This is a genomic window from Variovorax sp. 01N425, from assembly GCF_056399465.1.
In genome coordinates this window covers 1-112,278 of record NZ_JBFTRJ010000006.1, presented here as the reverse complement: position 1 = coordinate 112,278, position 112,278 = coordinate 1, and the positions used below count along the sequence as shown (strand labels likewise).

The 112,278-nt window shown below is 66.9% G+C and carries 106 protein-coding genes and 1 tRNA gene (1 of these 107 only partly in view); 85 read left to right on the top strand and 22 right to left on the bottom strand.

The window, feature by feature from the left end:
• Together AC1DSC_RS12415 and xylB are read left to right on the top strand one after the other, a co-directional pair.
• A protein-coding gene (locus AC1DSC_RS12415; RefSeq protein ID WP_026284346.1) for an AraC family transcriptional regulator crosses the window boundary here: on the top strand, positions 1–671 show its 3' portion. 268 nt of this gene lie to the left of the window's left edge; 671 of the gene's 939 nt are visible here — the last part of the coding sequence; the start codon falls outside the window, past its left edge; the stop codon is at positions 669–671.
• A gap of 45 nt (positions 672–716) precedes the next feature.
• Complete coding sequence (xylB, locus tag AC1DSC_RS12410; RefSeq protein WP_012746266.1) at positions 717–2,192, top strand: xylulokinase; 1,476 nt, start codon at positions 717–719, stop codon at positions 2,190–2,192.
• 74 nt (positions 2,193–2,266) lie between these two features.
• Here xylB and groL read toward each other — a convergent pair whose 3' ends face one another.
• The 4 genes from groL to AC1DSC_RS12390 form a co-directional block, all read right to left on the bottom strand.
• Positions 2,267–3,919 (bottom strand): chaperonin GroEL, encoded by a 1,653-nt coding sequence (gene groL, locus AC1DSC_RS12405; RefSeq protein ID WP_012746267.1) that lies wholly within the window; start codon positions 3,917–3,919, stop codon positions 2,267–2,269.
• 30 nt (positions 3,920–3,949) lie between these two features.
• Positions 3,950–4,240 carry a co-chaperone GroES gene (locus AC1DSC_RS12400; protein WP_012746268.1) on the bottom strand — a complete coding sequence of 97 codons (291 nt, stop codon included), beginning with the start codon at positions 4,238–4,240 and terminating at the stop codon, positions 3,950–3,952.
• 191 nt (positions 4,241–4,431) lie between these two features.
• On the bottom strand, positions 4,432–6,537 hold the full coding sequence (locus tag AC1DSC_RS12395) for a TonB-dependent siderophore receptor (protein WP_012746269.1): 2,106 nt from the start codon (positions 6,535–6,537) through the stop codon (positions 4,432–4,434).
• 66 nt (positions 6,538–6,603) lie between these two features.
• Positions 6,604–8,211: a phospholipase D family protein gene (locus AC1DSC_RS12390; protein ID WP_012746270.1), complete on the bottom strand. Its 1,608-nt coding sequence runs from the start codon at positions 8,209–8,211 to the stop codon at positions 6,604–6,606.
• Between the two features lie 181 nt (positions 8,212–8,392).
• Between AC1DSC_RS12390 and AC1DSC_RS12385 the strand changes: the two genes are divergently transcribed.
• The 4 genes from AC1DSC_RS12385 (at position 8,393) to AC1DSC_RS12370 (ending at position 14,091) form a co-directional block, all read left to right on the top strand.
• Positions 8,393–10,498: a TonB-dependent siderophore receptor gene (locus AC1DSC_RS12385; protein WP_012746271.1), complete on the top strand. Its 2,106-nt coding sequence runs from the start codon at positions 8,393–8,395 to the stop codon at positions 10,496–10,498.
• Between the two features lie 30 nt (positions 10,499–10,528).
• Complete coding sequence (locus tag AC1DSC_RS12380) at positions 10,529–11,719, top strand: PepSY-associated TM helix domain-containing protein (RefSeq protein ID WP_062363070.1); 1,191 nt, start codon at positions 10,529–10,531, stop codon at positions 11,717–11,719.
• The gene (locus tag AC1DSC_RS12375; protein WP_028254298.1) at positions 11,716–11,898 is read left to right on the top strand and encodes a hypothetical protein; all 183 of its coding nucleotides are present in this window, start codon (positions 11,716–11,718) and stop codon (positions 11,896–11,898) included. The genes AC1DSC_RS12380 and AC1DSC_RS12375 overlap by 4 nt, the downstream gene beginning before the upstream one ends.
• A gap of 63 nt (positions 11,899–11,961) precedes the next feature.
• Positions 11,962–14,091, top strand: a complete 2,130-nt coding sequence (locus AC1DSC_RS12370; RefSeq protein WP_028254299.1) for a TonB-dependent receptor — start codon at positions 11,962–11,964, stop codon at positions 14,089–14,091.
• A 29-nt stretch (positions 14,092–14,120) separates the two neighbouring features.
• Here AC1DSC_RS12370 and metK read toward each other — a convergent pair whose 3' ends face one another.
• The gene (gene metK, locus AC1DSC_RS12365; protein ID WP_012746275.1) at positions 14,121–15,302 is read right to left on the bottom strand and encodes a methionine adenosyltransferase; all 1,182 of its coding nucleotides are present in this window, start codon (positions 15,300–15,302) and stop codon (positions 14,121–14,123) included.
• A gap of 216 nt (positions 15,303–15,518) precedes the next feature.
• Here metK and AC1DSC_RS12360 point away from each other — a divergent pair, with 216 nt between their 5' ends.
• Together AC1DSC_RS12360 and AC1DSC_RS12355 are read left to right on the top strand one after the other, a co-directional pair.
• Positions 15,519–16,415, top strand: coding sequence for a lysophospholipid acyltransferase family protein (locus tag AC1DSC_RS12360; RefSeq protein ID WP_012746276.1), 897 nt, complete (start codon positions 15,519–15,521; stop codon positions 16,413–16,415).
• Positions 16,412–17,296: an LpxL/LpxP family acyltransferase gene (locus AC1DSC_RS12355; RefSeq protein WP_028254300.1), complete on the top strand. Its 885-nt coding sequence runs from the start codon at positions 16,412–16,414 to the stop codon at positions 17,294–17,296. The genes AC1DSC_RS12360 and AC1DSC_RS12355 overlap by 4 nt, the downstream gene beginning before the upstream one ends.
• Before the next feature lie 21 nt (positions 17,297–17,317).
• Here the strand turns inward: AC1DSC_RS12355 and AC1DSC_RS12350 are convergent, their stop codons facing one another.
• Together AC1DSC_RS12350 and yihA are read right to left on the bottom strand one after the other, a co-directional pair.
• Complete coding sequence (locus AC1DSC_RS12350; protein ID WP_027730057.1) at positions 17,318–18,229, bottom strand: alpha/beta fold hydrolase; 912 nt, start codon at positions 18,227–18,229, stop codon at positions 17,318–17,320.
• A gap of 78 nt (positions 18,230–18,307) precedes the next feature.
• Positions 18,308–19,042 (bottom strand): ribosome biogenesis GTP-binding protein YihA/YsxC, encoded by a 735-nt coding sequence (yihA, locus tag AC1DSC_RS12345; RefSeq protein WP_027730058.1) that lies wholly within the window; start codon positions 19,040–19,042, stop codon positions 18,308–18,310.
• Positions 19,043–19,112: 70 nt separating this feature from the next.
• On the opposite strand from yihA, the gene AC1DSC_RS12340 reads away from it, so the two are divergent.
• From AC1DSC_RS12340 to AC1DSC_RS12320, 5 genes are all read left to right on the top strand, one after another.
• Complete coding sequence (locus tag AC1DSC_RS12340; RefSeq protein ID WP_012746280.1) at positions 19,113–19,781, top strand: c-type cytochrome; 669 nt, start codon at positions 19,113–19,115, stop codon at positions 19,779–19,781.
• A 116-nt stretch (positions 19,782–19,897) separates the two neighbouring features.
• Positions 19,898–22,066, top strand: a complete 2,169-nt coding sequence (locus AC1DSC_RS12335) for a cytochrome c biogenesis protein ResB (protein ID WP_027730059.1) — start codon at positions 19,898–19,900, stop codon at positions 22,064–22,066.
• Positions 22,063–23,379, top strand: coding sequence for a c-type cytochrome biogenesis protein CcsB (gene ccsB / locus AC1DSC_RS12330; protein ID WP_018907492.1), 1,317 nt, complete (start codon positions 22,063–22,065; stop codon positions 23,377–23,379). The genes AC1DSC_RS12335 and ccsB overlap by 4 nt, the downstream gene beginning before the upstream one ends.
• Before the next feature lie 115 nt (positions 23,380–23,494).
• A complete protein-coding gene (gene msrP / locus AC1DSC_RS12325; protein ID WP_018907493.1) occupies positions 23,495–24,505 on the top strand; it encodes a protein-methionine-sulfoxide reductase catalytic subunit MsrP in 1,011 nt (336 codons plus the stop codon).
• Between the two features lie 28 nt (positions 24,506–24,533).
• A complete protein-coding gene (locus AC1DSC_RS12320; RefSeq protein WP_018907494.1) occupies positions 24,534–25,202 on the top strand; it encodes a protein-methionine-sulfoxide reductase heme-binding subunit MsrQ in 669 nt (222 codons plus the stop codon).
• Between the two features lie 30 nt (positions 25,203–25,232).
• Here AC1DSC_RS12320 and lysA read toward each other — a convergent pair whose 3' ends face one another.
• Both lysA and lptM read right to left on the bottom strand, forming a co-directional pair.
• The gene (gene lysA / locus AC1DSC_RS12315) at positions 25,233–26,516 is read right to left on the bottom strand and encodes a diaminopimelate decarboxylase (RefSeq protein ID WP_062363065.1); all 1,284 of its coding nucleotides are present in this window, start codon (positions 26,514–26,516) and stop codon (positions 25,233–25,235) included.
• Entirely contained in the window at positions 26,513–26,734 is a 222-nt protein-coding gene (lptM, locus tag AC1DSC_RS12310) for an LPS translocon maturation chaperone LptM (RefSeq protein ID WP_155736560.1), read from the bottom strand. Before lptM ends, lysA begins: the two co-directional genes overlap by 4 nt.
• 63 nt (positions 26,735–26,797) lie before the next feature.
• On the opposite strand from lptM, the gene cyaY reads away from it, so the two are divergent.
• On the top strand, positions 26,798–27,130 hold the full coding sequence (gene cyaY, locus AC1DSC_RS12305; RefSeq protein ID WP_012746287.1) for an iron donor protein CyaY: 333 nt from the start codon (positions 26,798–26,800) through the stop codon (positions 27,128–27,130).
• Between the two features lie 19 nt (positions 27,131–27,149).
• Here cyaY and AC1DSC_RS12300 read toward each other — a convergent pair whose 3' ends face one another.
• Positions 27,150–29,558, bottom strand: a complete 2,409-nt coding sequence (locus AC1DSC_RS12300; protein ID WP_026284348.1) for a penicillin-binding protein 1A — start codon at positions 29,556–29,558, stop codon at positions 27,150–27,152.
• Between the two features lie 238 nt (positions 29,559–29,796).
• Here AC1DSC_RS12300 and AC1DSC_RS12295 point away from each other — a divergent pair, with 238 nt between their 5' ends.
• From AC1DSC_RS12295 to AC1DSC_RS12140, 32 genes are all read left to right on the top strand, one after another.
• Positions 29,797–30,876 carry a pilus assembly protein PilM gene (locus tag AC1DSC_RS12295; protein ID WP_012746289.1) on the top strand — a complete coding sequence of 360 codons (1,080 nt, stop codon included), beginning with the start codon at positions 29,797–29,799 and terminating at the stop codon, positions 30,874–30,876.
• A complete protein-coding gene (locus AC1DSC_RS12290; protein ID WP_012746290.1) occupies positions 30,873–31,493 on the top strand; it encodes a PilN domain-containing protein in 621 nt (206 codons plus the stop codon). Before AC1DSC_RS12295 ends, AC1DSC_RS12290 begins: the two co-directional genes overlap by 4 nt.
• 7 nt (positions 31,494–31,500) lie before the next feature.
• Positions 31,501–32,184, top strand: a complete 684-nt coding sequence (locus tag AC1DSC_RS12285) for a type IV pilus inner membrane component PilO (protein ID WP_012746291.1) — start codon at positions 31,501–31,503, stop codon at positions 32,182–32,184.
• A complete protein-coding gene (locus AC1DSC_RS12280) occupies positions 32,181–32,723 on the top strand; it encodes a pilus assembly protein PilP (RefSeq protein WP_012746292.1) in 543 nt (180 codons plus the stop codon). Before AC1DSC_RS12285 ends, AC1DSC_RS12280 begins: the two co-directional genes overlap by 4 nt.
• Positions 32,720–34,864 carry a type IV pilus secretin PilQ gene (locus AC1DSC_RS12275; protein WP_012746293.1) on the top strand — a complete coding sequence of 715 codons (2,145 nt, stop codon included), beginning with the start codon at positions 32,720–32,722 and terminating at the stop codon, positions 34,862–34,864. The genes AC1DSC_RS12280 and AC1DSC_RS12275 overlap by 4 nt, the downstream gene beginning before the upstream one ends.
• Positions 34,865–34,887: 23 nt before the next feature.
• Positions 34,888–35,436 (top strand): shikimate kinase, encoded by a 549-nt coding sequence (locus tag AC1DSC_RS12270; RefSeq protein WP_012746294.1) that lies wholly within the window; start codon positions 34,888–34,890, stop codon positions 35,434–35,436.
• A 32-nt stretch (positions 35,437–35,468) separates the two neighbouring features.
• Positions 35,469–36,581, top strand: a complete 1,113-nt coding sequence (gene aroB, locus AC1DSC_RS12265) for a 3-dehydroquinate synthase (RefSeq protein ID WP_062363060.1) — start codon at positions 35,469–35,471, stop codon at positions 36,579–36,581.
• Between the two features lie 22 nt (positions 36,582–36,603).
• Positions 36,604–37,734 carry a deoxyguanosinetriphosphate triphosphohydrolase gene (locus AC1DSC_RS12260; RefSeq protein ID WP_062363058.1) on the top strand — a complete coding sequence of 377 codons (1,131 nt, stop codon included), beginning with the start codon at positions 36,604–36,606 and terminating at the stop codon, positions 37,732–37,734.
• Positions 37,735–37,796: 62 nt separating this feature from the next.
• Complete coding sequence (locus AC1DSC_RS12255) at positions 37,797–39,059, top strand: MFS transporter (protein WP_062363055.1); 1,263 nt, start codon at positions 37,797–37,799, stop codon at positions 39,057–39,059.
• A complete protein-coding gene (locus AC1DSC_RS12250) occupies positions 39,056–39,631 on the top strand; it encodes a DUF1415 domain-containing protein (RefSeq protein ID WP_062363052.1) in 576 nt (191 codons plus the stop codon). The genes AC1DSC_RS12255 and AC1DSC_RS12250 overlap by 4 nt, the downstream gene beginning before the upstream one ends.
• Positions 39,628–40,512, top strand: coding sequence for a class I SAM-dependent methyltransferase (locus AC1DSC_RS12245; RefSeq protein ID WP_018906528.1), 885 nt, complete (start codon positions 39,628–39,630; stop codon positions 40,510–40,512). The genes AC1DSC_RS12250 and AC1DSC_RS12245 overlap by 4 nt, the downstream gene beginning before the upstream one ends.
• A 38-nt stretch (positions 40,513–40,550) precedes the next feature.
• Complete coding sequence (locus tag AC1DSC_RS12240; RefSeq protein WP_062363049.1) at positions 40,551–41,246, top strand: transposase; 696 nt, start codon at positions 40,551–40,553, stop codon at positions 41,244–41,246.
• A 183-nt stretch (positions 41,247–41,429) separates the two neighbouring features.
• Complete coding sequence (locus AC1DSC_RS12235; RefSeq protein WP_062363047.1) at positions 41,430–46,184, top strand: glutamate synthase-related protein; 4,755 nt, start codon at positions 41,430–41,432, stop codon at positions 46,182–46,184.
• A 34-nt stretch (positions 46,185–46,218) separates the two neighbouring features.
• Complete coding sequence (locus AC1DSC_RS12230; RefSeq protein ID WP_062363044.1) at positions 46,219–47,697, top strand: glutamate synthase subunit beta; 1,479 nt, start codon at positions 46,219–46,221, stop codon at positions 47,695–47,697.
• A gap of 65 nt (positions 47,698–47,762) precedes the next feature.
• The gene (locus AC1DSC_RS12225; RefSeq protein WP_012746303.1) at positions 47,763–48,623 is read left to right on the top strand and encodes an ABC transporter ATP-binding protein; all 861 of its coding nucleotides are present in this window, start codon (positions 47,763–47,765) and stop codon (positions 48,621–48,623) included.
• Positions 48,624–48,705: 82 nt separating this feature from the next.
• On the top strand, positions 48,706–49,488 hold the full coding sequence (mlaE, locus tag AC1DSC_RS12220; RefSeq protein ID WP_018906525.1) for a lipid asymmetry maintenance ABC transporter permease subunit MlaE: 783 nt from the start codon (positions 48,706–48,708) through the stop codon (positions 49,486–49,488).
• Positions 49,489–49,526: 38 nt separating this feature from the next.
• Complete coding sequence (mlaD, locus tag AC1DSC_RS12215) at positions 49,527–50,018, top strand: outer membrane lipid asymmetry maintenance protein MlaD (protein ID WP_012746305.1); 492 nt, start codon at positions 49,527–49,529, stop codon at positions 50,016–50,018.
• Positions 50,015–50,761, top strand: a complete 747-nt coding sequence (locus AC1DSC_RS12210) for an MlaA family lipoprotein (RefSeq protein WP_062363040.1) — start codon at positions 50,015–50,017, stop codon at positions 50,759–50,761. The genes mlaD and AC1DSC_RS12210 overlap by 4 nt, the downstream gene beginning before the upstream one ends.
• A 183-nt stretch (positions 50,762–50,944) precedes the next feature.
• The gene (locus tag AC1DSC_RS12205; RefSeq protein WP_012746307.1) at positions 50,945–51,604 is read left to right on the top strand and encodes an MlaC/ttg2D family ABC transporter substrate-binding protein; all 660 of its coding nucleotides are present in this window, start codon (positions 50,945–50,947) and stop codon (positions 51,602–51,604) included.
• A 4-nt stretch (positions 51,605–51,608) separates the two neighbouring features.
• Complete coding sequence (locus AC1DSC_RS12200; protein WP_012746308.1) at positions 51,609–51,881, top strand: STAS domain-containing protein; 273 nt, start codon at positions 51,609–51,611, stop codon at positions 51,879–51,881.
• A gap of 87 nt (positions 51,882–51,968) precedes the next feature.
• Entirely contained in the window at positions 51,969–52,916 is a 948-nt protein-coding gene (locus tag AC1DSC_RS12195) for an ABC transporter ATP-binding protein (RefSeq protein ID WP_012746309.1), read from the top strand.
• 82 nt (positions 52,917–52,998) lie between these two features.
• Positions 52,999–53,763 (top strand): ABC transporter permease, encoded by a 765-nt coding sequence (locus AC1DSC_RS12190; protein ID WP_012746310.1) that lies wholly within the window; start codon positions 52,999–53,001, stop codon positions 53,761–53,763.
• A gap of 19 nt (positions 53,764–53,782) precedes the next feature.
• Positions 53,783–54,025, top strand: a complete 243-nt coding sequence (locus tag AC1DSC_RS12185; protein ID WP_012746311.1) for a BolA family protein — start codon at positions 53,783–53,785, stop codon at positions 54,023–54,025.
• A 37-nt stretch (positions 54,026–54,062) separates the two neighbouring features.
• A complete protein-coding gene (gene murA, locus AC1DSC_RS12180) occupies positions 54,063–55,352 on the top strand; it encodes a UDP-N-acetylglucosamine 1-carboxyvinyltransferase (protein WP_062363038.1) in 1,290 nt (429 codons plus the stop codon).
• Entirely contained in the window at positions 55,349–55,990 is a 642-nt protein-coding gene (gene hisG, locus AC1DSC_RS12175; RefSeq protein WP_012746313.1) for an ATP phosphoribosyltransferase, read from the top strand. The genes murA and hisG overlap by 4 nt, the downstream gene beginning before the upstream one ends.
• Before the next feature lie 11 nt (positions 55,991–56,001).
• The gene (hisD, locus tag AC1DSC_RS12170; RefSeq protein WP_012746314.1) at positions 56,002–57,324 is read left to right on the top strand and encodes a histidinol dehydrogenase; all 1,323 of its coding nucleotides are present in this window, start codon (positions 56,002–56,004) and stop codon (positions 57,322–57,324) included.
• A 32-nt stretch (positions 57,325–57,356) separates the two neighbouring features.
• Positions 57,357–57,728 (top strand): hypothetical protein, encoded by a 372-nt coding sequence (locus AC1DSC_RS12165; protein ID WP_062363035.1) that lies wholly within the window; start codon positions 57,357–57,359, stop codon positions 57,726–57,728.
• Positions 57,725–58,816, top strand: a complete 1,092-nt coding sequence (gene hisC / locus AC1DSC_RS12160) for a histidinol-phosphate transaminase (RefSeq protein ID WP_018906518.1) — start codon at positions 57,725–57,727, stop codon at positions 58,814–58,816. The genes AC1DSC_RS12165 and hisC overlap by 4 nt, the downstream gene beginning before the upstream one ends.
• The gene (gene hisB / locus AC1DSC_RS12155) at positions 58,813–59,421 is read left to right on the top strand and encodes an imidazoleglycerol-phosphate dehydratase HisB (protein ID WP_018906517.1); all 609 of its coding nucleotides are present in this window, start codon (positions 58,813–58,815) and stop codon (positions 59,419–59,421) included. Before hisC ends, hisB begins: the two co-directional genes overlap by 4 nt.
• Positions 59,422–59,440: 19 nt before the next feature.
• Positions 59,441–60,097 (top strand): imidazole glycerol phosphate synthase subunit HisH, encoded by a 657-nt coding sequence (gene hisH / locus AC1DSC_RS12150; RefSeq protein ID WP_018906516.1) that lies wholly within the window; start codon positions 59,441–59,443, stop codon positions 60,095–60,097.
• Positions 60,098–60,160: 63 nt separating this feature from the next.
• Entirely contained in the window at positions 60,161–60,904 is a 744-nt protein-coding gene (gene hisA / locus AC1DSC_RS12145) for a 1-(5-phosphoribosyl)-5-[(5-phosphoribosylamino)methylideneamino]imidazole-4-carboxamide isomerase (RefSeq protein ID WP_012746319.1), read from the top strand.
• Between the two features lie 30 nt (positions 60,905–60,934).
• Positions 60,935–62,107: an AAA family ATPase gene (locus tag AC1DSC_RS12140; protein ID WP_018906515.1), complete on the top strand. Its 1,173-nt coding sequence runs from the start codon at positions 60,935–60,937 to the stop codon at positions 62,105–62,107.
• 9 nt (positions 62,108–62,116) lie between these two features.
• On the opposite strand, the gene AC1DSC_RS12135 is transcribed toward AC1DSC_RS12140, so the two are convergent.
• Positions 62,117–63,037: an amino acid ABC transporter substrate-binding protein gene (locus AC1DSC_RS12135; protein ID WP_436035236.1), complete on the bottom strand. Its 921-nt coding sequence runs from the start codon at positions 63,035–63,037 to the stop codon at positions 62,117–62,119.
• Between the two features lie 8 nt (positions 63,038–63,045).
• Positions 63,046–64,353, bottom strand: coding sequence for a dicarboxylate/amino acid:cation symporter (locus tag AC1DSC_RS12130; protein ID WP_012746322.1), 1,308 nt, complete (start codon positions 64,351–64,353; stop codon positions 63,046–63,048).
• A gap of 187 nt (positions 64,354–64,540) precedes the next feature.
• Between AC1DSC_RS12130 and AC1DSC_RS12125 the strand changes: the two genes are divergently transcribed.
• From AC1DSC_RS12125 to tatC, 9 genes are all read left to right on the top strand, one after another.
• Positions 64,541–65,377 (top strand): D-hexose-6-phosphate mutarotase, encoded by an 837-nt coding sequence (locus tag AC1DSC_RS12125; RefSeq protein WP_369664273.1) that lies wholly within the window; start codon positions 64,541–64,543, stop codon positions 65,375–65,377.
• 22 nt (positions 65,378–65,399) lie between these two features.
• Positions 65,400–66,179: an imidazole glycerol phosphate synthase subunit HisF gene (gene hisF, locus AC1DSC_RS12120; RefSeq protein WP_012746324.1), complete on the top strand. Its 780-nt coding sequence runs from the start codon at positions 65,400–65,402 to the stop codon at positions 66,177–66,179.
• A 30-nt stretch (positions 66,180–66,209) separates the two neighbouring features.
• A complete protein-coding gene (hisI, locus tag AC1DSC_RS12115) occupies positions 66,210–66,608 on the top strand; it encodes a phosphoribosyl-AMP cyclohydrolase (protein WP_174545073.1) in 399 nt (132 codons plus the stop codon).
• Entirely contained in the window at positions 66,605–66,985 is a 381-nt protein-coding gene (locus AC1DSC_RS12110; protein ID WP_012746326.1) for a phosphoribosyl-ATP diphosphatase, read from the top strand. The genes hisI and AC1DSC_RS12110 overlap by 4 nt, the downstream gene beginning before the upstream one ends.
• An 11-nt stretch (positions 66,986–66,996) precedes the next feature.
• On the top strand, positions 66,997–67,386 hold the full coding sequence (locus tag AC1DSC_RS12105) for a DUF4870 family protein (RefSeq protein ID WP_012746327.1): 390 nt from the start codon (positions 66,997–66,999) through the stop codon (positions 67,384–67,386).
• Positions 67,376–67,735 carry a histidine triad nucleotide-binding protein gene (locus AC1DSC_RS12100; protein WP_012746328.1) on the top strand — a complete coding sequence of 120 codons (360 nt, stop codon included), beginning with the start codon at positions 67,376–67,378 and terminating at the stop codon, positions 67,733–67,735. Before AC1DSC_RS12105 ends, AC1DSC_RS12100 begins: the two co-directional genes overlap by 11 nt.
• Positions 67,736–67,800: 65 nt before the next feature.
• Entirely contained in the window at positions 67,801–68,049 is a 249-nt protein-coding gene (gene tatA, locus AC1DSC_RS12095) for a Sec-independent protein translocase subunit TatA (RefSeq protein ID WP_018906514.1), read from the top strand.
• A 13-nt stretch (positions 68,050–68,062) separates the two neighbouring features.
• Complete coding sequence (tatB, locus tag AC1DSC_RS12090; RefSeq protein ID WP_012746330.1) at positions 68,063–68,521, top strand: Sec-independent protein translocase protein TatB; 459 nt, start codon at positions 68,063–68,065, stop codon at positions 68,519–68,521.
• Between the two features lie 78 nt (positions 68,522–68,599).
• On the top strand, positions 68,600–69,418 hold the full coding sequence (gene tatC / locus AC1DSC_RS12085; RefSeq protein ID WP_012746331.1) for a twin-arginine translocase subunit TatC: 819 nt from the start codon (positions 68,600–68,602) through the stop codon (positions 69,416–69,418).
• 4 nt (positions 69,419–69,422) lie between these two features.
• Here tatC and AC1DSC_RS12080 read toward each other — a convergent pair whose 3' ends face one another.
• Positions 69,423–70,583, bottom strand: coding sequence for a S1C family serine protease (locus tag AC1DSC_RS12080; RefSeq protein WP_012746332.1), 1,161 nt, complete (start codon positions 70,581–70,583; stop codon positions 69,423–69,425).
• 289 nt (positions 70,584–70,872) lie between these two features.
• Between AC1DSC_RS12080 and AC1DSC_RS12075 the strand changes: the two genes are divergently transcribed.
• From AC1DSC_RS12075 to pdxA, 3 genes are all read left to right on the top strand, one after another.
• Positions 70,873–72,216, top strand: a complete 1,344-nt coding sequence (locus AC1DSC_RS12075) for an MFS transporter (RefSeq protein WP_018906513.1) — start codon at positions 70,873–70,875, stop codon at positions 72,214–72,216.
• Entirely contained in the window at positions 72,213–72,986 is a 774-nt protein-coding gene (locus tag AC1DSC_RS12070; protein WP_018906512.1) for a Nif3-like dinuclear metal center hexameric protein, read from the top strand. The genes AC1DSC_RS12075 and AC1DSC_RS12070 overlap by 4 nt, the downstream gene beginning before the upstream one ends.
• Before the next feature lie 62 nt (positions 72,987–73,048).
• Positions 73,049–74,098, top strand: coding sequence for a 4-hydroxythreonine-4-phosphate dehydrogenase PdxA (gene pdxA, locus AC1DSC_RS12065; RefSeq protein WP_062363032.1), 1,050 nt, complete (start codon positions 73,049–73,051; stop codon positions 74,096–74,098).
• Between the two features lie 23 nt (positions 74,099–74,121).
• Here pdxA and mscL read toward each other — a convergent pair whose 3' ends face one another.
• Positions 74,122–74,553, bottom strand: a complete 432-nt coding sequence (gene mscL, locus AC1DSC_RS12060) for a large conductance mechanosensitive channel protein MscL (protein ID WP_012746336.1) — start codon at positions 74,551–74,553, stop codon at positions 74,122–74,124.
• A 111-nt stretch (positions 74,554–74,664) separates the two neighbouring features.
• On the opposite strand from mscL, the gene AC1DSC_RS12055 reads away from it, so the two are divergent.
• The 9 genes from AC1DSC_RS12055 (at position 74,665) to AC1DSC_RS12015 (ending at position 85,437) form a co-directional block, all read left to right on the top strand.
• Positions 74,665–75,357, top strand: coding sequence for a phosphatase PAP2 family protein (locus AC1DSC_RS12055; RefSeq protein ID WP_012746337.1), 693 nt, complete (start codon positions 74,665–74,667; stop codon positions 75,355–75,357).
• Between the two features lie 371 nt (positions 75,358–75,728).
• A complete protein-coding gene (locus AC1DSC_RS12050) occupies positions 75,729–76,892 on the top strand; it encodes a polysaccharide biosynthesis/export family protein (protein WP_012746338.1) in 1,164 nt (387 codons plus the stop codon).
• Positions 76,889–77,344, top strand: coding sequence for a low molecular weight protein-tyrosine-phosphatase (locus AC1DSC_RS12045; protein ID WP_012746339.1), 456 nt, complete (start codon positions 76,889–76,891; stop codon positions 77,342–77,344). The genes AC1DSC_RS12050 and AC1DSC_RS12045 overlap by 4 nt, the downstream gene beginning before the upstream one ends.
• Entirely contained in the window at positions 77,341–79,593 is a 2,253-nt protein-coding gene (locus AC1DSC_RS12040) for a polysaccharide biosynthesis tyrosine autokinase (protein WP_062363029.1), read from the top strand. Before AC1DSC_RS12045 ends, AC1DSC_RS12040 begins: the two co-directional genes overlap by 4 nt.
• A gap of 342 nt (positions 79,594–79,935) precedes the next feature.
• Positions 79,936–80,649: a sugar transferase gene (locus tag AC1DSC_RS12035; protein ID WP_062363026.1), complete on the top strand. Its 714-nt coding sequence runs from the start codon at positions 79,936–79,938 to the stop codon at positions 80,647–80,649.
• Positions 80,650–80,673: 24 nt separating this feature from the next.
• A complete protein-coding gene (locus AC1DSC_RS12030) occupies positions 80,674–81,837 on the top strand; it encodes a polysaccharide pyruvyl transferase family protein (RefSeq protein WP_062363023.1) in 1,164 nt (387 codons plus the stop codon).
• Positions 81,838–81,846: 9 nt separating this feature from the next.
• A complete protein-coding gene (locus AC1DSC_RS12025; protein ID WP_012746343.1) occupies positions 81,847–82,914 on the top strand; it encodes a glycosyltransferase family 4 protein in 1,068 nt (355 codons plus the stop codon).
• A complete protein-coding gene (locus tag AC1DSC_RS12020) occupies positions 82,911–84,191 on the top strand; it encodes a glycoside hydrolase 5 family protein (protein WP_062363020.1) in 1,281 nt (426 codons plus the stop codon). Before AC1DSC_RS12025 ends, AC1DSC_RS12020 begins: the two co-directional genes overlap by 4 nt.
• Positions 84,192–84,207: 16 nt before the next feature.
• Positions 84,208–85,437 carry a lipopolysaccharide biosynthesis protein gene (locus tag AC1DSC_RS12015; protein WP_062363018.1) on the top strand — a complete coding sequence of 410 codons (1,230 nt, stop codon included), beginning with the start codon at positions 84,208–84,210 and terminating at the stop codon, positions 85,435–85,437.
• Between the two features lie 64 nt (positions 85,438–85,501).
• Here AC1DSC_RS12015 and AC1DSC_RS12010 read toward each other — a convergent pair whose 3' ends face one another.
• The 3 genes from AC1DSC_RS12010 to AC1DSC_RS12000 all read right to left on the bottom strand — a co-directional run bounded on the left by AC1DSC_RS12010 (position 85,502) and on the right by AC1DSC_RS12000 (position 89,648).
• Positions 85,502–88,597, bottom strand: a complete 3,096-nt coding sequence (locus AC1DSC_RS12010) for a YjbH domain-containing protein (protein ID WP_062363015.1) — start codon at positions 88,595–88,597, stop codon at positions 85,502–85,504.
• Positions 88,594–89,214, bottom strand: a complete 621-nt coding sequence (locus AC1DSC_RS12005; RefSeq protein ID WP_062363012.1) for a YjbF family lipoprotein — start codon at positions 89,212–89,214, stop codon at positions 88,594–88,596. The genes AC1DSC_RS12010 and AC1DSC_RS12005 overlap by 4 nt, the downstream gene beginning before the upstream one ends.
• A gap of 134 nt (positions 89,215–89,348) precedes the next feature.
• The gene (locus AC1DSC_RS12000; RefSeq protein ID WP_018906501.1) at positions 89,349–89,648 is read right to left on the bottom strand and encodes a hypothetical protein; all 300 of its coding nucleotides are present in this window, start codon (positions 89,646–89,648) and stop codon (positions 89,349–89,351) included.
• A gap of 283 nt (positions 89,649–89,931) precedes the next feature.
• On the opposite strand from AC1DSC_RS12000, the gene petA reads away from it, so the two are divergent.
• From petA to AC1DSC_RS11970, 6 genes are all read left to right on the top strand, one after another.
• Positions 89,932–90,549 (top strand): ubiquinol-cytochrome c reductase iron-sulfur subunit, encoded by a 618-nt coding sequence (gene petA / locus AC1DSC_RS11995; protein WP_012746349.1) that lies wholly within the window; start codon positions 89,932–89,934, stop codon positions 90,547–90,549.
• A gap of 14 nt (positions 90,550–90,563) precedes the next feature.
• Positions 90,564–92,000 (top strand): cytochrome b, encoded by a 1,437-nt coding sequence (locus tag AC1DSC_RS11990; protein WP_012746350.1) that lies wholly within the window; start codon positions 90,564–90,566, stop codon positions 91,998–92,000.
• A 29-nt stretch (positions 92,001–92,029) separates the two neighbouring features.
• Positions 92,030–92,803: a cytochrome c1 gene (locus AC1DSC_RS11985; protein ID WP_012746351.1), complete on the top strand. Its 774-nt coding sequence runs from the start codon at positions 92,030–92,032 to the stop codon at positions 92,801–92,803.
• Positions 92,804–92,898: 95 nt separating this feature from the next.
• Entirely contained in the window at positions 92,899–93,510 is a 612-nt protein-coding gene (locus AC1DSC_RS11980; RefSeq protein ID WP_012746352.1) for a glutathione S-transferase N-terminal domain-containing protein, read from the top strand.
• Positions 93,511–93,551: 41 nt separating this feature from the next.
• Positions 93,552–94,145 carry a ClpXP protease specificity-enhancing factor gene (locus AC1DSC_RS11975; RefSeq protein ID WP_012746353.1) on the top strand — a complete coding sequence of 198 codons (594 nt, stop codon included), beginning with the start codon at positions 93,552–93,554 and terminating at the stop codon, positions 94,143–94,145.
• 55 nt (positions 94,146–94,200) lie between these two features.
• Positions 94,201–94,276 (top strand) — tRNA-Thr (locus AC1DSC_RS11970).
• Positions 94,277–94,361: 85 nt separating this feature from the next.
• Here AC1DSC_RS11970 and AC1DSC_RS11965 read toward each other — a convergent pair.
• Complete coding sequence (locus AC1DSC_RS11965) at positions 94,362–94,760, bottom strand: YXWGXW repeat-containing protein (RefSeq protein ID WP_012746354.1); 399 nt, start codon at positions 94,758–94,760, stop codon at positions 94,362–94,364.
• 152 nt (positions 94,761–94,912) lie between these two features.
• On the opposite strand from AC1DSC_RS11965, the gene AC1DSC_RS11960 reads away from it, so the two are divergent.
• On the top strand, positions 94,913–95,701 hold the full coding sequence (locus AC1DSC_RS11960; RefSeq protein ID WP_012746355.1) for a YoaK family protein: 789 nt from the start codon (positions 94,913–94,915) through the stop codon (positions 95,699–95,701).
• On the opposite strand, the gene AC1DSC_RS11955 is transcribed toward AC1DSC_RS11960, so the two are convergent.
• From AC1DSC_RS11955 to AC1DSC_RS11945, 3 genes are all read right to left on the bottom strand, one after another.
• Positions 95,676–96,689, bottom strand: a complete 1,014-nt coding sequence (locus tag AC1DSC_RS11955) for an SDR family oxidoreductase (RefSeq protein ID WP_062363007.1) — start codon at positions 96,687–96,689, stop codon at positions 95,676–95,678. The two genes, AC1DSC_RS11960 and AC1DSC_RS11955, sit on opposite strands and share 26 nt — an antisense overlap.
• A gap of 124 nt (positions 96,690–96,813) precedes the next feature.
• Positions 96,814–98,535, bottom strand: coding sequence for a single-stranded-DNA-specific exonuclease RecJ (gene recJ, locus AC1DSC_RS11950; RefSeq protein ID WP_012746357.1), 1,722 nt, complete (start codon positions 98,533–98,535; stop codon positions 96,814–96,816).
• On the bottom strand, positions 98,532–99,500 hold the full coding sequence (locus tag AC1DSC_RS11945; protein ID WP_012746358.1) for a hypothetical protein: 969 nt from the start codon (positions 99,498–99,500) through the stop codon (positions 98,532–98,534). Before AC1DSC_RS11945 ends, recJ begins: the two co-directional genes overlap by 4 nt.
• A 135-nt stretch (positions 99,501–99,635) precedes the next feature.
• Between AC1DSC_RS11945 and AC1DSC_RS11940 the strand changes: the two genes are divergently transcribed.
• The 3 genes from AC1DSC_RS11940 to AC1DSC_RS11930 all read left to right on the top strand — a co-directional run bounded on the left by AC1DSC_RS11940 (position 99,636) and on the right by AC1DSC_RS11930 (position 102,252).
• On the top strand, positions 99,636–100,892 hold the full coding sequence (locus tag AC1DSC_RS11940) for a lipoprotein-releasing ABC transporter permease subunit (RefSeq protein ID WP_012746359.1): 1,257 nt from the start codon (positions 99,636–99,638) through the stop codon (positions 100,890–100,892).
• Positions 100,885–101,562 carry a lipoprotein-releasing ABC transporter ATP-binding protein LolD gene (lolD, locus tag AC1DSC_RS11935; RefSeq protein ID WP_012746360.1) on the top strand — a complete coding sequence of 226 codons (678 nt, stop codon included), beginning with the start codon at positions 100,885–100,887 and terminating at the stop codon, positions 101,560–101,562. The genes AC1DSC_RS11940 and lolD overlap by 8 nt, the downstream gene beginning before the upstream one ends.
• 93 nt (positions 101,563–101,655) lie before the next feature.
• Complete coding sequence (locus AC1DSC_RS11930) at positions 101,656–102,252, top strand: ATP-dependent Clp protease proteolytic subunit (RefSeq protein WP_012746361.1); 597 nt, start codon at positions 101,656–101,658, stop codon at positions 102,250–102,252.
• Here AC1DSC_RS11930 and AC1DSC_RS11925 read toward each other — a convergent pair whose 3' ends face one another.
• A complete protein-coding gene (locus tag AC1DSC_RS11925; protein ID WP_012746362.1) occupies positions 102,253–102,642 on the bottom strand; it encodes a RidA family protein in 390 nt (129 codons plus the stop codon).
• A gap of 184 nt (positions 102,643–102,826) precedes the next feature.
• Between AC1DSC_RS11925 and AC1DSC_RS11920 the strand changes: the two genes are divergently transcribed.
• The 8 genes from AC1DSC_RS11920 (at position 102,827) to AC1DSC_RS11885 (ending at position 112,083) form a co-directional block, all read left to right on the top strand.
• Positions 102,827–104,401 (top strand): ABC transporter substrate-binding protein, encoded by a 1,575-nt coding sequence (locus tag AC1DSC_RS11920; RefSeq protein ID WP_012746363.1) that lies wholly within the window; start codon positions 102,827–102,829, stop codon positions 104,399–104,401.
• Between the two features lie 29 nt (positions 104,402–104,430).
• Positions 104,431–105,372 (top strand): ABC transporter permease, encoded by a 942-nt coding sequence (locus tag AC1DSC_RS11915; RefSeq protein ID WP_012746364.1) that lies wholly within the window; start codon positions 104,431–104,433, stop codon positions 105,370–105,372.
• 10 nt (positions 105,373–105,382) lie between these two features.
• A complete protein-coding gene (locus AC1DSC_RS11910) occupies positions 105,383–106,222 on the top strand; it encodes an ABC transporter permease (protein WP_012746365.1) in 840 nt (279 codons plus the stop codon).
• On the top strand, positions 106,222–107,259 hold the full coding sequence (locus AC1DSC_RS11905) for an ABC transporter ATP-binding protein (RefSeq protein WP_012746366.1): 1,038 nt from the start codon (positions 106,222–106,224) through the stop codon (positions 107,257–107,259). The genes AC1DSC_RS11910 and AC1DSC_RS11905 overlap by 1 nt, the downstream gene beginning before the upstream one ends.
• A gap of 145 nt (positions 107,260–107,404) precedes the next feature.
• Entirely contained in the window at positions 107,405–108,382 is a 978-nt protein-coding gene (locus tag AC1DSC_RS11900; RefSeq protein ID WP_012746367.1) for an ABC transporter ATP-binding protein, read from the top strand.
• Positions 108,379–109,692: an amino acid deaminase gene (locus AC1DSC_RS11895; protein WP_012746368.1), complete on the top strand. Its 1,314-nt coding sequence runs from the start codon at positions 108,379–108,381 to the stop codon at positions 109,690–109,692. The genes AC1DSC_RS11900 and AC1DSC_RS11895 overlap by 4 nt, the downstream gene beginning before the upstream one ends.
• Before the next feature lie 10 nt (positions 109,693–109,702).
• Positions 109,703–110,614 carry a MurR/RpiR family transcriptional regulator gene (locus AC1DSC_RS11890; RefSeq protein WP_012746369.1) on the top strand — a complete coding sequence of 304 codons (912 nt, stop codon included), beginning with the start codon at positions 109,703–109,705 and terminating at the stop codon, positions 110,612–110,614.
• Entirely contained in the window at positions 110,611–112,083 is a 1,473-nt protein-coding gene (locus AC1DSC_RS11885; RefSeq protein ID WP_012746370.1) for an N-acyl-D-amino-acid deacylase family protein, read from the top strand. Before AC1DSC_RS11890 ends, AC1DSC_RS11885 begins: the two co-directional genes overlap by 4 nt.
• Positions 112,084–112,278 lie beyond the last annotated feature (195 nt).

Genomic DNA, 112,278 nt, shown 5'->3' with positions numbered 1-112,278 from the left:
GGCTGCCGCACAACTGGATCTCGCTGGACGTGCCCGAAGGCGGCGCCGCGGGCCGCGACCGGGTGATCCAGTTCCGCCACGAGCCCATCGAGCGCGCCGCGGCCGAGATTCCGGAGCTGCGCGATGTGATGCAGCTGTTCGAGCGCGCGCGGCACGGCATCGAGTTCTTCGGCATGTCGCAGCAGGCGCAGGCGCACTGGGACAACATCAAGGCCGCGCGCGGCGTGCGCCGGCTCGGGCTGTTCCTCGAGTTCATGGCCGACCTCGCGCAATGCACCGACTACCGGCTGCTCTCCAGCGTGCAGATGCAGGGCGCGCACGGCGTCGAAGGCGATGCGCAGGTCGACCAGATCAACGACATCGTCAACCGCATCACCAGCAACATGGCGGAGCCGATCTCCATGTCGGACGTGGCGGCCGAACTCGGCATGAGCGAAAGCCGCTTCAGCCGCTTCTTCCGGCGCTCCACCGGCAACAGCTTCACCGACTTCGTCAACCGCGTGCGCATCAACAGTGCCTGCCACCTGCTGATGCAGACCGACCACTACGTGACCGACATCTGCTACCAGGTCGGCTTCAACAACGTGGCCAACTTCAACCGGCGCTTCCTCGAGATCAAGGGCATGACCCCGAGCGAGTTCAGGCGCCAGGCCGACACGCGGTTCGGCTGATGCCCACACCAAGCGCTTTCAAGGCACCAATCAGGGAGCACCATCTTGTATCTGGGACTCGATCTCGGCACGTCCGAGCTCAAGGCGCTGCTGCTCGCCGGCGACCACCGCATCGTCGGCGTGGCGCGTGCGCCGCTCACGGTCGAGAGGCCAGAGCCGCTCTGGTCGGAGCAGGCGCCTAGCCAATGGTGGCAGGCGCTGGAGCAGGTGATGGCGGAGCTTCGCGGCGCGCATGCTGAAGCGCTCTCGGCCGTGCGCGCCATCGGCCTGTCGGGCCAGATGCACGGCGCCACGCTGCTCGATGCGGCGGGCGAGGTGCTGCGCCCCGCCATCCTCTGGAACGATGGGCGCAGCGGCCCGCAGTGCGAGGCGCTTGCGCGTGCCGTGCCGCGGCTGGGCGAGATCGCGGGCAACCTCGCGATGCCAGGCTTCACCGCACCCAAGCTGCTGTGGGTGCGCGAGCACGAGCCCGAAATCTTCAACCGCACGGCGCGCGTGCTGCTGCCCAAGGACTGGCTGCGCTTCATGCTCAGCGGCGAGGCCGTCAGCGAGATGTCCGATGCGGCCGGCACGCTGTGGCTCGACGTCGGCGCGCGCGACTGGTCCGACGAACTGCTCGCGGCCGCCGGGCTCACGCGCGGGCACATGCCGCGGCTGGTGGAGGGCAGTGAAGTGTCGGCGCAGCTCAAGCCCGAGCTGGCCGCGCGCTGGGGCGTGGGGAACGGCGCCGCTGCCGTGCTCATTGCCGGTGGCGCGGGCGACAACGCCGCCAGCGCCGTCGGCATGGGGCTGGTGGAACCGGGGCAGGGCTTCGTGTCGCTCGGCACCTCGGGCGTGGTGTTCGTCTCGACCGACCGCTTTTTGCCCAACCCCGCGCAGGCGATGCATGCCTTCTGCCATGCGCTGCCCGGCCGCTGGCACCAGATGTCGGTGATGCTCTCGGCCGCGAGCGCCGTGAGCTGGGCCGCCAAGGCCTTCCGGTTCGCCGACGAGGCCGCGCTGCTCGAAGCGGCAGCGTCGGTCGCGCCCGCGCAGCGCGCGCGCTGCCCGCTGTTCCTGCCATACCTTTCGGGCGAGCGTTCCCCGCACAACAATCCCAACGCGCAGGGCGTGCTGTTCGGGCTCACGCATGCGCACGGCCCGGCGGAGATCGCCTATGCCGTGGTCGAGGGCGTGAGCTTCGGCCTGCGCGACGGCTTCGACACCCTGCGCCTGCCGGCCGGCATGCCGCTGCGCGAAGTGGCGCTGGTGGGCGGTGGCGCGCGCAGTGTCTGGTGGGGCCAGCTGCTGGCCGATATCTTCGAGCTGCCGCTCACGCTGTACGCGGGCAGCGAGACGGGTGGGGCGCTGGGCGCGGCCCGCCTTGCCTGGCTGGCTGACGGCGGCACCGTGGCCGAGGTGTGCACGCTGCCGCCGGTGAAGCAACAGCTGGTGCCTTCGCTTGAAGGTGCCGATGGGCACAAGGCGCGTCATGCGCGCTTCCGGGCGCTCTATACGGCGCTGCGCGACCAGTTCCGTTAATTCGTACGCGCAATGAAAAAGGGCCGCTTTCGCGGCCCTTTCGTTTTGGTGAGCAATAGAGCTCAGCCGGGAAATTACATTCCCATGCCGCCCATACCACCCATGCCGCCCATGTCGGGCATGCCGCCGCCGGCACCGGCTTCTTCCTTCGGTGCGTCGGCGACCATGGCTTCGGTCGTCAGCAGCAGCGAAGCCACCGATGCTGCGTTCTGCAGCGCGGTGCGGGTCACCTTGGTCGGATCCAGGATGCCCAGCTCGAGCATGTCGCCGTACGTGTCGTTGGCGGCATTGAAGCCGTAGTTGCCCTTGCCGGCCAACACGGCGTTCACCACCACCGAGGCTTCGCCGCCGGCGTTGTTCACGATTTCGCGCAGGGGCGCTTCGATGGCCTTGAGCACCAGCTTGATGCCGGCGTCCTGGTCGGCGTTGTCGCCCTTGACCTTGTCGCCCACGGCTTGCTTGGCACGCAGCAGAGCCACGCCGCCGCCGGCCACAACGCCTTCTTCCACTGCAGCGCGGGTGGCGTGCAGGGCGTCTTCGACGCGTGCCTTCTTTTCCTTCATCTCGACTTCGGTGGCAGCGCCGACCTTGATCACTGCAACGCCGCCGGCCAGCTTGGCCACGCGCTCTTGCAGCTTTTCACGGTCGTAGTCGCTCGTGGCTTCCTCGATCTGCACGCGCACTTGCTTCACGCGGGCTTCGATGTCGGCCGCAGCGCCCGAACCGTCGATGATGATGGTGTTTTCCTTGCCCACTTCGATGCGCTTGGCTTGGCCCAGGTCGGCCAGCGTCACCTTTTCGAGCGTCAGGCCCACTTCTTCAGCGATGACCTTGCCGCCCGTCAGGATGGCGATGTCTTCCAGCATGGCCTTGCGGCGGTCGCCGAAGCCAGGTGCCTTCACGGCCACGACCTTCAGGATGCCGCGGATCGTGTTCACCACCAGCGTAGCCAGGGCTTCGCCTTCGACTTCTTCGGCAATGATCAGGAGCGGACGGCCAGCCTTGGCGACTTGTTCCAGCGTGGGGAGCAGGTCGCGGATGTTGCTGATCTTCTTGTCGAACAGCAGCACGAAGGGGTTGTCGAGCAGCGCCGATTGCTTCTCGGGGTTGTTGATGAAGTAGGGCGACAGGTAGCCGCGGTCGAACTGCATGCCTTCGACGACGTCGAGTTCGCTGTCCAGCGACTTGCCGTCTTCCACGGTGATCACGCCTTCCTTGCCGACCTTGTCCATCGCGTCAGCGATGAGCTTGCCGATGGTTTCGTCGCTGTTGGCCGAGATCGAGCCGACTTGAGCGATTTCCTTCGACGTGGTGGTGGGCTTGGAAGCCTTCTTCAGCTCTTCGACCAGGGCCGTCACGGCCTTGTCGATGCCGCGCTTCAGGTCCATCGGGTTGATGCCGGCGGCCACGTACTTGAAGCCTTCGCGAACGATGGCCTGGGCCAGCACCGTGGCGGTGGTGGTGCCGTCACCGGCGTTGTCGCTGGTCTTGGAGGCCACTTCCTTCACGAGCTGGGCGCCCATGTTCTGGAGCTTGTCCTTGAGTTCGATTTCCTTGGCGACCGACACACCGTCCTTGGTGACGGTGGGGGCGCCGAACGAGCGCTCGAGCACCACGTTGCGGCCCTTGGGGCCCAGGGTCACCTTGACGGCGTTGGCGAGGATGTTGACACCCTCGACCATGCGTGCGCGGGCTTCACCGCCGAAGACTACGTCTTTTGCTGCCATGTTTTATTACTCCGAATAGGGATGAATTGATTACTTCTCGACCACGGCAAAGAGGTCGTCTTCCTTCATGACCAGCAGTTCGTCGCCATCGACCTTGACGGTCTGGCCGCTGTACTTGCCGAACAGGACGCGGTCGCCGACCTTGACGGTCAGTGCGGTCAGGTCGCCCTTTTCGGTGCGCTTGCCGGGGCCGACGGCCAGGACTTCACCCTGATCGGGCTTTTCGGCGGCTGCGTCGGGGATGACGATGCCAGAGGCGGTCTTGGTTTCGCTGTCAACACGCTTGACGATCACGCGATCGGCCAAAGGACGAAGTTTCATTGCATCTCCTGGATAAGAAACGGGGTTGTGGTCGGGCGCCGGCGGAAAAGGCCGGCGGCCCATCGACTGGAAGCGAGGCCTTGTTAGCACTCGTCAGCAGCGAGTGCTAATCATAAGGGCAATCGGCGGACTTTCAAGGCCGGGGCGGCCCGCCGGGCTGTAACTGCGCTCGGTTTTTGGTCGCGAGGGCTTCAGAGGTCCAGCTTCAGGCTGGCCACGACGCTGCGCCTGGCGCCCGGAATCACGTACAGGTTGCCCCACGAGGCGGTGTAGAAGTTCCGGTTGAAGAGGTTGTGCACGTCGATCGACACGCGGGCGGTCTTGTTGATCTGCCAGAAGCTCACCAGCTTGACGGTGGTGTAGGCCGGCAGCGAGTAGGTGTCGGCGCTGTTGCCCGAACGGTTGCCCACGTAGTTGATGCCGGCACCCACGCCATAGCGGCTGCCGTCGGCCAGCGCATCCTCGCGGATGGCGAACAGGCCGGCGCTCGTCCTCGGGATGTTCACGATGCGCGTGCCGGGCGCCAGCGTTGCGTCCTTCGAGATGCGGGCGTCGACATAGGCGAAATTTCCGCTCACCCGCCAGTTCCTGTCGATCTGGCCGTAGACGTCTGCCTCGAAGCCGCTGCTCTTGACCTCGCCGGCCGCCACGGAGAAGCCGGGCGTGTCGCTGGCCGTCAGCACGTTGGTCTTCTTGATGTCGAACACGGCCAGGTTGGCGCCCAGGCGCTGGTCCGGCGTCTGCAGCTTCAGGCCGGCCTCCAGCGCGGTGGAACGCTGCGGATCGAAGGCCTGGCCGTTCTTGTCGGTGCCGCTGTTGCCGCGAAACGACTTGCCGGCCGAGACGTACCAGGAGCTCCAGTCGTTCGGCAGGTAGGTGAGGCCGGCGCGCGGCGAAACAGCATCATGCTTCTGGGCGCTGTTGCGGTTCACGCGGTCCTCGATGCGCTGCCTGAAATGGTCGTAGCGGGCGCCCACCAGCAGCTTCCACTGCGGCGAAAGGCTGATCTGGTCCTGCAGGAAAACCGCGCTCGCGCGCTGGTGCTCGTCCGAGCTGGAGGTGAGCGAGGTGAGCGGCGGCCGGGGCTTGCCATAGACAGGCTGGTAGATGTCGATCGGGTAGTTGCCCGAGCGGAGGATTTCGGTGTTCATCCACAGCCTGGACGCTTCCACGCCGACCAGCAGCGTGTGGGCCAGGGCGCCGGTCGCGAACTTGCCTTCCAGCTCCGCCTGGAAGGACGTGTCGCGCGACGGCAGCTGGCGCCAGGTGGCGCGGCGGTTGAGCGTCCGGTTGTCGCTGGCGAGCGAAGTCGCTTCGGTGTAGTTGCCGGAGAAGGTGCTTTCCTTGTAGCTCGCACCGATGCGCGCGCGCCAGTTTTCCGACAGCTGGCGGTCCAGCGTGAGCTGGTGCGTATTGCTGGTGAGCGTCATGTTGCCGTCGTCGGGCTCATTGAGCACACGGTCGCGCGGCAAGGTTCCGAGCAGGCCGCGAACATTGATCAGCCCGCGGTCCAGCGGCGTTTTCGAACGCAGGAATTCGGACTCGTAGTTGAGCACTGTCTTGTCGTCGATGACCCAGGTCAGCGCGGGTGCCACCAGGGTGCGCCTGTTGCTCAGCAGGTCGCTTCGGCTGTCGCCTTCCTCCACCGCCAGGTTCAGCCGGTAGGCCACGTTCCGGCTCAGCGCGCCGGTGCTGTCCAGCGTGCTGCGGCGCAGGCCCTGGCTGCCGATGCTGAAGTCGGCCGTGTTGCGGCGCGTGAACTCCGGCTTCTTCGTGACGATGTTGATGGTGCCGCCCGGCTCGCTGCTGCCGTAGATGGCCGACGCCGGCCCCTTGAGGAATTCGAAGCGCTCGACCGTGGCGGTGTCGCGCGGCGGGTTGTAGCCGCGCGATCCGGGGAAACCGTTGACCAGGAATCCCATGTCGGTACTGCTGAACCCGCGGATGCCGAAGTTGTCCCAGGTGCCGCCGAAGTCGTTGAGGCGCGTGATCCCGCTCACAAGATCCACCGTGTCGGCCAGTCGCGTTGCACCCATGTCCTCGATCAGCTGGCTGGAGACGATGCGCACCGACTGCGGCACCTCTCGCAGCAGCGTGCTGGTGCGCGTGGCACCGCTGCTGGTCGTGGGGTTGTAGCCGCCGGATTCGGGCTCGGCGACCACATGCACTTCGGGCAGCGATGTGCTCGCCGGGTCCGGCTGTCCGTTGCCGGTGCCTTGTGCCATGGAGAGCGGGGAAATGGAAGCGAGGGGGAGCAAGGCAAAGGCGATGCGTGACGACCGGATGCGGAATCTCATTGCAATTTGTTGACGTTTTATTTACAGTTAATGAGAATAACTCTCATTACCTATTGTAGACGTCCGCTACAACTGGTCGGTCGGCACGAACCAGGAGAACAGCAGCAGCTGCAGCCGCGTGAGCAGGCTCGAATCGGGCTCGCTGTCCAGCACCTCGTTGTCCACGTCGCCGGTGCCTATCCATTGCACGTTCTCGCCGTCGGGCATCAGCACGACGCGGTAGACGCCCTCGATGTCGTCCAGCTGGTAGGCATACAGAAGTGCCTGGGTCAGCTCGAAACTCCGCACGCGAACGCCGAATTCGGTGTTCAGCCGCGCCGAGCGCGGGTCGAGGTTCATCGAGCCGAGCAGCACCCACTCGCGGTCGACCAGCGCGAGCTTGGCATGCAGGCGGCCGCGCGCCTTCTTGAGCAGGCTGCGCAGCTGGCGGTTGCGCTTGAGCTGCTGGGTGCTGACCTCGTACAGGTTCACGCCCAGCTTCAGCATGTCGACGCGGTAGCGGTTGTAGTTGATGTTGACCAGCGGCTCGTCGCTGTCGGCCAGCGAATTGGTGATGACGCTGATGCGCACGCCGCGCGCCCGGCCCTCGCGGATGCGGGCCATGCCTTCGTCGCCGGGAATGAAGTAGGGCGAGATCACCACCACGTCCGAGCGCGCCGTGGCGGTCATCTCATGGAAGCGCGCAGCGAGCGATTCGGCGGGCGATGCGAGGATGCCCAGCGCCTTGTTGGGGCTGTCGGCCGCGGCATGGGCGTCGGCGCGCATCCACTTCATGCGGCCGATGTCGGCCAGCTGGACGCCGAGCGGCGGGTCGCCCATCACGTCGGTGCCCTGAAGCGCGGCCGGCGCAGGGGCGTGGACCGCCGAGGTGGCGGCTTCGAATTCCGACTTCAGGGCCTCCGGCGTGCCGCTGGCGCCGGCAACCCGCTGGAGCGGGTAGACCACCTCGCTGTTCCAGTAGGTGTCGAAGATGCGGGCGGCTTCCGGAACCACGGGGCCCGCCATGAGGAGCTCGAAGTCGATGAAGTTGGCATCCTCGCTGCGCAGGAAGTATTCGTCGGCCAGGTTGCGCCCGCCCGCGATGGCCATGGCGCCATCGGCCACGAAGAGCTTGTTGTGCATGCGGTGGTTGAGCCGGCGGAAATCGCCGAAGAACTCGAGCCAGCGCGTGGCCGAGTGGTCGCGGGCGTTGACGAAGGGGTTGAACAGCCGGACCTCGGCATTGGGCTCCGCGGCCAGGCCGAGCAGCAGGCGGTCCATGCCGGTCGTGTAGAAGTCGTCGAGCAGCAGGCGCACCCGCACGCCGCGGCGCGCAGCATTTCGCAGTTCGCGCAGCAGCAGGCGGCCGGTCTTGTCGTTGCCGAGCTGGTAGGTCTGCACGTCCAGCGAGGCCTGCGCGCGCCGCATCAGCTCGAAGCGTGCATCGAGCGCAAAGGAAGCCTCCACCAGCGGCCGGATGCTCGACAGCCCATCGTGCGCGGCGGTGTCCAGGCTGGCCGCGGCGCGGCCGAGCGCGGTGGAGGGCGAGGCGGCGATCGAGAGCGTTGGCGGCTCGGGCGTGCGCGGAGGCAGGCCGGCGCAGCCTGCGAGCACCCCGGCGATGCCAGCGGCCACCAGCCAAAGCGCCAGGCCGCGCAGCGCGGGGAACAAAGAGGCGAGGAACTTGTGGAGCATGGGGCCCGCGAACGCACACGACGTGCGGCCGGATCGTAGCCGCTTTGCCTTGCGCCGCGCCTGCGCCGCGGATGCATGCGGTGGCCGAACGTCCCCTTGCCGAGGCGGGGAAATCGGAACAAATGGGGCTTTATAAATAGAATGCGAATCGTTCTTAATAATGTTTCGGAGTGGAGCGGGAATGGCAAGGTTATTGGCGGGGCGCAGGGTCGCATCGGTTCTGGCAGGCTGCATGGCGGTCTACGTGCATCACCAGGTCCTGGCCCAGACCGCGACGGCGCCCGGCGCCTTGCCGGAGGTGAAGGTCGATGCGAGCGCCGAGGCCGAAACCGCAACCTCGCCGGTGATCGGCTACCGCGCCCGGAACGCCGCCACCGCCACCAAGACCGACACGCCGCTGGCCGAAACGCCCCAATCGATCACCGTGGTCACGCGCGACCAGATGGTGGACCAGGGCGCGGGCAATGTTCAGGACGCGCTCAACTATGCGGCCGGTGTGCGCTCCGATGCCTATGGCCAGGATTCGCGGACCGACTCGGTGCGCATCCGCGGCGCCACGCCCGACGTCTACCTGGACGGCCTGCGCCAGTCCTATGGCTACTACACCAGCACCACGCGCACCGAGCCCTACACGCTGGAGCGGCTCGAAGTGCTGCGCGGCCCGGCGGGCATGCTGTTCGGCGCGGGCACCGCGGCGGGCGTGGTCAACATGGTCAGCAAGCGTCCGCTGCAGGAAACCCAGCGCGAAGTGGGCGTGCAGTTCGGCAGCTTCGGCCGCAAGCAGGTCCAGGCCGACCTCACGGGGCCGCTGAATGCCGACGGCAGCCTGTCGTACCGGCTGATCGCGTTGCAGCGCAAGTCGGACTCGCAGGTCGACCATGTGCCCGACGACCGCAGCGTCATTGCGCCTTCGCTGACCTGGCGGCCCAGCGCGGCGACCTCGCTCACCTTGCAGGGGCTGTGGCAAAAGGACAAGAGCGGCAGCAGCTCGCAGTTCCTTCCGTGGGAGGGCACCTTGCTGCCGAACCCGAACGGACGCATTCCCGCCAGCCGCTTCATCGGCGAGCCGGGCTTCGACTACTACGACAGCGAACGCAAGACCTTCGGCTGGCAGTTCGAGCACAAGTTCAACGAGAACTGGCGCGTGCGGCAGAACTTCCGCTACGCGAAAAACGAGAACGACAACCGCTACCACTACGGCGCTGCCTTCAGCGGGGCCGAAAGCTGGGACGCCACCGATCCGATCTTCAAGCGCGTGCTCGGCCGCTACTACGACAGCTATCTCACGCGCAACCGCACGCAGACGCTCGACAACCATGTCGAGGGCCATTTCGAGACCGGCGCCGTGAAGCACACGCTGCTGGTCGGCGCGGATTTCTCCAGGCAGCGCGAGAACGTCTGGGGCGCGACGACCTTCGACACCATCGACGTCTACGCGCCGGTGTACGGCCACGTCGACCTGCCCGAGCGCGTGGCGCTGCCGCGCACCCGCCAGCGCCAGACCGGCGTCTACCTGCAGGACCAGGTCAAGCTCGACAACTGGATCTTCGTGGCGGGCCTGCGGCACGACAGGGCGGTGTCCAGCGCGGCAGGCAGCGACGAGCAGAAGAGCAGCGCAACCACCAAGCGCTTCGGCCTGATGTACGCCATGCCCTCGGGCTGGTCGCCGTATCTGAGCTACACCGAATCGTTCACGCCGCAGTCGCCGCGCAACGGACAGATCTTCACGCCCTTGCGCGGTGAGCAATGGGAAGCCGGTGTGAAGTACGAGCCGAAGGACCGCGCGCTGGCGTTCAGCGCGGCGGTCTACGATCTGCGGGAGAAGAACCAGATCACCTCGCCGTCGCCGAATGTGTACACGCAAGCCGGCAAGACCAAGACCCGGGGCGTCGAGCTCGAGGCCAAGGGCTCCATCGGCCCCGACCTCGACCTCGTCGCGCACTACAACTACACCGATGCCGACGAGCAGATCGAGGGCCTGCCCAAGCACCAGGCGAGCGTCTGGGCCAAGTACCGCTTCTCGATCGGCGGCGTCAGCGGCTTCTCGGCCGGCGCCGGCGTGCGCGTGATGAGCTCGTTCCGCGACCTGCAATTCGGCGTGGGACCGCGCGTGCCGGGCGTTGCGCTGGCCGACCTCGTGTTTGCCTACGACACGGCGCAGTGGCGCTATGCGCTCAACATCAACAACGTGACGGACAAGGCGTACTTCAGCACCTGCCTGTCGCGCGGCGACTGCTGGTACGGCTCGCGCCGCAACGTCGTGGCCAGCGCGACCTACCGCTTCTAACCGCTCACTTTCGACGAGGGCAGCAACGACATGAACAGCCGAAAGATCAAGACCTGGGCCTGGGTGCACAAGTGGAGCAGCCTCGTATGCACCGTGTTCATGCTGCTCCTGTGCATCACGGGCTTGCCGCTGATCTTCCATCACGAGATCGGCCACCTGCTGGGCACCGAGGTCGAGTCGCCCAGGATGCCCGCGAACACGCCGCGCGTGAGCCTGGACCGCGTGCTCGAAACCGCGCGTGCGAAGCACCCCGACCGCGTGGTGCAGTTCGTTTCGCAGCCCGAGGACGACGATGGCCTCTGGTTCGTCACGCTCACGCCAACGCCCGCACCCACGGACGACTTCAAGTCGGTGGCGGTGGACGCGCGCACCGGCGCCGTGCTTGCGCAGCCCAAGCTCGACGAGGGCTTCATGTACGTGATGTTCAAGCTGCACGTCGACCTGTTCGCCGGCCTCGCGGGCAAGCTGTTCCTGGGTTTCATGGGCTTGCTGCTGCTGGTGGCCATCGTCTCCGGCGTGGTGCTCTATGCGCCCTTCATGCGCAAGCTCGACTTCGGCACCGTGCGGCGCGAGAAGCGCCCGCGCCTGAAGTGGCTCGACCTGCACAACCTGCTGGGCATCGTCACGCTGGTGTGGCTGTTCGTGGTGGGCTCCACCGGCATGATCAACACCTGGGCCGACCTGGTCATCAAGTACTGGCAGTACGACCAGCTCAGCGCGCTTCTCGCGCCCTACAAGGACGAGCCGACGGTGCCCGTGGCCCAGCGCGCATCGGTGCAGCGCTCGATGGAGGTCGCGCTCCAGCAGACGCCCGGCATGAAGCTGTCCTTCGTCGCCTTCCCCGGCACGGCGTTCTCGAGCCCGCACCACACCACCTTCTTCATGCGCGGCAACGAGCCCTTCACGTCGAAGCTGCTGCAGCCGGTGCTGGTCGACGCCAAGACGGCCCAGGTGACCGCCGCGCCGAAGATGCCCTGGTACCTGACGGCGCTGCTGGTGTCGCAGCCGCTGCACTTCGGCGACTACGGCGGCATGCCGATGCAGATCATCTGGGCGCTGCTCGACATCGCGACCATCATCGTGCTGGGCAGCGGGCTGTACCTGTGGCTCAAGCGCGGCAACAGCGTGCCTGCTGCGGCCTCGCCGGCGGGACAGCGGCCGCCGCATGGCGGACCACATCAGCAGCCTGATCCGGCGCCCGCCATGAAGGTGCAGGCATGAAGCAGCGCCATAGCTTCTGGCCCATGTGGGGCTGGCCGATCGTGCTGGGCGTGCTCACCACCTTCGGGCTGATCTCGGCGCTGTTCAGCGACGGCGGCCTGGGTGACATGCTGGCCTGGTTCGCGCTGGGCATTCCCGTTGCCGTGTGCGGCTGGTACGGCTGGCGCAGAAAAGGCTGAATCCGGCCCGATCGGGTTCCTGCTAGTACGGGCAGGGGCGCGCGCCGAAGCAGAATCGGCGCAATGAAGCCTGCACTTTCCGCTGCCGCCACTGCCGCCGTCCGCCTGCTCCTGCTGGGAGCTCCGCTCGCCGCAGCGGCGCAGCAGGCCGACCGCGGCAGCCTGCCCGAAGTCACCGTCTCCACGCCGCGCGGCGAGGTCGCTCCGTTCAACGTGCCGGGCTCGGTGGACCGGGTCGACGGCGCCGAGATGCGCGACAGCCGGCTGCAGGTCAATCTTTCCGAAAGCCTGGGCAGCGTTCCGGGCCTGCAGGTGCAGAACCGCCTGAACTACGCGCAGGACCTGCAGCTGTCGATCCGTGGCTTCGGCGCGCGTTCCACCTTCGGCGTGCGCGGCGTGCGGCTGTATGTCGACGGCATTCCCGCGACGCTGCCCGATGGCCAGGGCCAGACTTCCAACATCGACATCGGCTCGCTCGACCGCATCGAGATATTGCGCGGGCCCTTCTCGGCGCTCTACGGCAATTCGTCGGGCGGCGTGCTGCAGGCCTTCACCGCGTCGGGCGAGGGCGCGCCGCGGCTTTCGTACTCGGCGGCCGGAGGCAGCTTCGGCACCTGGCGCCAGTCGCTCCAGGCCAGCGGATCGCAGGGCGCGGTCGACTACCTGCTGAACGCCAGCCGCTTCCGGACCGACGGCTGGCGCGAACACAGCGCGGCACGGCGCGACATTGCGAACGGCAAGCTCGGCATCGCGCTGGACAACGGCGACAAGCTCACGCTGGTGCTCAACAGCGTGCGCATCAGCGCGCAGGATCCGCTGGGCCTCACGGCCGACCAGTACGCGCTCGCGCCGCGCAGCGCACCGCTCGCCACGCAGTACGACACCCGCAAGACCGTGGAGCAGACCCAGGCCGGCCTGCTCTATGAGCGGCGCATCGATGCCGCGCAGTCGCTGCGGCTCATGGTCTACGGCGGCGAGCGCAAGACCGTGCAGTACCAGTCGATCCCGCCGTCGGCGCAGCAGAACCCGCTGCATGCGGGCGGCGTGATCGACCTCAAGCGCCAGTACGGCGGAGCCGACCTGCGCTGGACCGCCGCGCTGCAACTGGCCGACCGGCCGCTCGAACTGGTGGCGGGGCTGGGCTACGACAGCCTGCGCGAACAGCGCCGCGGCTACGAGAACTACCTCGGCCGCGTGGCCGCACCCGTGCTGGGCGTGCAGGGGCGCCTGCGGCGCAGCGAGCGCAACGAGGTCTGGAACCTCGACCCCTACGCGCAGGCCACCTGGCGCCTTGCGGAGCAATGGACGCTCGAGGCCGGCGTGCGCCGCAGCAGCGTGCACTTCGATTCGCAGGACCGCTACATCGTGGGCGCCAACCGCGACGACAGCGGCAGCGCGCGCTACAGCAAGACGCTGCCCGTGGCTTCGCTGCGCTACCAGGCCACGCCCGATCTCGCGCTGTACGGCTCGATCGGCCGGGGCTTCGAGACGCCGACGCTCAACGAGCTGTCGTACCGCGCAGGCGGTGCCAGCGGGCTCAACTTCGCGCTGCGGCCCTCGGTCAACGACAGCGTCGAACTGGGTGCGAAGGCGAGGCTGGGCGGAGGGCTGCTGACGGCGGCGCTGTTCCAGACCCGCACCCGCGACGAGATCGTGACCGACACCAACACCGGCGGCCGCGCCACGTTCCAGAATGCGGGCCGCACGCGGCGCAACGGCTTCGAGCTGGCCTGGCAGCACGAGACGGCCAGCCACTGGCGCACCCAGCTGGCCTACACCTGGCTCGACGCGCGCTACCGCGATGCCTTCTGCTCGCCGTCGCCCTGCGCGGCATCCAACACGGTGGCGGCGGGCAACCGCATTCCGGGCATTGCGCGGCAGTCGCTCTTCGCATCGCTGGGCTGGGTGCCGCCCGAAGGCTGGCGCGCCGGCGTCGAGATGCGCGCGCTCGGGCGCATGCAGGCCAACGACGCCAACACCGCCAGCGCGCCGGGTTATGCCGTCGCCGCGCTGTACGCCGGCTACCTGAAGAAATGGGAGCGCTGGGAGTTCAACGCCTTTGCGCGCGTCGACAACCTGTTCGACCGCCGCTACGTGGGCTCGCTGATCGTCAACGAGGGCAATGCGCGCTACTACGAGCCCGCGCCGGGCCGCAACTGGACGGTGGGCCTGAGCGGCGCCTACCGCTTCTGAGGCCCAGGCGCCGCCGTCCGCAAGGGTTTTTACAGGCCGGCCGCGGCGCGCAGCGCAGCCGCCTGCGTGGTCGCTTCCCAGGTGAACTCGGGTTCTTCGCGGCCGAAGTGGCCGTAGGCGGCGGTCTTCTGGTAGATCGGGCGCAGCAGGTCGAGCATCTGGATGATGCCCTTGGGACGCAGGTCGAAGAACTCGCGCACGAGCTCGGCGATCTTGGCGTCGGGGATCACGCCGGTGCCTTCGGTGTAGACCGTGATGTTCATCGGCTGGGCCACGCCGATGGCGTAGGCCACCTGGATCTGGCACTGGCGCGCGAGGCCGGCGGCCACGATGTTCTTGGCCACATAGCGCGCAGCGTAGGCGGCCGAGCGGTCGACCTTGGACGGGTCCTTGCCCGAGAACGCGCCGCCGCCGTGCGGGCAGGCGCCGCCGTAGGTGTCGACGATGATCTTGCGGCCCGTGAGGCCGCAGTCGCCCTGCGGGCCGCCGATGACGAAGCGCCCGGTCGGGTTGATCAGGTAGCGCGTGTCCTTGAGCCATTCCTTCGGCAGCACGGGCTTGATGATCTCCTCGATGATGGCTTCATTGAACGAGGCCTTCATCTTGGTGGGCGTTTCGCTCTGGTCGGGGTGGTGCTGCGTGGAGAGCACCACGGTGTCGATGCTGTGGGGCTTGCCGTCGACATAGCGCATGGTCACCTGGCTCTTGGCGTCGGGCCGCAGGAAGGGCAGGCGGCCGTCCTTGCGCAACTGGGCCTGGCGCTCCACGAGGCGGTGCGCGTAGTAGATGGGTGCGGGCATGAGCTCGGGCGTCTCGTCGCAGGCGTAGCCGAACATCAGGCCCTGGTCGCCGGCGCCGGTGTTCAGGTGGTCGTCGCTCGCGTGGTCCACGCCCTGGGCGATGTCGTTGGACTGCTTGTCGTAGCAGACCATCACGGCGCAGCCCTTGTAGTCGATGCCGTAGTCGGTGTTGTCGTAGCCGATGCGCTTGATGGTGTCGCGCGCCACCTGGATGTAGTCGACGTGCGCGTTGGTCGTGATTTCGCCCGCGAGCACCACCAGGCCGGTGTTGGTCAGCGTCTCGGCGGCCACGCGGCTGCGCGGGTCCTGCTCGAAGATCGCGTCCAGGATGGCGTCCGAGATCTGGTCGGCGACCTTGTCGGGGTGGCCTTCGGAAACCGATTCGGAGGTGAAGAGGAAGTCGTTCGCCATTTTGTTCAAAGCTCCTTGAAGTGATTTGGCGCGTTGCCAACTCTGCGGAGCCCTGGCGAACGCTTTAGCAGATGCCGATGAATCGGCGGGGCACAATCGCTTCTGCGCTTGTGTTTGTCGCCCTGCAAGTTGTTCCGTAACTCGGCGACAATTTGCATTCTATTCGAGCCGCGCCAAATCGTGCGCGCGCGTCCTGGTTTTCACTCCCTGTTGCTCATGGTCACCCTGTTCCGCCTGCTTGCCCGCGTACCGATGCCCGTGATGCATCGGCTCGGCGCGCTCTTGGGCTGGATCGTCTGGTATTGCGCGCCGGACTACCGCCGCCGCTTCAAGGCCAATGCCGAGAGTGCCGGATTCACCCCCGGGCAGTACCGCCCCGCCATCGCGGCCGCCGGCCAGATGGCTGCCGAGCTGCCCTGGCTGTGGCTGCGCCCGCAGGGCGAGAGCGTGCTGCGGCGCGTGGTGCGCTGGGAAGGCGTGGAGGCCTTCGAGGCCGCCATGCGGGAGAAGAAGGGCGTGATCCTGGTGGCGCCGCACCTGGGCAGCTGGGAGATGTGCGGCCAGGCGATCGGCGAGCGCTTTCTCGAGACCTTCGGGCCGATCACCGCGCTGTTCCGCCCCGCGCGCAAGAAATGGATGGCCGAGCTCATCGCCGCCGGCTCGCGCGACCGGCCCGGCCTGCAGACGCTGCCCACCAACAACACCGGCGTGCGCGGCCTCATCCGCACGCTGCGCAGCGGCGGCTACACCGGCATCCTGCCCGACCAGGTGCCGCCGCTCGGGCAGGGCGTGTGGGCGCCCTTCCTCGGCCGGCCGGCCTACACCATGACGCTGCTGCCGCGGCTCGCGCAGCAGACCGGCGCCGCCTGTTTCCTGAGCGTGTGCGAAAGGCTGCCGCGCGGCGCGGGCTACGTGATCCGCTTCGAGCCGATCGTGGGCACGCCGCTCACCGATCCGGCCGCGCCCATCGAGGCCGCGGCGGCCGCCATGAACGACGCCATCGGGCGCCTGATCCACAGCCTGCCGGGGCAGTACGTGTGGGACTACGCGCGCTACAAGGAGCCGCGCGGCGAAACCGCGGTGGCGGCCCAGCCCGGGGAGCAGGCACGATGAGTCTCGGTTCCCGGCTCGGCATCGCTTTCATGCGCGCGATCGCGCCGCTGCCGCTGCCGCTGGTGCGCGGTTTCGGCGCGCTGCTCGGCCGCGTGCTGCACACCATCGCCTTGCCGCGGCGGCGCGTGGTCGACACCAACCTGGCGGTGTGCTTTCCCGGCAAATCCGAAGCCGAGCGCCGCCGCATCGCGCGCGAGACCTTCGTGTACGTGGCGCAGTCCTGGCTCGACCGCAGCTGGCTCTGGCATGCACCCGAAAAGGTGGTGGCCAGCCGGCTCAAGGTGGTGGGCGCGGCGGCGGAGATCCGCGAGATTGCCGATGGCGACGAGCCGATGATCCTGTTCGCGCCGCATTTCTACGGCCTCGATGCCGCAGCCACGGCGCTGACCATGCACACGGCAAGGCCCTCGGCCACCATCTACACGACCCAGCGCGATCCGATGGTCGACGCATGGATCCGCGAAGGCCGCACGCGCTTCGGCAACGTGGCGGCGCTCAACCGCGTCGACGGCATCAAGCCGGTGCTCGCGGGCCTGCGCAAGGGCGGCCTCCTGTACCTGCTGCCCGACATGGACTTCGGCCGCGACCAGACGATCTTCGTGCCGTTCTACGGCGTGCAGGCGGCCACGGTGCCCTCGCTCTCGCGCTTTGCGCGGCTGGGCAAGGCGAAGGTGGTGCCGGTGGTCGCGAAGCTCACGCCGGGTGGCTACGAGATCGAAGTGCGGCCGGCCTGGCAGAACTTCCCGACCGACGACGTCGAGGCCGACACGGCGCTCATGAACCAGCGTCTGCAGGGCTACATCGACACGATGCCTTCGCAGTACTACTGGGTGCACCGCCGCTTCAAGACGCGGCCCGAAGGCGCGCCGCCGATCTATTGATGGCTACCCGGCGGCGGCGCTTCAACTGCGCTGCAGGAAGGCCTCGATCTCGCGCGCGACCAGCTGCGGCTGCTCGTGCACGATCCAGTGGGTGGCGTTGGGCACCTTCTTCACCTCGAGCTTCGGCACGTAGTCCTCCAGGCCTTCGAGCAGGCCCGGCAGCAGCGCGGCGTCGTCGAGTGCCCAGAAGACGAAGGTCGGCACGTCGATGGTGAGCCGCTCGCGCGGCAGCACCGGAATGCCGTCGATGGGTTGGCCCGGCAGCGGCGGCTTCATCGGCGTGACGCGATACAGGTTGCAGGCGCCCGTGAGGCCGGCGTTCCACACCTCGCGGTAGCGCTGCTTCACGTCCTCGGTCAGCCAGCCGAAGCCGTCGGATCCGGCCTTCATCAAGGTGAAGAAGGGCCACATGCGCTTGAAGTCGTCGGCCGAGAGCAGGGCCTCGGCATCGGGCCTGGCGAGAAAGTTCATGTAGGCGCTGGCCTGCTGTTGCGCCGGGTTGTGGCGCAGCTCGCGCGTGAAGGTGCCGGGGTGCGGCGAATTGATGATGACCAGCTTGCCGACCTGCTGCGGAAAGGCATTGGCATAGCCCCAGCCGAAAGCGCCGCCCCAGTCGTGCGCGACCAAGGCGGCCATGGTGCCGTCCGCGCTCTCGGTGGCCGCCAGCTGCTGGATGTCCTGGATCAGCAGATGGGCCTTGTATGCGGCCACCTCGGTGGGTGCGCTCGACTTCTCGAAGCCGCGCAGGTTGGGCGCGATGCAGCGGTAGCCGCCGTGTTCAGGCTGGGCGAAGTGCTCGAGCAGTTCGTCCCAGATGAACGCGGCTTCGGGAAAACCATGAAGGAACACCATCAAGGGGCGCCCGGGCGTGCCGGTTGCGCGGCAGCTCAGCGTGGTTCCGTTGGGCAGGCTGCGCTGGAACGTCTCGATCATGCTTTGTCTCCTTCAACTTCCGTTGCTATTGTTTTCATAGTGGATCACGCAGATGAAACGGCCCGCGCCGGTTTTCGCCTAGGTGTCTTGCGGCGCGGCCGCCTCCGGCTTTTCTTCTCCGGGCGGATGCGCCCAGCGCCACAGCAGCTCGGCGGCTTCGCCCACGCCCTGTTTCTTGAGGGCGGAGAACAGTTTGACCTCGCCGCCGCCGGCCTGCAGTCGCGTAATGGACAGCACCTTGGCGCCCTCGCTGCGCGTGAGCTTGTCGGCCTTGGTCAGCAGCACGAGGAACTTGAGCCCCTGCTCCACGCGCGGACGGATCACGTCGAGCAGGATCTCGTCGAGCTCGGTCATGCCGTGGCGCGGGTCGCACATCAGCACCACGCCGCGCAGGTTCTCGCGCGTCATCAGGTAGTTGCCCATGACGCGCTGCCAGCGCAGCTTGGCTTCCTTGGGAACCGCCGCATAGCCGTAGCCGGGCAGGTCGGCCAGCACGGCGTCGTCGGCCTTCTGCTTGCCGACGCCGAACAGGTTGATGTGCTGCGTACGGCCCGGCGTCTTGGAAGCGAAGGCCAGGCGCGTCTGCTGCGTGAGCGTGTTGATTGCGGTCGATTTGCCCGCGTTCGAGCGGCCGACGAAGGCGATTTCGGGCAGGTCGAGCGGGGGCAGATGCTCCAGCTGCGGGGCGCTGGTGAGGAAGTGCGCCGTGTGCAGCCAGCCGAGCGCGATGCGCTCGCGCTCGGCGACAAGGGGGTCCACGGCAGGGGTCGCGCGGGAAGGGGGAGCGGCGTGCTTGCGCGACGGGGTGATCATCAATGAGCTTTCGGAACGGGCTGCCATTGTAGAATCGCGGGGTTTTGCGCCAATAAATCGAGCCCCCGATATGAAGTTGTTTGCCAATTTTCTGCTTGCAGCCCTCATGGGCGTCGCAGCCAGCGCTAGCCTTGCGGCCGACGAGCACGCCGCCGCGCCAGCTGACGGACCCGTCGCGGCCAAGCCGGCCAAGCCCGATCCCGCCAAGGGCGACGCGGTGTTCAATTCCGCCGCCCAGGCCTGTGCTTCCTGCCACAACGCGGACGGCAACTCGGCCATTGCGGCCAACCCCAAGCTGGCGCAGCAGCACCCCGAATACATCCTCAAGCAGCTGCAGGACTTCAAGTCCGGCAAGCGCAAGAGCCCGATCATGCAGCCCATGGCCGCGAAGCTGTCCGACGAGGACATGCGCAACATCGCCTGGTTCGTGGGCTCCAAGAAGATCAAGACCGGCTTCTCCAAGGAGAAGGACCTGGTCGCGCTGGGCGAGAAGATCTACCGCGGCGGCATTGCCGATCGCCAGATCCCGGCCTGCGCCGGCTGCCACAGCCCCAACGGCGCCGGCATGCCCGCGCAGTACCCGCGCCTGGGCGGCCAGCATGCCGACTACACGGTGGCACAGCTTGTTGCTTTCCGGGACAACGTGCGCCAGAACAGCGCTCCCATGACCGGCGTGGCCGCAAAGCTCAACGACCGCGAAATCAAGGCTGTTGCAGATTACATCGCCGGCCTGCGCTGACACCACGCGCTTCAGCGTGAACTAACCGCCGATAAAAAACCCAAACAGAGGGCGGGCCGATCCAGCTGGATGGCCCGCCCTTTGCTTTTTCCCTGTTCCTTTTCTCCCATCGACCGATGTCTGTCTCCACCCACGGCCTTCGCGTTCATCGCGGCCCGCAAGTGCTACGCGCTGCGGTGGAACTGTTTTCGTCGATGCGCTTCGCGATTGCGCTGCTCACCGTCATCTGCATCGCATCGATCATCGGCACGGTGCTCAAGCAGCACGAGTCGATCAACAACTACGTCAACCAGTTCGGGCCGTTCTGGGCCGAGCTGTTCCGCGCGGCCAGGCTCGACTCGGTCTACAGCGCCTGGTGGTTCCTGCTGATCCTGCTGTTCCTGGTGATCAGCACGACGCTGTGCATCGCGCGCAATACGCCGCGCATCTTCATCGACCTCAAGACCTTCAAGGAAGGCATCCGTGCGCAGAGCCTGAAGGCCTTCGGCCAGCGCGCCGAGAGCCGGCTCGACGAGGCGCCCGCCGCGGCGGCCAACCGCATCGGCCAGCTGCTGGTGAGCGGCGGATGGAAGGTCAAGCTCCAGCAGCGCGAAGCCGCGGGCGGCCATGCCGAAGCCGGCTGGATGGTGGCCGCACGCGCGGGCGGCGCCCACAAGCTGGGCTACATCGCCGCCCACAGCGCGATCGTTCTGGTGTGCATCGGCGGCCTGCTCGACGGCGACCTGGTGGTGCGGGCCCAGACCTGGTTCAACGGCAAGAGCGTGTTCACCGGCGGCGGCATGATTGCCGACGTGCCGGCGCAGCACCGGCTGTCGCCGCGCAACCCGACCTTCCGCGGCAACATCCTGGTGCCCGAGGGCGCGCAGGGCAGCGTGGCCATCCTGCAGCAGTCCGACGGCGTGCTGCTGCAGGAGCTGCCGTTCTCGATCGAGCTCAAGAAATTCATCGTCGACTACTACTCGACCGGCATGCCCAAGCTGTTCGCAAGCGAGGTGGTGCTGCACGACCGCGAGACCGGCGAGCAGGTGCCCGCGCGCATCGAGGTCAACCATCCGGCCAGCTACAAGGGCGTGGAAATCTACCAGTCGAGCTTCGACGACGGCGGCTCCAAGGTGAAGCTCAAGGCGGTGCCGATGGCGGCTGCGGCCAAGCCCTTCGATGTCGAGGGCGTGATCGGCGGGCCCAGCACTGAAATTACCAACGGCCGCGAGAAGCTCACGCTCGAATACGCCGCGCTGCGCGTCATCAACGTCGAGAACTTTGCCGACGGCGGCGCCATGGGCAGCGGCGCCGACGTGCGCAAGGTCGACCTGCGGCACGACATCGAATCGCGCCTGGGCGCCGCCAACAAGACCAGCAAGCCGAAGGTGCTGCGCAACATCGGCCCGAGCATCGGCTACAAGCTGCGCGATGCCGCGGGACAGGCGCGCGAGTACCAGAACTACATGGTGCCGGTCGATACCGGCGACGGCCAGCCGGTGTTCCTGCTCGGCATGCGCGAAAAACCCGAGGAGCCGTTCCGCTACCTGCGCGTGCCGGCCGACGAGCAAGGCTCCATGGACAGCTTCGTGCGCATGCGCACCGCGCTGGCCGATGCCGACACCCGCAACCGCGCGGTGGAGCGCTACATCGCCAAGGCCGTCGATCCCAAGCGGCCCGAGATGGCCGAGCAGCTGCGCGTTTCGGCGGCGCGTGCGCTCGCCCTGTTTGCCGGCAGCGAGCGCGCCAAGGCCGATGCCGCCACGCTGGGCGGCTGGCAGGCGATTGCCGAATTCATGGAAGCCAACGTGCCCGAAGCCGAGCGCGAACGTGCCGGCGCGGTGCTGGTGCGCATCCTCAACGACGTGCTGTTCGAGGTGCTCAATCTGAGCCGCGAGAGCGCGGGGCTCGCGGCACTGCCAAGCGACGAGAAGTCGCAGGCCTTTCTCACCCAGGCGGTGCTGGCGATCAGCGACGCGTACTTCTATCCGGCGCCGGTCGCCATGATGATGACCGACTTCACCCAGGTACAGGCCAGCGTGTTCCAGGTGGCGCGCGCGCCCGGCAAGAACGTGGTCTATCTGGGCTGCCTGTTGCTGATCATCGGGATTTTTGCCATGCTGTACGTGCGCGAGCGCCGGCTCTGGGTGTGGCTCACCCCCGATGGCGCGGGCTCCGGAGACAACACCACGGCCGCCACGATGGCCTTCTCGGTCAACCGCAAGACCATCGACAGCGATCGCGAGTTCGAGCACCTCAAGCACAAGCTGCTTGCCTTGAAGAAAGAAGGACCGGCGTCACCATGAACACCACCACCCTCACGCTGCACGAAAGCTGGTTTTCGCGGCGCAACTTTTTCGACTGGGTGTTTGCGGCGCTGGTGCTGGCAGGCGGCCTTTTTGCGTTCGCCCGGTACGCGGGCTCGATGGATTCCTACGAGAAGCCCATCCTCGGCGCGGCGATGATCTCGGTCATTGCGATCGGCTGGTTCTGGCGCCCGCTGCGGGTGCTGGCCATCGTGGTGGCCGCGGCCTCGCTGCTGGCCATCAGTTCCTACCAGGGCGACCTGGCGCGCGCGGACACGGTGTTCTGGCTCAAGTACTTCCTGTCGAGCCAGTCGGCCATCCTCTGGATGAGCGTGCTGTTCTTCATGAGCACGCTGTTCTACTGGCTCGGTTTCTTCGGCGGCAAGCAGGGCGACACCTTCGACCTGATCGGCTCGCGGCTGGCCTGGGCCGCCATTGCCATGGCGCTCATCGGCACCATGGTGCGCTGGTACGAGAGCCATCTGCTCGGGCCGGACATCGGCCACATTCCCGTCAGCAACCTGTACGAAGTGTTCGTGCTCTTTTGCTGGCTCACGACGGCCTTCTATCTCTACTTCGAATCGCGCTACGGCACGCGCACGCTCGGCGCCTTCGTGATGCTGGTGGTGAGCGCGGCGGTCGGCTTTTTGCTCTGGTACACGCTGGTGCGCAATGCGCACGAGATCCAGCCGCTGGTGCCCGCGCTGCAGAGCTGGTGGATGAAGCTGCACGTGCCGGCCAACTTCATCGGCTATGGCACCTTCTCGCTCGCGGCCATGGTGGCCTTCGCCTATCTCATCAAGGAGCAGGCCGAGGAAACGCGCTGGTACAAGCTCACGCCGATCTGGCTGCTGGGCGTGGCGCTGTGCTTCGTGCCGGTGGCCTTCCGCCAGCGCGTGCAGGAGGCCGGCGGCAGCTACTGGGTGATCTATGCGGGCATCTCCGCGCTGATTGCCGCGGGCATTCTGCTCGGCCGCCGGCGCATTGCCGCTCGGCTGCCGGCCAACGAGGTGCTCGACGACGTGATGTACAAGTCGATCACGGTCGGCTTTGCCTTCTTCACCATTGCCACCGTGCTCGGCGCGCTGTGGGCGGCCGACGCCTGGGGCGGCTACTGGAGCTGGGACCCGAAGGAAACCTGGGCCCTGATCGTCTGGCTCAACTACGCGGCCTGGCTGCACATGCGGCTGGTCAAGGGCCTGCGCGGCACCGTGGCCGCCTGGTGGGCGCTGGGCGGCCTCGCGGTGACCACCTTCGCCTTTCTTGGCGTGAACATGTTCCTGAGCGGACTGCACAGCTACGGCACGCTGTAGGCAGGGTTGCGGCTTTTCGCGAAGAATTGAAGCCACGCGCAGCGATTGCGCGTAACCGGACCAGGGAATTGCACGAACTACCCTGAGCACAACGATTCACGCGAAAGGCCGTCACATGTCGTTCCATTTCCGTCCGCAGGGTCGCAGCAGCGGCTTCATCCACCCGCTTTCGAGCGAGATCACGCCGCGCGCCGTCTACGAGGGCCGGCGAGACCTGCTCAAGCTGATGGCCGGCGGCGCAGCCGGTGCCGCGCTCGCGAGCTTTGCGGGGCGCGAGGCCTTCGCGCAAGCCACGGGACCGCACAAGCTGGCGCTGCTGCCGGGTGCCAAGTCCGCCGTGCCGGGCGCGCAAACGATGGAAAAGCTCACCGAGTACAAGGACGCGACGAGCTACAACAACTTCTACGAGTTCGGCACCGACAAGGGCGACCCGGTCAAGAACGCCGGCACCCTGAAGACCCGCCCCTGGACCGTGGAGGTCGAGGGCCTGGTCAAGAAGCCCGGCAAGTACGGCATCGAAGACCTGCTCAAGCTCAGTGCGCAGGAAGAGCGCATCTACCGCCTGCGCTGCGTCGAGGGGTGGTCGATGGTCATTCCCTGGGTGGGCTACTCGCTGGCGGAGCTCATCAAGAAGGTCGAGCCGCAGGGCAATGCGAAGTACGTCGAATTCGTGACCCTGGCCGATCCCAAGACCATGCCCTTCGTGGGCTCGCGCGTGCTCGACTGGCCCTACACCGAAGGCCTGCGCATGGACGAGGCCATGCATCCGCTCACCCTGCTGGCTTTCGGCATGTACGGCGAGGTGCTGCCCAACCAGAACGGCGCGCCGGTGCGCATCGTGGTGCCGTGGAAGTACGGCTTCAAGTCGGCCAAGTCGATCGTCAAGATCCGCTTCGTCGAGAAGGAGCCGGGCACGGCCTGGAACAAGGCGGCGGCGCAGGAATACGGCTTCTATTCGAACGTCAATCCGAACGTCGACCATCCGCGCTGGAGCCAGGCCACCGAGCGCCGCATCGGCGACGGCGGCGGACTCTTCGCCAAGCGCACCAAGACGCTGATCTTCAACGGCTACGAAGCCCAGGTCGGCCAGCTCTATGCGGGCATGGACCTGAAGAAGAACTACTGAGCCGGCACCGCCACGCGGCCCTTGCCCCATGAACAAGCTGCTCATGCATCCGGCGGCCAAGCCGGTCATCTTCCTGCTGTGCCTGCTGCCGTTCGCGCGGCTGGCCTATGGCGCATTCACCGACGGGCTGGGCGCGAATCCGGCCGAGTTCCTGATCCGCGCCACCGGCGACTGGACCCTGCGCTTCATCTGCATCGTGCTGGCGGTGACGCCGCTGCGCGTGATGGCCAAGGCCAATGCGCTGGCGCGCTTTCGCCGCATGCTGGGGCTGTTCGCGTATTTCTATGTGGTGCTGCACCTGCTGTGCTACAGCTGGTTCGACATGGGCTTCGAGTGGGCCGACATCGCCAAGGACATTGCCAAGCGGCCGTTCATCCTGGTGGGTTTCTCGGCCTTCGTGCTGCTGACGCCGCTGGCGGCCACCTCGTTCAACCGCGCCATCAAGGCCATGGGCGCCAGGCGCTGGCAGATGCTGCACAAGCTGGTCTACCTGATCGCCGGCCTGGGCCTGCTGCACTTCTTCTGGATGCGTGCGGGCAAGAACAACTTTGCCGAAGTGTTCGTCTATGCCGCGATCATCGCGGTGCTGCTCGGATGGCGCGTGTGGAACTACGCGAGCAAGCGCAGGCCGAAGCCGTCGGCCGGCGTGCGTGGCGGCAGCGGCAGCGAGAAGGCACTGCGCAGCAGCACCGGCTGACCGGCGCGAACCACGCCGGTCGCGCGCGGATCAGCCCTCGATCCGCTCGCTGCGCAGCTGGTCTTCCATCGTCTCGCGGCGGCGGATCAGCGTGGCGCTCCGGCCGCTCACCAGCACTTCGGCGGCACGGCCGCGCGTGTTGTAGTTGCTGGCCATGCTCATGCAGTACGCACCGGCGGACAGCACCGCCAGCAGGTCGCCGGACACCACGTTGAGCGCGCGGTCGCGGCCGATCCAGTCGCCGCTTTCGCAAACCGGGCCGACCACGTCGTAGGTGGGCGCATCGCCGGCGCGGATGCGCAGCGGCACGATCTTCTGGAACGCCTGGTACATCGCGGGGCGGGGCAGGTCGTTCATGGCCGCATCGACGATGCAGAAATTCTTGTCTTCGCCCGGCTTGGTGTAGAGCACCTCGGTCAGGCACACGCCCGCATTGCCGACCAGCGAACGGCCGGGCTCGATGACGAGCTTGCGCTGGCCGAAGCCGCGCGCATCGAGCCGCGCGAGCAGCTGCTGCCACAGCGCATCGGCCTTGGGCGGCACTTCGCCGTTGTAGTCGATGCCCAGGCCGCCGCCGAAGTCGAGGTGGTGAATGGGCACGCCGGCCGCCTCGATGGCCTCGACCAGGTCGAGCACCCGGTCGCAGGCGTCCAGGTAGGGCGAGGCCTCGGTGATCTGCGAGCCGATGTGGCAGTCGATACCCACCACCTCGAGCCCCGGCAGCTTCGCGGCATGGCGGTAGGCCTCGACCGCGCGGTCGTGGGCGATGCCGAACTTGTTGCCCTTGAGGCCGGTGGAAATGTAGGGATGCGTCTTCGGATCGACGTTCGGGTTGATGCGGATGCTGATGGGTGCGCGGCGCCCTTCGGCCAGTGCCACTTCGTTGAGCACGTCGAGCTCGGCTTCGCTCTCGACGTTGAAGCAGGCGATGCCGGCGGCCAGCGCCTGCCGCATTTCGGCGCGGGTCTTGCCCACGCCCGAGAAGATGATCTTGGCCGGGTCGGCGCCCACCGCCAGCACGCGCGCCAGCTCTCCGCCCGAGACGATGTCGAAGCCGCAGCCGGCTTCGGCGAACACGCGCAGCACGCCGAGCGACGAATTCGCCTTCATCGCATAGCAGATCAGGGCGCTGCGGCCCTCGAAGCCGCGCTGGTAGGCGGCCAGCGCGTCGAGCATCCATTGCTTCGAATAGACGAACAGCGGCGTGCCATGCTCGCGCGCCAGCGCTTCCAGGCCGAGGCCTTCGACGTGGAGCGCGCCGTCGCGGTGCGCGATGTGGGGGTGGCCCGGGAGGGGCAGGGAAGCGTTCGTCACTTTTGGGTTCCGGTGCTGGGGGTGGCCGGAGCCGGGGCGCTGCTGGCCGCAGCGGGCTTGGGCGCGGCCTCGGTTTCGGAGGCGGGGCGCGGGCCGCCGGGGGTCAGCAGCTGAGGCAGGGTGGCGCGCTGCGCCGCCGCCGGATCGGTCGGCAGGAACAGCGGTCCGCGCTGGCCGCAAGCAGACAAACCGGCCGCCGCCACGGCAAGACTGACCATGAGCACAGCGCGGGCGGGGGCGCTCACTAGAATTTGACGAACATTCAACATAACGAAATTGTAATGACCGACTCCGAATACATGGACCGCGCCGAAGCCGCGCTCGCCGCCATCGAGCAGGGCTGCGACCGCATCAACGACGCAACCGACGCCGACATCGACAACCAGCGCGTGGGCGGCATGATCACGATTTCATTCAAGAACGGCAGCCAGCTGATCGTGAACCTGCAGAAGCCCCTGCAGGAGATCTGGCTTGCCGCGCGCTCTGGCGGCTATCACTACCGCTACGACGGCAAGGCCTGGGTCGACACCAAGACGGGCGAGGAATTCTTCGGAAATCTTTCGCGTGAGGCGAGCCTTCAGGCCGGGCAGCCGCTGGAGTTTGCGGCCGCCTGAGCCGTCAGCGGCGTCTTCTTCAGTTCCTGAAAAGGTCGAGGATGCGGTTGCGCTCCTCGGGCGGCGGGGGCGGGCTCACCGGAACGCCGCTCAGGGACTCGGCCGGCGGGGATGAAGCGGTGTCCACGCCGAGGCTGGGCACACCGCGGCCCGGCGCGTAGTCGTCGTAGTACCACTCGCCGCCCACACTCACGACGCCCGACGGCGGCGTGGCGGAAAGATCGGTCACGGGCACGCCCTTGATCGCCGTTTCCATGTAGTTGATCCAGATCGGCAGGCTCAGGCCGCCGCCGGTTTCGCGGTCGCCCAGGTTGCGCGGCGTGTCGTAGCCGATCCAGGAGATGGCGGTCATCGTGGGCTGGAAGCCGGCGAACCAGGCGTCGAGCGAATCGTTGGTGGTGCCGGTCTTGCCGTAGAGGTCGGGCCGCTTGAGCATGGCCTGGGCCTTGGCCGCGGTGCCGGCGCGCGCCACCGATTGCAGCAGCGTGTCCATGATGAACGCGTTGCGCTGGGGAATGGCGCGGATCGTCTCGTTGAGCAGCGGCGGCTGCTTGTCGACCAGCACCTTGTCCTTGTGGTCGGTGATGCGGGTCACCAGGTAGGGATTGACGCGGTAGCCGCCATTGGCGAACACCGAGTAGGCGGTGGCCATCTGCATCGGCGTGACCGCGCCGGCGCCCAGCGCCATCGGCAGGTAGGCCGGATGCTTGTCCTTGTCGAAGCCGAAATTGGTGATCCATTCCTGGGCGTAGCGCGTGCCGATCGATTGCAGGATGCGGATCGAGACCAGGTTCTTCGACTTCATGAGCGCGGTGCGCATCGACATCGGGCCGTCGTAGCCCCCGCCGTAGTTCTTGGGCTCCCAGGGCTGCCCGCCGGTGGTGCCGGCATCGAAGAACAGGGGTCCGTCATTGATGACCGTGGCCGGCGTGAAGCCCTTCTCGAGCGCGGCCGAGTAGATGAAGGGCTTGAAGCTCGAGCCCGGCTGGCGCCAGGCCTGCGTCACGTGGTTGAACTTGTTCTTGCCGAAGTCGAATCCGCCCACCAGCGCCTTGATGGCGCCATCGCGCGGGTCCATGGCGACGAAGGCGCCTTCCACTTCGGGCAGCTGGGTGATTTCCCAGGTGTTCTTGGGCGTCTTCACCACGCGGATCACCGCGCCGCGCCGGATCTTGATGTTGGGCGGCGCCTTGTCGGCAAGGCCGGACTGCGCGGGCTTGAGGCCCTCGCCCGTGATCTGCACCGGGTCGCCGTTGCCGCGCACGGCCGAGATTTCCTTGGCGTTGGCCTTGAGCACCACGGCCGCCATCACGTCGCCGTTGTCGGGATGGTCGGTCAGCGCGTCGTCGACCGCGTCGTCGAGTTCCTTCGGGTCGTTGGGCAGCTCGACGAATTTCTCGGGGCCGCGGTAGATCTGGCGCCGCTCGTAGTCCATGATGCCCTTGCGCAGGGCCTTGTATGCCGCAGCCTGGTCGGCGGCGACCAGCGAGGTGTAGACCTTGAGTCCGCGCGTGTAGGTGCTGTCGCCGTACTGCGCATACATCAGCTGGCGCACGGTTTCGGCCACGTATTCGGCGTGCAGGCGGTTCGGGTCGGCCGCATCGCGCAGGTGCAGTTCCTCTTTCTTGGCTTCGGCGGCCTGCTCGGCGGTGATGAAGCCTGCGTCCTGCATGCGGTCGATCACATAGAACTGGCGGCCGCGCGCGCGCTGCGGATTGTTGACAGGGTTGTTCGCGCCCGGCGCCTTCGGCAGGCCCGCCAGCATGGCCGCCTGCGCAATGGAGAGCTCCTGCAGCGGCTTGCCGAAATACGCTTCCGACGCGGCCGCGAAGCCGTAGGCGCGGTTGCCCAGGTAGATCTGGTTCAGGTAGATCTCGAAGATCTGGTCCTTGGTGAGCAGGTGCTCCAGCTTGAAGGTGAGCAGCACCTCGTAGATCTTGCGGGTCAGCGTTTTCTCGGAGCTCAGGTAGACGTTGCGCGCCACCTGCATGGTGATGGTCGAGGCGCCCTGGCTCTTCACGCGGTTCATGTTGGCCAGGCCGGCGCGCACCATGCCCTTGTAGTCGACGCCGCCGTGGTCGTAGAAGCGGGTGTCTTCGGCAGCCAACACCGCCTCCTTCACGAGCTTGGGGATTGCCGCGATCGGGGTTAGATTGCGCCGCTCCTCGCCGAATTCGCCAATCAGGATGCCCTCCGCGGAAAAGACCCGCAGCGGCAGTTTCGGCCGGTAGTCCGACAGCTCGGAGATGTCGGGAAGGTTGGGGTAGGCCACAGCCAGGGCGACGGCGATCACGCACAGCAGCGCCAGAACACCGGCCGCGGCGATGCCGAACCCCCAGACCATGAAGCGCAGCAGCCATTTCAGCCAGGCTGGTCGTGTGGAAGGAGGGGTCTTGGCTGGCCCTTTGGGGCGTGAAGTTTCTTGCATGTGGGCCCGGGGAGTCACCGCACATTATAAAAAGCCGCCCCCTTGCCACGGGCCGAACTTGTGTGCATCGTTGCGGGCTAAACCAAAAGTTACTAAATGTGGCTTCAGCGTCAGCTTTTGACAACGGTCCGCCATTTTGCCGGCGCGGGTTGTTTGGCCGCCGCTACGTCTGCTGCTAGCATGCAACCGAACGCAAATTTTTCCATTGGTTACAAATGCAGGGGTAAAGGGACCTAACTTGGCTGCTTTCGGATCATTGTTTCGCCGTCAGAACGCCCCCATGCTCGGCCTGGATGTCAGCTCTTCCAGCGTGAAGCTGGTCGAGCTCGGCCGTGAAGCCAGTGGCAAGCTGGTTCTCGAGCGCTGCGCGATCGAACCCCTGGAACGGGGCTGGATCACCGACGGCAACGTCGAGAAGTTCGACGAAGTGGCCGAAGCCGTCCGCCGGGTCGTGCGCAAGAGCGGCACCCGCACGCGCAACGTCGCGCTGGCGCTGCCTCCCTCGGCAGTCATCACCAAGAAGATCATTCTTCCGGGCGGCATGAGCGAGCAGGAGCTCGAAATCCAGGTCGAGTCCGAAGCCAACCAGTACATCCCGTTCTCGCTCGACGAGGTCAGCCTCGATTTCTGCGTGACCGGGCAGAGCACCGCCTCTGCCGGCGACGTCGAGGTGCTGATTGCCGCGTCCCGCAAGGAAAAGGTGCAGGACCGCGAAGGCCTGGCCGAAGCGGCCGGGCTGAAGGCGGTGATCCTCGACGTCGAGTCCTACGCCTCCCGACTCGCGACCGCCCGCCTGATCGAACAGTTGCCCGGCAAGGGCCTCGATGCCGTGGTGGCGCTTTTCGAAGTGGGTGCCTTCACCACCAGCATGCAGGTGCTGCGCAACCAGGAAGTGCTGTATGACCGCGACCAGGCCTTCGGCGGCGCGCAGCTGACCCAGCTGATCGTGCGCCAGTACGGTTTCTCGGCCGAAGAGGCCGAAGCCAAGAAGCGCAGCGGCGACCTGCCCGACGACTACGGCTCGGGCGTCCTGAAGCCCTTCGTGGAAAGCATCGCGCAGGAAATTGCCCGTGCGCTGCAGTTCTTCTTCACCAGCACGCCCCACAACCGCGTGGACTACGTGCTGCTTGCCGGCGGCTCGGCCTCGCTGCCCAGCCTGACCAGCGCCGTGACGCGCCAGACCTCGTTCGCCTGTTCGCTCGTGAACCCGTTCGACGGCATGGAACTGGGCCCGAACATCCGCGAGAAGAAGGTCCGGCGCGAAGCGCCCTCCTACCTGACCTCTTGCGGCCTGGCCATGCGGAGGTTCGTGCAGTGATCCTCATCAACCTGCTTCCGCACCGCGAAGCCGCACGCAAGCGGCGCCGCGAAGCGTTCTACGGCACCCTGGGCGCGGCCGCCGTGCTGGGCGTGCTGATCGCCGGCCTGGGCTATCTCTGGTTCGAGGCGCAGATCTCGGCCCAGCAGGCCAAGAACAATTTCCTCAAGACCGAGATCACCAAGCTCGAAGTCGAGATCAAGGAAATCTCGACCCTGCAGGAAGAAATTGCCGCGCTGCGCGCGCGCCAGCAGGCGGTCGAAGACCTCCAGGGCGACCGCAACCTGCCGGTGCACCTGCTCAACGAACTGGTTCGCCAGCTGCCCGACGGCGTCTACCTGACCAGCATGAAGCAGGACAACCAGACCGTCACGCTGCAGGGCATGGCGCAGTCGAACGAGCGCGTCTCGGAGCTGCTGCGCAACCTGGGCAACAACAGCCCGTGGCTGGTCAAGCCCGAGCTGGTCGAAATCACTTCCGCAACGGTGAGCCTGAGTCAGCGCGACCAGCGCCGCGTGGCGAACTTCACCATGCGCATCGGCCTCAAGCGGCCGACCGACGCGCAAAAGGCCGCGGCCGACAAGGCCCTGGCCGCAGCGGCGCCAGCCAAGGGGTAGACGGATCATGGCAAGCAATCGCCCCTCTCAAAAACTGGACGTCGGCGCGGCGCTGCGCGGCTTCGGCGACCAGTTCCGCAACCTGAACCCGAACGACCCGTCCGCATGGCCGGCGGTGCCCCGCTACGCCCTGTGCCTGGCGGTCACGGCCCTGGTGCTGGCCGGCCTGTGGTTCGTGTGGCTGACCAACTCCAACGACGAGCTCGAGAGCGAGCGCGCCAAGGAAGTCACGCTGCGCGCCGACTACCAGAAGAAGGTGGCGCTGGCCGCCAATCTCGACCTGCTGAAGAAGCAGCGCGAGCAGGTGCAGCAATACGTGACGCTGCTCGAGAAGCAGCTGCCCAGCAAGGCGGAAATGGACGCATTGCTGTCCGACATCAACCAGGCCGGGCTCGGGCGCAGCCTGCAGTTCGAACTGTTCCGCCCGGGACAGGTTTCGGTGAAGGACTACTACGCGGAGCTGCCGATCGCCGTGCGCGTGACCGGCCGCTACCACGACATCGGCTCCTTCGCCGCCGACGTCGCGAGCCTCTCGCGCATCGTGACGCTGAACAACCTCACGATCACCCCGCAGCAAAAAGACAAGGACGGCACCCTCACGATGGATGCCACGGCACGCACCTACCGCTATCTCGATGACGAAGAGCGCGCGGCCCAGAAACGCGCCGCGGCGCCGAAGGCGAAGAAATGAGGACCACCGCCAACCTCCTGTGGCTGGTCGCGGCCGCCCTGGGCCTGAGCGCCTGCGCCGATTCGGAGCAGGAAGACCTGCGCCGCTGGATGGTCGAGCAGCGCGCCCAGGTCAAGCCCACGGTGCCGCCGATCACGGAACCCAAGAAATTCACCCCCCAGGCCTACACCGAGGGCGCGGCGTTCGAGCCGTTCAACCTGCTGAAGCTGACCCAGGCGCTGCGCCGGGAATCGAACCAGCCCAGCACGTCGGAACTGATCGCGCCCGAGCTGGTGCGCCGCAAGGAAGCGCTCGAAGCCTTCCCGCTCGACTCCATGGCCATGGTGGGCAGCATGAACCGCAACGGCCAGCCGGTGGCGCTGGTTCGTGTCGACAAGCTGCTCTACAAGGTGCGGGTCGGCGAATACCTGGGCCTCAACTACGGGCGCATTACCCGTATCAACGAAACCGAAATCGCCCTGCGTGAAATCGTGCAGGACGCCGCCGGTGAATGGATCGAACGCGTGGCGACATTGCAGCTGCAAGAGAGTGCGAAATGAATCATAAAAAATCAACGATGGCACAGCGGCTGCGAGCTGCGGGGCTGGGTCTGCTGGCACTTGGCGCTTTCGCTTTGGCCCATGCGCAAAACGCCATCGAGGCGGTGACCAGTTCGACGCAGTCCGGCGCGGAAGTGATCCGCATCGACCTTGCCCAGCCGCTCGCGGCCTTGCCGACCGGCTTTGTCGTGCAGACGCCGGCGCGCATCGCGCTCGATTTTCCGGGCGTCACCAACGCCATCGGCCGCTCTGCCATTGAGGTGAACCAGGGCAACCTGCGTTCCGTCAATGTGGTCCAGGCCGGCGAGCGCAGCCGGGTGGTGCTGAACCTCAAGCAGGCAACCGCATACAAGACCGAGATCCAGGGCAAGTCGCTGCTGGTGATTCTCGAACCCGCGGCCGGCGCCGCGCTGGCGTCGTCCACGCCCACCGTCTTTGCCGAGAACCGCAACCGCGACACCCTGCCGCTGCGCGACGTCGACTTCCGCCTGGGTGCGGACAACACCGGCCGCGTGATCGTCGACCTGCCGAACAACCAGGTCGGCGTGGATGTCAAGCAGCAGGGCAAGAGCCTCGTGGTGGAGTTCACCAAGTCGACGCTGCCCGAGGGCTTGCGCCGCCGCCTCGACGTGGCCGACTTCAATACGCCGGTCCAGCTGATCACCTCGCAACAGTCGGGTGACCGCGTGCGCATGACGATCGAGGCCAAGGGCGACTGGGAGCACAGCGCCTACCAGAGCGAGAACCAGTTCGTGGTGGAGGTCCGCGCCCGCAAGGTGGACCCGGCCAAGCTGACGCAGGGCGTGGGCTACAACGGCGAGAAGCTGTCGCTGAACTTCCAGAACATCGAGATCCGCTCGCTGCTGCAGGTGATTGCCGACTTCACCAACTTCAACATCGTGACCTCCGACTCGGTCACCGGCGCGCTGACGCTGCGGCTGAAGGACGTGCCCTGGGACCAGGCCCTGGACATCATCATGCAGGCCAAGAACCTGGGCATGCGCAAGAACGGCAGCGTGCTGTGGATCGCGCCCAAGGACGAGATCAACGCCAAGGAAAAGCTCGAATTCGAAGCCAAGGCCGCAATCGAGAACCTGGAGCCGCTGCGCACCCAGTCGTTCCAGCTCAACTACACCAAGGCGATCGCCATTGCGCAGGGCCTGACCGGCACCGGCGCCTCGGCCGGCGGCGGTGGCGGCTCCGGCACCACCACGCGCATCCTGAGCCCGCGCGGCAGCGTGATCGCGGAGTCGCGCACCAACCAGCTGTTCGTGTCGGACATTCCCTCGCGCCTGGCGCAAGTGGCCGACCTGATCCAGAAGCTCGACATCCCGGTTCGGCAGGTGCTGATCGAAGCGCGCATCGTGGAAGCCTCCGACACCTTCGGCAAGTCGCTCGGTGTGCGGCTGGGCGGCGGTATCTCCCGCGAACGCGTCGCGTCGGCCAACGGCAATCCGGCATACGGCACCTTCGGCGTCATGCCCGTCACCACCGCCGCCGGCGGCGTGGGCGGCGCAACAGCCACCTGGACCAACTCCAACTTCATCAACCTGCCCGCAGGCGATGCCGGCGGCACCGGCAATGCGCCCGGTACCTTCGCGATCTCGCTGTTCAACTCGAGCTTGTCGCGCATGCTGAACCTCGAGATCTCGGCGCTCGAGGCCGACGGCAAGGGCAAGCTGGTGTCCAGCCCGCGCGTCATCACGGCCGACCAGACCAAGGCGCTGATCGAGCAGGGCGAGGAAATTCCCTACCAGCAGGCCACGTCCAGCGGCGCCACCTCCATCTCGTTCCGCAAGGCGGTGCTGAAGCTCGAGGTCACGCCGCAGATCACACCCGAAGGCAACATCATCCTCACGCTCGACGTGAGCAAGGATGCCCGCGGCGTCAACACCTCGGCCGGCCCGGCCATCAACACCAAGCACGTGCAGACCGAGGTGCTGGTCGAGAACGGCGGCACGGTCGTCATCGGTGGTATCTTCGAACTCACCGAAACCAATGACGAATCGCGCGTGCCGGTGCTGGGTGAAGTGCCCTACCTGGGTGCACTGTTCCGCAAGCGCGAACGCGTTGCCAACAAGACCGAAATGCTCGTCTTTATCACTCCGAAGATGATTACCGACCGCAACGCCGCGCGCTGACGCGCGGGCGTAGCAGCCACCGCGTGGCGATCGCACTCGTCGGGTTGCCCGGCGCCGGAAAGTCCGCAGTGGGCCGGCGCCTGGGCGCACGCCTGGACCTTCCCTTCGTCGATACCGACCACGTGATCGAGCAGCGCATCGGCTGCTCGATCCGCGATTACTTCGAGCGGGAGGGCGAAATCGCCTTCCGCGACCTCGAGCAGGCCGCCATCGCCGACCTGGCCGCCCAGCCCCACGGCGTGCTGGCCACGGGCGGCGGCGCCGTGCTGCGGGAAGCCAACCGCCAGCAGCTGCGGGACCACTTCCATGTGATCTACCTGCGCTCCTCGCCCGAAGACCTGTTCCGGCGCCTGCGCCACGACGTCAAGCGGCCCCTGCTGCAGGTGGCCGATCCGCTGGGCCGGCTGCGCGAACTGCACGATGCGCGCGATCCGCTCTATCGCGAGACAGCCCACGAGGTGGTCGACACCGGGCGCCCCTCGATCGCCATGCTGGTCAACATCATCGTGATGCAGCTGGAGCTTGCCGGCATCGTGGCCGCGGGCACGCCGCCCGAAGAGCCCTCCGACTGAAGCGCCGGCGCGCAGCGCCTAAACTCGCTGCCATGCCATTGCCCGCACCTTCCGCACCGCCAGAACGCGTCGACATCCAGCTCGGCGAACGCAGCTACCCGATCCTGATCGGCGCCGGCCTGCTGGACAACCCCCAGAGCTTCGCCGCCGTGCCCGCGGCCGCCAGCGCGCTGGTCGTCAGCAACACCACCGTGGCGCCGCTCTACGCCAAGGCCCTGCGCCAGGCGCTGGCCGGGCGCTTTCGCACGGTCCACCTGCTCGAGCTGCCCGACGGCGAGGTGCACAAGAACCTCGAGACCCTGAACCTGATCTTCGATGCCCTGCTCGGCCACGCCAGCGATCGCAAGACCGTGCTGTTTGCGCTGGGCGGCGGCGTGGTGGGCGACATGACCGGCTTTGCCGCCGCGAGCTACATGCGCGGCGTGCCCTTTGTGCAGGTGCCGACCACGCTGCTGGCGCAGGTCGATTCGTCGGTCGGCGGCAAGACCGCCATCAACCATCCGCTCGGCAAGAACATGATCGGCGCCTTCTACCAGCCGCAGCTCGTGGTGTGCGACCTGGCTACGCTGCAGACGCTGCCGCCGCGCGAACTCAGCGCGGGCCTGGCCGAGGTCATCAAGTACGGCCCGATCCACGACATGGCCTTCTTCGACTGGATCGAGGCGAATGTCGACGCCCTCGTGGCACGCGAGCCCGCCGCATTGGCCCATGCGGTCAAGCGCAGCTGCGAGATCAAGGCGCTGGTCGTCGGCCAGGACGAGCGCGAGACCGGCCTGCGGGCCATCCTCAATTTCGGCCACACCTTCGGCCATGCGATCGAGTCGGGCCTGGGCTACGGCGAGTGGCTGCATGGCGAAGCGGTCGGCTGCGGCATGGTGATGGCGGCGCACCTGTCGCAGCGGCTCGGCGGCGTCGATGCAGCGTTCGTCGAACGGCTCACGCGGCTGATCGAGCGTGCCGGCCTGCCGACCACCGGCCCCGCGCTGGGCGCCGACCGGTACCTCGAACTGATGCGGGTCGACAAGAAATCCGAGGCGGGCGAGATCCGTTTCGTGGTGATCGACAAGCCGGGCTCCGCCGCCGTCAGCAGCGCGCCCGATGCGCTGGTGCGCGAAGTGCTCGCGCGCTGCTGCCAGGCCGAATGAGCGCAGCGCCGAGGGTGCACCGATGAGCCTCGCGGCCTATGCCTGCCACCCCGCGCGCTCGCGCGGAAGGCGCCATGCCGAGCCGCCGGCGCCCACGCGCGACGCCTTCCAGCGCGACCGCGACCGCATCGTGCATTCCACCGCGTTCCGGCGGCTGGTCTACAAGACGCAGGTCTTCCTGAACCACGAAGGCGACCTGTTCCGGACCCGGCTCACGCATTCGCTCGAAGTCGCGCAGCTGGGCCGCTCCATCGCGCGGGCCCTGCGCATCAACGAAGACCTGGTCGAAGCGATTGCCCTTGCGCACGACCTCGGCCACACGCCGTTCGGCCATGCGGGGCAGGACGCGCTCAACGCCTGCATGGAAGGCCACGGCGGCTTCGAGCACAACCTGCAGAGCCTGCGCGTGGTCGACGCCCTGGAGCACCGCTATCCGCAGTACGACGGCCTGAATCTCAGCTTCGAGACCCGCGAAGGCATCCTCAAGCACTGCTCGCGCGCCAATGCCGAGCGCCTGGAGGCGGGTGAACCCCACGGCGTGGCGCGCCGCTTCCTGGACCGCACGCAGCCGGGCCTCGAGGCGCAGCTTTGCAACCTGGCCGACGCCATCGCCTACAACGCGCACGACATCGACGACGGCGTGCGCTCCGGACTCATCAACGTCGAGCAGCTCGGCGAGGTGGAGCTGTTCGAGCGCTACCGCCGCGAAGCGCTGGCCGAATACCCGCAGCTGGAAGGGCGGCGCGTGCTCTACGAAACCATCCGGCGCATGCTGAGCGCGCAGGTCTACGACGTGATCGACGCCACGCGTGCGGCACTCGAAACAGCGAAGCCGGCCGATGCCGATGGCGTGCGCAAGGCGCCGCCGCTCGTTGCGTTCAGCGAAACCATGCAGGCGCAATCGAACGAGCTCAAGGCCTTCCTGTTCCGCAACCTCTATCGCCATCCGCAAGTGAGGCAGACCACCGACCAGGCGCAGCAGGTGGTGCGGGAACTGTTCGAGGCCTATCTGGCGCGCGGCGCCGAGATGCCTGTTTCCTACGCAGACCGGCGCGACCAGCATCGCGCCGTGGCCGACTACATCGCCGGCATGACCGACCGCTTCGCCATGCGCGAGCATGAACGGCTGACCGGCCGGCGGGGGATTGCATGAGCGCAGCGCCGGGCCGCCCCAAGCAAGCGCGCACCGCAGCCCGTCAGGGCGAAGGTGGTCCCATGAGTCCTGCAGCCGTTGCTTCCGCGCGCGTGCCTGCCGCCGCCTTTGCGGTGGTGCTGGGCGGCGTCAGCGCCGCGCTGCACCTGGGCAAGCTGCCGCCCGCGGTGCCGGCGCTGCAGGCGTCGCTCGGCATCGACCTGGTCGAGGCCGGATTCCTGCTGTCGCTGGTGCAGGTGGCGAGCATGAGCCTGGGGCTGATCGCGGGGCTCGCGGCCGACACCATCGGCCTGCGCCGCAGCATGCTGACCGGCCTTTTGGTGCTGACGGTGGCGAGCCTGCTGGGCGGCGCGGTCGGCGCGGGCTTGTTGGGCGGTGCCTTTGCGGTGCAATGGCTGCTCGGCCTGCGCGCGCTCGAAGGCATCGGCTTTCTGCTGGCGGTCATGCCGGGGCCGGGGCTGATCCGGGCCCTGACGCCGGCGGGCGCGGACAAGGCGGCGCTCGGCATCTGGGGCGCCTACATGCCGCTGGGCGTTGCGCTTGCGCTGCTCTTCGGGCCGGCGCTGATCGCCTGGGGCGGATGGGCCGACTGGTGGTGGACGCTGTCGGCCGTGTCGGCGGCCGCGGCGCTCTGGCTGTGGCTGGCGGTGCCCGCGGATGCGTTGCGCACGGGGGCGGCGCGCGGCATGGCCGGCGGCTGGCCGTCGCGCCTGCGCGCCACGGTCGGCGCACGCGCACCCTGGATGATCGCGCTGACCTTCGCCGTGTATTCGGCGCAGTGGATGGCGGTGATCGGCTTTCTTCCGGCCATCTATGCCGGCGCCGGCGTGCCGGCCGGCTGGGGCGCGGTGCTCACCGCGGTGGCGGCCGCGATGAACATCGTCGGCAACGTCGCGGGCGGCCGTTGGCTCCAGCGCGGCGTCGCGCCCGAGCGCCTGCTGCAGGCGGGTTTCCTGGCGATGGCGTTGGGTGGCCTTGCCGCCTTCGCGCAGCTGGGGCAGGGCGAAGGCGCGCTCGGCCTGCCGCCGGTGCTTCGCTATGCCGCGGTCTGCGTCTTTTCGCTGGGCGGCGGCATGGTGCCGGCGACGCTGTTCCTGCTCGGGGTCCGGCTGGCGCCCGGTCCGTCCACGGTTTCCACCACCGTCGGACTCATGCAGCAGGCGTCCTCTCTGGGGCAGTTCCTGGCGCCGCCGGCGGTGGCCTGGGTGGCCCTGCGGGCCGGCGGCTGGCACTGGACGTGGACCGCCACGCTCGCATGCTCGCTCGCGGGCATGGCTCTGGCGCGGCGCCTCGGCAAAATTCGCCCTGCGGCGGAGGTGGCATGACCAGCCCGGCGACAATCGATGCCATCCAGGCCGAAGCCGACATGCGGCGCTGGCTCGAACGCGCGGTGATCGGGCTCAACCTGTGCCCGTTCGCGAAGGCGGTGTACGTCAAGGCGCAGATCCGCTATGCCGTGTACCTGCCCACCGATGAAGCCGCGCTGATCGACATGCTCCTGGCCGAGGCCGATGAACTCGCCGCGCTCGATGCCTCCGTGCGCGACACCACCTTGCTGATAGCACCCAACACCTTGGCCGATTTCCTGGATTTCAACGACTTCACGGCACGCGCCGAACGCCGGCTCGCACGCGCGGGCTTCGACGGCGTGTTCCAGCTCGCGAGCTTCCATCCGCGCTTCCAGTTCGCGGGCACCGACGCCGACGACATCGGCAACGCCACCAACCGCGCGCCGTACCCCACGCTGCACCTGCTGCGCGAGGACAGCGTGAGCCGCGCGGTCGAGGCCTTTCCCGAAGCCGAAGCCATCTTCGAGCGCAACATCGAGACGCTCGAAGCGCTGGGGCCGGACGGCTGGGCCGCGCTGGACGTGGGCCCGGGGAGCGCCCGGCCATGAGCGCGCCGGCAGCAACCAAGGCCGTGAAGACGGCCAAGACCGCCAAGGCCGAAGCCGAGCTGGCGGAGGTCCTGCGGCCGGGCCAGTCGATCGAGCTTCTGAAGGAACTGCACATCCTCACGCGCGAAGGCCGGCTTAACCAGGATTCGCGGCGCAAGCTCAAGCAGGTCTACCACCTGTTCCAGTTCATCGAGCAGCTGCTGCGCGAACTGCCGGGCGGCGGCGCGGAAGCCACGCTGGCCGACCATGGCGCGGGCAAGTCGTACCTGGGCTTCATCATCTACGACCTGTTCTTCCGCTCGCGCGAAGGCGGCCATGTCTACGGCATCGAGACGCGCAGCGAGCTGGTCGAGAAATCGCGGGCATTGGCGCGCCAGCTCGGCTTCGACCGCATGTCCTTCCTGAACCTCACCGTGGCCGAGTCGGCCCAGGCGAGCGAACTGCCCGAGCGCATCGACGTGGTCACCGCGCTGCACGCCTGCGACACCGCCACCGACGACGCGATCGCCTTCGGGCTCGCGAAGAAAGCGCGCTGCATGGTGCTGGTGCCCTGCTGCCAGGCCGAGGTGGCGGCCTGCCTGCGCGAAACCAAGGCGCTGGCCTTGTCGCGCACGCCATTGGCCGAGCTCTGGCGCCATCCGCTGCACACCCGCGAAATCGGCAGCCAGCTCACCAACGTGCTGCGCTGCCTGTACCTCGAGGCCAATGGCTACAGCGTCACGGTCACCGAACTGGTGGGCTGGGAGCACAGCATGAAGAACGAGCTGATCCTGGCGCGCCACACCGGCCAGCGCAAGGCCGGTGCGGCGGCGCGGCTCGGCGAGCTGCTGTCGCAGTTCGGGCTCGACACGCTGGGCGAGACGCGGTTTCGCCTGCCCTGAACTCCCGCCGAAGCGCACAGCGCCGCGCTCGTCACGCCATGGCCCGTCTGCCCCGCCTCACGCTTCCCGGCCTGCCGCACCACGTGATCCAGCGCGGCAACAACCGCCAGGCCATCTTCATCGACCGCGCCGACCACGAGCGGCTGCTCGGCCTGATGGCGGACGCGGCCCCGCGCTTCGGCGTGGCGCTGCATGCCTACGTGCTGATGGACAACCACTTCCATCTGCTGGCCACGCCCGACACGACCACCGGGCTGCCGCAGTTCATGCAGGCGGTGGGGCGCAGCTACGTGCGCTATTTCAACGACCGCCACGGCCGCAGCGGCACCCTGTGGGAAGGGCGCTACAGGTCGACGCTGATCCAGACCGACCGCTATCTGCTGACCTGCATGGCGTACATCGACCTGAATCCCGTGCGGGCCGGCCTGGTGTCGGACGCGCGCGACTTTCCATGGTCCAGCCACGGGCACTACGCGGGCCTGCGGCACGACAGGCTGCTGACGCCGCATCCCCTGTATTGGGAGCTGGGCAACACGCCGTTTGCCCGCGAGGCGGCGTACGTCGAACTGGTGCGCGGCGGCGTGCGCGCGGCCGACCAGGGCACGCTGACCGAGGCCACCTTGCGCGGCTGGGCGGCCGGCGATGCCGATTTTTTGGCGTCGCTTCAGAAAGCGACCGAACGCCGCGTCGCCAAAGCCAAGGCCGGGCGTCCGCCGGCGGCTTCCGATTCCTGAGCCAAAGCTTCCCGCCGCGGGACTCCGAGCGGAGTTTTTGCTCTCTTCATTTATGTGTCCCCAATTTTATTCTGACCATAAGAGTCGGGATTTAATTGGAATCTGACCCCATTTAAAATGTTTGGCATTCTTTGTGCATCGCAATATCCTTCTCTTCCCTGCGAAAAACTGAAGGAGTGCGCCATGACGACGGCTGCCGAGATCGAACATCTCCAACAACACGGTCTGTATTCCGGTGCCGACGAGCACGATGCCTGCGGCGTCGGCTTCGTCGCGCACATCAAGGGCGAAAAGAGCCATGCCATCGTGCTGCAGGGCCTGAAGATCCTCGAGAACCTCGACCATCGCGGCGCAGTGGGCGCTGACAAGCTGATGGGCGATGGCGCCGGCATCCTGATCCAGCTGCCCGACCGCCTCTACCGCGAAGAAATGGCCAAGCAGGGCGTGGCGCTGCCCCCGCCGGGCGAATACGGCGTCGGCATGATCTTCCTGCCCAAGGAACATGCCTCGCGCGAAGCCTGCGAGCAGGAAATGGAACGCGCCATCAAGGCCGAAGGCCAGGTGCTGCTGGGCTGGCGCGACGTGCCGGTGAACCGCGACATGCCGATGTCGCCCACCGTGCGCGCCAAGGAACCGCTGCTGCGCCAGGTGTTCATCGGCCGCGGCAACGACGTGATCGTGCAGGACGCGCTGGAACGCAAGCTCTACGTGATCCGCAAGACCGCCAGCGCCAACATCCAGCGCCTGAAGCTCAAGCACAGCAAGGAATACTACGTTCCCAGCATGTCGAGCCGCACCGTGGTCTACAAGGGCCTGCTGCTCGCCGACCAGGTCGGCACCTACTACCTGGACCTGCAGGACAAGCGCTGCGTCTCGGCCCTGGGCCTGGTGCACCAGCGCTTCTCGACCAACACCTTCCCCGAGTGGCCGCTGGCCCACCCGTACCGCTACGTCGCCCACAACGGCGAAATCAACACGGTCAAGGGCAACTACAACTGGATGAAGGCGCGCGAAGGCGTCATGTCCTCGCCCGTGCTGGGCGCCGACCTGCAGAAGCTCTACCCCATCAGCTTTGCCGGCCAGTCCGACACCGCCACCTTCGACAACTGCCTCGAGCTGCTGACGATGGCCGGCTACCCCATCAGCCAGGCCGTGATGATGATGATTCCCGAGCCCTGGGAACAGCACGCCACCATGGACCCGCGCCGCCGCGCGTTCTACGAATACCACGCCGCGATGCTGGAGCCGTGGGACGGCCCGGCCTCCATCGTGTTCACCGACGGCCGCCAGATCGGCGCCACGCTCGACCGCAACGGCCTGCGGCCTTCCCGCTACTGCGTGACCGACGACGACCTGGTCATCATGGCCTCGGAGTCGGGCGTGCTGCCCGTGCCCGAGCAGAAGATCGTGCGCAAGTGGCGCCTGCAGCCCGGCAAGATGTTCCTGATCGACCTGGAGCAGGGCCGCATGATCGACGACGAGGAGGTCAAGGCCACCCTCGCCAACAGCAAGCCCTACAAGCAGTGGATCGAGAACCTGCGCATCAAGCTGGACAGCGTCGAGGCCGAGCCGGTGCCCGCGCCGCTCTCGCAGGTCGCGCTGCTCGACCGCCAGCAGGCCTTCGGCTACACCCAGGAAGACATCAAGTTCCTGATGAGCCCGATGGCGCAGGCCGGTGAAGAAGGCATCGGCTCCATGGGCAACGACAGCCCGCTGGCCGTGCTCTCCAGCAAGAACAAGCCGCTCTACAACTACTTCAAGCAGCTGTTCGCGCAAGTGACCAACCCGCCGATCGACCCGATCCGCGAGGCCATCGTGATGTCGCTGGTGTCCTTCATCGGCCCCAAGCCCAACCTGCTGGACATCAACCAGGTCAACCCGCCGATGCGGCTCGAGGTGAGCCAGCCGATCCTCGACTTCGCCGACATGGCCAAGCTGCGCGACATCGGCACCTACACGCAGGGCAAGTTCAAGAGCTACGTGCTCGACATCACCTACCCGCTCGCCTGGGGCTACGAGGGCGTCGAAGCCAAGCTCGCGTCGCTGTGCGCCGAAGCGGTGGATGCCATCAAGGGCGGCCACAACATCCTGATCGTGAGCGACCGCGGCGTGAGCCCGACGCAGGTGGCGATTCCCGCCGTGCTGGCGCTGTCCGCCGTCCACCAGTACCTGGTCCGTGAAGGCCTGCGCACCACCGCCGGCCTGGTGGTGGAAACCGGTTCGGCGCGCGAAGTGCATCACTTCGGCGTGCTGGCAGGCTACGGCGCCGAAGCCGTGCACCCCTACCTCGCGATGGAAACGCTGGCCGCCATGCACGCCGACCTGCCGGGCGACATGAGCGCGGAGAAGGCGGTCTACAACTACGTCAAGGCGATCGGCAAGGGCCTGTCCAAGATCATGTCGAAGATGGGTGTCAGCACCTACATGAGCTACTGCGGCGCGCAGCTCTTCGAAGCCATCGGCCTCAACACCGAGACGGTCAACAAATACTTCACCGGCACCGCGAGCCGCGTCGAGGGCATCGGCGTGTTCGAGATCGCCGAGGAAGCCATCCGCATGCACAAGGCCGCGTTCGGCGACGACCCGGTGCTCTCCAACATGCTCGACGCCGGCGGCGAATACGCCTGGCGCACGCGCGGCGAAGAGCACATGTGGACGCCCGACGCCATCGCCAAGCTGCAGCACAGCACGCGCGCCAACAACTGGAACACCTACAAGGAATACGCGCAGCTCATCAACGACCAGAACCGCCGCCATCTCACGCTGCGCGGCCTGTTCGAATTCAAGCTGGATCCGGCCAAGGCTATTCCGGTGGACGAGGTCGAGCCCGCCAGCGAGATCGTCAAGCGCTTTGCCACGGGCGCGATGTCGCTCGGCTCGATCAGCACCGAGGCGCACTCCACGCTCGCCATTGCCATGAACCGCATCGGCGGCAAGAGCAACACGGGCGAGGGCGGCGAAGACCCGGCGCGCTACCGCAACGAGCTCAAGGGCATCCCGATCAAGCAGGGCGACACGCTCAAGAGCGTGATCGGCGCGGCCAACGTCGAGGTCGACCTGCCCCTGAAGGACGGCGACTCGCTGCGTTCGCGCATCAAGCAGGTGGCGTCGGGGCGCTTCGGCGTCACGGCCGAGTACCTGCATTCGGCTGACCAGATCCAGATCAAGATGGCGCAGGGCGCCAAGCCGGGCGAAGGCGGCCAGCTGCCGGGCGGCAAGGTCACCGAGTACATCGGCAAGCAGCGCTACGCGGTGCCGGGCGTGGGCCTGATCTCGCCGCCGCCGCACCACGACATCTACTCGATCGAAGACCTCGCGCAGCTGATCCACGACCTGAAGAACGCCGCGCCGCACGCGAGCATCAGCGTCAAGCTGGTGAGCGAGATCGGCGTGGGCACCATCGCGGCCGGCGTGGCCAAGTGCAAGAGCGACCACGTGGTGATCGCGGGCCATGACGGCGGCACGGGCGCATCGCCCTGGTCGTCGATCAAGCACGCGGGCAGCCCGTGGGAAATTGGCCTGGCAGAAACCCAGCAGACGCTGGTGCTCAACCGCCTGCGCAGCCGCATCCGCGTGCAGGCCGACGGCCAGATGAAGACCGGCCGCGACGTCGCCATCGGCGCGCTGCTGGGTGCCGACGAGTTCGGCTTTGCCACGGCCCCGCTGGTGGTCGAGGGCTGCATCATGATGCGCAAGTGCCACCTGAACACCTGCCCGGTGGGCGTGGCCACGCAAGACCCGGTGCTGCGCAAGAAGTTCTCGGGCAAGCCCGAGCACGTCGTCAACTACTTCTTCTTCGTGGCCGAGGAAGTGCGCCAGATCATGGCCCAGCTGGGCATCCGCAAGTTCGACGACCTGATCGGCCGCGCCGACCTGCTCGACATGCGCAAGGGCATCGAGCACTGGAAGGCTTCGGGCCTGGACTTCAGCCGCCTGTTCGCGCTGCCGATCGTGCCGGCCGAGGTGCCGCGCTTCCACGTCGAGAACCAGGACCACGGCCTGGAGCGTGCGCTCGACGTCAAGCTCATCGAGAAGTCGCGCCCGGCCATCGAGCGCGGCGAGAAGGTGCAGTTCATCGAGGTGGCGCGCAACGTCAACCGCTCGGTGGGCGCCATGCTGTCGGGTGCGCTGACCAAGGCGCATCCGCAGGGCCTGCCCGACGACTCGATCCGCATCCAGCTCGAAGGCACGGGCGGCCAGTCGTTCGGCGCGTTCCTGGCGCGCGGCATCACGCTCTACCTGATCGGCGATGCCAACGACTACACCGGCAAGGGCCTGTCGGGCGGCCGCGTGGTGGTGCGCCCGAGCCTCGACTTCCGCGGCGAAGCGGTGCGCAACACCATCGTGGGCAACACCGCGCTCTACGGCGCGACCACCGGCGAAGCCTACCTCTGCGGCGTGGCCGGCGAGCGCTTTGCCGTGCGCCTCTCGGGTGCCACGGCCGTGGTCGAAGGCACGGGCGACCATGGCTGCGAATACATGACGGGCGGCACGGTCGCGGTGCTCGGCAAGACGGGCCGCAACTTCGCGGCCGGCATGAGCGGCGGCGTAGCCTTCGTCTACGACGAGGACGGCCAGTTCGCCACGCGCTGCAACCTTTCGATGGTGTCGCTCGACAAGGTGCTGACCTCGGCCGAGCAGACCGCGAGCATGCACCGCAAGGTCTGGCACGGCGGCGAGACCGACGAGGCCCAGCTCAAGAAGCTGCTCGAGGAGCACCACCGCTGGACCGGCAGCAAGCGCGCGCGCGAACTGCTCGACAACTGGGCCGTGTCGCGCACCAAGTTCGTCAAGGTGTTCCCGAACGAGTACAAGCGCGCGCTGGCCGAGCTGCACGACCGCAAGGTCGAACTCACGAGCAGTGGCAACAACGCGCACATGGGCCTGGAGCCGCACGCGCTGGCTGCCGCGCCGCAGGCCACCCCGGCTGCGGCCTGAGCGGCAACGAAAACGAAGAACAGAGGAAAGCACGATGGGAAAGATCACCGGCTTCATGGAGCATGAGCGCATCGAAGAGGGCTACAAGCCTGCCTCCGAGCGCGTCAAGCACTACAAGGAATTCGTCGTCGGCCTGGATGCCGAGCAAGCCAAGGTCCAGGGCGCGCGCTGCATGGACTGCGGCACGCCGTTCTGCAACAGCGGCTGCCCGGTCAACAACATCATTCCGGACTTCAACGACCTCGTGTACCGCAACGACTGGCAGAACGCCTTCGCGGTGCTCGACTCGACCAACAACTTCCCGGAATTCACCGGCCGCATCTGCCCCGCGCCCTGCGAGGCGGCCTGCGTGCTCAACGTGAACGACGACCCGGTCGGCATCAAGTCGCTGGAGCACGCGATCATCGACCGCGCCTGGGACGAAGGCTGGGTGGCGCCGCGCGTCGCCAAGCACAAGACCGGCAAGAAGGTGGCCGTGGTGGGTTCGGGCCCGGCCGGCATGGCGGCGGCGCAGCAGCTCGCGCGCGCCGGCCACGATGTGACGCTGTTCGAGAAGAACGACCGCATCGGCGGCCTGCTGCGCTACGGCATCCCCGACTTCAAGATGGAGAAGACCCACATCGACCGCCGCGTCGAGCAGATGAAGGCCGAGGGCGTGAGCTTCCGCACCGGCGTGATGGTCGGCGCCGCGAAGGATCCGCTCGGCAAGGGCTCCAAGGTCACCAATCTGGCCAAGGAAACCGTCACGCCCGAGCAGCTGCAGAAAGACTTCGACGCCGTGGTGCTCACGGGCGGCGCCGAGCAGTCGCGCGACCTGCCGGTGCCGGGCCGCGACCTCGACGGCATTCATTTTGCGATGGAGTTCCTGCCGCAGCAGAACCGCGTCAACGCGGGCGACAAGGTCAAGGGCCAGCTGCGCGCCGACGGCAAGCACGTGATCGTGATCGGCGGCGGCGACACCGGCTCCGACTGCGTGGGCACCAGCAACCGCCATGGCGCGGCCAGCGTCACGCAGTTCGAACTGATGCCGCAGCCGCCCGAGGAAGAAAACCGCCCGCTGACCTGGCCCTACTGGCCGATCAAGCTGCGCACCAGCTCCAGCCATGAAGAGGGCTGCGAGCGCGAGTTCGCCATCTCCACCAAGGAATTCATCGGCGAAAAAGGCAAGGTCACGGGCCTGAAGACCGTGCGCGTCGAGTGGAAAGACGGCCGCATGCAGGAAGTGGCCGGCAGCGAGCAGATCCTCAAGGCCGACCTCGTGCTGCTGGCGATGGGCTTCGTGAGCCCCGTGGCCACCGTGCTGGACGCCTTCGGTGTCGAAAAGGACGCACGCGGCAATGCCAAGGCGACGGTCGATTTCATCGGCGGCTATGCCACCAACGTGCCGAAGGTGTTTGCGGCGGGCGACATCCGCCGCGGCCAGTCGCTGGTGGTCTGGGCCATTCGCGAAGGGCGCCAGGCTGCGCGCTCGGTGGATGAATTCCTGATGGGATTCAGCGACTTGCCGCGCTGATTTTTGTTTCAGTTTTGCGGGGCCGGCCACGGCCCCGCTATCATTCGCGGAAACCGCATGCCGGGATGCCTGAGAAGGTGCCCGGCTTTTTTATTGAGATGGAATCAGCCGCACCCCTGCCACACCCCTTTGTAGAGTTCCGCGACGTTGCGTTCGGCTATGGTGCGCGCGCGATCCTCGGCGGTGTGTCGTTTGCCGTGCCGCGCGGCAAGGTGACGGCGCTGATGGGCGCCTCGGGCGGCGGCAAGACCACCGTGCTGCGGCTCATCGGCGGCCAGCAGCGGGCGCAGCGCGGCGAGGTGCTTTTCGACGGCCAGGACGTCGGCAAGCTCGATGCCGCCGGGCTGTACAAGGCGCGGCGGCGCATGGGCATGCTGTTCCAGTTCGGTGCGCTGTTCACCGACATGAGCGTGTTCGACAACGTCGCGTTTCCGCTGCGCGAGCACACGCAGCTCTCGGAAGCGCTGGTGCGCGACATCGTGCTCATGAAGCTCGACGCAGTCGGCCTGCGCGGTGCGCGCGACCTGATGCCGAGCGAAGTGTCCGGCGGCATGGCGCGGCGCGTGGCTCTTGCGCGCGCCATTGCGCTCGACCCCGACCTCGTGATGTACGACGAACCCTTTGCCGGCCTCGACCCGATTTCCCTCGGCACGGCCGCGCGGCTGATCCGCCAGCTCAACGACACGCTGGGGCTGACCAGCATCGTCGTGTCGCATGACCTCGAGGAAACCTTCCGCATTGCCGACCACGTGATCATCCTGGCCAACGGCGGCATCGCCGCGCAAGGCACGCCTGAAGAAGTGCGGGGGAGCGCCGATCCCCTGGTGCACCAGTTCGTCAATGCACTGCCCGACGGGCCGGTGCATTTTCACTATCCCGTGGCCGGCATCGAGGAAGATTTCGGCAATGAAGGGGGACGGGCATGAGCGCAGCGCTGGGCCGCCCCGAGCAAGCGAAGGCCCCCTCGGGGGGCAGCGAGGACACGAAGTGCCGAGCGAGGGGGCAGGCATGAGCTGGTGGAAGCCCGCCGACATCGGCTTTGCGGTTCGCAGCAAGCTGGCCGACCTGGGCTACGGCGCCAAGCTGTTCCTGCGCCTGCTGGTGCAGGGGGCACGAAGCTTGCAGCGCTTCGGCCTGGTGCGCGACCAGATCCATTTTCTCGGCAACTATTCGCTGGCCATCATTGCGGTGTCGGGGCTTTTCGTCGGCTTCGTGCTGGGCCTGCAGATGTACTACGCGCTGCAGCGCTACGGTTCTTCCGAGGCGCTCGGCCTGCTGGTGGCGCTGAGCCTGGTGCGCGAGCTCGGGCCGGTGGTGGCGGCCCTGCTGTTCACGGGGCGCGCCGGTACTTCGCTCACCGCGGAGATCGGCCTCATGAAGGCCGGCGAGCAGCTCAGCGCCATGGAGATGATGGCGGTCGACCCGGTGCAGCGCATTCTTGCGCCGCGCTTCTGGGCCGGCGTGATCACGATGCCGCTGCTGGCGGCCGTGTTCAGCGCGGTCGGCATCATGGGCGGCTATGTGGTGGGCGTGCTGATGCTGGGTGTGGACCCGGGCGCGTTCTGGGGCCAGATGCAGGGCGGCGTCGACGTCTGGCGCGACGTGGGCAACGGCGTGATCAAGAGCATCGTGTTCGGCTTCACCGTGACCTTCATCGCACTGCTGCAGGGCTACGAGGCCCAGCCCACGCCCGAAGGCGTGTCGCGCGCGACCACGCGCACCGTGGTGATGGCGTCGCTTTCGGTGCTCGGGCTCGACTTCCTGCTCACCGCCATGATGTTCAGTATTTGAAGGAGCCCCGGCTCCAATCGTTCTAGAGAGTGCAAACCATGCAACGTTCCAACAACGACATCTGGGTCGGCCTGTTCGTGCTGATCGGCGGCGCGGCGCTGCTGTTCCTCGCGCTGCAGTCGGCCAACCTGCTGAGCCTGAATTTCCAGAAGACCTACAACGTCACCGCGCGTTTCGACAACATCGGCGGGCTCAAGCCGCAAACGGCGGTCAAGAGCGCGGGCGTGGTGGTCGGCCGCGTGGAGTCCATCTCGTTCGACGACAAGTCTTTTCAGGCCAGCGTCACACTGGCATTGCAAAACCGTTACAGTTTTCCCAAGGACAGTTCGCTCAAGATCCTGACCAGTGGCCTGCTCGGCGAGCAGTACATCGGGATCGAGGCGGGCGCCGAGGAGAAGAACCTGCAAGCCGGCGACACCGTCACCTCGACCCAATCGGCCGTGGTGCTGGAAAACCTGATCAGCCAGTTCCTCTACAGCAAGGCGGCCGAAGGAAATACTTCGACGCCGGGAACAGCCAACAAGAAATGAAAACAGCCCTTTCCCCGTCTTTTGCTATCAGTAAGATAGCAAACCATGCCCGCTGGGCCAGTGTTGCCGTCGCCCTTGCGCTCATTGCAGGCTGCGCGAGCGGGCCCCACGCCAATCCGGCCGACCCTTTCGAGCCGTTCAACCGGGGCGTCACGCGCTTCAACGACACGGTCGACGAGGCCGTGCTCGTGCCCGTGGCCACCGCCTACCAGCGTGTGCTGCCCTCGATGGTGCGCACCGGGGTGGGCAATTTCTTCGGCAACCTGGGCGATGTCTGGAGCTTCGTCAACAGCGTGGCCCAGCTCAAGCTGCAGAACAGCGCCGAGACCTTCATGCGGGTCAACGTCAACACCTTCTTCGGCCTGGGCGGCTTGCTGGACATTGCCACCGAGGCGGGCATCGACCGCCACGAGGAAGACTTCGGCCAGACGCTCGGCCGCTGGGGCGTGGGCGCCGGTCCGTACGTGGTGCTGCCGGTGTTCGGCCCGTCGACCCTGCGCGACACGGCCGCCTTGCCGGTCGACCGTGCCGGCAGCGTGCTCGGCAACATGAACGACGTGGCCTGGCGCAATTCGCTGTCGTTCGTGGAAGCCGTCGATACGCGGGCGAAGTACCTGCGCGCCGGCCGCCTGCTCGACGATGCGGCACTCGACAAGTACACCTTCACGCGCGACGCCTTCCTGCAGCACCGCCGCAACGACGTCTACGACGGCAACCCCCCTGACGACGAGGGCGGGAAATAAAGCACAAAAAGGTGCGGATAGAGGCTTTTCGCGGACGGACGGGCGGTTTTCCTGCTTGCATCCGGTTTCAAGGCTTCACCTGCGCTTCAGGAACCCGGTCGGCCGGGGGCCTGTCGAACACGTTCTTTCCGGCAGGCGCAGCTTCCATTGCGCCTTCTGGATTTTCAACTTGAGGGAATTGCCATGAACAACAAGATCTTGCAACGACGCGGCTTCGGCCGCCTGGTGCTGGCCAGTGCCTTGCTTTTCGGTGCCGCGACGGCTTTCGTGCGCCCGGCCCATGCCGCCGACGAGGCGCCCGATGCGCTCGTCAAGCGCCTGTCGACCGATGTGCTCGAGACCATCAAGGCCGACACCTCCATCAAGGCTGGCGACATCAACAAGATCATGGTGCTGGTCGACAGCAAGATCATGCCCAACGTCAACTTCCAGCGCATGACGGCTTCCGCCGTCGGCCCGGCATGGCGCCAGGCCACGCCCGAGCAGCAGAAGAAGCTGCAGGAAGAATTCAAGACCCTGCTGGTGCGCACCTATGCCGGCGCGCTCGACCAGGTGAGCGACCAGACGGTCACGGTGCGCCCGTTCCGCGGCTCGCCTGAAGACACCGACGTGCTGGTGCGTACCGAGGTCAAGGGCCGCGGCGATCCGGTGCAGCTCGACTACCGGCTCGAGAAAACGCCCGGCCAGGGCGGCGGCTGGAAGGTCTACAACCTCAATGTGCTGGGCGTCTGGCTGGTCGACACCTACCGCACCCAGTTCGCGCAGGAAATCAACGCGCGCGGCATCGACGGCCTGATTGCGGCGCTGGCGGCGCGCAACAAGGGCAACAACGGCAAGAGCTGAGGCCATGCTGGTCCTGCCCTCCAAGCTCACCCACGACGAAGCCCCGGCCTGCATGCGCATGCTGCAGCAGGGGCTGGCGGGGCAGGCCGACACATCCACGGTGGTGGACGCCAGCGCGCTCGCGCATTTCGATTCCTCGGCCTTGGCGGTGCTCCTGGAGTGCCGCCGCGAATCGAGCGCGCTCGGCCGGGGCTTCGCGGTCAAGGGGCTTTCGCCGCGGCTACGCGAACTGGCAGCGCTCTACGGCATTGCGGGGCTGCTGCCGGCGGCGCCCTGACCGCCGGCGGCCCGGCAGCGGCCGCGTCAGGGCATCCGGCCGCCGCCAAGCGGCCTGCGGGGCGGGCCCGTAAAATCGCCGGCTCCCATGCCCGCGATCTCATTCCAATCGGTCTCCAAGACCTACCCTCCCTCCAGACAGCAGCGGGCCCAAGGCAAGCAGGGGCTGCGCGCCGTCGACGAGGTCAGCTTCCAGATCGAGCCGGGCGAGTTCTTCGGCCTGCTCGGGCCCAACGGCGCGGGCAAGACCACGCTCATCAGCATGCTGGCCGGCCTGTCCCGCCCCACGGCCGGCGCCATCAGCGTCCATGGCTTCGACGTGCAGCGCGACTATGCCGAGGCCCGGCGCCAGCTCGGCATCGTGCCTCAGGAGCTGGTGTTCGACCCGTTCTTCAACGTGCGCGAATCGCTGCGCATCCAGTCGGGCTACTTCGGCATCAAGAACAACGAGGCCTGGATCGACGAGCTGCTGCAAAGCCTGGGCCTGGCCGACAAGGCCACGGCCAACATGCGCCAGCTCTCGGGCGGCATGAAGCGCCGGGTGCTGGTGGCGCAGGCGCTGGTGCACAAGCCGCCGGTCATCGTGCTGGACGAGCCCACCGCCGGGGTCGACGTCGAGTTGCGCCAGACGCTCTGGCAGTTCGTCGCCAGGCTCAACAAGGAGGGCAGCACCGTGCTGCTCACCACCCACTACCTCGAAGAGGCCGAGGCGCTGTGCAGCCGCATCGCGATGCTCAAGCTCGGCAAGGTGATCGCCCTGGACCGCACCAGCGAGCTCCTGAAGTCGGCCGCCAGCAACGTGCTGCGCTTCAAGACCGACGCCATGCTGCCCTGGGCCATCGCGCAGCATGCGCGCATCACAGGGCGCATCGTGCAGCTGCCGGCGCAGAACGCCCATGAAGTCGAACAACTGCTGGCCGCGATCCGCGAAGCCGGCGTCGCGGTGGAAGACGTGGAAATGCGCAAGGCCGACCTGGAAGACGTGTTCATCGACCTGATGGCAGGCGAGCAGACGCCGCTGGAGGTGGCGAGATGAGCGCTGCGCCGGGCCGACACAAGCAAGCGAAGCTCCCCCTCGGGGGGACGCGAGGACACGCAGTGCCGAGCAAGGGGGCCCTATGATGGCCGTCACGGGGTGGCGTGCGCTGCTTTACAAGGAAACGCTGCGCTTCTGGAAGGTTGGCTTCCAGACCGTCGGCGCGCCGGTGCTCACCGCGCTGCTCTACCTGATGGTGTTCGGCCACGTGCTCGAAGACCACGTGAAGGTCTACGGCTCGGTCGGCTACACCGCCTTCCTGGTGCCGGGCCTCGTGATGATGAGCGTGCTGCAGAACGCCTTCGCCAACAGCTCGTCGTCGATCATCCAGAGCAAGATCATGGGCAACCTGGTGTTCGTGCTGCTCACGCCGCTGTCGCACTGGGGCTGGTTCTTCGCCTACGTGGGCTCGTCGGTGATCCGCGGGCTGGCCGTGGGGCTCGGCGTGTTCCTGGTCACCATGTTCTTCGCGATGCCGAGCTTCGTTGCGCCGCTCTGGATTCTCGTGTTTGCGCTGCTGGGCTCCGCCATGCTCGGCACCCTGGGGCTCATTGCCGGGCTCTGGGCCGAGAAGTTCGACCAGATGGCGGTGTTCCAGAACTTCCTGATCATGCCCATGACCTTTCTGTCGGGCGTTTTCTATTCGATCGGTTCGCTGCCGCCGTTCTGGCAGGGCGTGAGCCACCTGAACCCGTTCTTCTACATGATCGACGGCTTCCGCTACGGCTTCTTCGGCGTGAGCGACGCCTCGCCCTGGCTCAGCCTGGGCATCGTCGGCGCCGCCTGGCTGGTGGTGAGCGCCATCGCCGTCCACCTGCTGCGCATCGGCTACAAAATCAGAGGCTGAAAAGCCCTTTCCAATTCCCATGACCGCCGAACAACTCCAGGCCCTGATCCAGTCCCACCTTCCCTGCGAGCACATCACGCTCGAAGGCGACGGCCGGCATTGGTATGCCACCATCGTCTCGGCCGAATTCGAGGGCAAGCGCGCGATTCAGCGCCATCAGCGGGTCTACGCGACCCTGGGTGCGAAAATGCATACCGACGAGGTGCATGCGCTCTCAATGAAGACCTACACGCCGGCCGAATGGGCGGCGTTGGAAAAATAACTCTCCGGCCCCCGGGCCCTGATTCGCTGGAAATTCGATGGACAAACTTCTGATTCGCGGCGGGCGCCAGCTCCGCGGCGAGGTACTCATTTCCGGCGCCAAGAACGCAGCCCTGCCGGAACTGTGCGCCGCACTGCTGACCGACCAGCCCGTGACGCTGCACAACGTGCCGCGCCTGCAGGACGTGTCGACCATGCTCAAGCTGGTGCGCAACATGGGCGTTGCGGCCGAGCGCGACGACAACGGCACGGTGCGGCTCGATGCGGGCGACCTCAGCAACCCCGAGGCACCCTACGAACTGGTGAAGACCATGCGTGCCTCCGTGCTGGCGCTGGGCCCGCTGCTCGCGCGCTTCGGCCATGCCAAGGTGTCGCTGCCGGGCGGCTGCGCCATCGGCTCGCGGCCGGTCGACCAGCACATCAAGGGCCTGCAGGCCATGGGCGCCGAGATCGTGGTCGAGCACGGCTACATGATCGCCAGCCTGCCGGCCGGGCGCACCCGCCTGAAGGGCGCGCGCATCCTGACCGACATGGTTACCGTCACGGGCACCGAGAACTTCCTCATGGCCGCCGCGCTGGCCGAGGGCGAGACGCTGCTCGAGAACGCCGCGCAGGAGCCCGAGATCGTCGACCTGGCCGAAATGCTGATCCGCATGGGCGCGAAGATCGAAGGCCACGGCACCAGCCACATCCGCATCCAGGGCGTCGAGAAGCTGCACGGCTGCGAGCACGCCGTGGTGGCCGACCGCATCGAGGCCGGCACCTTCCTGTGCGCCGTTGCGGCCACCGGCGGCGACGTGTTCCTGCGCCACGCGCGGGCCGACCACATGGACGCGGTGATCGACAAGCTGCGCGACGCCGGCTGCACCGTCGCGGCACAGGAGGGCGGCGTGCGCATCAGCTCCAGCGCCCCGGCCTGCGAGCACCTCAAGGCGCAGAGCTTCAGCACCACCGAATACCCCGGTTTCCCGACCGACATGCAGGCCCAGTTCATGGCCCTGAACGTGATCGCGCGCGGCGCCTCGATGGTCACCGAAACCATCTTCGAGAACCGCTTCATGCACGTGAACGAGATGGTGCGCCTGGGCGCCACGATCCACGTCGAGGGCAAGGTGGCGATGGTCGAGGGCGTGCAGCAGCTGTCGGGCGCCACAGTGATGGCGACCGACCTGCGCGCCTCGGCCAGCCTGGTGATCGCCGGCCTCGTGGCCGACGGCGAGACGCTGGTCGACCGCATCTACCACCTGGACCGCGGCTACGACCGCATGGAAGCCAAGCTGCGCGGCCTGGGCGCGGACATCGAACGCATCTCGGGAGCCGCCGCATGATCACCCTCGCGCTCTCGAAGGGCCGCATCTTCGAAGAGACGATGCCGCTGCTGGCCGCCGCCGGCATCGAGGTCACCGAAGACCCCGAAAAATCGCGCAAGCTGATCCTGGCCACCACCCGGCCCGACGTGCGCGTGGTGCTGGTGCGCGCCTCCGATGTGCCCACCTACGTGCAGTACGGCGGCGCCGACCTTGGCGTGACCGGCCTGGACGTGCTGCTGGAAAACGGCAACCAGGGCATGTACCAGCCGCTGGACCTGCGCATCGCGGCCTGCCGACTCAGCGTGGCGGTGCGCGCCGACTACGACTACGCCTCGGCCGTGAAGCAGGGCTCGCGCCTGAGGGTCGCCACCAAGTATGTGGGCCTTGCACGCGAGTTTTTCGCGAGCAAGGGCGTGCACGTCGACCTGATCAAGCTCTACGGCAGCATGGAGCTCGCGCCGCTCACCGGCCTGGCCGACGCCATCGTCGACCTGGTCTCGACCGGCAACACGCTCAAGGCCAATCACCTGGTCGAGGTCGAACGCATCATGGACATCAGCGCGCGCCTCGTGGTCAACCAGGCCGCGCTCAAGCTCAAGCGCGAGCCGATCCGCCGCATCATCGACGCCTTCGCGTCGGCCATTCCCACTGCCTGAACTTCACGCACATGACTCCGAAAGCAGCCCCCGTCCGCCTCTCCACGGCTTCAGCCGGCTTCGACGCTGAATTCAAGGCGCGGCTGCATTGGTCCGCGGATGCCGATGCGGCCATCGAGAAGGTGGTGGCGGACATCCTGGCCGACGTGCAGAGGCGCGGGGACGAGGCGGTGCTGGAGTACACCAATCGCTTCGACAAGCTCGATGCGAAGACGCTGTCCGAGCTGGAGCTAACGCAGGCCGAACTCAAGGCCGCCTTCGAATCATTGCCGGCCACGCAGCGCGATGCGCTCGAAGCCGCCGCTCGCCGCGTGCGCAGCTATCACGAGGCGCAGAAGAAGGCCAGCGGCGAGAGCTGGAGCTATCGCGATGCCGACGGCACGCTGCTCGGCCAGAAGGTTACGCCGCTTGATCGTGTCGGCATCTACGTGCCGGGCGGCAAGGCGGCCTATCCGTCGAGCGTGCTGATGAATGCCATTCCGGCTCACGTGGCCGGCGTGGCCGAAATCATCATGGTGGTTCCGACGCCGGGCGGCGAAAAGAACCAGCTGGTGCTCGCCGCCGCCTACGTGGCAGGCGTCACGCGCGCCTTCACCATCGGCGGCGCGCAGGCCGTGGCCGCGCTGGCCTACGGCACCGCCACCATCCCCGCGGTCGACAAGATCACCGGCCCCGGCAACGCCTACGTGGCCGCCGCCAAGCGCCGCGTGTTCGGCACCGTGGGCATCGACATGATCGCGGGCCCGAGCGAAATCCTCGTCTTGGCCGACGGCAGCACGCCGCCTGACTGGGTGGCGATGGACCTGTTCAGCCAGGCCGAGCACGACGAGCTCGCGCAAAGCATCCTGCTGTGCCCCGACGCCGCGTACATCGACCGCGTGCAGGCCGAGATCGACCGCCTGCTGCCCGGCATGCCGCGCGCCGAGATCATCGCGGCTTCGCTCAACGGCCGCGGCGCTCTCATCCACACCAAGAGCATGGAAGAGGCCTGCGAGATCAGCAACCGCATCGCGCCGGAGCACCTGGAAGTCAGCAGCAGCGAGCCGCAGCGCTGGGAGCCGCTGCTGCGCCATGCCGGCGCGATCTTCCTGGGCGCCTTCACCAGCGAGAGCCTGGGCGACTACTGCGCGGGCCCCAACCACGTGCTGCCCACGAGCGGCACGGCGCGCTTCTCGAGCCCGCTGGGCGTGTACGACTTCCAGAAGCGCTCGAGCCTCATCGAAGTGAGCGAAGCCGGCGCGCAGGTGCTCGGGCCCATTGCCGTCACGCTGGCCGAAGGCGAAGGCCTGCAGGCGCACGCCGAAGCGGCGCGCATGCGGCTGCGCAGGGCCTGAAGCCCGCCCGCCGCCGGCAGGAGCAAAGCAAGATGGCTCGACGCCGTTCTTTTCATCGTTCGCGCGCGACGGCATGGCTGCTGGCGCTCGCGGCTGCGGGCTCGGCGCAGGCCATGAGCATCCGCGAGCTGCGCACGCTGGAAGCGAGCGAAAAGGACGGCAAGGCCTACGCGAGCTACTACCTCGTCGGCGTGCTCGAAGGCCTGCGCGAAGGCGTGGAGGCCTCGCAGCGCAACGGCCAGAAGCCGATCTTCTGCGTCGAGGGCCGGCGCCTGGAGCCTTCGATGGCACGCTCCCTCTATCAAACCGAGCTGACCCGCAACGCCGACAGCTACGAAGCCGACATGCCCGTTCAGCTGGTCATGGCCGGCGCCCTCAGAAACAGCTACCGCTGCACCCGATGACATCTTCTTCGCCCGCCGCCCGCCCGATCGACCGCATCCGCTCCGACGTGCAGTCCATGCATGCCTATGCGGTGCAGGACGCACGCGGCTTCGTCAAGCTCGACGCCATGGAAAACCCCTTCGGCCTGCCGGCCGCGCTGCAGGCCGAGCTTGGCGCGCGGCTCGGTGCGTTGGCGCTCAACCGCTATCCGGGCGAGCGCGGCGCCGACCTGCAGCGCGCGCTGGCCGCGCATGCGCAGATGCCCGAGGGCTTTTCGCTGATGCTGGGCAACGGCTCCGACGAACTGATCTCGCTGCTCGCCATTGCCTGCGACGTGCCCGGGGCCGCGGTGCTCGCGCCCGTGCCCGGCTTCGTGATGTATGCGATGAGCGCGAAACTGCAGGGCCTGCGCTTCGTCGGCGTGCCGCTCACGGCCGATTTCGAACTCGACGAGGCCGCCATGCTTTCGGCCATCGCACGCGAGAAGCCGGCCATCGTGTACCTGGCCTATCCGAACAACCCCACCGCCAACCTCTGGGACGATGCCGCCATCGAGAAGATCGTGCAGGCCCAGGGCGAGCAGGGCGGGCTGGTGGTGATCGACGAGGCCTACCAGCCCTTTGCCGCCAGGAGCTACATCGACCGCATCGCGCGGCATGGCCATGTGCTGCTGATGCGCACGCTCAGCAAGTTCGGCCTGGCCGGCATCCGCCTGGGCTATCTCATGGGCCCGGCCGCGCTGGTCGCGCAGATCGACAAGGTGCGCCCGCCCTACAACATCAGCGTGCTCAATTGCGAGTGCGCACTGTTCGCGCTCGAGCATGCCGAGGTGTTCGAGGCCCAGGCGCGGCAGATCCGCGACGAGCGCCACCGTCTCATGATGGGGCTGGGCCGCCTGGCGGGCGTGAAGGCCTGGCCGAGCGATGCCAACATGATCCTCGTGCGCGTGCCCGATGCCGCCAAGGCCTTCGAAGGCATGAAGGCGCGCGGGATTCTTGTGAAGAACGTTTCTAAAATGCACGAACTGCTCGCAAACTGCCTGCGCCTCACCGTCGGAACGGCCGACGAGAATGCGCGGATGCTCGCGGCACTCGAAGCCTCACTATGACCACCCCCCAGACTGCCGATCGCACTGCATCGGTCACCCGCAACACCGCCGAGACCAGGATCACCGTCAGCGTCAACCTGGACGGCACGGGCAAGGCCAGGCTCTCCACCGGCATCGGCTTCTTCGACCACATGCTCGACCAGATCGCCCGCCACGGCCTGATCGACCTCGAGATCGATTGCCAGGGCGACCTGCACATCGACGGCCACCACACGGTGGAAGACGTGGGCATCACGCTGGGCCAGGCGGTGGCCAAGGCCGTGGGCGACAAGAAGGGCATCCGCCGCTACGGCCATGCCTACGTGCCGCTGGACGAGGCGCTGAGCCGCGTCGTCATCGACTTCTCGGGCCGGCCCGGCCTGGTGATGCACGTGCCGTTCACGAGCGGCATGATCGGCACCTTCGACAGCCAGCTCACCTACGAATTCTTCCAGGGCTTCGTCAACCACGCCTTCGTCACGCTGCACATCGACAACCTCAAGGGCGTCAATGCGCACCACCAGTGCGAGACCGTGTTCAAGGCCTTTGCGCGCGCGCTGCGCGGCGCGCTCGAACTCGATCCACGCTCCGTGGGCGTCATTCCATCGACCAAGGGTTCGCTCTGAACGTCCTCGCCGCCAAGCTATGAAATCTGTAGCAAATACCGTCGCCGTGGTCGACTACGGCATGGGCAACCTGCGCTCCGTCTCGCAGGCCGTGCAGCATGCGGCCGACCAGGTGGGCGTGCAGGTCTTCGTCACCTCCGACCCCGAGGTGGTGCGCAAGGCCACGCGCGTGGTGCTGCCGGGGCAGGGCGCGATGCCCGACTGCATGCGCGAACTGCGCGACTCCGGCCTGCAGGAGTCGGTGCTCGAGGCCGCGGCGAGCAAGCCGCTCTTCGGCGTGTGCGTGGGCATGCAGATGCTGCTGTCGCGCAGCGACGAGGGCCCGACCGACGGGCTCGGGCTGATTCCGGGCGAGGTCGTCAAGTTCGACCTGGCGGGCCGGCTGCAGCCCGACGGCAGCCGCTTCAAGGTGCCGCAGATGGGCTGGAACCAGGTGCGCCAGGCCCAGCCGCACCCCGTGTGGGCGGGTGTGCCGGACATGAGCTACTTCTATTTCGTGCACAGCTTCTATGCCCGGCCGGCCGACATCCGGCACAGCGTGGGCGAGGCCGATTACGGCGCGTGCTTTACCGCCGCCGTCGCACGCGATAACATTTTTGCCACCCAGTTCCACCCGGAGAAGAGTGCGGACCATGGGTTGCAGCTCTACCGAAATTTCCTCCACTGGAATCCCTGACCTTATATTCCCGCCCGGGCCGAAGCTTCCTCAGCCCGGATTCCGCACACTCGCGTCACTTCCATGCTCCTCATTCCCGCCATTGATCTCAAAGACGGCCACTGCGTTCGCCTCAAGCAGGGCGACATGGACCAGTCCACCATCTTCAGCGAAGACCCCGCCGCCATGGCCCGCAAGTGGGTCGAGGCCGGCGCGCGGCGGCTGCACCTGGTCGACCTGAATGGCGCCTTCGCCGGCAAGCCGCAGAACCACGCGGCCATCAAGGCGATCCTGCGCGAGGTGGGCGACGACATCCCGGTGCAACTGGGCGGCGGCATCCGCGACCTGGACACCATCGAGCGCTACATCGACGACGGCCTGCGCTACGTGATCATCGGCACCGCGGCGGTCAAGAACCCCGGCTTCCTGAAGGATGCCTGCGTGGCCTTCGGCGGCCACATCATCGTGGGGCTCGACGCCAAGGACGGCAAGGTGGCCACCGACGGCTGGAGCAAGCTCACGGGCCACGAGGTGGCCGACCTGGGCAAGAAGTTCGAGGACTACGGCGTCGAATCGATCATCTACACCGACATCGGCCGCGACGGCATGCTCTCGGGCATCAACATCGATGCCACCGTCAAGCTTGCGCAGGCGCTGACCATTCCGGTCATCGCCTCGGGCGGGCTGTCGAACATGGCCGACATCGACCAGCTCTGCGCGGTCGAGTCCGAGGGCGTCGAAGGCGTGATCTGCGGCCGGGCCATCTATTCGGGCGACCTCGACTTCGCCGCCGCGCAGGCCCGCGCGGACGAGCTCGCCGGCGCCTGAGGCCGGCGCCTTCCTCTTCTGTAGCGCGGCGTGCTTTCCGCGCTTGCCATTGCCAACTACCGCTCGCTGCGCCAGCTGACGGTGCCGCTCGGACGGCTCACGGTGGTGACCGGGCCCAACGGCAGCGGCAAGTCCAGCGTCTACCGCGCGATGCGGCTCCTGGCCGAGATTGCCAACGGCGGCGCGATCCGCTCGCTGGTGCGCGAGGGCGGGCTTTCCTCCACCCTGTGGGCCGGTCCCGAGCGCTTCTCGGCCGCCATGCTGCGCGGCGATGCGCCGGTGCAGGGCACCACCCGCAGCGAGCCGGTCGCGTTGAAGCTGGGCTTCGCCGGCACCGAGGCCGATGAGTTCGGCTACGCCATCGACATCGGCCTGCCGCCGCCGATCCCGGCGACGGCCTTCTCGCGCGACCCCGAGATCAAGCACGAAACCATCTGGCACGGCCCCTTGCTGCGCCCCGCGGCGCAGCTGGTCGACCGCAGGGGCGCGGCACTGCGCCTGCGCGAGGGCAAGGGCTGGCAGGCCATCGGCCGGCCGATTCCCGCCTTCGCCAGCATGATGACCGAGTACGCCGATCCCCACGCCGCACCCGAGATGCTCGCGCTGCGCGAGCAGATGCGCTCCTGGCGCTTCTACGACCACTTCCGCTCCGACGCCGATGCGCCCGCGCGCCAGCCGCAGCTCGGCACCCGCACACCGGTGCTCGCCAACGATGGTGCCGACCTGGCCGCCGCGCTGCAGACCATCCGTGAGATCGGCGACGGCGAGGCGCTCGACCGCGCCGTGGACGACGCATTTCCGGGCGCCCGCATCCAGGTGCGGGTGAACGAAGACCGCTTCGAAACGCTGATGCACCAGCACGGCCTGCTGCGGCCGCTGACGGCGGCGGAGCTTTCGGACGGCACCCTGCGCTATCTGCTCTGGATTGCCGCGCTGCTGACGCCCCGGCCGCCGGCGCTCTTGGTGCTCAACGAGCCGGAGACCAGCCTGCATCCCGACTTGCTGCCGGCGCTCGGCCGCCTCGTCGCGCAGGCCGCGCGCGAGTCGCAGGTGATCGTGGTGTCGCATGCCGCGCGGCTGATTGCCGCGCTCGAAGACAGCGGCGAGCTGCAGTCGGTGGTGCTCGAGAAGCGCTTCGGCGAAACCCGCATCGCCAACCTCGACATGAGCGAGATCCCGCGCTGGGAGTGGCCCGTGCGCTGAGGCTGCGGGCTACTCGGCCTTCACCGACATCGTCTGGATGATGGCTTCCAGCTGCGCGCTCATCGGCAGGTCGATGCTTTCCCCGGTGGGCAGCTTGCGCAGGAACCAGCGCTTGTACTGGCGCTCGATTTCGCCGTCCTGCGCCAGCACCTGGAAGGTGTCGTTGATCACCTTGGCCAATTGCGCGTCGCCCTTGCGGTACATGATGCCGTAGGGGTCGTAGGAGAGGTAGTCGCCGACCACCTCGTACTGGGCCTTGGCGGCGTCGCGCGCGATCAGGCCGTAGAGCAGCACGTCGTCGGTGGCAAAGGCGTCGGCCTGGCCGCTTTTCACCAGCCCGAAGGAATCGGCGTGGTCGCGCGCCACCCGCAGGTCGATGCCGAGCCTGAACTTCTGCGACAGCTCGCGCAGCGTCTTCTCGTTGGTGGTGCCCGCGGTGACGGCCACCCGCTTGCCCGCCAGGTCGCGGAACGACTTGATCGGCGAGCCCTTCTTCACCAGCACCTTGGTGCCCGAGACGAAGATGGTGGGCGAGAAGCTCACGCGCTTTTGCCGCTCGAGGTTGCTGGTGGTCGAGCCGCATTCGAGATCGACCGTGCCGCGCTCGACCGCATCGATGCGCGAATCGGAGGTCACCGGCACCCACTTGATCGCGAGGCTCTTGTTCACCGCCTCTTCAATGGCCGTGACCAGTTCCCGGCAGAGCTCGATCGAATAGCCGACAGGCTCCTGGCGTGCATTGAGAAAGGAAAACGGCACCGACGACTCGCGGTAGCCGATGGTGATGGTGCCGCTCTCGCGCACCTTGGCGAGCGTGCCCGTCAAGGTCTCCGGGGCCTGCGGCTGCGCCCTGGCCGGGGTCGCCGCGACCAGCGCAGCGGCCGCCAGCAGGCCGGCAAGAAGAAACGACAGCGCGGCCTTGGCCTTCATGGCGAGCCTCACGCGTGGGCCGGATGGGCGAGGGTGGCCGAGGCTTCGGCGTCGAGCGTCCTCGCATTGGCCGCCGCGTCGCTCTCGGAGAGCAGCTCGCCCTCCCACTTGGCGACCACGGCCGTCGCGATGGAGTTGCCCACCGCGTTGGTGGCCGAGCGCCCCATGTCCAGGAAGGTGTCGACGCCCAGGATCAGCAGCAGGCCGGCTTCCGGAATGTCGAAGTGGTTGAGCGTGGCCGCAATCACCACCAGCGAAGCGCGCGGCACGCCAGCCATGCCCTTGGAGGTGAGCATCAGGATCAGCAGCATCGTGATCTGCGTGCTGATCGGCATGTGGATGTTGTAGGCCTGCGCGATGAACAGCACGGCGAAGGTGCAGTACATCATCGAGCCGTCCAGGTTGAACGAATAGCCCATCGGCATCACGAAGCTCGAGATCTTGCGCTTCACGCCGAAACGGTCGAGCGCCTGCAGGATCTTCGGGTAGGCCGCTTCCGAGCTGGCCGTGGCGAACGACAGCAGGAAGGCTTCCTTGATGAGTGCCAGCAGCTTGAACACGCGCGGGCCCAGGAACGAAAAGCCCGCGAACACCAGCACGCCCCACAGCACGAACAGGCCCAGGTAGAAGTCGCCCATGAAGACCGCGAACTTGAGCAGGATGCCCAGGCCGTTCGTCGCAACCGTGGCGGCCATGGCGGCCATCACCGCGAGCGGCGCCAGCTTCATCACGTAGCCGGTGATCTTGAGCATGGCGTGCGAGAGTTCGTCGATGGCGGCCACCAGCGTCCTGGCCTTGTCGCCGAGCGAGGCGAGCGCCACGCCGAAGAACATCGAGAACACCACGATCTGCAGGATCTCGTTGTTGGCCATGGCCTCGGCAAAGGACTTCGGCACCATGTGGCTCACGAAGTCCTTGAGCGTGAACTTCGCGGTCGCCAGGTTGGCCGAAGCGCCGATGTCCGGCAGCGGAAGGCCCAGGTTCTCGCCGGGCTTCAGCACATTGGCCATGACCAGGCCGATGACCAGCGAGATCAGCGAAGCAGTGAGGAACCAGCCCAGCGACTTGCCGAACACCCGGCCCACCGACTTGGCGTCGCCCATGTGCGCGATGCCCACCACCAGCGTGGAGAACACCAGCGGGCCGATCAGCATCTTGATGAGGCGCAGAAACACGTCCGACACAATCGACACGTAGCCTGCGATCTGCGCCGCGGCCTTCTTGTCGGGAAAGCTCGTGAAGATCATGTAGCCGACAAGGATGCCGAGCACCATGGCGATCAGGATCCAGGCGGCGGCCGGCAGTTTTCTCTTCATAGGTGTCCCTTCGGGGTGTGTGTGGTTCTGGGGCGGGCGCACATCGGCCGGCGCCCTGTTCTTGCGCGGCAGCGAAGGGTATCCAAGAAGGTCCCCTGTACGCAACCGGCGCCGGCGCGGCGGCAATGAAGCCTTAAGTGTCCAATGCCAATTCCGTGCCCGGAACTTCGCTGCCTACAATTCTCCAATGGATATCAGCTCGATCGAGTTCCGCGGCCAGCCCGCGCTTCGTGCCGCCGGCGCCGACGGCGGTGCCTTCACCGTGGCGCTGCACGGGGCGCAGCTGCTTTCCTGGACCACCGCCGATGGGACGGAAAGGCTCTACCTGAGCCCCTCTGCGGTGTTCGACGGACAGGCGGCGATCCGCGGCGGCGTGCCCATCTGCTGCCCCCAGTTCAACCAGCGCGGCATGTTGCCCAAGCATGGATTCATGCGCAATCTGCCTTGGGAAAACCGGGGGATCGACGCCACATCGGGCGAACTGACCCTGCGGCTGCGCGACAGCGAGGCCACGCGCAGGCTCTGGCCGCACGCTTTCGAGGCGCGGCTGCAGATCGGCATGGCTGCGGGCCGGCTGCGCACCGCGCTGACGCTGCTCAATACCGGCCATGGCCCGTTCAGCTTCGCAGCCGCCCTGCACACCTACCTGCGCGTCGACGACATCGCGCAGGTGCGCCTCGAAGGCCTGCAGGGTGCCAACCGCTGGGATTCGCTGCGCGACGACCGCCACGTGGAAACGGCCCCGGCGCTGCATTTCAGTGCCGAGTTCGACAGCGTCTATGCCGCGCCCGCGAAGCCGCTGCGCCTGGTGCAGCCGAGCGGCACGCTCGAGATCGCGCAAAGCGCCAGCTGCAGCGAAACCGTGGTCTGGAACCCCGGCGCCGTGCTCGGTGCGAAACTCGCCGACATGCCCGAAGATGGCTACAGGCACATGCTCTGCGTGGAGGCCGCGCGCATCGACGAGCAGGTGCTGCTCGCGCCCGGCGCCCAATGGCAGGGCTGGCAGCAGCTTCGCGTTTCCTGATTTTTTCCCTTTACGACCGACCATGCTCGCAAAACGCATCATTCCCTGTCTCGACGTCACCGGCGGCCGCGTGGTCAAGGGCGTCAACTTTCTCGAGCTGCGCGACGCCGGCGATCCGGTCGAGATTGCGGCGCGCTACAACGCGCAGGGGGCCGACGAGCTCACTTTCCTGGACATCACGGCCACCAGCGACGGGCGCGACCTGATCCTGCCGATCATCGAGGCGGTGGCCTCGCAGGTCTTCATTCCATTGACCGTGGGCGGCGGCGTGCGCACCGTGGCCGACGTGCGCCGGCTGCTCAACGCGGGCGCCGACAAGACCAGCTTCAATTCGGCGGCCATTGCCGATCCGCAGGTGATCAACGACGCCTCGCAGAAGTACGGTTCGCAATGCATCGTCGTGGCCATCGACGCCAAGCGCCGCAGCCCCGAAGAAGCCGCCACGCGCGGCGCGGGCTGGGACGTGTACAGCCATGGCGGCCGCAAGAACACCGGCCTGGACGCCGTCGAATGGGCAACCGAGATGGTGCGCCGCGGCGCCGGCGAGATCCTGCTCACGAGCATGGACCGGGACGGCACCAAGAGCGGCTTCGACCTTGCGCTCACCCGCGCGGTCAGCGACGCCGTCAACGTGCCGGTCATTGCCTCGGGCGGCGTGGGCAGCCTCGACGACCTGGCCGACGGCATCCAGACCGGCGGCGCCGACGCGGTGCTGGCCGCCAGCATCTTCCACTACGGCGAGCACACGGTCGGCGAGGCGAAAGCCCGCATGGCCGCGCGGGGCATTCCGGTCCGGACCTGATCCGCTTCAGGGCCGCCCGGCGGTGGGACAATACCCGCCATGAATTGGCTTGACGAAGTGAAATGGGACGCGAACGGGCTGGTGCCCGTGATCGCGCAGGAACAGGGCAGCAACGACGTGCTGATGTTCGCCTGGATGAACCGCGAGGCGCTCGAAAAGACCGCCGAGCTCGGGCGCGCCGTGTATTTCAGCCGCTCGCGCAACAAGCTCTGGTTCAAGGGCGAGGAATCGGGCCACGTGCAGACCGTGCACGAGATCCGCCTCGACTGCGACAACGACGTCGTGCTGCTCAAGGTCACCCAGCTCGGCCACGAGCCCGGCATCGCCTGCCACACCGGACGCCACAGCTGCTTCTTCAGCAAATACGAGAAGGGCCAATGGCACGCGGTCGAGCCGGTCTTGAAAGACCCGGAGTCGATCTACAAATGACCGCCACAGTGAACACCTCGGACGCCCTCGCACGCCTGGCTGCGGTCATCGAAAGCCGCCTGCCCGCGCGCGGCGGCGACCCCGACAAGAGCTACGTGGCGCGCCTGCTGCACAAGGGCCCCGATGCCTTCCTCAAGAAGATCGGCGAGGAAGCCACCGAGGTGGTCATGGCCGCCAAGGATGCCGACCATGGCGGCGACCGCACGAAAATAGTGAACGAAGTGGCCGACCTGTGGTTCCACACCATGGTGGCGCTGGCGCACTACGGTTTCTCGCCCGGCGAGGTGATCGCGGAGCTGGAGCGCCGCGAGGGCACCAGCGGCATCGAGGAAAAAGCCCTGCGCAAGGCGCAGGCCCGCGAGGCATCCAACGATTGAAAGGACGTCCCATGGCCAACGACATCGTGAACGTGGAACCCGACGACTCGCTCAAGACCTGGGGCTGGATCAGCTACATCCTGCACCTGATCGTGGCCATTGGCGCCGTCCTGCCGGGGGCGCAGGCCTCGGTGGCGCTGCTGCTGCTGGCGCTCTTGATCGACTTCATCAAGCGCGACGACGCGGCCGGCACCTGGCAGGCCACGCATTTCAGCTGGCGCATCCGCTCGGTGCTGTGGGCGGGCCTGCTGTACATCCTGACCTCGTGGCTCTGGCTGCTCTTTCTCGTGCCGGGCTGGATCGCCTGGAGCCTCATTTCGCTGTGGTTTCTCTACCGGATCGTGAAGGGCATGATCCGCATGAACGGCAGCCGTCCCATGGAACCCAAAGATGTCATCTGATCCGAACTGCGTCTTCTGCAAAATCATCGAAGGCAAGATTCCTTCGCGCAAGGTCTACGAGGACGACGAACTGTTCGGCTTTCACGACATCGCCCCCTGGGCGCCGGTGCACTTCATGCTGGTGCCCAAGCGGCACATCGCCTCGATGGCGCAGCTCACCCCCGACGACGCCGCGCTGATGGGCCGGATCATGACGCTGGCACCCCGGCTCGCGCTGGAACAGGGCTGCAGGCCCTATCCGGAGGGCGGCTACCGGGTCGTCGTGAACACCGGCGCCGAGGGCGGGCAGGAGGTCCACCATCTCCATGTGCACGTCATGGGCGGCCCCCGCCCGTGGCTGCGCGGCTGAATCCCATTAATCCGAACTGTCACATTCAGCCCGACTAAAATCGGACACATTCTTAGGAGTCTTCCATGGGTTCTTTTTCTATCTGGCACTGGCTGATCGTGCTGCTCGTCGTGGTCATGATCTTCGGCACCAAGAAGCTGCGGAACATGGGTTCCGACCTTGGTGGCGCCGTCAAGGGCTTCAAGGACGGCATGAAGGACGGCAGCACCACCGATGCACCCGCCGCTTCGTCGGCTCCTGCAGCGCAGGTGACCGGCCAGCCGGCCAGCAGCGACAAGTCCACCATCGACGTCGAAGCGCGTCAGAAGTCCTGAGCGCGGGTCATAAGTGCTCGACCTCGGCATTGAGAAGCTGGCGCTCATCGGCGTCGTGGCTCTGATCGTCATCGGGCCGGAAAAACTGCCCCGGGTGGCGCGCACCGTCGGCACCCTGCTGGGCAAGGCGCAGCGCTACGTGAACGACGTCAAGGCTGAAGTCAACCGCTCGATGGAGCTGGACGAACTGCGCAAGATGAAGGGCACGGTGGAAGAGGCCGCGCGGGACGTCGAGCAGAGCATCCACAGCGGCGCCAGCGAACTCGAGAAGCAGTTCTCCGGCTCGGGCGAAACGCTTTCGGCGCTGGCCGAACCCGAGCCCGCGGTGCCCGAATACAGGCACCCGCGCAAGAACTGGCGCCTGAAGCAGGGCGCCACGCCGCAGTGGTACAAGGCGCGCAACGGCGTGCGCACCAAGGCGCTCTCGGGTGCCGCGCGCGTCGCCCGCTTCCGTCCCCACAAGATCAACTAGCGGCTTTCCCACCAGCGCGTCCCTCGTGCGCCGCACGCCGGCCGAAGCCACGCTTTTCTCCTGCTTTTTCTCTTTCCAATGGCCGATTCCGACAACAAGAACAAAGACGCAGAAGACGAGCTGGCGGGCACCGAGCAACCGTTCGTGCAACATCTGGTCGAGCTGCGCGACCGGCTGCTCTACTGCGTCTACGGCCTGGCGGTCGCGGGCATCCTGCTGGCCATCTGGCCCGGCCCGGGCGGGCTGATCGACCTGATCGCAATGCCGATCCGCGCACACATGCCGCCGGACGCCAAGCTCATCGCCATTGGCGTGTTCTCGCCGTTCTTCGTGCCGCTCAAGGTGCTCATGATGACGGCGGTGCTGCTGGCGCTGCCCTGGCTCATGTACCAGGCCTGGATGTTCATTGCGCCGGGGCTCTACAGCCATGAAAAGCGCTTTGCGCTGCCGCTGATCTTCTTCGGCAGCCTGCTGGCCTATGCGGGCATCGCCTTCGTGCAGTTCTTCGTGCTGGACAAGATGTTCAGCTTCATCCAGAAGTTCACGCCGGCCGCGGTGGCGGCCACGCCCGACATCTCCTCGTACGTCGAGGCCATCCTCTCGCTCTACATCGCGTTCGGCGTGGCCTTCCAGGTGCCGATCGTCGTGATGCTGCTGGTGCGCTTCGAGATGGTCACCATCGAGAAGCTCAAGTCCTTCCGCGGCTACTTCATCGTGGTGGCTTTCGTGGTGGCCGCGGTGCTCACGCCGCCGGACGTGGTGTCGCAGCTTGCGCTGGCGGTGCCGATGTGCCTGCTCTACGAGGTCGGCATCATCGGCGCGCGCTATTTCGCAAATACCACCAAGAAATCCGAAGAGGAAGAAAAAGAAAGCGCCGATTCGTCGGCGTCTTCCTGAGCGCTCACTCGGGCTGGTTCGGCACCTGCCGCATCGGGCTCTTGGGCCGCAGGCCCGGCGTCACGTCCAGTTCCATCTTGTCGGTGCCGCGCTGCAGTGCGAAGCGCGTGGTGCTGCCGGGCTTGAGGCCGGCCACGGCGGTCAGCAGGGCCTGCACGTTGTCGGTCTTCTTTTCGCCGACCGAAGTGATCACGTCGCCCGGCCGGATGCCGGCCTTGGCTGCCGGCCCGTTCTGCAGCACGCCGGTGATGATGACGCCGGCATCGGCCTTCACGCCGAAGGTCTCGGCCAGCTCGGGCGAGAGCTCGTTCGGCTCGACGCCGATCCAGCCGCGGCGCACCTGGCCGTCCTTCACGATGCCCTCGAGCACGATCTTTGCCATGGAAACGGGAATCGCGAAGCCGATGCCCATGCTGCCGCCCGAACGCGAATAGATGGCGGTGTTGACGCCCTGCAGATTGCCGTTGACGTCGATCAGCGCGCCGCCCGAATTGCCGGGATTGATGGCCGCGTCGGTCTGGATGAAGTTCTCGAAGTTGTTGATGCCGAGCTGGTTGCGCCCGAGCGCCGAGACGATGCCGCTGGTGACCGTCTGGCCCACGCCGAAGGGATTGCCGATGGCCAGCACCTGGTCGCCCACCTGGAGCTCGTCGGAATTGCCCAGCACGATCGCGGGCAGCTTGTCCATCTCGATCTTGAGCACGGCAAGGTCGGTGTCCGGGTCGGTGCCGATCACCTTGGCGCGCGTGTGGCGGCTGTCGTTGAGGGTGACCTCGATCTCGTCCGCGCCTTCGACCACGTGGTTGTTGGTGAGGATGTAGCCCTCGGCGCTCACGATCACGCCGCTGCCCAGGCCGACCTGGGGCTGGTCGCCCTGGTCGCCGAAGAAAAAGCGGAACCACGGATCGTTGCTGCGGGGATGGCGCTGCGCCGCCTTGCTGGTGTTGATGCTCACGACGGCCGGCGAGGCTTTCTTTGCGGCCGCGCTCAGGCTGCCGGCCGCCGGCACCGCGGGGGCGCCCGCCGGCGCCTCGACGATCGAGACCACGCCGCCCAGCGAGGTGGCGCGGCGGTTGATCCACTCGGGCTTGAGCGTGGCAACAACGAAGTAGGCCGCCAAAAGGACGGTCACGGCTTGGGCAAAGAGCAGCCAGGTGCGTTTCATGAAGCTTGAGATAAAACGGGGGAACGCGCCGTCCACGCGGCGCCGACGGGTCCATTGTCCCTCAACCCCCAGTCGCCAGAAACCGCGCGCTGCGGTCGAGAATGACAAAGGTCTCGTGCGCCAATAAGGGATAACCCTTAGCATCGCGCAGCGAGCCCACACGGCTCCGAGCTCCGGCCTTCCGCGCCGCCCATCCGGCGGACGCGGCCAGGCGTTTCGCCGGCGCGCCGATTTTCCGCTTCCCATCCCTCGGCGGCCCCGGCGCGCGGCAACGACCTCCCTGCCCGCCATGACTTCTCACGCAATCTCCCCGGACGGCACGCAGCCGGTGCCGGCGCGCACGCTCGACGCGCGCGACTACAAGACCCTGGCCCTGTCCGCGCTCGGCGGCACGCTGGAGTTCTACGACTTCGTCATCTACGTGTTCTTCGCCACCGTGCTGGGTGCGCTTTTCTTCCCCGCCGACATGCCCGACTGGCTGCGGCAGCTCCAGACTTTCGGCATCTTCGCGGCCGGCTACCTGGCCCGCCCGGTGGGCGGCATCGTCATTGCGCATTTCGGCGACCTGCTCGGCCGCAAGCGCATGTTCACGCTGTCGATCTTCCTGATGGCGGCGCCCACGCTGGTCATCGGCCTCTTGCCCACCTACGCGAGCATCGGCATCGCCGCACCCTTGCTGCTGCTCGCGATGCGCGTGCTGCAGGGCGCGGCCATCGGCGGCGAGATGCCGGGCGCCTGGGTCTTCATCGGCGAGCACGTGCCGGCGCAGCGCTACGGCTTCGGCATCGGCGCGCTGACTTCGGGCATCACGGGCGGCATCCTGCTGGGCTCGCTGGTGGCCGTGGCCATCAACCGCCACTATTCGCCGGCGGAGGTGAGCGGCTTCGCCTGGCGCATTCCCTTCGTGCTGGGCGGGGTGTTCGGCCTCGTCTCGGTGTACCTGCGCCGCTTCCTGCACGAGACGCCGGTCTTCAAGGAACTGGCAGGCCGCAGGACGGTGGCCCGCGAGCTGCCGCTGCGCACTGTGCTGCGCGAGCACCGCGCGGCCAGCGTCTACGTGGCGCTCTTGACCTGGGTGCTGTCGGCCGCCATCGTGGTGGTGGTGCTTTACACGCCCACCTACCTGCAGAAGGTGCACCACATTCCGGCAGCGCTGGCGCTGGAAGCCAACGCCCTGGCCACGCTGACGCTGACCATCGGCTGCGTGCTGGCAGGCTGGGCCAGCGACCGCATCGGCACGCGTGCCGTGATGCTCATCGGATGGGGCGGGTTGTTCGCAACGGCCTATCTTTTCTACACGGGACTGCCCGGCACGCCGGCCACGCTGTTCTGGCACTACGGCCTGGTGGGATTGTTCGTGGGCACCATCGCCACCGTGCCGATCGCCGGCGTGCGCGCGTTTCCGGCGCCGGTGCGCTTCACGGGGCTTTCGTTTGCCTACAACATGTCGTATGCGGTGTTCGGCGGCCTCACGCCGGTGATCCTCACGCTCTGGCTGCAGCACGACACCATGGCACCGGCGCACTACGTCGCCGTGCTGGCCGGGCTGGGCTTCGTGCTGGCCCTGTGGCCATTGGCGGCGCGCGGCCATGCGATGCGCGACGGCATCGGGAGCGCGACAATGGCGCGATGAGCACCACTCGCCATGAATTGCTGCATGCCTTCGACCTGCTCCTTGCGCCGTCGCGCTTCAAGGACTACGGACCCAATGGCCTGCAGGTCGAGGGCCGCACCGTGGTGCGGAAGATCGTCTCCGGCGTCACGGCGAGCCGCGCGCTGATCGAGGCCGCCATCCATGCCGAGGCCGACGCGATCTTCGTGCACCACGGCCTGTTCTGGCGCGGCCAGGACGGCTGCGTCACCGGCTGGATGAAGCAGCGCCTGGGGCTGCTGCTGGGCGACGACGTCAACCTTTTTGCCTATCACCTGCCGCTCGATGCGCATCCGGAGCTGGGCAACAACGCACAGCTCGGCCTGCAGCTCGGCCTGCTCGCCCATGCGGGCTCGACCGGGCGCTTCGGCGAGCAGGAGCTGGGCTTCCTGGGCGCGCGCGACAACGGGGAAGCCTTTGCCAGCGCCAAGGAACTGGCCGCGCACGCGGAAAAGGTGCTGAAGCGGCCCGTCACCCTGGTGGATACGGCGCACCGCCCGATCAAGAACGTCGCGTGGTGCACGGGCGGCGCCCAGGGCTACTTCGAGGCGGCCATTGCGGCCGGGGCCGACGCCTTCATCACCGGCGAGATCTCCGAACCCCAGGCCCACTACGCCCGCGAGATGGGCGTCGCCTTCCTGGCCTGCGGCCACCATGCCACCGAGCGCTACGGCGCGCAGGCGGTGGCCGGGCACGTGGCGGCCCAGCTCGGGCTGAAGCACGAGTTCATCGACATCGACAATCCGGCATGAACGCAGCGCCGGGCCGCCCCAAGCAAGCTCGCACCGCAGCCCGCCAGGGCGAAGGTATTCCGATGAACGGCCACGCTCCCCTTGCCATCACGCTGGGCGATCCCGCGGGCATCGGCCCGGAAATCATCGCCAAGGCCTTCCGCCAGGCACCCGACGCCGCGCGCGGCGCGTTCGTGGCCGGCGACGTGGCCGCGATGCGCCGGGCATCGCAGGCGCTGGCCTCGCCGGGGCAACCCGCCTGGCCGGTGGCGCGGATCGAGCGCATTGCCGAAGCGGCCGCGGTGCCGCCGGGCTGCATCCCGGTGCTGCAGGTGGTGGCCGCGCCGGCGGAAGACATCGTGCCGGGCCGCATCAGCGCCGAAGCCGGCCGCGTGGCCGGCCACTGCGTGGTCTGGGCTGCGCGCGCCGCCTTGCGTGGCGAGATCGCCGCCATCGTCACGGCGCCGCTGCACAAGGAAGCACTGGCCGCGGCCGGTTTTCCCTATCCCGGCCATACCGAGCTGCTGCAGGCCGAGGCCGCTGCGCATGCGGGCCTCGCGGTGGACGGCATGCCGGTGCGCATGATGCTGGCCAACGACGAGCTGCGCACCGTGCTGGTGAGCATTCACATGTCGCTGCGCGACGCCATCACGGCCGTGAGCTTCGGCAGCGTGCTGGAGACGCTGCGCATCACCCACCGCGCCTTGCAGCGCATGCTCGGGCGGGCGCCGCGTATTGGCGTGGCCGGCCTCAATCCGCATGCGGGCGAGGGCGGACTGTTCGGCTCCGAAGAGCGCGACATCATTGCGCCGGCCATTGCGGCCGCCCTTGCCGAAGGCATCGACGCCCACGGGCCTTATGCGCCCGACACCGTCTTCATGCGCGCGCGTGCCAGGCCCGGGGTGCCGGGGAGCGGCGAGTTCGACGTGGTGATTGCGATGTACCACGACCAGGGCCTGATCCCGGTCAAGTACCTTGGCGTGGAGAAGGGCGTGAACGTGACGCTGGGCCTGCCGCTGGTGCGCACCAGCCCCGACCACGGCACCGCATTCGACATTGCAGGCACCGGCCGGGCCGATGCGTCGAGCCTCGTCGAGGCGCTGCGCATGGCCAGAACCTTGGCGGGCGCCTGATCAGGAAGGCGCGCGAGGGCGGCTCAGGGGCGCTTCAGGCTGTCGCGGATTTCGCGCAGGAGGGCGATGTCCTCCGGCGGTGCCACCGGTGCCGCGGGCGCCTCGGCATGCGTCTTGCGCAGCTTGTTGATCTGCTTGACCATCATGAAGATGATGAAGGCAAGGATCACGAAGTTGACCGCGATGGTGATGAAGTTGCCATAGGCCAGCACCGGCACGCCGGCCTTCTTGAGGTCGGCCAGGTTGTTGGCGACCCCCGCCGGCACGGTGCCCAGCACCACGTACAGGTTAGAGAAATCCAGCTTGCCGAACACCAGCCCGACGACCGGCATGATGATGTCGGCAACGATCGAATCGACGATCTTTCCGAATGCTGCGCCAATGATCACGCCGACTGCGAGATCGATCACGTTGCCCTTGACGGCAAATTCCTTGAACTCACTGAGGATGCTCATGATTTCAATATGCTCCAGGAGCGCTGGTGTTGAAGGTGCCGCAAGTATGCCTTCGGAACGGCTCCGGCCGGCGATGGCGAAGCAATAGAAAAGCGCACTTATTTCACGTTAATGAATAATTTCTGGTTAATTGCCACCGGCTTCGGTGACAGCGGCTTCCTGTTGCCCACCGCATTGGGAATTGCTATTTGGCTCGCAATCGACCGCGGCACGCGCCCGGCGGCGGTGCGGTGGACGCTGCTATTCGGCGGTTGCGGTTTCATCGTGATGCTGTCCAAGCTTCTGTTCATGGGCTGGGGCATTGGCAGCGCCCATTTCGATTTCATCGGCTTCAGCGGACATACCGCGCTGGCAACCAGCGTCTGGCCGGTCGTTTTCTGGCTGGCGGCGCGGCGCCGCGCACCAAAGGTGCGCATGGCGGCTGCGGTATCGGGATGGGTATGGGGCGTCTTCATCGGCGTGTCGCGCCTGGCCCTCGAAGTTCACTCCACCGCAGAGGTCGTCACGGGTGCGATGCTTGGAACAGTTGTAAGCGCAAGCTTTTTGCTGTTGCATTGGCACCAGTCCATGTTGGTCAGGACACCCCGCTGGCTCACCTTGGCGATGGCGCTGCCGCTCCTCTTTTTCATAGTGGGGCGGCCTGCACCCACACAGGACGCGCTGGAAACGCTTGCCGCGTGGATGGCGGGCATCGAGCGCCCGTTCACCCGTGCCGATCTCCTGCAGAACCGCAGGGCCGTGCGTCAGCCTGCCAACAGCACACAGTTCCTTACAAAAGAGCAAAGCTTTTCACCAAGCGATTGAGGCGGAAGATTTGTGGCCGGAGCGCCACAATTGCTCCGCGCAGCCGGTTAATTGATAGTTCACATTTGCAAACTGCAGGACACAGTTGCAAGCGTGCCATCGAAGCCCTTTTTCCCAATGAAAGAGGCACTTCAGGCATTGATCTCAGGGATAACCCCATCGAGCTCTGGGTTAATCCGCATATAGACACATTTTTTGCATCTATTGAACGGAAATGGGTCAATGTGCGGGCAGCGACAATTCGCTCCAGCCCGCCTGTCCACGATGCGCGGGCTTTGCTTTGACAAACCGCGGCAAAAAAAGTCCCGCCCAATATCAACTGGGCTCGGGCCTTGCATATGAATCGCGGCTGCTGAAAACCAATTTGTGCAATGGGGATCAATTTGACACGCTTCGTGAACCCGAAGGGGTGGGGTTTTGCCCTAATGGGCGCGTTATTGCTGCAGGGCTGCGCACCGGGCTTCAATTCCATGGGCGCCTACGAGGCGGACCAGAGCCTGCCGCCGGAGTTCCAGTACCTGCCGGCCGATGGTGCGCCGGATGGCGTCATCACGTCCATCTCGCCGGCCTTGATCCGCACGATGGCCGAGTCCCAGCCGGCCGCGGTTCCTGCGGAGGTGAAAGCGCTCTTCGGCGAATCGCCGGTCTACACCATCGGCCCGGGCGACGTCGTGGGCGTGATCGTCTATGACCACCCGGAACTGCTGCCGAATGCCGGTGCGGTGATTACGCAGCAGGCCGACCCGACGGGCATCAGCGTGGCGCCCGGCTTCATCGTCGGCGCGGACGGGCAGATCACCTTCCCCTACATCGGCCGCGTCAAGCTCCAGGGACTGACCGAAATCGAGGCCTCCGATCTCATCGCCGACCGCATCGCCACCTACATCAAGGCTCCGCAGGTCACGGTGCGCATCCAGTCCTTCCGAAGCCGGCGCGCCTTCGTCGAGGGCGAAGTGCGCAACCCGGGGCTGCAGATCTTCACCGACGTGCCGATGACGCTGGCCGAAGCCCTGAGCCGGGCCGGCGGCATCACCGCCAATGGCGACCGCTCGTTCGTGACGCTCACGCGCGGCGACAAGACCACGCTCATCAACCTGCCCAACCTGCAGGACCTGGGCGCCGACGCCAGCAGGATTCCGCTGCGCAACGGCGACGTGGTCCAGGTGCGGCACCGCGACGAGAGCAAGGTGTTCGTGATGGGCGAAATTGCCCGTCCGTCGGCGCTGCTCATGCACAACGGGCGGCTCAGCCTCAACGAGGCGCTGGGCGAGGCCGGCGGCCCCAACCTGACTTCGGCCAACACGGGTCAGATCTACGTCATCCGCAACAACGCGCGGGGCTTGCCGGCCATCTTCCACCTGAACGCCAGGAACCCGGCGGCGCTGGGCCTGGCCGAGCGCTTCCCGCTGCAGCCGCGCGACGTTGTCTACATCGATTCGGTGCCGCTGGTCACCTGGAACCGCCTGGCCAGCCTGATCCTGCCGGCTGCGCAAGTGATCAATTCCGGCGACGAGGTCTGGAGCCGCCACAGATGAAATCCGTCCTGACAGTCTGCATCGGCAACATCTGCCGCAGCCCGATGGCCGAAGGCATCCTGGCCGCGGGCCTGCCGCACCTGCGCGTGGTGTCGGCCGGCACCGGCGCTCTCGTGGGCAAGCCGGCCGACGCGATGGCGCAAAAACTCATGCAGGAACGCGGCATCGACATTTCCGGCCACCTGGCGCAGCAGGTGAACCAGATGCTGTGCCGGCAGGCGGACCTGATCCTGGTCATGGACATGGCGCAGCGCCGCCATCTCGAGTCGGCCTACCCCTTTGTGCGCGGCAAGGTCTTTCGCATTGCCGAGGCCGCCAAGCAGGACGTGCCCGATCCCTACCAACAGGACGAGGCGGCCTTCGAGCATGCCCTGGCGCTCATCGACGTGGGAGCCAGGACGTGGATCGACCGCATTTTGAAAATTACAAAACCTGAGCAGCAACCGACATGAACGCACCCCAGCAAGCCGCCCTGCCGATGCCCGCGCTGGAAGAGGAGAACGACGGGTTCAAACTCGTCGAGTACCTGGACATCCTGATCGACCACCGGTGGTTCATTGCCATCGTGGTTGCCGTGGCCCTGCTGCTTGGCATGGCCTACGCCCTTTTCGGGCAGCCGATGTACGAAACCAATGTGGCCGTGCAGGTCGAGGACTCAGGCAATTCGGCAGGCAGCTTCCTGGGCGATGCGGCGTCGTCGCTGCTGAGCGTGAAGACGCCGGCCGCGGGCGAGATCGAGATCATCAAGTCGCGCGCCATCCTCGGCCAGGCGGTGGAGAACACCAAGCTGTACATCAGCGCGCAGCCGCGCTATGCACCCATCGTGGGCAGCTGGCTCGCGCGGCGCGCCACCGAGCTGTCGAACCCGGGCTTCATGGGGCTTTCCGGCTACGTGACGGGGGCCGAGGCGATCATGGTTCCGCAATTCGACGTCCCCGCGGAGCTCGAAGCGAAGCCTTTCATGCTGACCCTCGGGCCGGACAACCGCTACGAACTGCTCGTTCCCAACGTCGACACGCCGCTCAAGGGCACCGTCGGAATCCCGCTCGTGGCCAACGTTCCGGGCGGCAGCCTCCGGCTGCTGGTCAGCTCCATCAGTGCCAAGCCCGGCGCGCAGTTCCAGCTGGCCCGCAACTCCAGGCAACTGGCGCTGCTGTCGCTGCAGGACAACCTCAAGGTCGTCGAGAAAGGCAAGCAGTCCGGCGTTCTCGACGTCAGCCTGAAAAGCCCGGATCCGGAAAAGCTGACGCAGCTGCTCAATGAAATCGGGCGGCTCTATGTGCGCCAGAACATCGAGCGCAAGGCTGCCGAGGCCGAGAAGACCCTGGGCTTCCTGGACACCGCGCTGCCGCAGTTCAAGAAGCAGCTCGAGCAGTCCGAAGACCTCTACAACCGCTATCGAAACGAGAACGGCACCGTCAGCCTCGACGACGAGGCCAAGAATGCGCTGGCCCAGACGGTCGACCTGCAGTCCAAGCTGCTCGAAGCCGAACAGAAGCGGCGGGAGCTTTCGGCGCGCTTCACCGACAAGCACCCGAATCTCCAGACGCTGGACGCGCAGATTTCGGCATGGCGGAGCCAGATCTCGGCGGTCGATTCGCGCATCCGCAAGATGCCGCTGCTGCAGCAGAACACCGTTCAGATGCAGCGCGACATCAAGGTCAACACCGACCTCTACGTGTCGCTCCTGAACAGCTCACTGCAGATGCGGCTGGCCAAGGAAGGCAAGGTCGGCAACGTGCGCCTGCTGGACGACGCCATCATTCCCGAGGAGCCCGTCTGGCCCAAGCGGCCGCTGATCATCGTCCTGGCGCTGCTGCTGGGCCTGGGGGCCGGCGTCGTGCTCGCCATTGCCAAGAACTCGCTGTTCGGCGGCATCCGCAATCCGAGCGAGATCGAGATGCACACGGGCCTCAACGTGTACAGCAGCATCCCGTTGAGCCCGGCCCAGCGCACGATCGACAAGAACATCGAGAGCAGGGCGCCGGGAATGCACATTCTCGCGCTCCAGCAATCGGAGGATCCCGCGGTCGAAAGCCTGCGCAGCCTGCGGACCGCATTGCAGTTCGCCATGCTGGAGGCGCCCAACAACCGCCTGCTCATCTCCGGCGCGACGCCGGGAGTCGGGAAGACCTTCGTCTCGGTCAATTTCGCGGCCATCACCGCTGCGTCAGGAAAGAAGGTCCTGCTGATCGACGCCGACCTGCGCAAGGGCCGGGTCAACCAGTTCTTCTCCCTTTCGCGCTCGTCCGGCCTTTCGGAATTGATTGCCGGCACGCTCGGCTTCGAAAAAGCCATTCGCTCGTCGATCCTGCCGAACCTGGACGTCATGACGACCGGCATGCTGCCGCCCAATCCGGCCGAATTGCTCATGAGCGATTCTTTTTCCCAGATCCTGGAAAAGCTTTCGCCGGATTACGACCTTGTGATTATCGATACCGCGCCGGTGCTGGTGGCGGCGGACACCGCATCGGTGGCGCCGCTCGCAGGCTCTCTTCTGCTCGTTGCCCGGGCCGAAAAGACGCACCTGGGCGAATTGAACGAAAGCGTCAGAAGGCTGGCGCACGCGGGCTGCTCGGCCAATGGCGTAATTTTGAATGCTATGGACTTATCCCGGCGCCATGCGGGCAGCAGCAGCTACAAATACGGTGGTTACCGTTACACACACTATAAATACAAAAACAACAGGGATACCACCTAGTCTGGTGGATAGTTTCTGAGAAAATTTAGCGAGATTGTGATAATTATCACATTGCGCACTAAATCGGTGCCATCAATCAAACGCTAATAACAAAGGACTAGAGACAAGTGCGTCGCTCTTTTGTATTACGTATTTGGATCGCTCGGCCTGCGCATTGATTTTTCTGCGCTGCAACCTTCACGGCTTCCGTGCAGGGCCGTATTGGCCTGAAAACCAAGCCGCCACGTATCACTGAACCCGAAAGGGACAAGCACCTGCTTGTAAGACGAAAGGTTCTCCTGCAATGAGAGTTCTCAAGCTGCAAATTTGCCTCCGCTTCGAATGTGAGAAGGGGGCATTCCTATGACGAATTTCCGCCATGAAGAGTCGATGGCGCCCGCAGGCGATGAAGCGATCGGCGCCATTGCGAACGACGTCGCATGGACGAGGGTGGAGCATCCCGCGCTGCTGCGCGCCGGAAAAAGAGCGGTGGACATTGCGGCCGCCCTGTTCTTTTTCTGCGCCTTCGGCTGGCTCTACGTCCTGATCGCCCTGGGCGTGTTCATCACTTCCGGGGCGCCTGTCCTGTATTCCCAGCCGCGCTTCGGGCGGGGAGGGCGCGTGTTCAAGTTCTACAAGTTCCGCTCGATGCTGCGGAACTCCGCCGAGATCCTGGAGGAGCACTTGCGCAACGATCCGGTGGCGCGCCAGCAGTGGGACGACTACCAGAAGCTCGAAAACGACCCGCGCATCACGCGTTTCGGCAAGTTCATCCGCAAGACCAGCCTGGACGAGCTGCCGCAGTTCTGGAACGTGCTGGTCGGCGACATGAGCCTGGTCGGCCCCCGGCCCTGCATGCTCGACCAGAAGATGCTGTACGGGGCGGACTGGTCGTTCTATTGCGCCGTCCGGCCCGGCATCACGGGCCTGTGGCAGGTCAGCGGGCGCAACCAGCTGAGCTACAAGAAGCGCGTGGCGCTGGATGTCGCCTATGTCGAGACGCTGTCGGTCGGCCGGGACATCGGCATCTTCATCAGGACCATCTGGGTGGTCGCCGTGGGCCACGGGTCGCGATGAGCGGCTTGGCTTCGAAGGCAACCGATGCTTGATTCACAGATGAAAAAGATCCTTATCTGCGCCGTGCCTTTCAGCGACAACCTGGGCGACGGCGTCATCGCGGCATCCCTGGCCCATATTGCGGGCCTGAAATATCCGCAGGCCCGGGTCGAATTCCTGGACATTGCCGGCCGGCTCGGCTTCGAGGAAGAAAACCTGCGCGGCGGCGGCGCATTCCGGCTCTTTGCGAAGCTGCCTTCGTTCATCAGGTCGGTGATCGTGTTCCTGTATTGCCTCAAGGGCTATTTTCTCGGCTGGCGGAAGAACTGGAAGGCCGCTGTCGACGATGCGGACCTGATCGTCATTGGCGGCGGCCAGCTGTTTTGCGACGTGGCGCTCAATTTTCCGGCGAAGCTGTTTCTCCTGAGCCGGCTGCTGCGTGGAAAGAAGGTGGTGATCCTGTCGGTGGGCGTGACGGCGAAATGGTCTTTTCTCGGGCGCTTTCTCGTCGGGCGATTCCTGAAAAACGCGAGGCCCGCCTTCTACGCCACGCGCGACCAGGAATCGGCCAGCAACCTGCACAATTACTTCCGAATCCCGAGGAGCGACATACAGGTGGTGCCCGATCCGGCGCTCATCTGCGCCGATGCCTTCTCGGACGAGCTTTCGCCGGAAAAGAATTGGGACATCGGAATTTGCGTCAGCAGCCTCGATGCGCTGGTGATGAATTCCGAATACGAAGGCTCTAATTCAACGCAATCGGCCAAATTCTTTGCCACGCTGGCCGAATCATTGCGGGCCGAGGGAAAGCGGGTGCTTTATTTCACGAACGGCGCCTCCGAAGACAACAAGGTCCTGGAAGAAATTTCCTCGGCCTCCGATGCGCCGAAATCGATTTTTCTCGTTCCCCGGCACCCGGATGAACTCGTTGCCTTGATCAGCGCCTGCTCGTGCATCGTGGCCCACCGGCTGCACGCGAATATCGTGGCCTACGGTTTGAACATTCCGTCCATAGGAATGAATTGGGACAAGAAGGTGGAGTCGTTTTTCGAACTGACCGGCAGAAAGCGCTACCTCTTCGACTTGTCGCCCCGCGTCGAAAAGCTGGGTACCTCGGTGCTGGGCCTGCTCGATGACCGGCACCCGGACCGCAAAGCGCTCGACGCATTGAGAAGCCAGGTGGTGGCCGGTATCCATGCATTGATCTGATTGGCACCTATGAAGATATTGCACGTTGCCGAAACGCTCAAGGGCGGGCTCGAAACCTATCTTCGGCTGGTTTCGGGCTTTCAGCAGAACTCTCCCGTGATCAGCCAGGCCAAGTTCATCTTGCCCGGCCCGGTGGAGTGGCTGGACTCCCGGGACACGCATGTGGTCCCCACGGCCCGCAGTCCTCTTGCCCTTGCAAGCTACGCCGCCGAGATCAAGAAAATCATCCGCTCGGAGCGCCCCACGGTGCTGCACCTGCACAGCTCGATTCCGGGCGGAATCGTTCGCGCCATGGCGCTGCTCGGCCAGGTGCCGGCCGAGACCAAGATCGTCTATTGCTCGCACGGCTGGGCCTTCGACCAGGTCGGGCCCTCGTACAAGAAGTCGATCTATCGGTGGATCGAATGGCTGCTGTCCCATTGGAGCGACGCGATCATCTGCATCAGCGGCCACGAGTTCCGGGTGGCCGAGAAATTCGGCATCAAGCGGTGCAAGTGCATTCCGAACGGGATCCAGCCCACCGCGCCCATTGCGGAAAACACGGTGGCTCCCAGGGCCCCGGCACGGCCCCGAAGAGTCCTTTTCGTGGGGCGGCTCGACCGGCAGAAGGGCATCGACGCCTTGCTCGACGCCTATGCCCGCGTCCAGCCCGGCTTCAAGCTCGTGATCGTGGGCGGCGCCGTCAGGAACGATCTTTCCCTTGCGCGCTCGAGCGAGATCGAGTTCGCCGGATGGCTCGAGAAGGACGAGCTCGAAGAAGCCTACCGGTCGTGCGACGCGGTCATCGTTCCCTCCCGGTGGGAAGGCTTCGGCCTTGTCGCGGTCGAGGCCATGGCGCGCAGCAAGCCGGTTTTTGCATCCGCCGTGGGCGGCCTGGTCGACATCGTCGAAGACGGCAGGAACGGAAGGCTGTTTTCGCTCGACGCGCTGGACGACGTGCTGCGCGAGATCGATCGGATCTCCGATGAGGAATTGCAGCGGATGGGGCGTGCCGGCCGGCAGATTTTCGAAGAGAAATACACCGCCGACCGAATGAACGCCGCCATCCTGGACTTGTACAAGGAGTCGGTACAGTGAAGAAGCCTTCATTTTTTTCTTCGGTGGCGGGGCGTTTGCGGGGTGCCTTCAGGCTGCTGTGCGCCTCGGCGGCGCTGGCGGCCGTGGCCTGCACCGCACAGGCCCGCGGCATCGCCGAACTGGGCACGGAATATCCGGTCGCGCTGAGCGTGCAGATCGACCCGGCCACCATCACGAACGAGGATCTGAACGAGATCAGGGCATCGGGCTTCGAATTCGTGAGATTCGGCGCGCGGCCGCCGCTGAAGAGCGTCAACCCGGCATCGGTCGACTACTCGGGCCTGATCAAGCGCGTGAAGAACGCCAGGCTCCAGGCGATCGTGACCTTGTTCGGAGGCCGCGAGATCTGGGGGCAGAGCCCGGCGGAAGCGGGAGAAGGCCAGCGCGAAAAGCTGTTTGCCAAGTTCGCGCTCGAGTTCATGAGCGCGCACGCGGCCGATGTCGCCGTCTGGGAGCTGTGGAACGAGCCCGACCACAAGACCTTCCTGAACCCGTCGCTTTTCTCGAGCTTTGAAACCGCGACCGCCGAGTTCTGCCGCAGCATCGCGCAAATGAAGACGCCGCCGAAGATCGTCATGGGATTCGGCTTTGCGAAGCTTCCCTTCAGCCCGGGCCAGGTTCCCTCGCAGCTCGAGAATGCCTTCGTGTCGGCGGCCAAGGCCGACTGCCTGACGGACATATCGATCCATCCCTACCGCTCCATTCCGGAAACCGCCATCGCGGACTATGGAAAGCTGCGCGCAAAGCTGGACCAGCAACAGCTCGGAAAGGTCGGGATCGTCGCTTCCGAGTGGGGCTATGCCTCCTACCTGCCGGTGCGGGACCGCAACACCCAGGCTTCGCTGATCCTGCGCGAATACCTGACCAACGTGGCCGCGGGCATCAGGCTGCTGAATCTCTATGCCTGGCAGGACCGGGGAACCTCCGTCATCTCGAGGGAAGACAACTTCGGCCTCAAGTCGAAGGGCGGCGAAAAGAAGGAAGCCTTTTCGAGCCTCACCGAATTCCTCAAGATCGCCCGCAATTCGAAGAAGCTTTCATACCAGAGCAATGCCGGCCTGAACAAGCTGGTGCTGAGCCGCGGCAATTCCCTGCTGCACGTGGTGTGGACGCAAAGCGCCGAGCAGAACGTGCTGGTTCCCGCCGACAAGGGAAAAAAGTGCACGCGGGTCGACTTCTTCCCGCAGGTGCGCCACGGCAGCTGCGGCAGCCCCGTCGACGGTGGCTTTGCTGCCAAGGCCACCGACTATCCGGTCCTGTTTTCCATTTCGGAATAGGGTGAACAGGCCCAGGATGGCGTCCCTGTCCGGAATTCGAAAGCGCCTCGCAGGTCCGATCTACGCAGTTGCAGACCAGTGCATCTACAGCGCGAGCCAGCTGCTGCTGAGCTTTGCGCTGGCGCGGGCGCTGTCGCCCTCCGACTTCGGCATTGCCTCGGCCTTCCTGGCGATCGTCAGCTTCCAGTACATCGTGCATACGGCGGTGGTGCACGAGCCGCTGCTGATCAAGCGCTACTACGCGGGCCGGTCCGCCGCCTGGTGGAGCTGGGCGCTCGTGCTGGGGGTCTCCATTGCGGGCTTCCTGGCCTGGCAGTTCACGAGCTTTCCGGGGCCGCTCCGCTGGGCCGGCGTGGCCCTGATCGCGGGCTATGAAATATTCTGGATTTCCCGAAGCATCCTGCTCGTGGGACGCCGCTACCTGGTGCTCTGTGCATCCGGCGTGCTGGTCTGCGTCGGATACGTGGCGGTGCTGATCGGCCTGAAGCCGGCGTCATGGACGCAGGCGCTGCTGTGGATCGCCGTCATCCAGCTGCCCTTTGCCATCCTGGTGGCGACGAGCCTGCGCCAGGTGATGGCACCGCTGCCGGCCGCCGCCAACGCCCAGGCCCTGACGCTCGGGGAAGCCGCCAGCTACGGCTGGAAGGCCAGCCTTTCGCAGTTGATGAGCTGGATCATGACGGGAGGCGCCATCCTGCTGCTGGGCTCCTCGGCGGATTCGGTGCAGGGCGGGCTGCTGAAGATCTACATCACCTTCCTGCTGCCGATGCAGTATGTGCTGCTTGCGTTGGGCTACTACATCCTGCCCAGGCTGGCGGCCAACTGGGCATCCGATCGGCGCAAGGACGCCTTTGGCCTGTTCGTCAAGTTCGTCGTCTTCGGTTTCCTGGTGGCCGAGATCGGCGGAATCCTGCTGGGGCTGCTGGGCCCGTACCTGGTGGTGCTGGCCTTCGGCAAGAACTACGGCGGCATGGATTTTTCGCCGTTCTTCTACGCGCCCGCCATCTTCGGCCTGACGATGTGCCTGCGTACGGGGTTCAGGGCCGCCGGCCGGCCCGGTGCGCTTCTGTGGTGCTCGATCTTCGGTGCGCTGGTGTTCGCTGCGGCCATGCTCGCGGCCACGCCGCCCATTTCCTACATCCAGACCATCAACGCCATGACGCTGGGCTTTGCCTGCATGGCGGCCATGATGATGGCCTGGCTGTTCTTCATCATGCGCGCAGCCGGCTCGGACCAGGCCGGCTGATTCCTGTTCTTCGAAAGCCCTGCCGCACGGGTGAGCGCGGCAGGGGATTGGCGGCCGCGCCGCGTCAGCGCGGCCGTTCGAAGTTCAGGATGTTGTCGCCCGTGCCCGGCGTGCCGCTGTCCGGCGGCGCGAACTTGTAGGCGCTCGGGTCGCGGGCCGAGGTCATCTCGTAGAGCGGATGGATCCGGCCGAGCCGCGCACCGCCGTCGCGCACCAGCGGCGCCCAGGCGAAGTTGGCGGTGAACTTGTTCGAGCGCGGCAGCAGCGCGTCGAAGGGAATGGAAAGATAGATGCCCTTGTCGAAGCTGCCTTCGCCGAACTGCCTGGCCGATACGTTGGTCTTGGTGGCGTAGGCCCCGAGCACCACGCCGTTGTCGAAGCGGCGGCTGATGTCGATGGTGACGCCGCGGTCGCCCGCCAGGTACTGGCCCGCGCTGATCTTGGCCAGCACGCCGTGCCAGCCGGTGTCCCAGTAGAGCGTGGCGTGGCCGGTGTTCACCTTGTAGTCGCGCAGGCCGAAGTCCTGTTCGAAGTCGCGCTGGCGCACGTGGTTGAAGTCGACCCCGAAGGCGATCCGGCTGCGCCATGGCCGGTAGAGCCATTCACCGCCGACGCCCGCATACATGGTTTCCAGGGCACCGCCGTACACGCTGTAGTACTGGTTGTCGGAGAGCCTGCCGACGTGCGTCAGCTGGAGCACCGGCATGGTCAGGCGCCTGGCGGTGACGTACTCGCGCTGCAGGGTTCGCACGCGGGGCAGGTTGCTGCCCGCCGTGTAGGTGAACTTGTCGAAGTTGTCGACCATGCGCAGGTTCAGCGCGCCGTTGACCCAGGTGCTGGGCGTGAAGCGGTATTCCGCCACCGCCTGCACGCCGATCTGGTAGAGCACGAATGCGTTGGGCCCGCCGAGGATCTGGCCGAGGCTGGGCGTGAGGCCGATGCTGAACTTGTCGCTGCGGCGCTCCCACGGGCCAAGGGCCTTGTTGTCGGCCGTGGCGGAAGAGGCATCTGCGGATGCGGCCGCAGTGTGGGCGCTGCTGCCCGGCGGAACGAAGGTGGCCGGATCGCCCGAGCCCACGGGCGGGGGCGCATAGTCGCGCTGGCTGGCCGCGCGAACCTCGCCGGGCGTCTGCGCCTGGTAGTGCGCGGTCACCCATTCATTGCGGTTGACCACTTGCGCGTGCATCGGCAGGCCCCGCTCCGAGTAATGGAGCACGAAGTTCTTGATCGAGGCCGGCGCATCGCGATGCAGCACGGCAATGATCTTCTCGACCCGCACATCCCGGTAGACGGTGGCGCTTTCGGTGATCCACACATGCAGCATCTGGCCTTGCGGTGCGATGCGCTGGATGGTCCAGTCCGTGCGGCTTTCGATGTCGGCCGCGGTGGCGGCCCAGCCCGGCGAGGCGGCCGGCGGGTCCGGCGAGAAGCTCGGCGCCGGCGGGTCTGCCGCCTTGGGCATCTGCAGGGTGGCCAGGTTGGTCTGCAGCGTGAGGCCCAGCATCACCTTGTTGCCGCGTTCGAAGCCGGCCGAGAAAATCACGCCGGGGGAGTAGCGGTACTCCAGGCCGATGTTGAACGGGGAGCGCTGCCGCTGGGGGTTGTTGAGCGGCTCGTTCTTGTAGTCGTTGCCGTCGTATTCGAGCTTGAGCGTCAGCGGGTCCCAGGGCGTGCGCCATTGCACGCCGCCAAAGAGCGCGGCAGGTCCGCGAAAGAGCCGGCCGAAGTTGGCGCCGCCCCAGGTCGTCTCGCTCACGCGGGTCTTGAAGCGGCTGCTCAGCAAGCCGAAGGGGTTGCTGATGTTTCCGCTGCTCCCCAGGTAGCCCCAGCCGATGCCGAGGCTGAAATCCAGGTCGCCGTGGCGCTTGCTGGCCACCAGGTACTCGGAGGAGAAGAGGCCGGTGCCGCCGATGTCGCGAAAGCCCAGCGCCACCTCGGGCAGGTAGGCCGACTCCTTCCACAGCCGCGCCTTCAGGTCGATGCTCTTGTCCTTGTAGCCCTGGTTGCTGAGGCCGACGCCGTAGATCCGGTTGCTGATGGAGGTGTAGCGAAAGCCCGCTTCCAGCCAATCCAGCGGCTGGAACATGACGTTCAGCCGCGTGTAGGGCGAGACGTGCGTGAGCGAGGTCCGCATGTCGCCCGCCTGGCCCATGCGCGCGGTGGGCGTCTGCAGCAGGCCGGTCTCGCCCCAGTCGTTGCCGCTCGTCTGGAGCGCGCGGTATTGCGGTGCTGCTTCGGGACGCACGGAAATGGCCGTCGATGGCGCCGGCGCGGCAGGTGCCGGCGGCACGTCGGGCAAGGCAGGCAGGGCGGGCGGTGCAGCGGGTGCGGCGATGGCGGCGGCCGGTACGGCCGCACCCGCCGAAGGCTGCAGGACCGCGCCGCCTTGCGGCGACGGCCCTTGCGTGGCCAGAAACTTGATGATGCCCTCGGAGATCGCCTCCAGGTCGTCCATGCCGCGCGGCGCGGCCCAGACCCATGCGCCCGGCGCCGGCTCGTTCGAGGGATGCGCATTCCAGGGCGCTACGCCCACGCGGGCGGTGCGCCCGTCGGGCTGGGCGACCCAGGCCCAGTCGTGCTTGCCCTCGGGGCTGCAGGCGGCGACATAGTCCCACGCCGTGCGGCCGGGTTCATGGGCCACCTGGCAAAGCTGCCCATCGGGCTGCAGGACCGAGATGGTCTTCAGCGCTGGCGGCGGCGCCACCAGCTGCTGGCCGGCCGTCAGCACCGGATCTTCTTCCGGGTGCGCCTGCAGCCAGCGCGGATCGACGATGCCGAGCGCGACGCGGCCGGTCACCGGCAGGCCCTGCAGCCAAGCCATCAACTGCTTGCGCCGGCCCTGCTCTTCCGGCGGCACGCGCCGGCTGGCGGCATCGAGCCGCAGCAGCAGGGTGTTCTTCAGGAACTGCTGCGCCAAGCGCTCTTGCGGGATGCGCCATGACAGTCCCGGGGAGGCCGTTTCGGCCGGCTGGCGCAGCAGCCAGGCGCTCAGCCGCTCGCCGGGACGGATATCGGCGTCGTCGGCGGGTGTTTTGTTGTCGACGGGGCTGTTGCCCAGGGGCTGCGCGCCGGCGGCGCAACTCGCCGCCAATGCGCAGGCCACCGCCGCGCGAAGAGGCCAGGGATGTCTGCCGAAGCCACGCAGGAGCGAACTGCTCATGTACCAGCGCTCGCCGCTGCGACGGGTGCTGGGGGGGAAGGCGTCCACTGCTCGAAGCTCATACACAGGTCATTGGAAATACATTGCTCGGAATAGACGACCCGAGGCGTGCCGCCCGCTTGCGAAACGCCAAAGCGCGCCGGAGGCAGCGAGGCGCTCGCCGGATGCGAAACGCTGCGCTCCTCGTACCAGCGCAGCGACGCGCCAGCCGTGCCGGCCAGCGCGGTCTGCTGCGGTGCAGCAATGGGCGTGCGCACGACCTCGTCGCGAATGCCGAACCGGTAGCCCGGCATCATGTCGCGCTCGCGCTGGTAGGTCTTTGGCGCCGCGCCGTTCGCATCGCCAGTCCACGCGGGCAGGCTGGAAAAGCGCACCTCGCGCCAATCGGTGCGAAGGCCGGTGGTTCCCACGAGGCGCCCGTCGAGCAGCCTCACGACCTCGCCGTTGCCGCTGTACCAGACCTCGACGGCGCCTTCGGGGCGCTGGTCGATGTAGCCGAGCACCATGAAGACCGTCTGCTTGCCGACGGCGACCCGCAAATAGCGGTAATTCGGGTTGAAAGTGGGCTGGGGCGTCGCGGCGCTGCCGCTATAGATATGCCGCGCCGTGGCCAGCATGGCCGAGGATCCGGAAGAACAGCCGCCAACGCCCAAAAGAAATGCCGACAAAAGGCAGCATTCAATAAGTCGCGTGGCCAGACCAACGCGCGGAGCCTTCGGCGAATGCCCTCCCGCGAAGAGGGCCCGCACGTTTAATTCGTGCCGGTCGTGCCTGTACCCGTGCCCGTGCCGCCGGTGCCGCCCGTGCCGCTGCCGCCGCCGCTGTTGCCGCCATTGCCGCTGCCAACGGCAGCCGCCAGGCCAACGGCGGCCGCGACGCCACCGGCTTGCTGCGCGGTGATGCGTCCGAATGCGGAATTGGTTGCGCCGGTCGCGCTGGCCGGCTGGGGACCAGGCGTCTGGACCGGCGGGGGCGTTTGTGTTTGTGCCAAGGCCGAGGAAATGCCCAGCGCAGCAATGAAAGTGGCGGAAATCAGGGGGGCGATTCGCATGGCAAATATCCTCTCAATTAGCAGTTAACAGTTGGGACAAGATTAGCAGTTGGCGAAGTGTGCCGCAACTAATTTAGCCCTTGAGACATCTTTTACGCGTGCAAATCCTTGTGTCGAAATGTCTTGTAAATCAGGATTAATTCATTGTTATTAATTGCCTCTTTCGCATGGCCGGGAATGCGCGTTCGCGCAGCGCCAGGCCGGCCCCATTGAATATGCGCGCAACAGCCCGCTACAATCGCCGGTTGACCCTGCTCCAGCGAAGAAGACTTAGAGGATCCCCATGAGTGACATGACCTCCGGCTCCCCCCGGATCGACACAAGCAAGCGGACGTGGTTAATCGCATCCAGCTGTGCCGGCGTAGCGGGAGGCGTGGCCACCGCGATTCCCTTTGTGAGTACGTTCCAGCCCTCCGAGAAGGCCAAGGCCGCGGGCGCTGCCGTCGAAGTCGACATCGGCGGCCTCAAGGTCGGCGAGAAGATCACCGTCGAGTGGCGCGGCAAGCCCGTCTGGATCCTCAAGCGCTCGCCCGAGCAAGTGGCCGAGCTCCCCAAGCTCGACGGCCAGCTGGCCGATCCGCTCTCCAAGCGGCACCCCGACGAATTCACCCCCAAGTACGCGCAGAACGAGCACCGCTCGATCAAGCCCGACGTGCTGGTGGTGGTGGGCATCTGCACCCACCTGGGCTGCTCGCCGACCGACCGCTTCCAGGCCGGCCCGCAGCCTTCGCTGCCGAGCGACTGGGAAGGCGGCTTCCTCTGCCCTTGCCACGGTTCCACGTTCGACCTGGCCGGCCGCGTCTTCAAGAACAAGCCCGCGCCCGACAACCTGCCTGTGCCGCCGCACATGTACCTGTCGGACACCAAGCTCCTGATCGGTGAAGACTCCAAGAAGGCCTGAGGCAGAAGAACAACATGGCTGAATTCCACGAAATTTCCCCCAACGCGCCCGCCGGCGAGAAGCTGCTCAACTGGGTCGACAACCGCTTCCCGCTGAGCAAGCTCTGGAACGACCAGTGGGGCAAGTACTACGCACCGAAGAACTTCAACTTCTGGTACATCTTCGGCTCGCTCGCGATGCTGGTCCTCGTGATCCAGATCGTGACCGGCATCTTCCTCGTGATGCACTACAAGCCCGACGCGAACCAGGCGTTCGCATCGGTCGAGTACATCATGCGCGACGTGCCCTGGGGCTGGCTCATCCGCTACATCCACTCGACGGGCGCCTCGGCGTTCTTCATCGTGGTGTACCTGCACATGTTCCGCGGCCTCATGTACGGCAGCTACCGCAAGCCGCGCGAGCTGATCTGGGTCTTCGGCTGCGCGATCTTCCTGTGCCTGATGGCCGAGGCCTTCATGGGCTACCTGCTGCCATGGGGCCAGATGAGCTACTGGGGCGCCCAGGTGATCGTGAACCTGTTCGCGGCCATCCCGTTCATCGGCCCTGACCTCGCGCTGCTGATCCGCGGCGACTACGTGGTGAGCGACGCCACGCTGAACCGCTTCTTCAGCTTCCATGTGATCGCCGTGCCGCTGGTGCTGCTCGGCCTGGTGGTGGCCCACCTGATCGCGCTGCACGAAGTGGGCTCCAACAACCCCGACGGCATCGAGATCAAGGCCAAGCGCGGCCCCGATGGCCATCCGCTGGACGGCATTCCGTCGCATCCGTACTACACGGTGCACGACATCTTCGGCGTGGTGGTGTTCCTCACGATCTTCTCGGCCGTGATCTTCTTCGCGCCGGAAGCGGGCGGGTACTTCCTCGAGTACAACAACTTCATTCCGGCCGATTCGCTCAAGACGCCGAACCACATTGCGCCGGTCTGGTACTTCACGCCGTTCTATTCGATGCTGCGTGCAACCACCGACGACATGGTCAACGTGTTCGCGCTGATCATCGCCGCGGCCGCCGTCCTGAACTTCATCAAGGGCAAGTCGAGCATGGCCCTGAAGATCGCGCTGGTCGTCGTGGCGGCCGTGGTCATCTTCCTGCTCAAGGCCTTCGACGCCAAGTTCTGGGGCGTGCTCGTGATGGGCGGCTCCGTCATCATCCTGTTCTTCCTGCCATGGCTCGACAAGAGCGAAGTCAAGTCGATCCGCTACCGTCCGGGCTGGCACAAGTATGTCTACGGCGTCTTCGTGTTCTTCTTCCTGATCCTGGGCTACCTGGGCATCCAGGCGCCCGGCGTCTGGGGCAGCCTGGTCATCGGTTCGTTCGCGCTGGACATCGCGCAGACCATTTCCCAGATCGGCACGCTTTTCTACTTCGGTTTCTTCCTGCTCATGCCCTGGTGGAGCAGCAAGGGCGAGTTCAAGCCCGTGCCTGAGCGCGTGACCTTCGCCGCCCATTGAGAAGCCCAAGAGAGCTCGAGAGAAACACGATGAAGAAAAGCATTTCTGGCTGGCTCGCGGTTGTTGGCCTGGCCTTGGGCCTGACCTTTTCCGCAGCCGCATCGGCCGAGTCCGGCGGCATGGCCTGGGACAAGGCGCCCAACAAGACCACCGACGTCGCCTCGCTGCAGAACGGCGCCAAGCTGTTCGTCAACTACTGCCTGAACTGCCACTCCGCGGCGTTCATGCGCTACAACCGGCTGCAGGACATCGGCATTACCGAGCAGCAGATCAAGGACAACCTCCTGTTCGCCACCGACAAGGTCGGCGAGACCATGAAGGCCAACATCGACGCGCGCCAGGCCAAGGAATGGTTCGGCACGACGCCGCCCGACCTGACCCTGGTGGCCCGCTCGCGCGCCGGCCATGGCGGCACGGGTGCGGACTACCTGTACACCTACCTGCGCACCTACTACCGCGACGACACCAAGGCCACCGGCTGGAACAACCTGCTGTTCCCGAGCGTTGCCATGCCCAACCCGCTGTGGGAGCTGCAGGGCGAACGCCGTCCCGTCTACACCAAGATCTCGCAGCATGGCCACGAGACCGAAGTGTTCAAGGGCTGGGAGCAGGTGACCCCCGGCACCATGACGCCGCTGCAGTTCGACACTGCGGTCGGCGACCTGGTGAGCTACCTGCAATGGATGGCCGAGCCGGCACAGAACACGCGCATCCGCATCGGTGTGTGGGTGCTGCTGTTCCTCGTCATGTCGTTGGTCTTCGTGTGGCGACTGAACGCCTCGTACTGGAAAGACGTCAAGTAGTTCCGTCCACGCCGACCGCGCGCCTGGTGCGTGCGGTTCCACAGAGTGGGTTGCCAACGCGACCCACTCTTTTTGATTTTTAGGAGTCTCTCGCCATGATGGTCTTGTATTCAGGAACGACCTGCCCCTTTTCCCACCGCTGCCGCTTCGTGTTGTTCGAAAAGGGCATGGACTTCGAGATCCGCGACGTCGATCTCTACAACAAGCCTGAAGACATCAGCGTGATGAACCCGTACGGCCAGGTGCCCATCCTGGTCGAGCGCGACCTCATCCTGTATGAGTCGAACATCATCAACGAGTACATCGACGAGCGCTTCCCGCATCCGCAGCTGATGCCCGGCGACCCGGTCGACCGCGCGCGCGTGCGCCTGTTCCTGCTCAACTTCGAGAAGGAGCTGTTCGTGCACGTGGCCGCTCTCGAGAACCGCACCGCCAAGGGCAACGAGAAGGCGCTCGAAAAGGCACGCTCGCACATCCGCGACCGCCTCACGCAGCTGGCCCCCGTGTTCCTCAAGAACAAGTACATGCTGGGCGACAATTTCTCGATGCTCGACGTGGCGATTGCGCCGCTGCTCTGGCGCCTGGACTACTACGGCATCGACCTCAGCAAGAACGCGGCGCCGCTCCTGAAGTACGCCGAGCGCATCTTCTCGCGCCCGGCCTACATCGAAGCACTGACCCCGTCCGAAAAGGTCATGCGAAAGTAAGTAAGCTGCGTGCCTGCTTCCATCGTTTTTCGCCGCCCTTCATGATCAACGCGCTCGAGTCGTCCTCCACCCGCCCGTACCTCATCCGGGCGCTGTACGAATGGTGCACCGACAACGGGTTCACGCCCTATGTCGCGGTGCAGGTCGACGACACCGTCCAGGTGCCGCGCGAGTACGTGAAGAACGGCGAGATCGTGCTGAACATCAGCTTCGACGCGACCAGTTCGCTCAAGCTCGGCAACGATTTCATCGAGTTCAAGGCCCGCTTCGCGGGCAGTGCGCGCGAGATCGTCGTGCCCGTGGGCCGCGTGATCGCGATCTATGCGCGCGAGAACGGGCAGGGCATGGCGTTTCCCGCACCGGTACCTGCCGGCAGCGGCGCCGAGGGCGGCGGGCCGTCCCAGGCGGCCGGCGCGCCTTCTTCGCCCCAGGGGCCTGCACGCATGCCGCTGCGCGATGCGTCGCGCGGCACCGAAGGCGATGCCGGCAAGATCGTCCACCTGGTGACGGGTGAAGACGCGGACGAAATGGTCGATGCCGGCGACGACGCCGGCTCGCCCACCGACCCCACCGATGAGCCGCCGCGCCCGCCGGCAGGCGGCGGCAGCCGCCCGTCGCTCAAGCGCGTGAAGTAGCGACAGCAGGCAGCCGACGCACACCGCACCGTTAAAATCCCGCAAGTCAATCCGTGCCGCTTTAGCTCAGTTGGTAGAGCACCCGCCTTGTAAGCGGAAGGTCGTCAGTTCGATTCCGACAAGCGGCACCATATCGAACATACCGGAAAGCCCCCGTGCTGACCGGCAAGAAGGAAGCGGCGACCTGCCCGCTTCTTTCATTCCCGCGGCTGAAGATCAGCAGCGCCCCTTCTTGGCCTGTCCCGGCGGGCAGTGGTATCCGCCACCGCCAGGATGCTCTTCGGCGTGGCGATGGTGCGGCTCCGCGCGGCGCCAGTCGCCTTCCATCCACCGCCATCCGCCATCGGCCTGCACCCAGCGGCCCGGCGCATACGCATAGTCGGGCCGCGCCGCCTGCCAGTAGCCCGAGCGCCAGACGTAGGCGCGCTCGTTCCACTGCCAGTGCCCGGGCACCCACACCTGGCCGGCCCTCGGCCCCGGCATGGGTTCGTAGCGCGGCGCGGGAGGCGCCACCTGGATCAGGCCGGGCACGTTGATCTGGACCGAAACCTGCGCCGCGGCGGGCAAGGCCGAAGCCACGAGTGCGGCCGCGGCCAGGAGAGTTGAGACTTTCATTGAAACCCTTGGATGTGTGTACAGGCCTGCACAACGCAAGCCGGCGGGAAAGTGTAATCAGCACATTCCCTTGGGGGCGGCGGCCGGCGGCGTAGAACGCGGTCGATGGGCGTTCGTCCGGGTGCTAGAGTCCAAGCGCAAGTTGCACGCCGATGCGCAGACTACGCTTCCTTACCCACCGCCACCGCGCACCCTCCACCAACCGGGTGCTCGGCCTGCTGCTGGCCTTCAATGCCGGCGCCGTGAATGCGGGCGGGTTCCTGGTGCTGCACATGTACACCTCGCACATGACGGGCTTCGCATCGCAGTTTGCGGACGGGCTGGTGCTGGGCAACACCAAGCTGCTGCTCAATGCGCTGGGCGCCATCCTCGCCTTCCTGGCGGGTGCGGCGGTCTGCGCCATCCTGGTGAACTGGGGCCGCCAGCACCGGCTGCGCAGCGTCTATGCGGTGCCGCTGCTGCTGGAAGCCGCGCTCATGTTCCCGTTCGGATTGATGGGCGCTATCACGCTGACCTGGCCGACCCCGTTTGCGGTTCCGCTCACGGTGCTGCTGCTGTCCTTCATCATGGGGCTGCAGAACGCCGTCGGCTCCAAGACCTCCGGCGGCAGCGTCCGCACCACCCACATGACGGGCAACATCACCGACGTGGGCATGGAGCTGGGCAAGCTGCTCTACTGGAACCGGCATGCCACGCCGGCGCATGCGATGGTGCGCCACAACCGCCGCCGGATGCAGATGGCGGGCGGGCTTGTCGGCATGTTCGTGCTGGGCGGCATCGTCGGCGCGCTGGGCTTCAACTACATCGGCTTCGTCTGCGTGGTGCCGCTGGCGGCGCTGCTGCTGGCCATCTCCATCCCGCCGCTCATGGAGGACGCGCCGCGCTCCAGGCCGCTGCAGAAGCTCTTGGCCGCCTTCAGACGGCGCCCACGCTGCCCGTGACCGGCAGCACGATGCCGGTGATGTAGCTGGCGCAGCTCGGCGCGGCCAGGAACACGTAGGCAGGCGAGAGCTCTTCCGGCTGCGCCGGCCGTTGCAGGTCGGTGTTCTTGCCGAAATCCTTGATCTTCCCGGACGGGCTGTCGGCGGGATTCAAAGGCGTCCACACCGGCCCGGGCGCCACCGCATTCACGCGGATACCCTTGGGCAGCAAGTTGCTGGCCAGCGACTTGGTGAACGCGTGGATCGCGCCCTTGGTGGTCGAATAGTCGAGCAGGTGCGCGCTGCCCTCCAGGCCCGTGACCGAGCCGGTATTGATGATCGAGGCGCCCTGGCCCAGGTGCGGAACCGCGGCGCGCGCCATCTGGAAATAGCCGAAGACGTTGGTCCGAAGCGTGAGTTCGAAGCGCTCGTCGGTGATGTCCTCGATGGACGCCGCATGCAGCTGGAAGGCCGCGTTGTTCACCAGGATGTCGAGCTTGCCGAAGGCCCCGATGGTCTGGTCGACCGCGTCGCGGCAGAACGCCGGATCGCAGACGTCGCCCTTGACGAGGATGCAGCGTGCGCCTTCCGCCTCCACGTGGCGCCGGGTTTCCTCGGCGTCCTCGTCTTCGTCGAGGTAGGCGATGGCGACGTCGGCGCCTTCACGGGCATAGAGCAGCGCCACGGCGCGCCCGATGCCGGAATCGCCGCCGGTCACCAGGGCCGCCATGCCCTCGAGCTTGCCGCTGCCCTTGTAGTCCGGCGCTTCGAAGCGCGGGCGCAGCGCCATCTCGGCCTCGAGCCCGGGCTTGCTCAGGTGCTGCGCCGGCAGGGGATTGACCGGCTGCGAGCGCGGCCCGGCCTGCGCGGGCTGGCTGGACTTCTTGGCGGCGGGCTTGGCGCTGTCCTTTGCGTCCTGCGTGCGCTGGACGGTCCGCTGCTTGGCGGCGGTGTGCGCGCTTGCGCCGGACCGGGTGGATTTTGCGGGGGATGCGGTGGTCGATTTCATGTGCGTGGGCTCCTGCATGTGAAAGGCAACCGTAGAACGCCGCCGCGCGGCCCGCGTAGGAATCCGTCCCGAATGCACGCCCACCGAAGCTGACCCGGGGATTTCCGAGCCGAGCTGTGGCGAGCTAGATCTCAGCGCCTTCGACAAGGAAGCGCACCCGGCGCACACCCTGCCATTCGTCGGCATCGAGCCTGAAGGCGAGCTTCACGCGCGCGGGCAGCGGCTCGGTGTGGCCGAACCAGATGCCGTCGACCGGCTGTCCCTGGTGCCGCAGCTTGAGCGCCAGGTGCTTCTCGCCCACGAGGCGCTGCGACACCACTTCGACTTCCTCGCTGAAGGTGGGCGGCGCGAAGCCCTGGCCCCACACCTCGCGGTGCAGCGTGTCGACCAGGTCGATGCGCATGTACTCGCGCGCGATCGGCCCATCCGTTTCGATCTGGCGCGTGAGCGCGGAGGCGGCCAGCCATTCATGTGCGACCTCGGCCAGCGCGCGCTCGAACACCTCGAACTTCTCGCGCGCCACGGTGCAGCCGGCAGCCATGGCATGGCCGCCGAAGCGCAGCAGCACGCCCGGATGGCGCTTGGCCACAAGGTCGAGCGCATCGCGCAGATGGAAGCCCGGGATCGACCGGCCCGAGCCCTTGAGCTCGTGCTCCTTGCCGGGCGCGCCGCTGGCGGCAAAGACGAAGGTCGGGCGGTGGAAGCGGTCCTTGATGCGCGAGGCCACGATGCCGACCACGCCTTCGTGGAAGTCGGCATCGAACACGCTGATGGCTGCGGGCGGCGCCTCGCTGCCGTCGGCGGTGGCACCGAACAGCGATTCGGCCAGCAGCAGCGCCTGGTCGCGCATGCCGCCCTCGATGTCGCGCCGCTCGCGGTTGATGCCGTCGAGCATGCGCGCGAGTTCGTCGGCGCGGCCGGCATCGTCGGTCAGCAGGCATTCGATGCCCAGCGTCATGTCGGCGAGCCGGCCGGCCGCGTTGATGCGCGGGCCGAGCGCAAAGCCGAAGTCGAAGGTGGTGGCCACCGCGGCGTTGCGCCCCGCGGCCTTGAACAGCGCCGCGATGCCCGCGGGCAGCGCGCCGGCGCGGATGCGCCGCAGGCCCTGTGCCACCAGGCGGCGGTTGTTGGCGTCGAGCTTCACCACGTCGGCCACGGTGCCGAGCGCCACCAGCGGGAGCAGCACGTCGAGCTTGGGCTGCGCGGCCGCGCTGAAGACGCCGCGCGCGCGCAGCTCGGAGCGCAGCGCCAGCAGCACGTAGAACATCACGCCGACACCGGCGATGCTCTTGCTCTCGAAGCTGCAGCCGGGCTGGTTGGGATTCACCAGCACGTCGGCGGCCGGCAGCTCGGGGCCGGGCAGGTGGTGGTCGGTCACCAGCACCTGCAGGCCGCGCGCCTTGGCGGCGGCCACACCCTCGACGCTGGCGATGCCGTTGTCGACGGTGATCAGCATGTCGGCGCCACTGTCGGCCACGCGCTCGGCAATCGGCGGCGTGAGGCCGTAGCCGTCGACCACGCGGTCGGGCACCAGGTAGCTCACGTTCTTCGCGCCGAGCAGGCGCAGGCCGCGCACCGCGACGGCGCAGGCGGTGGCGCCGTCGCAGTCGTAGTCGGCCACGATGCACAGGCGCTTGTCCTGCGCCATCGCGTCGGCCAGCAGCACCGCGGCCTCGCGCGTGCCGTGCAGCGTGTCGGGCGGCAGCAGGCGCGCCAGGCCGTCGTCGAGCTCGTCCTTGGCCAGCACGCCGCGCGCGGCGAACAGGCGGGCCAGCAGCGGATGCACGCCGGCCTGCTCGAGCGCCCAGACCGTGCGGGGCGGAATTTCGCGGGCAATGATCTTCACAGGGCCTCCAGCACGCTGGCGGCGCGCGGCCGGTCGAACAGGCTTCGGGCCCAGCCCACCAGCCCGCGCGGCTGCACCGCATGGCGCTGCGCGGTGCGGTCGCCGCACAGCGTGAGCGTGACGTCGGCACCGGCGGTGTAGGCGGCCAGCAGGCCGGCGACGGGGCCTGCGTCCAGCGCCTGCCAGGCTTCGGCCCAGCCCAGGCCGTCGTCGCGCAGGGCGGCCACGCGCAGCGTGTCGCTCACCGTGGGCGCGGCGGTGCCGGCCGGGGGAACGCCGGGCTCCAGGGCGCCGGTGCCGCTGAGCCAGAAGGAATTGATCGGCGGCACGCCGCGCGCGGCGCGGTCGTCGTTCACGCGCTGGGTGTAGAGCAGCATCTGCATTTCGTTCTGGAGGCGGCGCAGCGGCCGTGCGGCTTCGGCCAGCGGCGACCACTGCGAGATCGGGTGGCCCACCGCGCGGTCGATGGAGGCCGTGGCCAGTCCCGCGAAGATGTGCGCGCGCGCGAGCCAGCGGCCGGGTGTGGGGGAGGGGTGCAGCGCGATGCCGTCTTCCTCGAAGAAGGGATGGGCGGCGGCCAGCAGCGCGGCCGATTCGGCAGCATCGATCTCGATCGCGGCCGGGTCGCCCAGCACCACGTCGTCGATGCCCACCTGCCAGTTGCACAGCGAGACCAGGCCCCAGCCTTCGCGGTCGCCGGGTTCGGCAATGCCGGCCTGCCGGGCTTCCAGCGCGGCCCAGGGAATGCAGCCGTCGGCTGCGGAAATGCCCAGCGCCCGGGCCAGCGCGCGTTCATGGGGCGGCGAGCGCGTGCTTTCGTCCTGCGTGTCGGCCTCCGCGAGCGAGAGCCGCGAGAGCAGCGCTTCGAGATTGGGAAGCCGGAGCGCGGGCAGTGCCGCGCGGCACACCGGGGAACCGCGGCCGGCAAAGGGGATCAACAAGTGACGGGAGGAAGGTTCGGCCATTCCCCCTATTGTCCGGGATGCTAGGATGAAACGCCCCCCGAAGCGCCTTCGGCGCCTCCCCCCACTGGGGGGCGCACCCAGCGGCCCGGCAAAGCCGGTTCCGCGGGTGCACCCGGCTGAGCTCAAACTGAAAATATGCGACTTCCTTATGAACTGAAGCTCGGCTGGCGCTACACGCGCGCAGGCCGGGCGACGCGGCGCAACGGCTTCATCTCGTTCATCTCCGGCGTGTCGATGCTCGGCATTGCATTGGGGGTGGCGGCGCTGATCATCGTGCTCAGTGTGATGAACGGCTTCCAGAAGGAGGTGCGCGACCGCATGCTCGGCGTGGTGTCGCACATCGAAATCTTGTCGCGCGACGGCCAGGCGCTGCCCGACATCGACGCCATCACGGCCGCCGCGCGCAAGAACCCCGAGGTGGTCGGCGCCGCGCCCTTCATTGCCACGCAGGCGCTCATTGCGCGCGGCGAGGACATGAAGGGCACGCTGGTGCGCGGCATCGTGCCCAGGCTCGAACCCGAGGTGACCGACATCGCCACGACGGCGCAGAAGGGCACGCTCGACAAGCTGGTGCCGGGCGAGTTCGGCATCGTGCTTGGCGGCGAACTCGCGCGCTCGCTGTTCGTGCAGCCGGGCGACCAGGTCACGCTGGTGGCGCCGGGCGGTCAGGTCACGCCCGCCGGCGTGGTGCCGCGGCTCAAGCAGTTCACGGTGGTGGGCACCTTCGATTCGGGCCACTACGAATACGACTCGGCGCTGGCCATGATCCATGCGGAAGACGCCCAGCGCGTGTTCCGGCTCGAAGGCCCGACCGGCATCCGCATCAAGCTCAAGGACCTGAACGAGGCGCGCGAAGTGGCCGACCAGATGGCCGTCACGCTGCCGGGCCAGTTCCTCATCCGCGACTGGACGCGCCAGAACAAGACATGGTTTGCGGCCGTGCAGGTCGAGAAACGCATGATGTTCATCATCCTCACGCTCATCGTGGCGGTGGCGGCCTTCAACCTGGTGTCCACGCTGGTCATGACGGTGACCGACAAGCGCGCGGACATCGCCATCCTGCGCACGCTGGGCAGTTCGCCGCGCAGCATCATGGGCATCTTCGTGGTGCAGGGCGCGATGGTCGGCGTGATCGGCACGGTGGCCGGGCTGCTGCTGGGGCTGGGCATTGCCTACAACATCGACGTGATCGTGCCGGCGCTCGAACAGCTCTTCCACGCGAGCTTCCTGCCCAAGGACATCTACCTGATCAGCAAGATGCCGAGCGATCCGCAGCGCGGCGACATCATGCCGATCGCGATCATTTCACTGGTCCTGGCTTTTCTTGCAACGCTGTATCCCAGCTGGCGCGCGAGCCGCGTCAACCCTGCCGAGGCATTGCGCTATGAGTGACGTGGTTCTCAAGGCGCGCGGCCTCACCAAGCGCTTTCACGAGGGGCGCATCGACCTCACGGTGCTGCACGGCGTCGACCTGGACGTGCGCGCCGGGGAGACGCTGGCCATCGTCGGCGCCTCGGGCTCGGGCAAGAGCACGCTGCTGCACCTGATGGGCGGGCTCGATGCGCCCACCGCCGGCAAGGTCGAGCTGCTCGGCAAGGACATCGCGCATGCCGACGCGGCCGAGCAGGGACGGCTGCGCAACCTGCACCTGGGCTTCGTCTACCAGTTCCACCACCTGCTGCCCGAGTTCAGCGCGCTTGACAACGTGGCGATGCCGCTGAAGATCCGGCGCATGGATTCCGCACAGGCGGCGGCCTCGGCCACGAAGATCCTCGAAAGCGTGGGCCTGGGCGAACGCCTGCACCACCGGCCGGCCGAGCTCTCGGGCGGCGAGCGCCAGCGCGTGGCCATTGCGCGCGCGCTGGTCACGCAGCCGGCCTGCGTGCTGGCCGACGAGCCCACGGGGAACCTCGACCGCAGCACGGCGGACACGGTGTTCGCGCTGATGATCGAGCTCGCGCACAAGCACCGCACGGCCTTCGTGATGGTCACGCACGACCAGGAACTCGCAAAGCGCTGCGACCGCGTGCTGCAACTGGTGGCGGGACGTCTGGCGGGTTGAGTCGATGCCGCTTGCCACGCGTGCATGCAATGTCGGCGAAACTGTCTGTCTGTTCGGCAGGATGCCGTTCAATCACAGGAGTGCTTCTTGATCATGGAAACCGACGACGACACCCCACCCGCGGCCACCGCCGAGCCGCGCAATTCGTACCTCGAGGAAAAAGCCTTCAAGTCGCGCACGCTGCTGATCTTCGGCAGCATCACCGATTCGGTGGCTGCCGACGTGACGCGCAGGCTCATCGCGCTCGATGCCGACAGCGGCGACAAACCCATCGACATCCTGGTGAGCTCGCCCGGCGGCCACCTGGAGTCGGGCGATGCCATTCACGACATCGTGCGCTTCATCTCCGCGCCGGTGAACATGATCGGCACCGGCTGGGTGGGCAGCGCCGCCACGCACCTGTACCTGGCGGTACCGCGCGAGCGGCGCGTGTGCCTGCCGAACACGCGCTTCCTGATCCACCAGCCCAGCGGCGGCGCGGGCGGGCAAGCGACCGACATCGCGATCCAGGCGCAGGAAATCATCAAGGCCCGGCACCGCATCGCGCACGAGATCGCGCGGGAAACCGGCAAGCCGATCGACGTGGTGCTGGCCGACATCGAGCGCGACCGCTGGCTCTCGGCCGCGGAGGCGGTCGAGTACGGCCTGGTCTCGCGCATCATCCAGCGCAAGACCGAGCTGCACGCCTGATCAGGCCTTGGGCTTGTAGGCCACCACGTCGATCTCGACCTTGGCGTCGACCATCAGCCGCGCCTCGGTGGTCGAGCGCGCCGGCTTGTTGTCACCGAAGTAGCTCATGTAGATGCGGTTGAAGGCACCAAAGTCGCGCGCGTCCTGCAGCCAGACGGTGCTCTTGCAGACGTCGTCGAGCGTGGCGCCGGCCAGCGCCAGCACCTTCTTCAGGTTTTCCATCACCTGGCGCGTCTGCGCCTCGATGCCGCCCCCCACGATCTCGCCCTCGGCATTGGCCGGCACCTGGCCCGACACGTAGATGAAATCGCCGGCGCGCACGGCCGGGGAGAAGGGGCGGGCCTGGCGGTCCGAGGCGATGGGCGGGGCGCCGAGGTATTCGAGCGGCATGGGAGGACTCCTGAAAGGATTGAAAGAAAAGCAGATCGCAAGTATCGATCCAATCTGAAAATTTGTTTCAGAAAAACCCACAAACAAGGGTTAACACGGATGATTTGGCATGGATAGTGCTTCAAAGTGCGGGCCGAAAAGAAAATTTCTTTCACAATTTGCCTGCCCCACGAAGGAGTTCCCCATGTCTCACGCCGGTCTTGTCCAGTGCCTGCCGAAGCTGTCGAAACGCAGCCTGCTGGCTGCCTCCCTGCTCGCCATGCTGTGTGCCGCGCTGCCTTCCCAGCCTGCGCATGCCCAGGGGCCGCGCAACTTTGCCACGCTGGCCATGGTGGCCGAACCGCAGACGCTCGACCCGATGGCGTCCACGGCCGACCTGGTCGGAACCATCATGCAGCACGTGTACGAGACGCTCTACACCTTCGACGCCAAGTGGAACGTGGTGCCGATGCTGGCCGAGAGCAGCCCCAGGATCTCGGCCGACGGCAAGACCTACGCGATCACGCTGCGCAAGGGCGTGATGCTGCACAACGGCCGCGAACTCAACGCCGACGACGTGGTGGCCAGCCTGCAGCGCTGGATGGACCAGTCGCCGCGCGGCAAGGCCGTGGGCAAGGAAGTCGAGAGCCTCAAGGCCAAGGGCCCGCTGGGCGTGGAGATCGTGCTGAAGGCGCCGTATGCGCCACTGCTCTCGCAGCTCGCGCTGCCCAGCGGCATGGCCGCCATCATGGCGAAGGATTCCATCGCTTCGCCGCTCAAGGATTTCGTCGGCACCGGCCCCTACAAGTTCAAGGAGCGCCGCCCCGACCAGTTCGTGCTGCTCACGCGCTTCGACAAGTACGCGGCGCGCAAGGAACCCGCGAGCGGCTACGGCGGCAAGCGCGAGGCGGCCATCGAGGAGCTGCGCTTCGTGCCGGTGCCCAATGCCAGCACGCGCGTGGAAGGCGCACTGGCCGGCCAGTACGACTTTGCCGACCTGCTGCCGGTCGAAGCGCTGCCGCGCCTGGAGAAGTCGGGCGGCAAGACCGTGCCGATCATGACGCCGTCGTTCGGCTTTCCGTACCTGGTGCTCAACACCAAGGAAGGCGTGGCTTCCAACCAGGCCGTGCGCCAGGCGATCCAGTCGGCGCTCGGCGAGGGCGAGATGCTCGCCGCGGGCTTTGGCGACACGCGCTTTTTCGTGGCCGAAGGCAACCACTTTCCCAAGGGCTCGCCGTTCTATTCGACCGCGGGCACCACGCTCTACAACGAGCGCAACGCCGCCAAGGCCAAGGAGGCCGCGGCCAAGGCCGGCTACAAGGGCGAGCCGATCCGCGTGCTCACCAGCCGCCAGTACGACTTCCACTACAACATGTCGCTCCTGATGGCCGAGCAGCTCAAGCGCGCCGGCTTCAAGGTCGACCTCAACGTGGTCGACTGGGCCACGCTGGTGCAGCGCCGCAACGACCCGAAGCTGTGGGACATCTACGTGACCCATTCGGGCCAGTTCCCCGAGCCGATGCTCTCGCCGCCGCAGCTGGGCGACGGCGCGCCGGGCTGGTGGGACTCGCCCGCCAAGAAGTCGGCGCTGCAGGCCTTCAACGTCGAGAGCGATCCGGCCAAGCGCGGCGCGCTGTGGGGCAAGGTGCAGCAGGTGGTCTATGAAGAAGTGCCGTACATCAACGTCGGCAAGTTCAACGGCCTCTCGGCCAAGAGTCCGGCGCTGGACAACTACCAGCCCGCGACCTGGCCGTTCTTCTGGAACGCAAGGATCAAGTAAACCCCCGCCCCGCCACGGAACCGCCCCCCATGTTTCGCTATCTTGCTTCCCGCGCCGCCGGCATGCTCGTCGTGCTCGCGATCGTGGCGGTGCTCGTCTTCGTGCTCACGCGCGCGGCCTCGGGCGATCCGGTCTCGGTGCTGCTGGGCGACCAGGCGACGGCCGCCGACATCGCGCGCGTGCAGAAGGAATACGGCCTCGACAAGCCGCTGCCCGTGCAGTTCGGCTACTGGCTGCGCGAAGTGCTGCAGGGCAACCTCGGCACCTCGATCTTCCTGCAGCGGCCGGTCACGCAGGCGCTGTGGGAGCGGGCCGAACCGACCACGCTGCTCGCGCTGATGGCCGTGGCCATCGCGGCGCTGATCGGCGTGCCCTGCGGCATCGTCTCGGCGGTGTTCCGCGGGCGCGTGGTCGACCAGCTCTTCACCGGCATTGCGATGCTGGGCGCCAGCATTCCGAGCTTCTGGCTCGGCATCGTGCTGATCCAGATCTTTGCGGTGTCCTTCGGCTGGTTTCCTGTCTCGGGCTACGGCGCGCCCGATGCGCCGTTCGCCGAACGCTTGCATGCGCTGGTGCTGCCGGCCACGGTGCTGGGCCTCTTGAACTCGGCGCTCATCATCCGCTTCACGCGCGCTTCGATGCTCGACGTGCTCGGCGAAGACTATGTGCGCACCGCGCGTTCCAAGGGCCTGAGCGAAAGCACCGTCGTGCTCAAGCATGCGCTGCGCAATGCGCTGGTGCCCATCGTCACGGTGATCGGCCTCACGGTCGCGCTGATGATCGGCGGCGCCGTCATCACCGAGACCGTGTTCGGGCTGCCGGGTGTCGGCAACCTGGTGGTGAGCGCGGTGCTGCGGCGCGACTATCCGGTGATCCAGGGCGCGCTGCTCGTGATTGCGGCGATCTACGTGCTGATCAATTTCTCCATCGACCTGCTCTACGCCGTCGTCGATCCGCGCGTGAAAGTCTGAGGGAACAAGAATGCAAATGCCACGAATGCTCCGCCAGCTGATGCACCGCCGCATCGTGATGGTCTCCGCGCTGGTGCTGCTGGTCATTGCGGTGCTCGCCATCGGCGCGCCGCTGTTCGCCTCCATCGATCCCAATGACACCGCCGTGCTGCAGCGCCTGAAGGGCCCGAGCGCCGAGCACCTGCTGGGCACCGACGAGCTCGGCCGCGACATGTATTCGCGCATCGTCCACGGCGCGCGCTACTCGCTGGCCATCGCGGCGCTCACTGCGCTGGGCGCGGTGGTTGCGGGCACGGTGCTGGGCCTCTTGGCCGGTTTCTTCCGACGGCTCGATACGCCGCTGATGCGCGTGGTCGACGCGATGATGTCCTTCCCCGACATCCTGCTGGCGATTGCGCTGGTGGCGATCCTCGGGCCTTCGCTCATCAACACCGTGCTCGCGCTGGTGCTGGTCTACACGCCGCGCGTGGCACGGGTGGTGCGTGCCTCGACGCTGGTGGTGCGCGAGCTGCTGTTCGTCGAGGCGGTGCGCGCGCTGGGTGTGCGCACCTCGCGCATCCTGTGGCGGCACATATTGCCGAACCTGATGTCGCCGATCCTCGTGCAGGTGTCGTTCATCTTCGCCTACGCGATCCTGGCCGAGGCGGGGCTCTCGTTCCTGGGCGTGGGCGTGCCGCCCGAGATTCCGACCTGGGGCACCATGGTCGCTGGCAGCCAGCAGTACGCGCACCAGGCCTTCTGGGTGGTGCTGTTCCCGGGGCTCGCGATCATCTTCACCGCGCTCTCGCTGCAGCTGCTGGGCGACGGCGTGCGCGACCTGCTCGACCCCAAGCTCAAGAAGACCCTGTGATGACGAACGCCACGAACACCCCGCGTCTCACGGTCAGCAACCTGAGCACCAGCTTTCCCACCGAGGACGGCCTGATCCGTTCGGTGGCCGATGTGAGCTTCTCGATCCAGCCCGGCAAGACCACGGCGCTGGTCGGCGAATCGGGCTCGGGCAAGTCGGTGACCAGCCTCACGCTGATGCGCCTGTTGCCCAAGACCGCGAACGCGCAGGTCAGCGGCTCGGCTTCTTTCGTGACCCGCGAGGGCAAGACGCTCGACCTGCTGCAGATCGGCGAACGCGAGATGCGCAGCCTGCGCGGCAACCAGCTGTCGATGATCTTCCAGGAGCCGATGACCAGCCTGAACCCGGTCTTCACCATCGGCGAGCAGATTGCCGAAAGCGTGCGGCTGCACAAGGGCCTGGACCGCAAGGCGGCCATGGCCCATGCGCTGCGCATGCTGGAGCTGGTGGAAATTCCCGCGGCCGCGCAGCGCATCCACGAGTACCCGCACCAGCTCTCGGGCGGCATGCGCCAGCGCGTGATGATCGCGCTGGCCATGGCCTGCGATCCGACGCTGCTGATTGCCGACGAGCCCACCACCGCGCTCGACGTCACCATCCAGGCGCAGATCCTCGAGCTCATGCGCCGGCTGCAGGCCGAGACCGGCATGAGCATTCTCTTCATCACCCACAACCTCGGCGTGGTCGCGCACCATGCGGACGACGTGGTGGTGCTCTATGCGGGCCGCGTGGTCGAGAGCGCGCCCGTGCGGCCGCTGTTCGCGCAGCCCGAGCATCCGTACACGCAGGGCCTTTTGGCCTGCCTGCCGGGCAAGGCGCGGCTGCCGGGGCAGCCCAAGCCCAAGCGGCTGTTCGCGATCCGCGGCCAGGTGTCGAGCCCGCTGGCACCGCCGCCGGGCTGCGCCTTCGAGCCGCGCTGCGACCATGCGCTGGCGGGCTGCAGGGAAGCGATTCCGCCGCTGATCGATATCCGACCGGGCCGGCAGGCGCGCTGCATTCGCGTGCAGCCGGATGCTCAACTTGCGAGGGTGGCATGACGAGCGCGCTGCTCCTTTCTTGCTCCCTCCCCTCCCGGGGGAGGGCCGGGGTGGGGGCACGCGGCCGTTCCATCGTTGCGACGCTCTCCACCGCCCAGAGCCCCCACCCCAACCCTCCCCCGGAAGGGGAGGGAGAAAGCCTACGATGACCACCGCCGCTCCCCTCATCGAAGTCCGCGGACTCAAGAAATACTTCGGCGCCAGCGACCGCCCGGTGCGCGCGGTCGACGACGTGTCTTTCGCGATCCAGCCCGGCGAAACGCTGGGCCTGGTCGGCGAATCGGGCTCGGGCAAGAGCACCATCGGCCGCACCGTGCTGCGCCTGGTCGAGCGCACCGAGGGCCAGGTGCTCTACCGCGGCGACGACATCGGCGCGCTGTCGGGCGAACGCATGCGCCGGCTGCGCAGCAAGCTGCAGATCATCTTCCAGGACCCCTATGCGAGCCTGAATCCGAAGATGCGCATCAGCGCGATCCTCGGCGAGGCGCTGTCCACGCACGGCCTGCACAAGGGCGCGGCGGCGCGCGACAAGCGCATTGCCGAGCTGCTCGAAACCGTGGGCCTGCGCGCCGAGCATGCCAGCCGCTTCCCGCACGAGTTCTCGGGCGGGCAGCGCCAGCGCATCGGCGTGGCGCGCGCGCTGGCCGTGGAGCCCGAGTTCATCGTGGCCGACGAGCCGCTGTCGGCGCTCGACGTGTCGATCCAGTCGCAGGTCATCAACCTGCTGGCCGACCTGCGCGAGCGGCTCGGCCTCACCATGCTCTTCATCTCGCACGACCTCGACGTGGTCGAGTACCTGTGCGACCGCGTGGTGGTGCTGTACCTCGGCAAGGTGATGGAAGTGGCGACCACCGACGAGCTGTTCGCGCGGCCTTCGCATCCCTACACGCAGGCGCTGCTGGCCGCGAGCCCGAAGCCCGACCCGACGCTTGCCACCGAGCGCATCGCGCTCAAGGGCGATATCCCGAGCCCGATCTCGCCGCCCTCGGGCTGCGTGTTCCGCACCCGCTGCCCGCACGCCATCGAGGCCTGTGCGCAGACGGTGCCGCCGCTCGACGAGATTTCCGCCGGACACTACAGCGCCTGCATCCGAAAAGAGCTGCTCTCCAACATTGCCGCATGAACACCATGACCGACACCACCGCCGACCCGGAATTCAACGACCCGCTGCTGGGCAGCAACTTCAAGGGCTACCCGCGCACCCAGCCGCCGCGCCGCCGCAGCGAAGTCGGCGCCGCGGGATGGAACGTGCTCGCGGGCGACCTGCCGCTGCCGCTGGCCGTACTCAAGCGCGAGGCGCTCGAGCACAACCTGGCCTGGATGCAGTCGCGCGTACGCGCCTGGGGCATCGACCTGGCGCCGCACGGCAAGACCACCATGTCGCCGCAGCTCTTCCGGCGCCAGCTCGACGCCGGCGCCTGGGGCCTGACCTTCGCCACCGTCACGCAGCTGGCGGTGGGCGTGGCCGCCGGCGCGCGCCGCACGCTCATCGCCAACCAGGTGGTGAGCGACGAAGACCTGGCCGGCATCCAGCTGCTGCTGCACGCGCACGCCGACTTGCGCGTGGTGTTCCTGGTCGATTCGCTCGCGCAGCTCGCATTGATCGAGGACTGGTCCAAGCGCCATCCCGAGAGCGTGCCTTTCGAGGTGATGCTGGAGATCGGTGTGGAGGGCGCACGCACCGGCTGCCGCACGCATGAGGAAGCCGTGGCGCTTGCCACGCGGCTGCGTGCCAGCGATGCGGCCAAGCTCGTGGGCATCGAAACCTACGAAGGGCAGGGCGCCACGGGTTCCAGCGAAGCCGACGCGGCCTACGCCAGCGCGCTGATGGACCGCGTGGAAGCCATCGCGCGCCATTGCGACACGCAGCAATTGTTCGAGACCGACGAGGTGCTGGTCTCGGCCGGCGGCTCGGCCATCTTCGACCTGGTGGCGGGGCGCCTGAAGCCCGCGCTGGGTTCGCCGGTGCGCGGCCTGCTGCGCTCGGGCTGCTATGTGACGCACGACCACGGCTTCTACAAGCGCATGGTGAGCGCGGTGGACGAGCGCCTGGGCTGCGATTGCGGCGAGAGCCTGCGCCCCGCGATGGAGGTGTGGGCCACGGTGCAGTCGCGGCCCGAGCCCGGCCTGGCGATCCTGGCCGTGGGCAAGCGCGACATTTCCTTCGACCTGTCGATGCCGGTGCCCATCGCACGCGCCGCACGCGGCATGCTCGAAGCGCAGGCGGTGCCCGCCGGCTGGAAGATCACCGCGCTCAACGACCAGCACGCCTACCTGCGCTGGGACGCCGCCGAAGAGGCGCAGGCCCCCGTGGTCGGCGACCGCGTGGGCCTGGGCATCTCGCACCCCTGCACCACCTTCGACAAATGGCACTGGATGCCGGTGGTCGAAGAGAACTACCGCGTGAGCGACGCCGTCGCCATGCATTTCTGAACCCGCCGCGATGACTCCTTCCCTGCTTCAGAAGATCGCGCAGGCCCGCAGCAGCGCGCCGGCCACGCGGCGCGCGATTCTCGACCTGATCCTCGAAGACCCCGACCGCGCGCTCGAAGAGAGTTTCGAGCAGCTGGCCGAGCGCTCGCGCAGCTCGGTGCCCACCATCATGCGCACCTGCCGCGACCTGGGCTTTGCGGGGCTGCGCGAATTCAAGCTCGCGCTCGCGCAGGAGCTGGCGCTCGGCGGCTCGCCGCTGCACCGGCGCGTGAACATCGAGGACGCGGCCGACGAGGTCGTCGGCAAGATCGCGCGCAGCGCGGCGGCCTCGGTGTCCGGCGTGCGCGGGCAGCTCGACATGCAGGTGCTCGAAGGCGCGGTGGCCGCCATCGCGGCCGCACCGCACGTCGACCTGTACGGCGCGGGCGCCACCTCGTGGTTCATGGCCAACGACCTGCAGGCGCGGCTCTTCAGGCTCGGCCTCTCGGCCAATGCCTGGGCCGACTACCACCTGCAGCAGGTGGCGGGTGCGGCGCAGCGTCCGGGCGGCGTGGTCATCGCCATCTCGCACGTGGGCGGCATGCCTTCGCTGCTCGATGCGGTGGACATCGCGCGCGGGCAGGGTGCCAAGGTGGTCGCGCTCACGCGGCCCGGCACGGCCCTGGCGGCCAAGGCCGACTTCCTGCTGGGCCTCTCGGTGCCCGACGACGCCGTGATGCACGTGGGCATCGATGCCTACCTGACGCACCTCACGGCGATCGAGATCCTCACGGTGCTGGTGGCCCAGCGACGCGGCGAACCCGCGGTGCAGCGCCTGCAGCGCGCGCGCGAAGCCTTCCAGCGCCACGGCATCGACGCCACCACGCATCCGCTGCAAAGCTGGGATGGCGGCGGCATCAACACGGGAGGGCCCGCATCGTGAGCGATCGATCGAAAGCCATCCTGCTCGAGGCCGGACTCGTGGTCGACGGCTCGGGCGGGCCTTCGTGGCCCGGCGACGTGCTGCTGCAGGGCGACCGCATTCTTGCGCTCGGCGAGGGCCTGCGCGGGCGGCTGCCCGAAGGCCTCGCGCCCGAAGACGTCGAGATCGTCGACTGCCGCACGAAGGTGATCGCACCCGGCTTCATCGATGCGCACACGCACGACGACGCCATCGTGCTGCGCGACCCGCTGTGCCTGCCGAAGGTGTCGCAGGGCATCACCACCGTGGTGACGGGCAACTGCGGCATCTCGCTCGCACCGTACCGCACGCCGCAGTCCAAGCCGCCGCTCACGCTGCTGGGCGCGGAATCGTTCAAGCATGCGACCATGGCCGAGTACCGCGCGGCCGTCGATGCCGTGCAGCCCGCGCTCAACGTGGCGGCGCTGGTGGGGCACACCACCTTGCGCTTCGCTGCGATGGAAGCGCTTGATCGTCCGGCCAGCGGCGACGAGCTCGCGCGCATGGCGGCGCTGCTCGAGGGCTGCATGGCCGAGGGCGCGCATGGCTTGTCGTCGGGGCTGTTCTATGAAGAAGCATTTGCTGCGCCGGCCGAAGAAGTGACCGCGCTCGCACGCGTCGTGGCAAGGCACGGCGGCGTCTACGCCACGCACCTGCGCAGCGAGATGCAGCAGATCATCGAGGCGCTGCATGAAGCGGGCGACACCGCTTTCAGCGCCGGCGTGCCACTGGTCATTTCGCACCACAAGTGCGCGGGCCCCGCCAACTGGGGCCGCACGAAGGAAACGCTGCCCTTGATCGAAGCGCTCGCGCAGCGGCAGAAAATATCGATGGACGTGTACCCCTACGTGGCCGGTTCCACCGTGCTGCGCGAAGACCTGGTCGACGGCGTCATCGACGTGCTGCTGACCTGGTCCGACCCGTACCCCGAGATGACCGGCCGCCTGATCTCCGACATCGCGCGCGAGTGGGGCACCACCGAGCAGGAGGCGTGCTTGCGCCTCAAGCCTGGTGGCGCCTGCTACTTCCAGATGCAGGAAGAAGACGTGGAGCGCGTCATTGCGCATCCGCTCACCATGATCGGCAGCGACGGCCTGCCGCACGACCGCCATCCGCATCCGCGGCTGTGGGGTGCGTTCCCGCGCGTGTTCGCGCGCTACTGGCGCGAGCGCCGCCTGTTCACGCTCGAGCAGGCCGTGCACAAGATGACCGGCATGACCGCGCGCAACCTGCGCATCGCAGACCGCGGGTTGCTGCGTGTGGGTGCAATGGCCGACGTGGTGGTGTTCGACCCCGAGACCATCGCCGACACCGCCACCTACGACAAGCCGCACGGCGTGAGCCTGGGGGTGGAGCGGGTGTTCGTGAATGGGGTGCTCGCGTATAGGGGCGGTGATGCTGAAGCGAAGGTGCTTGCGCGGGCGGGGCGGATGCTGACTCGCGGGAGCTGAGGCGCACGTTGCGCTGGGGTCTTGTGTTCGGGGCGCGTGCACAGGCCACCGGGTACTCCCCTCCGCGAATGTCCCCCGGCCTGCGGCCTCCTCCTTGATTTCGCTGCGGGGAGCACCCGATGCTCTGTGCACGAGGGCACGCTCGTTGTGCATCGCTGATCAACCACCGCTCCGCATAACGCTCCCGCTGATGGG

Bases quoted from the DNA above. Each gene is read 5' to 3' on its own strand.
- groL (WP_012746267.1), bottom strand. From the start codon at position 3,919: ATGGCAGCAAAAGACGTAGTCTTCGGCGGTGAAGCCCGCGCACGCATG.
- AC1DSC_RS12400 (WP_012746268.1), bottom strand. From the start codon at position 4,240: ATGAAACTTCGTCCTTTGGCCGATCGCGTGATCGTCAAGCGTGTTGAC.
- AC1DSC_RS12395 (WP_012746269.1), bottom strand. From the start codon at position 6,537: ATGAGATTCCGCATCCGGTCGTCACGCATCGCCTTTGCCTTGCTCCCC.
- AC1DSC_RS12390 (WP_012746270.1), bottom strand. From the start codon at position 8,211: ATGCTCCACAAGTTCCTCGCCTCTTTGTTCCCCGCGCTGCGCGGCCTG.
- AC1DSC_RS12385 (WP_012746271.1), top strand. From the start codon at position 8,393: ATGGCAAGGTTATTGGCGGGGCGCAGGGTCGCATCGGTTCTGGCAGGC.
- AC1DSC_RS12380 (WP_062363070.1), top strand. From the start codon at position 10,529: ATGAACAGCCGAAAGATCAAGACCTGGGCCTGGGTGCACAAGTGGAGC.
- AC1DSC_RS12375 (WP_028254298.1), top strand. From the start codon at position 11,716: ATGAAGCAGCGCCATAGCTTCTGGCCCATGTGGGGCTGGCCGATCGTG.
- AC1DSC_RS12370 (WP_028254299.1), top strand. From the start codon at position 11,962: ATGAAGCCTGCACTTTCCGCTGCCGCCACTGCCGCCGTCCGCCTGCTC.
- metK (WP_012746275.1), bottom strand. From the start codon at position 15,302: ATGGCGAACGACTTCCTCTTCACCTCCGAATCGGTTTCCGAAGGCCAC.
- AC1DSC_RS12360 (WP_012746276.1), top strand. From the start codon at position 15,519: ATGGTCACCCTGTTCCGCCTGCTTGCCCGCGTACCGATGCCCGTGATG.
- AC1DSC_RS12355 (WP_028254300.1), top strand. From the start codon at position 16,412: ATGAGTCTCGGTTCCCGGCTCGGCATCGCTTTCATGCGCGCGATCGCG.
- AC1DSC_RS12350 (WP_027730057.1), bottom strand. From the start codon at position 18,229: ATGATCGAGACGTTCCAGCGCAGCCTGCCCAACGGAACCACGCTGAGC.
- yihA (WP_027730058.1), bottom strand. From the start codon at position 19,042: ATGATCACCCCGTCGCGCAAGCACGCCGCTCCCCCTTCCCGCGCGACC.
- AC1DSC_RS12340 (WP_012746280.1), top strand. From the start codon at position 19,113: ATGAAGTTGTTTGCCAATTTTCTGCTTGCAGCCCTCATGGGCGTCGCA.
- AC1DSC_RS12335 (WP_027730059.1), top strand. From the start codon at position 19,898: ATGTCTGTCTCCACCCACGGCCTTCGCGTTCATCGCGGCCCGCAAGTG.
- ccsB (WP_018907492.1), top strand. From the start codon at position 22,063: ATGAACACCACCACCCTCACGCTGCACGAAAGCTGGTTTTCGCGGCGC.
- msrP (WP_018907493.1), top strand. From the start codon at position 23,495: ATGTCGTTCCATTTCCGTCCGCAGGGTCGCAGCAGCGGCTTCATCCAC.
- AC1DSC_RS12320 (WP_018907494.1), top strand. From the start codon at position 24,534: ATGAACAAGCTGCTCATGCATCCGGCGGCCAAGCCGGTCATCTTCCTG.
- lptM (WP_155736560.1), bottom strand. From the start codon at position 26,734: ATGGTCAGTCTTGCCGTGGCGGCGGCCGGTTTGTCTGCTTGCGGCCAG.
- cyaY (WP_012746287.1), top strand. From the start codon at position 26,798: ATGACCGACTCCGAATACATGGACCGCGCCGAAGCCGCGCTCGCCGCC.
- AC1DSC_RS12300 (WP_026284348.1), bottom strand. From the start codon at position 29,558: ATGCAAGAAACTTCACGCCCCAAAGGGCCAGCCAAGACCCCTCCTTCC.
- AC1DSC_RS12285 (WP_012746291.1), top strand. From the start codon at position 31,501: ATGGCAAGCAATCGCCCCTCTCAAAAACTGGACGTCGGCGCGGCGCTG.
- AC1DSC_RS12280 (WP_012746292.1), top strand. From the start codon at position 32,181: ATGAGGACCACCGCCAACCTCCTGTGGCTGGTCGCGGCCGCCCTGGGC.
- AC1DSC_RS12275 (WP_012746293.1), top strand. From the start codon at position 32,720: ATGAATCATAAAAAATCAACGATGGCACAGCGGCTGCGAGCTGCGGGG.
- aroB (WP_062363060.1), top strand. From the start codon at position 35,469: ATGCCATTGCCCGCACCTTCCGCACCGCCAGAACGCGTCGACATCCAG.
- AC1DSC_RS12260 (WP_062363058.1), top strand. From the start codon at position 36,604: ATGAGCCTCGCGGCCTATGCCTGCCACCCCGCGCGCTCGCGCGGAAGG.
- AC1DSC_RS12255 (WP_062363055.1), top strand. From the start codon at position 37,797: ATGAGTCCTGCAGCCGTTGCTTCCGCGCGCGTGCCTGCCGCCGCCTTT.
- AC1DSC_RS12250 (WP_062363052.1), top strand. From the start codon at position 39,056: ATGACCAGCCCGGCGACAATCGATGCCATCCAGGCCGAAGCCGACATG.
- AC1DSC_RS12245 (WP_018906528.1), top strand. From the start codon at position 39,628: ATGAGCGCGCCGGCAGCAACCAAGGCCGTGAAGACGGCCAAGACCGCC.
- AC1DSC_RS12240 (WP_062363049.1), top strand. From the start codon at position 40,551: ATGGCCCGTCTGCCCCGCCTCACGCTTCCCGGCCTGCCGCACCACGTG.
- AC1DSC_RS12235 (WP_062363047.1), top strand. From the start codon at position 41,430: ATGACGACGGCTGCCGAGATCGAACATCTCCAACAACACGGTCTGTAT.
- AC1DSC_RS12230 (WP_062363044.1), top strand. From the start codon at position 46,219: ATGGGAAAGATCACCGGCTTCATGGAGCATGAGCGCATCGAAGAGGGC.
- AC1DSC_RS12225 (WP_012746303.1), top strand. From the start codon at position 47,763: ATGCCTGAGAAGGTGCCCGGCTTTTTTATTGAGATGGAATCAGCCGCA.
- mlaE (WP_018906525.1), top strand. From the start codon at position 48,706: ATGAGCTGGTGGAAGCCCGCCGACATCGGCTTTGCGGTTCGCAGCAAG.
- mlaD (WP_012746305.1), top strand. From the start codon at position 49,527: ATGCAACGTTCCAACAACGACATCTGGGTCGGCCTGTTCGTGCTGATC.
- AC1DSC_RS12210 (WP_062363040.1), top strand. From the start codon at position 50,015: ATGAAAACAGCCCTTTCCCCGTCTTTTGCTATCAGTAAGATAGCAAAC.
- AC1DSC_RS12205 (WP_012746307.1), top strand. From the start codon at position 50,945: ATGAACAACAAGATCTTGCAACGACGCGGCTTCGGCCGCCTGGTGCTG.
- AC1DSC_RS12200 (WP_012746308.1), top strand. From the start codon at position 51,609: ATGCTGGTCCTGCCCTCCAAGCTCACCCACGACGAAGCCCCGGCCTGC.
- AC1DSC_RS12195 (WP_012746309.1), top strand. From the start codon at position 51,969: ATGCCCGCGATCTCATTCCAATCGGTCTCCAAGACCTACCCTCCCTCC.
- AC1DSC_RS12190 (WP_012746310.1), top strand. From the start codon at position 52,999: ATGATGGCCGTCACGGGGTGGCGTGCGCTGCTTTACAAGGAAACGCTG.
- AC1DSC_RS12185 (WP_012746311.1), top strand. From the start codon at position 53,783: ATGACCGCCGAACAACTCCAGGCCCTGATCCAGTCCCACCTTCCCTGC.
- murA (WP_062363038.1), top strand. From the start codon at position 54,063: ATGGACAAACTTCTGATTCGCGGCGGGCGCCAGCTCCGCGGCGAGGTA.
- hisG (WP_012746313.1), top strand. From the start codon at position 55,349: ATGATCACCCTCGCGCTCTCGAAGGGCCGCATCTTCGAAGAGACGATG.
- hisD (WP_012746314.1), top strand. From the start codon at position 56,002: ATGACTCCGAAAGCAGCCCCCGTCCGCCTCTCCACGGCTTCAGCCGGC.
- AC1DSC_RS12165 (WP_062363035.1), top strand. From the start codon at position 57,357: ATGGCTCGACGCCGTTCTTTTCATCGTTCGCGCGCGACGGCATGGCTG.
- hisC (WP_018906518.1), top strand. From the start codon at position 57,725: ATGACATCTTCTTCGCCCGCCGCCCGCCCGATCGACCGCATCCGCTCC.
- hisB (WP_018906517.1), top strand. From the start codon at position 58,813: ATGACCACCCCCCAGACTGCCGATCGCACTGCATCGGTCACCCGCAAC.
- hisH (WP_018906516.1), top strand. From the start codon at position 59,441: ATGAAATCTGTAGCAAATACCGTCGCCGTGGTCGACTACGGCATGGGC.
- hisA (WP_012746319.1), top strand. From the start codon at position 60,161: ATGCTCCTCATTCCCGCCATTGATCTCAAAGACGGCCACTGCGTTCGC.
- AC1DSC_RS12135 (WP_436035236.1), bottom strand. From the start codon at position 63,037: ATGAAGGCCAAGGCCGCGCTGTCGTTTCTTCTTGCCGGCCTGCTGGCG.
- AC1DSC_RS12130 (WP_012746322.1), bottom strand. From the start codon at position 64,353: ATGAAGAGAAAACTGCCGGCCGCCGCCTGGATCCTGATCGCCATGGTG.
- AC1DSC_RS12125 (WP_369664273.1), top strand. From the start codon at position 64,541: ATGGATATCAGCTCGATCGAGTTCCGCGGCCAGCCCGCGCTTCGTGCC.
- hisF (WP_012746324.1), top strand. From the start codon at position 65,400: ATGCTCGCAAAACGCATCATTCCCTGTCTCGACGTCACCGGCGGCCGC.
- AC1DSC_RS12110 (WP_012746326.1), top strand. From the start codon at position 66,605: ATGACCGCCACAGTGAACACCTCGGACGCCCTCGCACGCCTGGCTGCG.
- AC1DSC_RS12105 (WP_012746327.1), top strand. From the start codon at position 66,997: ATGGCCAACGACATCGTGAACGTGGAACCCGACGACTCGCTCAAGACC.
- AC1DSC_RS12100 (WP_012746328.1), top strand. From the start codon at position 67,376: ATGTCATCTGATCCGAACTGCGTCTTCTGCAAAATCATCGAAGGCAAG.
- tatA (WP_018906514.1), top strand. From the start codon at position 67,801: ATGGGTTCTTTTTCTATCTGGCACTGGCTGATCGTGCTGCTCGTCGTG.
- tatC (WP_012746331.1), top strand. From the start codon at position 68,600: ATGGCCGATTCCGACAACAAGAACAAAGACGCAGAAGACGAGCTGGCG.
- AC1DSC_RS12080 (WP_012746332.1), bottom strand. From the start codon at position 70,583: ATGAAACGCACCTGGCTGCTCTTTGCCCAAGCCGTGACCGTCCTTTTG.
- AC1DSC_RS12075 (WP_018906513.1), top strand. From the start codon at position 70,873: ATGACTTCTCACGCAATCTCCCCGGACGGCACGCAGCCGGTGCCGGCG.
- AC1DSC_RS12070 (WP_018906512.1), top strand. From the start codon at position 72,213: ATGAGCACCACTCGCCATGAATTGCTGCATGCCTTCGACCTGCTCCTT.
- pdxA (WP_062363032.1), top strand. From the start codon at position 73,049: ATGAACGGCCACGCTCCCCTTGCCATCACGCTGGGCGATCCCGCGGGC.
- mscL (WP_012746336.1), bottom strand. From the start codon at position 74,553: ATGAGCATCCTCAGTGAGTTCAAGGAATTTGCCGTCAAGGGCAACGTG.
- AC1DSC_RS12055 (WP_012746337.1), top strand. From the start codon at position 74,665: ATGAATAATTTCTGGTTAATTGCCACCGGCTTCGGTGACAGCGGCTTC.
- AC1DSC_RS12050 (WP_012746338.1), top strand. From the start codon at position 75,729: ATGGGGATCAATTTGACACGCTTCGTGAACCCGAAGGGGTGGGGTTTT.
- AC1DSC_RS12045 (WP_012746339.1), top strand. From the start codon at position 76,889: ATGAAATCCGTCCTGACAGTCTGCATCGGCAACATCTGCCGCAGCCCG.
- AC1DSC_RS12040 (WP_062363029.1), top strand. From the start codon at position 77,341: ATGAACGCACCCCAGCAAGCCGCCCTGCCGATGCCCGCGCTGGAAGAG.
- AC1DSC_RS12035 (WP_062363026.1), top strand. From the start codon at position 79,936: ATGACGAATTTCCGCCATGAAGAGTCGATGGCGCCCGCAGGCGATGAA.
- AC1DSC_RS12030 (WP_062363023.1), top strand. From the start codon at position 80,674: ATGCTTGATTCACAGATGAAAAAGATCCTTATCTGCGCCGTGCCTTTC.
- AC1DSC_RS12025 (WP_012746343.1), top strand. From the start codon at position 81,847: ATGAAGATATTGCACGTTGCCGAAACGCTCAAGGGCGGGCTCGAAACC.
- AC1DSC_RS12015 (WP_062363018.1), top strand. From the start codon at position 84,208: ATGGCGTCCCTGTCCGGAATTCGAAAGCGCCTCGCAGGTCCGATCTAC.
- AC1DSC_RS12010 (WP_062363015.1), bottom strand. From the start codon at position 88,597: ATGAGCAGTTCGCTCCTGCGTGGCTTCGGCAGACATCCCTGGCCTCTT.
- AC1DSC_RS12005 (WP_062363012.1), bottom strand. From the start codon at position 89,214: ATGCTGGCCACGGCGCGGCATATCTATAGCGGCAGCGCCGCGACGCCC.
- AC1DSC_RS12000 (WP_018906501.1), bottom strand. From the start codon at position 89,648: ATGCGAATCGCCCCCCTGATTTCCGCCACTTTCATTGCTGCGCTGGGC.
- petA (WP_012746349.1), top strand. From the start codon at position 89,932: ATGAGTGACATGACCTCCGGCTCCCCCCGGATCGACACAAGCAAGCGG.
- AC1DSC_RS11990 (WP_012746350.1), top strand. From the start codon at position 90,564: ATGGCTGAATTCCACGAAATTTCCCCCAACGCGCCCGCCGGCGAGAAG.
- AC1DSC_RS11985 (WP_012746351.1), top strand. From the start codon at position 92,030: ATGAAGAAAAGCATTTCTGGCTGGCTCGCGGTTGTTGGCCTGGCCTTG.
- AC1DSC_RS11980 (WP_012746352.1), top strand. From the start codon at position 92,899: ATGATGGTCTTGTATTCAGGAACGACCTGCCCCTTTTCCCACCGCTGC.
- AC1DSC_RS11975 (WP_012746353.1), top strand. From the start codon at position 93,552: ATGATCAACGCGCTCGAGTCGTCCTCCACCCGCCCGTACCTCATCCGG.
- AC1DSC_RS11965 (WP_012746354.1), bottom strand. From the start codon at position 94,760: ATGAAAGTCTCAACTCTCCTGGCCGCGGCCGCACTCGTGGCTTCGGCC.
- AC1DSC_RS11960 (WP_012746355.1), top strand. From the start codon at position 94,913: ATGCGCAGACTACGCTTCCTTACCCACCGCCACCGCGCACCCTCCACC.
- AC1DSC_RS11955 (WP_062363007.1), bottom strand. From the start codon at position 96,689: ATGAAATCGACCACCGCATCCCCCGCAAAATCCACCCGGTCCGGCGCA.
- AC1DSC_RS11945 (WP_012746358.1), bottom strand. From the start codon at position 99,500: ATGGCCGAACCTTCCTCCCGTCACTTGTTGATCCCCTTTGCCGGCCGC.
- AC1DSC_RS11940 (WP_012746359.1), top strand. From the start codon at position 99,636: ATGCGACTTCCTTATGAACTGAAGCTCGGCTGGCGCTACACGCGCGCA.
- lolD (WP_012746360.1), top strand. From the start codon at position 100,885: ATGAGTGACGTGGTTCTCAAGGCGCGCGGCCTCACCAAGCGCTTTCAC.
- AC1DSC_RS11930 (WP_012746361.1), top strand. From the start codon at position 101,656: ATGGAAACCGACGACGACACCCCACCCGCGGCCACCGCCGAGCCGCGC.
- AC1DSC_RS11925 (WP_012746362.1), bottom strand. From the start codon at position 102,642: ATGCCGCTCGAATACCTCGGCGCCCCGCCCATCGCCTCGGACCGCCAG.
- AC1DSC_RS11920 (WP_012746363.1), top strand. From the start codon at position 102,827: ATGTCTCACGCCGGTCTTGTCCAGTGCCTGCCGAAGCTGTCGAAACGC.
- AC1DSC_RS11915 (WP_012746364.1), top strand. From the start codon at position 104,431: ATGTTTCGCTATCTTGCTTCCCGCGCCGCCGGCATGCTCGTCGTGCTC.
- AC1DSC_RS11910 (WP_012746365.1), top strand. From the start codon at position 105,383: ATGCAAATGCCACGAATGCTCCGCCAGCTGATGCACCGCCGCATCGTG.
- AC1DSC_RS11905 (WP_012746366.1), top strand. From the start codon at position 106,222: ATGACGAACGCCACGAACACCCCGCGTCTCACGGTCAGCAACCTGAGC.
- AC1DSC_RS11900 (WP_012746367.1), top strand. From the start codon at position 107,405: ATGACCACCGCCGCTCCCCTCATCGAAGTCCGCGGACTCAAGAAATAC.
- AC1DSC_RS11895 (WP_012746368.1), top strand. From the start codon at position 108,379: ATGAACACCATGACCGACACCACCGCCGACCCGGAATTCAACGACCCG.
- AC1DSC_RS11890 (WP_012746369.1), top strand. From the start codon at position 109,703: ATGACTCCTTCCCTGCTTCAGAAGATCGCGCAGGCCCGCAGCAGCGCG.